The sequence below is a fragment of the Sorangiineae bacterium MSr11367 genome (genome assembly GCA_037157805.1).
GTDB lineage: Bacteria > Myxococcota_A > Polyangia > Polyangiales > Polyangiaceae > Pendulispora > Pendulispora rubella.
Genome location: CP089983.1, coordinates 3,977,291 through 4,092,633, shown reverse-complemented (window position 1 = coordinate 4,092,633; position 115,343 = coordinate 3,977,291). Strand labels below are relative to the sequence as shown.

Sequence of the window (115,343 nt, the reverse complement as noted above, 5' to 3'; positions counted from 1 at the left end):
TGCTCCGCGCGCCGCCGCGTCAAGTCGGCCAAGTCGGTGTAGCGCCCGCGCCGATCGAACAACCTCGCCAATGACTCCAGCGACTTGACGTCCGTCTCCTCCACCTCGAGGGCTTGGCGGTACGTGTCGATGGCCAGGTCGTCGTTCTCGAGATCGTTCTCTTGAAGCTGCGCAATCGTGTGCAAGGTCGCCAGCCGTGCCGCCGGCTCCTCGCGGTATTCGAGCGCGCTTCGGTACAGATCGACCCGCGCCTCGGGCTGCTTCGTCTCACGCAGGATGCGATCGATCGACTCGAACGACTCGTCGTCCTCTTCCGGCGCAAATGCGTGCGCGCGGCGGTAGAAGGACAGCGCCTTTTCGGGATCGCCGAGCTGCTCGTAGAGATGCCCGGTGCGCCGCGCCAACTTGGCCGTCGCCGGCTCGTCCGCCGTGATCTTACCCAGCTCCGTCGCGTAGATCTCGGCCAGCCGCGCCTCGGCGTTGGCCACGCGTGCGAGCCGATCGAGCTCGTGCCAGGTGGGCTCGTCGGTCAGGTCCTCGGCGAGCAACTTCGCCGTCGTTTCCAACGCGGCCGGGTAGTTCTCCTCTTGCTCCTCGTGCAACCCCGCGAGGCGCCGCAGCAGCTGGCGCTTCTCGTCGGGATCCTCGCTCACGTCGAGGCGTGCCTCGAGCGTGGTCATCACCCGGCGCCAATCGAGGCGCGCCAGGTAGACGTGCTCGAGCATCTCCGCCGCGCGCGCCGCATGGGCGCGATCGGCCATGAGCCCTTCGAGCGAGGCCACCGTGGCCTCGTGCCGGCTGTCGAAGCGCAGGGCCGCTTCGTACTGGTCGAAGGCGCGGTGGTGGTCGCCGAGGCGCACCTCGAAGACGTGGCCGAGCTTGTGGTGCAGCCCCGCCTTGACGTCCCCGGGCGGCCCTTTGCCGATGCGCCCTTCGTAGAGCGAGATCAGATCGTCCCAGCGCTCCGTCGCCGTGAACAGCCGCTCCAGCGCCGAAAACGCCGCGTCGTCGTGCCACGTGTCGTGGATCTGCCGGTACGTGTCGATGGCCCCCGCGGGATCCTTGAGGGTCTCGTCGGACAGGCGCGCTTGCTTGAAGAGGATGCGCCGCTTCTCCGAGTCGTCCTCGGCCACCTCGGCCCGGCGCCGCAAAATATCGAGCAGCGCATTCGGGTCGTTCGCCTCTTCGTACAGCGTTTCCAGCGCGGAAAGCGCCGTGCGGTCGTCGCCACGGAGCTCGAGCGCCTTCACGTAGTAGGTGCGTGCGCCAGCCTTGTCGGAGAGCGCATCGCGCAGGAGCGACGCGATCTTCAAGGTGACCTGCACCTGCAGATCGCCGTCGGCGAGCTCGGGTGCGACCTCGCGCAGGAGATCGACCAACTCGGGGTACGCGTCGATCGACTGTGCAAGCCGCTCCGCGCGCTCGAGCCACGGCAAGAACTCCTCCGCCGACTCGGCCTCGCGCAGCGCGCGAAGCGAGTAGCCGAAGGCCCTGCGCTTATCGCCCAAGGTCGTCTCGGCCGCGCGTGCAGCTTCGCGGTACAACTGCAGCCGCGCCTCGCGCTCCTCGGCGTACTCCGCCTCGATGTCGATGACCCGGAGCAGCGACTCTTCCTGGCCGTCCGCCTCGTAAAGCGGCCGCAGGATACCGGCCACCTCGCGGCGCACGTCCGCGTGATCGAGCAGCCCTTCCAACGCCGCACGGCTCGGCGCATGCGCCGCGTCGATCATCAGCGCCTGCCGGAAGGCCTCGATGGCCTGCGGCACCTCGTCGAGTCGCTCGCGCCGCACCGCACCGAGCTTGCCGAGCAGGGCCAGCCGCCCCTCCTCGGTCTCGGAAATGGCCAGGCGCGCCTCGATGGTCTCGGCCAGATCGGGCCACCGTTCCGCCGTTTCGTAGAGCCGCTCCAGGGCCGAGAGGGCGCCCTCGTCGGGCCCGAACTCGTCCACCAGCGCGCGGTACGCCAAAATGGCTTCCGGCACGTCCGACAGGCGATCGGCCAAGGTCGACGCCACGCGCTCCATGAACTGGCGCCGCACCTTCGGCTCGTCCACCTGGCGCTCGCGTGCACGCAGAATGTCGACCAGCGCGCGCCACTCTTGCGTGCGCTCGTAGAGCCGATCGAGCGCGCCCAGCGCGGCGCCATCGAGCGGATCGTCGTCGAGCCGCGCGCGCCATGCTTGGATGGCGCCCTTCGGATCGTCGAGCGACGTTTCGCAGAGCTCACCCAGTCGACCCTGGATTTCACGGCGCGCGGCCGCGTCTTCCTCGAGCCGCACCTCGGTGCGCAGAATTTCCACCAGGTCGCGCGTGCGGCCCGAGGCCGCGTAAATGCGCTCGAGCGAGCGCGCGATGGGCAATGCCAAATCGGGCTCGTCGGGGCCGATGTCCAGCACCTGGCGGTAGACGACCTCCGCGCGATCCGCGTCGCCGAGGTAGCGCTCGAGAAGCTGCGCCAACTCGCTCAGGATCTGCGCGCGCGGCTGCGGCACGTTGGCCGCCTCCGCGGACTCGGCGAGCACGCGCGCGGCTTCTTCGAAGGCCCCGAGCTTCTTCGCCAAGGTGAGCAGCCCGTTGCGGGCGTCCACGTCGTCCGGTGCAATCGGCACCAGGCGCGCGTACACGTCGAACGCGCCCTCCTGCAGCCGGTCGTCGCGCAGCTCCGCGATGCGGCGGAGCAGCTCGCGCCGCTCCTCGATGGCCTGCGCCGTCTCCAGGCGCACCTCGAGGATGCGCACCAAATCGCGCGGGGCGTCCAGCGAGACGTACACGTGCTCCAGAATGACGGCCGCGCGCGGACGCAATTCGGGCACATTGAGGCACTTCTCCGTGAGATCGCGCGCCTCGCGGTTCGTGGGATCCGCCTGCAGCACGTCCTCGAGGAAGCCGATGGCCGTCGCCGGATCCTCGAGCCGCGCCGTGTACAGCGCCCCGAGGCGCAGCTTGAGCGCGACCGCCTCGTCGAGCGAGGCCACGGGCAAACGGCCTCGCAGAAGGTCGGCCAGGTTGGTCCAGCGCTCCTCGCTCGAGTAGAGCGAATCGAGGGCGCGCACCGTCTGATCGTGGTTCGGTTCGAGCTGCAGGATGCGCTCGTAGTAGGCGATGGCCTTGGGGCGATCGCCGGTGATTTCCTCGGCCACCAGCGCCACGTCCGCGAGAAGGTCCGCGCGCCGGCCCAGGTCGGGCGCCGCGGAAATGGCCTTCTCGTACAGCACCTCGAGCTCGTCCCACCGCTCCAGGGTGGTCAGGATCTGCTTCAAGCGCTGGAACGCGCGCTCGTTGCTCGGATCGCGCGTGAGAATGCGCTCCAAGTATGGCTGCGCGGCCACGATGTCGCCGAGCATCTCGTCGTACAGGGTGGCAGCGCGCTCCGCGAGGTCCATCTCCACCGAGTCGGGCAGACCGGTATTGCCCGTGGGCGGTACGGCCTCCACGATCGCGTGCACGAACTGCTGCGCGCGGTGCGTGCGGTTCGACAGCACCGCGAGGCGATCCCAGAGCTCGAGCTCCATGGGGAACTCGGAGGCGGCGCGCGCGATGACGTCGAACGCCGTGGTGAGCGCGCCCACCTTCCCTTCGTACACGTCGGCCAGGCGCGAGTAGAGCGCGATGCGGTCCTTCTTCGCCGCCGCGGTCGCGATCATGACCTCGAGCACCTCGGCCTGCTTCTGCGCATTGCCCGTCTGGTCGTAGTGCGCCTCCAGAAGCACCGCCGCACGGCCCCGCGTCTCGGGCACGTGCAAGAGCTCCTCGATGACCTCCACGGCCCCCCGGTACTCCGGGCTGCCGCTTCCGTGCGCACTGCCCGGCGGCGGGTGCGGCACGATGTCGAGCGCGCGCTGCGCCGCCGCGAGTGCATCCAGCGGGCGCTTCAGCGACGACATGTACAGCCGCGCGAGCTCCACCTCACGCTGCGCGCGGTCCACGCCATCGCGCTGATCGCGGTCCTTCTCCAGGGCCTCGGCGGCCCCCTGCGCATCACCCGCCGCGCGAAGCAGCCGCGCCAGCGAACGCAACGCACCGCCATGCTGCGGCACCAGCTCGAGGATCTTGCGGTAGATGGCCACCGCCTGCTCGGGCGCGCCGAACACGTCCTCTTCGAGCGTGGCCCACTCGTTGTAGAGGTGAATCTTCCACGAGGTGTTCGCCCGCCCGACCCGCTGATCGAAGAGCCAGCGCAGATCGTCGCGCCGCCCTTCACTGCGGAGCAGCTGATCGAGCGCGCCCACCGTCTCTTCGTCGTCGGGGCTGTCCTCGACCAGCGAGCGGTACGCCGTGATCGCATCGTCGATGCGGCCCAGCTCCAGCGCGTACACCTGCGCGATCTTCGAGCGCAACGTCCGCCGCGTCGTCTCGTCAGGTACCCCAGGCCCCGCTTTGGGGGCCGCTCCTGTTTGCGCCGCACCTTCCGCGAGCCGCGCATTCAACGCCGTGACGAACGCTTCCCACTCGCCCGAGGCGCGCGAGGCCTTCTCGAAGGTCTCCAGGGCCTCCTCGCGGTTCGGATCCAACTGGTACGCACGCCGCGCGTACACGAACGACCCCGCGCGATCTTGCAGGTTGTGCCCGGTGATGTGCGCCAGCTTGTGCAGCAGCTCGAGCTTCTCCTCGTCGCCCGTCGCGTGCTGCAAGAGCACCTCGTACAGAGGAGGAAGCCGCGCCCACTTTTCCTCGCGCTCGTAGAGCGGCACCAATGCCGCGGCCGCGCGCTTGTCGTCCGGCCGCACGCCGAGAACGCGCTCGTAGGCCCGGAAAGCCCGCTCCGGCGCGTGGAGGCGATCCACGTAGACGTCCGCCGCACGGTACGAGAGCTCGATCTTCGCATCGGGCTCCGGCGTGCGATCCGCCGCCGACGAAAGCACCTCCGCGAGCCCCTCGAAGTCCTCGGTGGTCGCGTAAAGCTCGGTCAGCCCCTCGTAATCGGCCGCGGCGAGGAAGGTGTCGCGCAGCACGCGCAGCGCCTTCGGATGCCCCGGCGACAGATCGAGCACACGCCGCCACGCCCGCATCGACCCTTTGGGGTCCTGCAGTCGGTCCGCGTAGATCGATCCCAGCTTCTGCAAGATGGCGAGCTGCGTCTGCGTCCCGCCCGGCGCGCCTGCGGCAAGCTCCACACGCCGCTCGAGCACCTCGGCCACCGTCGCGTAGTCCTTCTCGCGATCGGCCAGCTTCTCCAGCGCATCCAGCGCCTGCTGCGAGCTCGGCTCTTCCGCGAGCACCTTCTTGTACGCCACCACGGCGTCCGCCCCGCGATCGAGCCGGTCCGCCGCCAGCTTGGCCATCTCCAGCCAGAGCGCGCGCTTCTCTTCGCCGGTCGGATCGGTGCCCGCCTCGACGTCGAGCTCCCGCGGCGTCTCCTGCTCGAGACGCTCCACCTGCCGCGCCAGCAAGTCGTAGAGCGGCTTGTACGCGCGACGCTTCGTGTAAAGCTCACGCAATTTCTGGTTCGCCTCGCGATCGTCGGGCGATGCATCGAGCAGCTTCTCGTACGCATCGACGGCGTTCTGCATGTTGGAGAACTGCTCCAACCAACGCCGCGCCACCTCCCGGTAGATCTCCGTGCGCGCACCGATGTCGGTCTCGAGCTCCGCCACGCGGGCCTGCGTCGCGAGCATCTCGCGCCAGCGCCCCAGCGCCGCGTACACGCGCGCCAGCTCCCGCGCTGCGTCCTTGTCCTCCGGATCGAGCGTGGAGATCTGCGACAGCACCGTCACCAATGCGGAGTCGTTCTTCAGATCGTTGCGGTAGATGGCCGCGATGTCGCGGAGCACGGGAAGCCGCGCCTCCTTGTCCTCGACGCCGATCTTCTCCAGATCGCCGCGCAGCAAATCGGCCAGGGCGTTCCAGCCGCCCGTCTGCCGATAGAGTCGCTTGAGCGCCTGGCGCGCTTCCTTGTTGTTCGGATCTTGCCGGAGCAGTGATCGCCACTGCTCGATGGCGCGCGTTGCGTTGGCGCCGTCCTCGGCGAGCTGCGCGAGCTCCGCCACGATGGTGGCCCGCGTGGGGCCATCCGTGAGCACGCGCTGCGCGTCGGTGAGGATCTGCGTGAGGCGACCGAATTCGCCCTTCTCGTGGCACCACGCACGGAAGAACGTGAGCATCTGCGGGTGCGCCGGCTCGATCTTGCGCAGCCGCGCAAAAAACGGCTCGGCGGCATCCGGCCGCTCGCGCATCTTCCAGTGCACCATCGCGATCTGCAGCAGAATCCCGGCTTCCTGCCCCTGCGTGAACGACGACGCCGCAAGCTGGTCCTCGTACAGCGAGACGAGGCTGTCCCACTCCTGCTTGTCGGTGAAGCGATCCACCAGCGCGGCCGTGGCCTCGACGTTGCCCGGTGAGGCGTCGACGACGGCGGCATACGCCTTCATCGCGTTCTCCGGATCGTTCAGGCGCTTCGCGTACACGCGGGCCAGCCGCAGGAACGCCGCGCTCTTCTCCTCTTTGATGGGGCTCTCGCGCGCGAGCAGCTCGAGCACCTCGGCCACCAGCGCGTAGTCACCCCGCTGCCGGTACACGCGCTCGAGCAACAACGCCGCGCGGCGGTTCTTCGGATCGATGTCGAGCGCCTTCTTCGCGCCCGTCACGATCTCGCCCTCCAGCGCCTCGAGCTTCTTCTGCCCCTTGGAGCCTTCGCCCTGGAGCTGCGGCCGGCCGTAGCGGTATGCCGCCTCGGCGCCGGTCACGAAGAGGGAGCTCTTGAAGGCGGGATCCTTCGTGCCCTTGGCCTCGTCGACGTAGCGCTTGACGATCTCGAACCATTTCGTGCGCTTGCCCTCGGCCCTTTCCAGGGCGTCGACCGCGACCCGTTCCCCGGGACGCAGCTCGAGCAAATGCATGTACGCGAGGCTCGACCCCTCGTCGTCGAGCAGCTCCTCGTCGAGGACGCGGGCCATCTCGGTGACCAGCGGAGCTTCCCGCTCGGTCCCTTTGGCGACCTCGACCTCCCATTGGAGCAGCTTCGCCACGGCCTCGTATTCCCTGCGCAGCTCGTGCGCACGGCGGGCCGATTCCAAGAGGGCGCCTAGCTCCTCCGTGGAAAGTTCGGACGACAGCTCTTGTCTTGCCTCCGGGTTGCCAAAGAAGGTCCCGAGATCAGCCCACGCTTGCCCGTTGTCCGGATCTTCTTGAAGGACACCGAGAGCGTTTCGAATCGTCTGCGCGCTCATCCATCACCCTGGGGCCGATGCCCCCATTCGCACGTGCTCACGCTGCTGCCTTATTGACCAAGCTGCCTTTAGGGCCCGCCGCGGTGAGGTGACTCGTGTTCGGAGACGCGAAAACTCCCGGGAAATATACCGTAGCGATGCCGGGCACCGATGCTACGAGCCGCGTCCCGCAATATCAAGCAAACAGGGTGTTTTTGCTATGCTAGTACTCCGCCCGTGCTTTCATCGCGTCTGTCGCCAGAGCGTGGCTCGCTGGCTCTCTCGCTTCGCACGGTCTACGAGACGTTCGCCATCAGTTGGCCCACGGTCGTCGACGCCGCCCTCGGGCGGGTCCGGAAGGACGTTTGCGACGAGCGCCTGCGCAGCTGGTCGCAAAAAATCGTCGCCCATACCCGCATCCATCTCGATGTCCGAGGCCGCGAACATCTCGAGAAGGGGAGCTCTTTCCTGGTGATGAGCAATCATCAGTCGCACTACGACATTCCCGTGGTTTTCGCGGTCGTGGGCGGCAACATCCGGATGATTACCAAGAAGGAACTTTTCAAGGTCCCCGTATTCGGAGCGGCCATGCGCGAGGCCGGATTCATCGAAATCGATCGGTCGAACCGCCAGCGCGCCGTGGAAAGCCTGGAAATCGCGAAGAAAATGGTCGCCGAGCGCGTGCACGTGTGGATTGCCCCCGAGGGGACGCGCAGCCGCACGGGAGAGCTCCTCCCCTTTAAGAAGGGCGGATTCAATCTGGCCCTGGAAGCTCAGTTGTCGGTCCTTCCCGTCACCATCGACGGTACGAAGGACATCCTGCCGCCCGACACGATGCGCTCGCACGCGGACGTGAACGTGAAGATCGTCATTCACCCGCCCATCGACGCCCGCGCTTATGGAAGCAACGGCCGGCCAGGTGAAGGGCGTGTCGCCGATTTTAAAGCCTCGCGGGATAAATTGATGAGGGATGTACGGGAGGCGATCGAACGTGGTTTTTAGCTCGACGTGGCGACGTTCGAACGGCAAGGGCAGCTCGCCGGCGGTGGGTGCCGGCCTCGCCATTTTGGTCAACGCCAACGCCAAACGCGGTGGACGCCGCATCGCCGCCCAACTCGGTCGTGCCCTCCCCGGCGCGCGCATCCGCCTGACGAAGACCATCGACGAGATCGAGGGCTGGCTCAAAACCGTGCGCGATGCGCGGTGCATCCTGGCCGCCGGGGGCGACGGCACGGCCATCGCGCTGTTGAACGCGATGCACCACGTGCTGCCGAAGAACGACCCGCTCCCCATCGTCGGGCTGCTTCCCCTGGGAACCGGCAACGCGTGGGCCCGCTCCACGGGGGCCCGCAAGCTGGGGCAGCTCGTGGACGTGCTCGCGGGGCTCGGGCCGGGCACGTTGCCGACGCGGCGTTTCGGGCTCGTCGAGTGCGAGGGTGTCCTCACCGGATTCGCGGGCTGCGGCTGGGATGCGCAGATCCTCAACGACTACAAGAACCAGCTCGATGCCGCGCGCGGGCCAGGAAAGCGCGTGGCCAAGAGCGTGTACGGCTACTTGGGCGCCATGCTCTTTCGCACCACGCCGAAGCAGCTGGTGAGCGGCCGTCCGCACGTGCTGATCGAGAACATGGGCGATGAGGTCTACACCGTCGACTCGACCGGCAAGGTCGTGAAGATCGACGGCGTGGGCAACGGCGCCGTGCTGTACGAGGGCCTCGCCAGCGTGGCCGGGTGCGCGACCGTGCCCGAGTTCGGCTACGGCTTCCGCGCCTTCCCCTTTGCGGAGCGCCTTCCCGGCTACCTCAGCGTGCGCATCTACGACCGAAGCGCGCTCGGGGCCATCTCGAATCTGCACCCGCTCTGGCACGGCGCGCATCCACTTCGTGGCATGCGCGATTGGTTCGCCACGGCCATACGGATGACCTTCTCGCGCCCGATGCCGCTCCAAATCGGGGGCGACGCCGTCGGCGAACGGCAGACGGTCGACTACCGCATCAGCGAGCGCACCGTCGACATGCTCGACTGGCGGTCCCTGAACTAGATGAACTAGACCAAGGCGACGTGGCGAGGAGGCTCGTTCGGCATAGCGCGCTCGATGCGATCACGGATCGCACCCGCAACGCCCTCGCGCTGTTGGCCGGAGGGTTCCGCGCGCCCGAAGGCCCGGTGAGGCCCAAAGCGCTGCACGCGGGGCTGGTCGCGGTGGTCGTGCGCACCGTGTTTCTGCACGTGGCCGGTGGCCTCTCGGAGGTTTGCCGCTCGCGGCAACCGACTTTCCCGTCAGAGGCGCCGCCCACGTGGGAGGCGCTGCTTCAGGCCTTCGTGCGCCTCGACGAGGAGCTGCCGGCGGCAGATCGGCTGCTGGGAAGCTTCCCCTTCTTGAGCGCGGCGCACGTGCCCGATGCGATCGTAGCGCGCGTCCTGGACGAGCTTCTGCACGTCGACCGCGAGGACCTCGACGTCGAGCACCTCGGGACCGTGTACGAGTCGATGATGGGCTACGCCATCGCGGTGGCCGAGGAGCCGAGCCTGGTGGTGCTGTGCCGGCGCAAGGCGGGCGACTCGCAGGTGGGCGTGCTCGTGGGGCTCTCCTCGCTGCTCGCGCAATCGGCGCCCACGCGCAAAGGCAGCCTGCGCCGGCGCGGCATCGAGATGGACGAGCGGCTCGAGTCGGCCATCGAGCAGAGCACGACCATCGAGGAGCTGGGCGCCGCGTTGCGGAAGCGCACGGCGCCGCTCACGCCGGACCTGCTGCCCGCGGGGACGCTGGCCCTGACCCTCACGCCGGATCGGCGCCGCTCGGGCTCGCACTACACGCCGCGCACGCTGGCCGACGAGATCGTGGAAGATACGCTGCGCCCGCTCATCGAAGCGCTGGGAGAGCATCCTTCGTCGGACGCGATCCTGCGCCTCAAGGTGTGCGATCCCGCCATGGGCTCCGGCGCGTTCCTGCTGGCAGCGTGCCGCTACCTCGGTGGGGTGCTCGCGCGCGCGTGGCACCACGAGAACGTCCCCGACGATCCATCGCTGCCGGTGCTCGCACGGCGCCTCGTGGCCGAGACGTGCATCTACGGCGTCGACAAAGATGCATCGGCCGTGTCGGTGACCAAGCTTTCCTTCCGCCTGCTCACCGGCGGGGGCTCAACACCGAAACTGCGGCGCGGCGAATCGCTGGCCGGGCTCGATTGGCCGCGCCAGTTTCCGGAGGTGTTCGAGTCTCCGCGCGCGGGCTTCGATGCCTTCGTCGGCAACCCGCCGTGGATCTCGTACGCGGGGCGCGCCGCGCAGCCGCTCGAGGCGAAGCTGTATCGCTACTTCACCGAGAAGTACGCGAGCTTTGCCGGCTACCGGAACCTGCAGGGTCTCTTCATCGAGCGCTCGGCCAGCTTGCTTCGTCCCGCGGGGCGGCTCGGGTTCATCATCCCGAGCTCCATGTCCGAGCAGGAGGGCTACGCCCCCACGCGCGCCGCGCACGATCGCCTGTGCGTCTGCGATGCGAACCTGCGCGATCTCGGCAACGACGCGTTTTCGGGCGTGTTTCAGCCCTGCATGGCCCTCATCTCCACACGGCGCACGGAGCCCGCGCACGAGCATGGCGAGAATGGCAAGTCCATCTGGCCCATCGAGCGCACGGATCTCGACCCGATCGGGCACGCGTTGCTCCTCAAGATGGGCGCGCACCCTCCCCTGCCGCCGCACCTGTTCGGCGAGCGTGGGATCCAGACTTCGTCGGGCGACGTGGAGCGCATGCGCGACAAGCCCGATGCGCGGCGCACCCTCGCGCTGCGCACGGGGGGCGACATCGAGCCCTTTCTACGTCGCGCACCGTCGCTGTATTGCGATCCCGAGCGCCTCTCGTGCCGGGTGCGCGCAGGGCAAGAGTGGAACGCCGTGCGCGTGCTCATTCGGCAGACCGCGCGCGTTCCCCTGGCGACGCTCTCGGACGGCGGCGCGTTCCGCAATTCGATCCTCGCCGGCTTTGCCGACGAGCTGTACCCCGCGACGTTTCTCGCGGCCTACTTGAACGCGACGCCCATCCGCTGGCTGCACTACGTGCGCCACCGCGACGCACGCCAGGGCATGCCGCAGATGAAGATCGGGCACCTTCGTGCCACGCCGGCGCCGCCCAATGCGTGGCTCATCAGCGAGCTGACCGCGTTCGGTGAGCTCCTCGACGAGCGAAACACGGGCCTCGAGGAGGAGCTGCAGAACGATCTGGACGATATGGTGGCGCAAGCCTTCGCCTTCACCGACGAAGAGCGGAAGCTCGTCGCACGGTGGTGGCGCGAGCTCACTTGACCAAGTCGATGTCGACCCGCCGGTCGCGCGCCCAGCTGCCTTCGTCGTCGCCGGAAGCATCGAGCTCCCCGCGCGAGGTGTCCTTGATCTTGCGCAGATCGACACCGCGCGTGCCGAGGTAGCTCTTCACGTTGGTCGCGCGGGCGGCGCCGAGCGACAGATTGTACTCCTCCTCGCCCCGTGGATCGGCGTGCCCGGTGACCTTCAGCGCCCGCCCGCGCAAAGGCCCCGCGGTGAAGCATCGGGCGACCAAACCGAGGATGTGCTTCTCCGGCGAGCCGATGTCCTCCGAGTCGAAGGCGAAGCGGGGCGCCGACCCAACTTGCGAGCGAATGGTACAGATGCGGCAGATCTCATCCGAGACCGAGACCGAGCCGGCGCGAACGCCCTCCGTTCTGCCGGGCGGCTTCAGATCGGGCGATTCCGAGGCAGCAACGGCCTCCGGCCAGACGGATTGCGGCGGCAAGGGCCGGGCGTGGATGCATGCGGTAAGCGAGAGCGCCGCAAGCGAAAGCGAACCAAGAAGTGCGATGCGCATATTTCCCCCCAGTGAGGATGGATGATCCACCTCCCCTCACCGTCGCACACACTCCCCGTACCCTTGCACGTGCACGTATCTAGCGTGACCAGGAATCGAGGCCGCTGATGTACTGCCTCGGCGCCGTGAATGGGATGGGGCCTAGCGGCGTGGGATCGCCGCCGTTGATGGGCGTCGAGATGACCAGGGACTCGGAGCCGCCATCCGGCAGGGTTGCCCTCGTGGTCCCGACCAGCGATTGCCGTCCATCGAAGACGAACGACAGCGGCGCATTCGCAATGGCCGGCCCGAGCGTGCGCGTGGTGACGTCCCAGAGGAACGCCTCGGAGCCGAAGCCCAGCGCCCAATGCGTCGCATCCGTTTGCGCGCGGGATGCCGGATACGCTTTCGTTGCCAAATCGAGCACGGTCTCGGAGCGCCCCGTGTTCGGATCGATGGCATCGATCTGCCGGCGCCGCACCGGGCCCGGGCCTGCGTCGGACGATGGCTCGTTGCATCCACCGCTCAACACGAGGAAGCGATCGCGCGGCGCATCGTAAACGAGACCGTTGAACACGGGGTTGAACCCCTCCACGGTGAAGGCCCCCGTGCCCGCATCGCCCGCGTCGGCCCCGGCATCGCCCTCGGGCGAGACCACAGTGTCCGTCTCGACGTCGATGGCAACGAGGCGCGGTTTCGCCGCCGTGCAAAGCAGCTGGAACTGCGGGTCGAGCTTGTTCAGGTCAATGTTTCCCAACAGGACGTAAAGCCGCTTGCGCTCGGGCAGGTATACCGCTCCCGCCATGTCGACCCGCCGATCGGTGTCGATGCCCTCCACGAAGCGCGACAGATCGATCGTCTTGATGGGCGCCGACGCATCGCCTTGCGCCCCAGGATCGATCACGGCGATCGCATTGCGATTGAAGCGCGGCACGTACGCCTTGCCGGCCGGCCCCGAGACGACGGCCACCGGATCCGCGTAGTCGTCGCCGCCGTCCGGCCGATCGTCGAGCCGAACGTTCCACGATGGACCACCCTGCCACGGCGCACTGGGATCCAGCTTGCGCACGACGTCGATCTGCTGCTCCAGGTTCCACAGGACCGCGCCCGACGGCGACCGATCGATGTACGTGGTGCCGAAGCCGGAATACGTGAGCGGCGTCCCATCGACTGCGCGAGACCCCAGGTTGTACGCGACCAGAGCGCCCGTACTCGCGCTGCTGCCGAAGGAGAAGAGCAGCCACGCCGTCGGCTGCCCGGCGTCGCCCGCATCCTGGGACGTTTGCGCGTCGCCGGCATCCGTCCCCGCGTCGCCGGCATCGTCAGGGGGCAAGGTGGCGTCGCGGCCTGCGTCGGCGCCCGAATCGCGCCCGGGTGCGTAGATGATGTCGTCGGAGCCGCACGCGAACACGCCGGCCCACGCGCCGATGGCAAAGGACAACCCAGCAACGCACCGCCTCGTACGGGACATGTGAATCTTTTCACATGCTCGCAAGGGCCATGTCTACCGCTTCAGCGCTTCGGCCACGCGATCCAAAATGCGATCCGCGAGGTCTCGCTTGCTCATTTCGCCCAGCGCTTCGGCACCGGATGCCGACACCATCGTCGCACGGTTGTCATCGCCCGCGAACGCGACGCGCGCTTCGTTGGCCACGATGAGATCGCACTTTTTCTGTGCCAACTTGCCGCGCGCATACGCCTCGAGTTGCTCCGCCGTTCCCGTTTCCACGGCGAAACCCACGAGCACGGGGGACGTGCGAGCATCCCGCTTCGCACCCACCTCGGCCAAGAGATCCGGATTTTTCACCAGCGCGAGCGTCGACTCGTCTTTGTCGTCCTTGAGCTTTTTCAGCTTCACGGGGCTGGTCACCGCCGGGCGATAATCCGCGACCGCCGCGGTCATCACCAGCGCGTCCGCTCGCCCGAGATCGTCCCCGAGCGCGCCCCACAAAGCCTCGCGCATGCTCAGCGCCGAGCGCACGTCCACGCGCCCGACCCCTGCCGGCGTCGCCAATGTGACCGGCCCGGCGATGAGCGTCACGTCGGCACCGCGCGCGGCCGCACGCTCCGCGACGGCAAAGCCCATCTTCCCCGTGGAGCGGTTGCCGAGGTAGCGCACCGGATCGAGATCCTCCACCGTGGGCCCGGCGGTGACGACGACGTGCTTGCCCGCGAGGTCTTTCACGGCGGGCGCCGTCAGGATGCGCGCCAACGCCTCGAAGATTTCCTGCGGCTCCGCCATGCGGCCCGGGCCGCTGTCCCCCGACGCCACGGGCCCGGACACCGGCCCGACGAACTGGACCCGGCCATCGCGCACGAGTCCGTCGACGTTGCGCTGGGTGGCGGGATGCAGCCACATGCGCGGGTGCATGGCGGGCGCCGCCAACACGGGTCCCTTGGCCGAAAGCGCCAGGGCGGTCACCAGGTCGTCGGCGCGCCCGGCCGCCATGCGCGAGAGCAGGTCGGCCGTCGCCGGAACGATGACCACGGCATCGGCCCGCTCGCTGATGGCGACGTGCATTTCCCCGGAAAACCCGGGATCCCACATGTCCTGGGCCACCGCCACCCCGCAAATGCCCGAAAGGGTCACCGGCCCCACGAAATGGGCCGCCGAATGGGTCATGACCGGAAGAACGGTCGCCCCCGCCTTTACACAGAGGCGTGCCACCTCCACGCTTTTGTAGGCGGCGATGCTTCCCGTGACACAAAGGGCGACGGTGCGCCCGGCGAGGTCGAACATGGTTCGGATTTAGGGTAGAAGGGCGGCAGAAACCGTGTCCAGAGGAGTCTTATGGGTCTCTCCGTCGGAATCGTAGGTCTGCCGAACGTGGGCAAGTCCACGCTGTTCAATTCGCTCTCCACGGCCAAGGCCGAGGCGAAAAACTTCCCCTTCTGCACCATCGAGCCGAACGTCGGCGTGGTGGCCGTGCCGGATCCGCGCCTCGCGGCGCTCGACGGCATCGTGCACGCCGACCGCATCGTGCCGACGTCGATCCAATTCGTGGACATCGCCGGCCTGGTGCGCGGCGCCTCCAAGGGCGAGGGCCTGGGCAACCAGTTTCTGAGCCACATTCGCGAGGTGGACGCCATCGTGCAGGTGGCGCGCTGCTTCGAGGATTCGAACATCATTCACGTGGAGAACCGGGTCGATCCCGTGGGCGACATCGCCACAGTCACGACGGAGCTCTGCCTGAAGGATCTCGACACCGTCGAACGCCGCGCCGACCGCGCGCGCAAGGCGGCCAAGGGGAACATTCCGCTGGAAAAGCTGGCGGCGGAGATTTGCGAGCCGCTGGCCAAGCACCTCGACAACGGCTTTCCGGCGCGCACCTTCAAGCTTCCCGACCACGCCGACGCGGCCATCGTCATGCGCGACATGCAGCTTCTCACGGCGAAGCCCACGTTTTACGTGGCCAACGTCGACGAGGCCTCGCTCAAGGCGCTGGATTCGAACCCGCACTACGTGGCGCTGAAGAAGCACGCCGACGCCGAGGGCAGCGTGGTCGTTCCCGTCTGCGCCGCGCTCGAGGCTCAAATTGCCGAGTTGGAGCCGGAAGACCGGCCCGAGTTCTTGGCCGAGGCCGGGTTGAAGGAGCCGGGCCTCTACGCCGTGGTTCGCGCGGGCTACGCGATCCTGAAGCTTTTGACCTTCTTCACCGCCGGCAAGCAGGAGGTGCGCGCCTGGACCACCGTCATCGGCGCCCGCGCCCCGCAAGCCGCAGGTGTCATCCACACCGACTTCGAGAAGGGCTTCATTAAGGCGGAGGTCATCTGGTGGGAGGACTTCGTCAACCTGGGCGGCGAGTCGAAATGCCGCGACGCCGGAAAGCTCGCCATCGAGGGCAAGGAATACGTGATGCGCGACGGCGACGTCGTGCACTTCCGATTCAACGTCTGATGTAATCTTCGGGGCATGAGTCCCGCGCGTCGGCAGACTTCCTTTGCATTTCTAATGCTCATGGTGCTCGCCCTGGCGGTGAGCGCCGTCGGCTGTCCATGCGTCCGCAACGCGGTGAATGCGGACGCGGGGCTGCGCTGGTGGCTTTTCTCGAACTTCGGCGCCTCCAAGGTGTGCCCCGAGATGCTCAAGCGCGGCGTGCCCCTCAAGGTGGCCATGATTGGCCCCAACAGCGTGGGGCGCTTCTTCCCGTCGCAGTGCCAGGTGCACGTGAACGACCAGGAGCGCACGATGGTGGTCGACGTGACCGGCGAGGGTTACGTGGTCCTCCCCTTCACGCGCCGCGTGGGCTTCTATTGCGGGGTCTCGGTCGAGTACCGGCCCGACTTCAAGCTGGAAGAAGACTCGATGTACGTCTGGGGCCGATACACGCGGGCCACGCGCGCCCCGGATCTGCGGCTCTTGGGCGTGGAGAACCAGGTCATCAACCTGGCCACGCAGACGCAATGGGGTGGTGATCTCGCGACGGTGTTGGGCCGCGGCGTGCTCGAAAGCGAAATCGCGAAGGGCTTCACGGTGGTGCGCCTGGAAGACGGCGATGACTTCACCTTGGGCATCCTGACTCCGCCCGAGCGTCCGAAGCGCTACTTCAAAGGCATCGGCGACCACGTGGTCCTCGAGAGCAACGTGACCGATCTGGCCACGGCATCCCGCGACTACCTAGGCCCCTTCACCATCGAGCAAAACAACGCCGCGCTGTACGCACGCCTCCGCGTTGCAGGCGCCCCGGCCGACTACATCCTGGTCGACCGCCAAACCGGCGACGCCTGGCGCCGCGACTACGAAGCCGCCCGCCCCATGGCCCCCAACGCCGGCCCCACCATCGCCTACGGCCAAGCCGCCGCCGGCGAAATGACCCGCGCCTTCCCCGTCGAACCGGGCTCCTACTACCTCGTCATCGAAAATCGCGCCCCCGCCGCCGTCGGCCTCTTGGGCATGCCCATGCCCTTCGAAGCGCGATCAACGGTGACGTACTCGGTCGAATCCAGCGCCCGCTAAGCGTTCGCAACCATGGCGGCCCGGCGGTCGACCTATGAAGAGTGAACCGCCAGGACGCCAGGGACGCCAGGGATGTACGCAAGGAGCCCGCGGCCGAGATTGATGGGGTTGCGAGCATGGTGATCGCCGCCGCGATCGAAGTGCACACGAATCTTGGTCTGGGCTTCGTGGAAAGCGTTTACGAGCGCGCGCTCGGTATCGAGTTGAGGTTGCGCGGTATCCCCTTCGTCGCGCAGGCAGCCTTCGCAGTCTCCTACAAGGGGAACCTCGTGGGGGAAGCACGGCTGGACCTACTCGTCGCCGATCGCCTCGTTGTGGAGCTCAAAGCAGTCGACGCATTCAACGCGGTTCATGCCGCCCAAACGCTCTCCTACCTCAAAGCGACCAGGTTGCCCCTGGCGCTCCTCATCAACTTCAATGTGCCGGTCTTGCTGCGGGGAGTGCGGCGAGTGGTCCTAACGAACCACTAGCCGTTCCCCCCTGGCGACCCTGGCGTCCTGGCGGTTTCCTTCTTCACCTTCTACAACACGAGTCACATTGTCAGTGCGGAGTGCCCGCTGGCTCCGGATCCACCACCGGCGGGGGCGGCACCACCCGCGGGGAACCTGGGCCGCGCACCACCAGTTCGCCGTCGACGTACTGCCACGATTCGCGCGGCTTGCCGAACACCGAGTCGGGGTCGTCCAGGCAGAGCGCCTCGCGCAACACTTCGTCCATGTGCTCCACCAGCACGATCCTCGTCGCGCGCAGCACGCGCCGCGGCACCTCGCGCAGGTCCTTGCGGTTCTCGCGCGGCACGATCACCGTGGTGATCCCGCTGCGGTGGGCGGCGAGCAGCTTCTCTTTCAGGCCACCGATCGGCAGCACCCGCCCGCGCAGCGTGATTTCGCCGGTCATCGCAAGATCCCGCTTCACCGGGACCTTGATCAACGCGCTCGCGAGCGACGTGGCCATCGTCACGCCGGCGCTCGGCCCGTCTTTGCGGATGAATTCCGGGAAGTGCACGTGCACGTCGACCTTTTGATAGAAGTCCGCATCGAGGCCCAAGATCTGGGCGCGCGAGCGCACGTAGCTCATCGCCGCGTGGGCGCTCTCCTCCATGCCCTTCTCCAGAAGGCCCGTGATGGCGAGCTTCCCCTTCCCCGAAACGACGGCCACCTCGCAAGCCAGAAGCTCGCCGCCGCCGTTGCTCGTGACCGATAGCCCGTTGGTGAGCCCGATCTCGTCGTGCTCTTCCTTCTTCCCGAGGCGGTACTTCGGAACGCCCAGGTACTTCGGAATGCTCTTCGCCTCCACCACGATCGGCGCGAGGGCCTTCGTCTCCCCGCCCTCGGCGTCCTTCGAATCGTTCACCACCTGACGCGCCACCTTGCGGCAGATGCTCGCAATCTCACGCTCCAGCGAACGCACGCCCGCTTCCCGCGTGTAGTGGTGAATCACCGTCCGGATAGCGCTCTCGGTCACCGTGAAGTCCACGTTCTCGAGACCGCACTCCTTCTTCTGCCGCGGCACCAAATACTTCACCGCGATATTCAGCTTTTCGAATTCAGTATATCCCGACAGCTGAATGATCTCCATTCGGTCTTGCAAAGGCACCGGAATGGCCGAAAGCGTATTCGCCGTGGTGATGAACATCACGTCGGACAAATCGTAATCCACGTCCAAATAGTGATCATTGAACGTGTCATTCTGCTCGCCGTCGAGCACCTCGAGCAGCGCCGCCGCGGGGTCGCCGCGGAAATCGGTCGACATCTTGTCGACTTCGTCGAGCAGGAAAACGGGATTGTTCGTCCCCGCCTTTTTCAGCGATTGAATCAACTTGCCCGGCATCGCGCCGATGTACGTGCGCCGGTGGCCGCGAATCTCCGCCTCGTCGCGCACGCCGCCCAAGGAAAGACGTACGAATTTGCGACCCGTGGCCCGCGCGATGCTCTTGCAGAGGCTCGTCTTGCCGACGCCCGGCGGCCCCACGAAGCAGAGGACCGGGCCTTTGAGCTTCTTGGTGAGCGCCTGCACCGCCAGGTATTCGAGAATACGCTCTTTGATGCGTTTGAGGCCGTAATGGTCCTCGTCGAGGATCTCCTCGGCGGCGCCGAGATCGTAATTCTCCTCGCTCTTGTCGTACCAGGGGAGGCTCAGAATCCAATCGATGTAATTGCGAACGACGGTCGCCTCGGCGCTCGTCGGATGCATCATCTTGAGCTTTTTCAGCTCCTTCTTGACCTTCGCGGTGGCCTCTTTGCTCATCCGCTTGGTCTTGATCTGGTCTTCGATCTCCTGAATCTCGTTCTTGAACTCGTCGCGCTCGCCGCCGCCCAGTTCCTTCTGGATGGCCTGCATTTGCTCGTTCAAGTAGTATTCCTTCTGCGTCTTCTCCATCTGCTTCTTGACGCGAGAACGAATCTTCTTTTCGACCTGCAGGATCTCGATTTCCGCCTGCATCAACTCGTGGAGGCGCTCGAGTCGTTTGGAGGCGTCTTCGCACTCCAACAAGGCTTGCTTGTCGGCCAGTTTGATCGTCAGCAGATTGGCCACGATCATGTCGGCCAGGCGCGCCGGGTCGTCGACGGATTGCACCTCGACGAGCACCTCGGGCTGCACCTTCTTGTTCAATTTGACGTACATCTCGAAGGCCGCCTGCGAGCTTCGCATCAGCGCTTCGACTTCCACCGTGCGCGTGCCCGTCTCGGCGATCTCCTCGGCCTCGACCAAGAAGAACTCGTCCGTCTGCACGTAGCGGCGCACACGCGCGCGCTTCACGCCCTCGACCACCACTTGCACGGTGCCGTCGGGCAGGCGCAAAAGCTGGCGCACCGCGCCCAGGGTGCCGACGGCGAAAATGTCGTCCGGCACCGGCTCGTTGGCCTTGGCGTCCTTCTGGGCGGCCAAGAAGATCTCTTTGTCGCGCACCATGGCCGCGTCGAGCGCATTGATCGAACGCTCTCGCCCCACGAACAGCCGCGTCCCCATGTGCGGAAACACCACGATGTCTCGGAGCGGCAAAAGCGGCACTATCCGTCTTTTATTGTTCATGGTCTTCGGGTCGCCATCGGCCTTGAAAAACATTGAAACCCTTTTTTGCCACAGCTCATCGCCCGGTTCCACCCAAGCGGGCTTCCGTGCCCACAAAAGCCAACGTGCCCACGTCCTCCCCCGCCGGGCTTTCCGGCAGGGACGAGGGCATGGGCACGCCTGGGCGTTCGAAGTGAACGGGTCGCCAACGAACTACGCGAGTTCCGCTTCTTTCGTGTAGACGATGAGCGGAGCGTCGTTCTTGGTGATGACGTCGTCGTTGATGACGACCTCCTTGATGCCGCTGCGCGACGGGATGTCGTACATGATGTCCAGCATCCCCGCCTCGAGGATGGCCCGAAGGCCGCGGGCGCCGCTGTTTCGCGCCAAGGCTTCCTTGGCCACGGCGGCGAGTGCGCTCTTGGTGAACTTGAGCTTGACCCCGTCCATTTCGAACATCTTCTGGTACTGCTTCACCAGAGAGTTCTTCGGCTTGGTGAGGATGTCGATGAGGGCTTCCTCGTTCAGCTCGTGCAACGTGGCCAACACGGGCAGACGGCCGATGAACTCGGGGATGAGACCGAACTTGAGCAAGTCCTCCGGTTGCACCTGCATGAGCAGCTCGCCGAGCTTGAAGTCCTTCTTGCTCTTGATGTCCGCGCCGAAGCCCAAGGTCTGCTGACCGATACGGCGCTGCACGATCTGCTCGAGGCCCACGAAGGCGCCGCCGCAGATGAACAGAATGTTCGTCGTGTCGACCTGCAGGAAATCTTGCTGCGGATGCTTTCGCCCGCCCTTCGGCGGAACGTTGGCAACCGTACCCTCGATGATCTTCAGGAGGGCCTGCTGCACACCCTCGCCGCTCACGTCGCGCGTGATGGACGGGTTGTCGCTCTTCCTGGAGATCTTGTCGATCTCGTCGATGTAGACGATGCCGCGCTGCGCACGCTCGACGTCGTGGTCGGCGTTCTGCAGCAGCTGCACGATGATGTTCTCGACGTCCTCGCCGACGTAGCCGGCCTCGGTGAGCGTCGTGGCGTCCGCAATGGCGAACGGAACGCTGAGGATTTTCGCCAAGGTCTGCGCGAGGAGCGTTTTGCCGCTGCCCGTCGGCCCGAGCAACAAGATGTTGCTCTTCGACAGCTCGACGTCGTCGCTCGCGACGCGCGAATCGATGCGCTTGTAATGATTGTGAACGGCCACCGCGAGCACCTTCTTCGCCCGCTCCTGCCCGATCACGTAATCATCGAGGATCGATTTGATTTCTGCCGGTTTGGGAACAGGCGTCGAACCCGCGTAGGGCTCGTCCTTTTCAACCTCCTCGGCAATGATGTCGTTGCAGAGCCCGATGCACTCGTCACAAATGTACACCGTCGGGCCGGCAATGAGCTTCTTCACTTCCTTCTGGGATTTTCCGCAGAAGGAGCAGTTGAGATTGCCGTTGGTGTGGTCGTCCCGCCTGCGCTCCAAGTGTCGCCTCGCTCAAGTCCGAAAAATGATCAAAACCTAGAATTACGTGACGAGATGACGAACCCTGCGTTCCGTCACGTCGACATAAACCTGATGACCGCATTCACAACTGCGTCGCCAACGCCACAAAGCTTAGACTTGTCACTTGCTCATCGCAAGCTTGCGCGCGCGCGTTGTTCGCGACTTTTCGAAAAATCTCCGAAAAATCACTGAGCGTGCGCGCCGCCTCCGCTTCGGCCGGCGCGAGATACGGACCAGAAAAGTCCGTTCTCGCTTACCTATCGCCCAAATGGCGCTCTACTTCTCGCTCTTCTCGCCCTTCTTCTTCGGGACGAGCACCTCGTCGATGATGCCGTATTCCTTCGCCTGCGCGCCGCTCAGATAAAAGTCGCGATCGATGTCCTTGAGGATCTGGTCACGCGGCTTGCCGGTGGCCGACGTCAGGATGTCCGCCACGACGTCTTTTAGATGGCGGATTTCGCGGGCTTGAATCTCGATGTCGGTCGCTTGACCACGCGCACCGCCAAGCGGCTGGTGGATCATGATGCGCGCGTTGGGCAACGTCACGCGGCGACCTTTGTGACCGGCGGCGAGAAGCACCGCGGCCATCGACGCGGCCATGCCGAGGCACATCGTCGACACGGTCGAGCGAACGTGCTGCATCGTGTCATAGATCGCCAGGCCGCTGGTGACCACACCGCCGGGCGAGTTGATGTAGAGCATGACCTCTTTGTCGGGATCCTCGCTCTCCAAGAAGAGAAGCTGAGCGATCACGATGTTGGCCACGTCGTCGTTGATCTCGGTGCCGAGGAAGACGATGCGGTCTTTGAGGAGGCGACTGAAGATGTCCCAGTTGCGCTCCCCCCGGTGGGTGGTCTCGACCACCGTCGGATAAATGATGTTTCCCGCGTACGTACGCTCGAGCAGATCAACTGCTTGAGCTCGGTTCTCCGGACGCTTGCTCATGTGTTGGCCGTCTCCGTGCTTTCTCCAGAGGCTTCTGGAGAATCCTTAGCCTCTGACGTACCCGCGGGCAAATCCGCCGCGGGAGCTGCGTCCACAATCTTGGATTTGCCCTCGAGCAAGTCCAGGATTTTATCCTCGAGAATCATGCCGATGAGGATGTCGCGCTTGCCCTTCTCGCGGTACTCCGCGCGAACCTTGGCCACGTTCTTCCCGGTCTCTTCGGCCAACTCCGCGATGCCCTTCTCCATGTCCTCGTCGGTGACCTTGATCTCGAGGGTCTTCGCGATGTGCGCCATGAGCAGGCCTGCGCGGACCTTCTTCTCGGCGTCGGCGTGGATGGCGCCGTGGAGCGAAGCCCACTGCTCCTGGGTGATGGGCTGACCGGCGCGACGCGCCTGCTGCAGGATCTGCGTCTCCATCAGCTTGCATTGCTGCTGCACGAGCGACGGGGGGACGTCCACCGGGTTCGCCTCGTTCAACTTCTCCACGATCTGCTCGGCAATCGCCGTGTCGACCTGGTCTTTGGCCGACTTCTGCAGGCGCGTGTGCACGTCCGCGCGGAGCTCGACCAAGGTCTGGAACTGCCCGACGTCCTTCGCGAACTCGTCGTCGAGGTTCGGGAGGACCTTCTCCTTGATCTCGTTGACGGTGATGGCGAACACGCCTTGCTTGTCGCGGAAGTCTTCGCGCGGGTGGCGATCGGGGAACTGGGCGCTCACCTCGAACTTGTCGCCCACGCTCTTGCCCGTGATGCCGGCGTCGAGCTCCGGAAGCACTTGCTTCGAGCCCAACTCGAGCTGCACGCCCTGGCCGCCGCCGTCCTTGATCTCCTTGCCGTCGACGGACAGCGTGAAGTCGATCAGAACGATGTCACCGGCCTGCGCGGGGCGCGCGGGCTCGGGGGCCTTGAGCGTGGCGAGGCTCTGACGAATGCGCTCGATCTGCTCGTCGACCATCGCATCGGTCACTTCGGCGTGGGGACGCGTGAGCTCGAAGCCCTCGTACGTCACCTTCTCGATCTCGGGCGAAACTTCGAAGCGCGCCTTGTACGAGAACGTCTCTTTCGAGTCGACCTTGCCGGCTTCGACCTCGGGCGTGTTGATCGGCGTCACGTTCTTTTCCGTCAGCACCTGCGGGAGCGTGGTGTTGACGATGGAGTTCGCCACGTCGTTCTGCACCTGCGGTCCGTAGAGATGCGACAGGACGCTGCGCGGGGCTTTGCCCGGGCGGAACCCCTTCACGTGCGCCTTCTTGGCGAGCGTCGTGTAGGCCTTGTCGACCTCGGACTTCACCGTGTCGGCGGGGATTTCGATCTGAAGCTCCAGAATGACGGGAGAGATGCGGGAAACGGTGACTTGCATGTTTGTTCCTGAGGACGATTTGGCCGGCTTAGGTTCCAGAGGGCTCGCCAACATACTGCGGCGGGGGTTGTCGTCAAGCTGGCCTGTAATGCGAATGTCGTTCCCGGTCTGGTTTCTTTGGGCTGGTTTCTTTGGGGACAAAAAAAGAGCGCCCTCCGATCGAGGCGTGACCGGAGGGCGCGAGGGTTTCCGGGAGGAGAAACCCTAAGTCGGTAGGTTGGGAGGGCTGGAATGCCTGGAGCGTGGCGGCGTGGGCCGCTCAGTCGTCCTCGTCGTCGTCCGTTTCAGCGTACTCGTCGTGCTGGTCGTCGAAGAGCATGTCACTGCCCTCAAACACGGTTTCCTGCATCAGGTCTTCGAGCGAAAACCCGACGCGGTAGTCCGGGCGCAGCTCTTCACGGTGGAAGTCCTCGATCGAGCGATAGTTCTTCGGTACAGGCATGGGATCTCCCGGGCGCTAAGAAACGACGTGGCTAACCTGGCTGCTGCAACGGAGGCGTCGCGCCGTTGTCGAGAGGACGGCGATCCAAACGAACGACGCTGGCGAGGTGGACGGGAGAGGAGGCGCGGCGCGGGTTCCAAAAGGTCCGCTGCATGACGGCGGCCTTGCCGGACGAGGCGTCATCCTCAAGGCACACGAATATTTGACGGAAGCTGGCCCGCATGACGGTGTCCCCTCTCCTCTTCTCTTTCGCAGGGTCGGCACCCCGTGGTATGCCGTCCACCTACATCTGGGCACAACATACTACGGCGGATGAGGAGGTCAAAAAACCGCGTCCGCTTTTCGTTGCTGCGCCGTGATAGACCTCCGCCTCAATGCCCGCCCGCCCTTCTGCCACCGCCTCGAACAAGCGATCGGCCACCGCCGCAAAGCCCGGCGACCCGCGGATCATTGCGGTCGTGAACCAAAAAGGAGGCGTCGGAAAGACGACGACCGCCGTGAACCTCGCGGCCAGCGTGGCTGCCGCCGAGCGCAAGACGCTCTTGCTCGATCTGGATCCGCAGGGAAACGCGAGTTCCGGTGTCGGCGTGCGCCCGCGCACCGTGGAGCGCAGCGTCTACGATTGCCTCATTGGCCGCGCGAGCTTCAAAGAGGTGATCGTCGATACGGAGATCCCTCACCTCTTCGTCGCACCGGCCACGCAGGATCTCGTGGCCGCGGAACTGGAGTTGGTCGACGATCCGGAGCGCGCGATCCGCCTCAAGACGGCCTTGGCCGACCTGCTCGTGCGTGAAAAATTCGAGTACGTCTTCGTGGATTGCCCGCCGTCACTGGGCCTGCTCACGGTGAACGCGCTGACCGCGGCGAACCGCGTGCTGGTGCCCCTGCAGTGCGAGTACTATGCGCTGGAAGGCCTTACGCACTTGATGGCCACGATCGATCGCATCAAAAATGGCACGAACCCCACCTTGGAGGTGGAAGGCATCGTGCTCACCATGTTCGACGCGCGGAACAACCTCGCGCACCAAGTGGCCGACGAAGTGCGGAAGCACTTTCACGTGTTCGACTCGATCATCCCGCGCAATGTGCGCCTTTCGGAGGCACCGTCGCATGGCAAGCCGGTGCTCCTGTACGACGTACAATCGAAGGGGGCGCAGGGCTATCTGGGCCTCGCCAAAGAAATTCTCAGCACCTAAGCCGAATCGCCATGAGTGAAAAAAGCGTCTCCTCGGATACGAAAAAACGCGCCTTGGGCCGGGGCCTCGATGCCCTCCTGCCGGTCGCGCAGCCGCCCGCCCGGGGCTACGGCGACAAGAGCGTCTTTCTCTGCGCCCTGGAGAAGCTTTCGCCGCAAAAAGGTCAGCCCCGCAAGGTCTTCGAGAAGACCGCGCTCGAGGAGCTGGCCGCCTCCATCAAAGAGCACGGCCTGCTCGAGCCGCTGGTGGTGCGCCGGGTCGACGGGTCGGACCGCTTCGAGATCATCGCGGGCGAGCGACGGTGGCGGGCCTCGCAGAAGGCGGGCCTGCACGAAGTGCTGGTGGTGGTGAAGGACGTCTCGCCGGCGGCGGCCTTCGAGCTGGCGCTGATCGAGAACGTGCAGCGCGAGGACCTGAACGCGATCGAGCTCGCGGAGGCCCTCTCGCGCTTGGTGCAGGAGCACGGCTACACGCAGGAATCGCTGGCCGAGCGGCTCGGGAAGGACCGCACCACGATTGCCAACAGCCTGCGCTTGATGAAGCTGCCGCCGCGGGTGCGCGATCAGGTCATCGAGGGCGCGCTCACCGAAGGGCACGCGCGCGCATTGCTCGGCGTCGTCGATGGGCCGGCGATCGAGCGGCTCTCGGAAAAGGTCATTCGCGGCCGCCTCAGCGTGCGCGCCACGGAGGCGATGGTTCGCAAGGAGAAGGACAAAGAGAAGGCCCTCGCAGGCGAGCCCCCGGCCAACGGGAAAAAGGCCCCGGATGCCGCGGCGCCGCAGGTGAAGAGCAGCTCGGTGCGCGATCTGGAGGCCCGCCTCACCCGCCGCCTGGGCAGCAAGGTGGAGGTGCGCGACGTCGGCAACAAAGGCGAGCTGGCCATCCCCTACGCGGATCTGGACCAGCTCGATCGCATTTTGGAGAAGCTGCTGGGCGGCGACTAGGTCGATCCCGCGGCGCGGGCATGCGCGGCGGTCAGTGTATTCTGCAACAGGTACGCGATGGTCATCGGGCCGACTCCGCCGGGGACCGGCGTGATGGCCGACGCGATCTCCGCGACCTCGGCGTAGGCCACGTCGCCGACGAGCTTCGTCTTGCCGTTGCCCGCGTCGACCCGGTTGATGCCGACATCGATGACGACGGCCCCGGGCTTGACGAAATTGCCGCGCACGAGCTCGGCCTTGCCCACGGCGGCGACGAGCACGTCGGCCTCACGGCAGAGGGCGGCGAGATCCTTGGTGCGCGAGTGCGCAATGGTCACCGTTGCATGCTCGGCGAGCAGCAGTTGCGCGACCGGCTTGCCCACGATGTTGCTCCGCCCCACGACCACGGCGTGGGCTCCCTTGAGGGGGACCTCCGCCAGCGCGAGCAGGCGCATGCAACCGAGCGGCGTGCAGGGAACCAGGCGGGGGCGTCCCGACGCGAGAAGGCCCGCGTTGATGGGGTGAAAGCCATCGACGTCCTTGGCAGGGTCCACGGCGTCGAGGATGCGCTGCTCGCGGATCGACTTGGGCAGCGGCAGCTGCACCAGGATGCCGTCGGTCGCCTCGTCCGCGTTGAGGCGCTGTACGAGGGCGAGCACGTCGTCCTCGGGGGTCGAGGCCGGGAGCACGTGCAGGTGGCCGCGCATGCCCACCTCGTTGGAGGCCTTCTCTTTGTTGCGCGTGTAGACCTGGCTGGCGGGGTCGTCGCCGACCAGGATGACCTCGAGCCCGGGTGCGCGGCCGTACTTCGCCTTGAAGGCCGTGACGCCCTCGCGAACTTCCGCCCGCACCGTTTCCGCTAGCTTTTTACCGTCGAGAATTCTCGCTGCCACGTAGACCTCCCTGGGCCCAGACGATGCACCGCCACCGCGGCGAGTGCCAGAACGATACCGAGAAGCTGGGACGTCGACAGGTGGAGCATGCCGCCGCGGTCGTCGTCGCGCCAGAACTCGATGATGAAGCGTGCCACCGCATACAAGAACAAAAACGCCGCGAATACCTGCCCGTCGTAGCGTTTGCGCGGATGCACGTAAAAGAGGCAAAACGCCGCAATGGCGAGCGACACGGCCGACTCGTAAATCTGCGTGGGGTGCACGGGATGGCTCCACGAAGCGTAGCTGTCGAGTAGGTGCGCCTTGAACTGACCCTCGCTGGCGGGACTGCGCGGCGGAAATGACAGGCCCCACGGCGCGTCCGTGCGGACACCATAGCAGCAGCCCGCGAGAAGGCACCCCATGCGGCCGAACCCCAGGCCGAGCGGCACCGCGAAGCCAGCCATGTCCGCAGCCTTCCAGAATGGGAAGCGATCGCGCTTCAAGAGGAACCATGCGGCAGCCGAGGCGCCGATGAGGCCTCCGTAATAGGTCAACCCGCCGGCCCAAAACTTCGCCCACGCGAAGCAGTCGGTGGTGCCGGGATGGCACACACCGCGCGCCGCATCCCAGACGCCGCCGCGCGTGGGCGAGAGGCATTCGGCTTTCTGAAACGGCCAATCGACCTTCGACGGGTCGATGCAGAGGTGCACGTAGTCCCAGAAGTAGCCATCGGCCACGACATGCAGCAGCCGCGCACCGGCCACGCCGGAGATGAGCATGGCGATGCCGAGATCGACCATGGCGTCGGCGTTTTCGCCGATGCGGTGCGCCCAGAGTGCAGCCAACGCCGTGGCGAGGAGAAAGCCCGTCGTCAGAAGCGTGAAATACGCAGGAAACCCGACCCCAAAGAGCGAAAAGAGCTCGGGGCGCACGGGCGTCCCGTCACTCCACCGACTTCGACGCTTCCGGCGGCGGCGCGGCTTCCTGAAGCGCAGCTTCCTGCGGCGGCATGGGCTCGCCCTCGGACGGTGCCGGCGGGGCCTCGGCCGGTGCAGGCGGCGCCACGAAGATCGGCTCCACCTCCGCACGGCGCGGCTTTCGCGCCGAGAACATGTCGATGGCCATCAACGCCACGCCAACGCAAATGGCGATGTCGGCCACGTTGAACGTCGGCCAGTGGTGATCCTGTCCTTTGTAGACCGCGTGCACATCGATGAAGTCGATGACGTGCCCGTAGCGGATGCGGTCGAACACATTGCCCAGCGCGCCGCCGAGCACCAGCGGCAAGCCCCACTTGAGCGCGCGCTGACGCGGCTGAAGGCGCCGGTACAACGTGACGATGAACGCAATGGCCGCAGCCGAAACCAAAAGGAAGAACGGCCGGCGGACGTTCTCACTCGTCGACTGGAGAAGCCCCCACGCTCCGCCGCGGTTCTTGGCGAGAATGAACGCGACGTGGTTTTCCCAGACATGGATGATGCCTGGGTACCCGTCGAGCGTGCGCTCGGCCCAAAGCTTGGTCGCCACGTCCGCGACCAGCGAGATGATCGACACGATCGCCAGAAAGACGTAGGACGGCGAACCACTGCCCTCGGCACCGGGAATCGCCCCCGATGAGCCGAACGGCACACCGAGCCGCGGAACTTCCGGCGCGACATCGGCCGGAAAGGCGCCCTCTGCGGATGAAGAGGACGAGGAGAGAGACTGCGCCTCGGGCGCACTCGCGTCCGCCGCCGGGGCGTCGGCGACGGTGGTGGAGGATGTGGTGGTTTCGTCCATTGAATTCCAGGCCGCGGGATAGATACGCAATTTCGATGCGCGCGACTAGTGCGCATCTCATTGACTATGTCGACTTTTGGACTCAGTCTAAGGGTGTGGAGCCTCTGGATCAGGGTGCGAAGGGCGCGGGGCCCGACGTCGTCGAGCTTTTGCGGGACCATGGCATTCAGCCCTCGGCCCAGCGCGTCGCCGTCGCAAAATACGTGCTCCGCACCGATGAACACCCGTCGGCGGACCAAGTTTGGCACAGCGTGCGAAGCGGCTTTCCCATGCTGAGCCGGGCAACCGTCTACAACACGCTCAATTTGTTCGTCGAAAAAGGGCTGCTGCGGGAGTTCATCCTGGCGGAAGGCAGGCTCGTCTACGATCCGAAGACCGAACCGCACCATCACTTCATCGATGAGGCGACCGGCAAAATCCACGACGTAGCCTGGAACGCGGTGCAGGTGTCCGACGTGGAGAAGCTCCCCGGGTTCGCCGTGCGCGACTACCAGGTGGTCATGCGCGGTCGGAAGCTTCCGTCGGCCTAGCCTCCCGTTCGAAGGCCGCCGCCAGGTGCTCCCACACCGCGCGCACGCGTGACGTGCGCAGCGACGTGGGGTGCCCCACGAGCCACACGGACCGTCGCGGCAGCGCAGGCGATGGCACGACGCACACGAGCTCCGGTTGGCGCTCCGCAAAGACGGACAGCAGCGGCCCAATCCCCAAGCCCGCCCGCACCGCCGCCATCATCGCGAAGGGACTCGAACTCCGGGCCACGACGTTCTCCGGGTCGATCCGCGACGCCAGCCACGTCGCCTCGGGCGAACGCGCCAGCGAGCGATCGTACGTCACGATGCGCTGCCCTCGCAGCTCGTCGAGATCAGAAATCGGCACCCTCCCCCGGAGGGGGAGGGCCGGGGTGGGGGGGCGCTCGAGATACCCCCGCGATGCATAAAGCCCCACGTCGAGCGCGCCCACCTGCCGCGTGACCAGCGCCGGCTCGTCGGGGCGAACGATCCGCACCGCGAGATCCGCCTCCCCGCGCGCGAGATCGAGCACGTGGTTGCTCACGCGAAGGTCGAACGTCACCTTGGGGAAGCGCGCACCGAAGTCGCCCAGGTAGGGCACGACGAACTCGGCCATGATCACCTCGCCGGCGGTGAGCACCACCTGCCCCTCGGGCCGATCATCATCGGCCCCTGCCAGCCGCGCGATCTCCGCAACATCGGACTCGAGCCGCAGGGCATGCTCCACCACCCGTTCCCCGAGGGGCGTGAGGCGCCACCCTTCGCGCCGCCGGTCGACCAACGCGCCACCGAGGGACGTCTCCAGCGCCTCGAGCCGCCGCCGCACCGTGCTCTGGTCGACGCCAATGGCTTTCGCCGCCCGCGCCAACGTCGCCGCCCGCGCGAGCACCAAGAGGTAACGCAAATCGTCCCAGTTCATGAGGCACCTTGCGACCAAATCTATCGGTTCTCGAGTTCATCGCCATGCGAGGACCGCGGCAGCGTGACGAAACCGGCGAGACCGGCGCGACGTGCGGATCACGAAGCAAAGATCGCGATGACGCCTGGCGATCCTCGCACCCGAAACGGGCAAGGGCGCCGGCCTCGCCGGGCTTGTCTCGCTGCCGCTACTTAACCGCAACGCCGCGAGCGGACCCGAAAACGTCCCGTCGAATGTTGCCTCTGGCAAAAATGCCATCTCCGTTCGCAACTTCTCAAGCTCCTGCGTCGTGCGGAGGCGGCCCATCGTCTCGCAGCATGAAAACACGCACGTTGATCGGCCTCTCCTCCCTGTGTGCCGCCATTGCGGCCCCCCTCTCCTGCTCGGAATCGAAGGCCGCTCCGCACGAGGAAGCGCTGCAGGCCGGCACCAGCGAATGGGGCGCCGACGATGAAATCGGCGCCGCCAACCGCCTCGACCCCGACTTGGTTCGCGACGCCGCCAAGCTCGTCACCACGGGAAAGTCGTACTCCCTCGGCATCGAAGTGAACAACCGGACACCGGCTTATGGGCACCGCACCTTCCAGGTGTTCATGACCCAGCCCGAAAACCCGGCCGGCAAAGGCATCGGCACGAAAGGCCTCACGTACAACGACGAGATGATCGAAGGCTGGATGGGCGTGGGTACGCAACTCAACGGCCTCGGGCACATCGGCATCGAGAATGTCTACTACAACGGTCACAAAGAGCAGGACATCCTCACCATCCACGGCGTGAAGAAGCTCGGCCTCGAGAAGCTGCCGCCGCTGGTCACGCGGGGTGTGCTGCTCGATATGGCGGCGCACCTGGGCACGGAGATGGTTCGCGAGGGCACGGCCTTCGGCGCGGCCGACCTGGAGACGGTGGCGCGCAAACAAGGCGTCACCCTTCGGAAGGGCGACATCGTGATCCTTCACACGGGATGGCTCGACCTGATGGGCAAGGACGACAAGCGCTTTCTGCAAGGCTGCCCCGGCATCAACCGCGAGGCGGCACGCCTTCTCGCCGGCAAAGGCATCGTGGCCGTGGGCGCGGACACGTGGGCGGTGGAGGTCGTGCCGGGCGAGCCGGGTGCGGGCACCTTCGAGGTGAATCAGACGCTCATCGCCAAGAACGGCATCTACGTGCTCGAGAACATCCGCACCGCCGAACTGGCACGCGACAAGGCCTACGAGTTCCTCTTCGTGCTGGGCCACCCCAAGTACACCGGCACGACGCAGGCGATCATCAACCCGGTAGCGCTTCGTTAACCTTACGATCCGGACTTCGCTCTCTGGCTCGCGTCTCTTTCAAAGCCGAGCAGCGGCAGCGGAACAATCCCGGCGAGGCCGGCGCCCTGCCCGGTGCGACCGAAGAGGATCGCGGGGCCCGGTTACGTGCCTCGCCCCGCCAACGCGCGCATCTCGAAATGCGAGACCAAGAAGGCGGCCCAACTTCGTTAAGTTGAGACTTACGATACATTTGTTTAGTATCCTGCCATGCCGTTTTCGGGTGCTGCCGCTTGGTCCGAGGAACGTGGGGTCGATTCGGTTCTCGACCGCTGGTTGAAGAGCAACATGGTGCGGCCGTGCTTCTGCGCGGACGAGCATCTCTCCGGGCAGGAGGCGCACACCGTCCCCTTCCCCGAGGACCTGGACCCTGCACTGCAAGGTGCGCTCCGGCAGCGTGGGATCGGTGCATTGTACACACATCAAGCGCGTGCGTTTTCCTTGGCGCGGGCGCCGCAAGATCGTCCCCACGCGGTGGTGGTCTCCACACCGACGGCGAGCGGCAAGAGCCTCTGCTTCCACCTGCCGATGCTCTCCAGGCTGCGCGAGGATCCAGATGCGCGCGCCATCTACCTTTTCCCGACGAAGGCCCTTGCCCGCGATCAGGAAGCGAGCCTGCAAGAGCTCATGACCCACGCGGGGCTCGGCACCCCGGCCATCGTCTACGACGGCGACACGCCGGGCGACGCGCGACGGGCGGCGCGCGAGCGGGGGCGTGTGCTTTTGACCAACCCGGACATGATCCACACCGGGATCCTGCCGCACCACGCGAACTTCGCGCGCACGTTTCAGAACTTGCGGTACGTCGTCGTCGACGAGATGCACATGTACAAAGGGGTGTTCGGCTCGCACGTGGCCAACGTGCTCCGGCGCCTCCTGCGCATCGCGGCGTTTCACGGATCGCAACCGATCCTCATTGGGGCCACGGCCACCATCGGCAACCCGCGCGAGCATGCAGCGCGGCTCTTCGGCCTTCCCGTGGACGACGTGGCCCTCATTTCCGAGAGCGGGGCCCCGCGGGGCGATCGGCGGTTTTTCCTGTTCAATCCGCCGGTGGTCAATGCGGAGCTGGGCATCCGCGCGAGCTACGTGAAGCAGGCGGTCATGCTCGCGGCCGACCTCGTGCGCGCCAAGGTGCCCACGCTCATCTTCGGGCACTCGCGCAACAACGTGGAAATCATGCTGCGCTACCTGCGCGAGCGCGTGGGGAAAGACGTCGATGCGTCGCGCATCATGGGCTACCGCGGAGGGTATTTGCCCGAGACACGGCGCGAGATCGAGCGCGCACTGCGCGCGGGGGAGCTTTTGGCCATCGTGGCGACGAATGCCCTGGAGCTCGGGATCGACGTGGGCGAGCTCGATGCGGTCATTTGCGCAGGCTACCCGGGCTCGGTGGCGGCCACGTGGCAGCGCTTCGGGCGCGCCGGGCGTCGCGGCGGGCTTTCCATCGCGGTGCTCATCACGTCGAGCGCGCCGGTGGATCAGTACCTCGCGCGCGAGCCGGGGTATCTGCTCGGGGCGCCGGTCGAAGAAGCGCGCATCGATCCGGACAACGTGGAGATCTTGATCCAGCACTTGAAGTGCGGCGCGTTCGAGCTGCCGTTCGCGCGGGGCGAGCGCTTTGGAGGGCTCACCTCGGAAGAGACGGGGGAGGCGCTGGAGTTTCTCGCGAAACGCAACGTGCTACACGAGACGCGCGGCACGTTTCACTGGGCGGCGGATGCGTACCCGGCCAACAACGTCTCGCTGCGCAGCGTCGGATGGGACAACGTGGTCATCGTCGACGTCGCCCGCGACAAGGCGATCGCGGAGCTCGATTGGCGAGGGTCGCACACCATGCTGCACGAGCAGGCCATCTACCAGCACGATGGCGAGTGCTGGCAGGTGGAGAAGCTCGACTACGAGAACCACAAGGCCTTCGTTCGCAAGGTGGAGCCGGACTATTGGACCGACGCCATGACGTACACGAACATCGCCATCCTCGAGGAGAGCGCCCTCGGCCCGGCGACCACGTCGGCAAGCGGGGGCGATTGGCCCAGCGGCTGGGGCGAGGTGAGCGTGGTGGAAAAGGTCGTGGGGTACAAGAAGATCAAGTTCTACACCCACGAGAACACCGGCTACGGCGAGGTGTTCCTGCCCGAGATGCAGATGCACACGACGGCGTTCTGGTTCACCGTCCCCGAGCGCGTGTGCGCCGAAATTGCGGCCGGGCGCGCGGCGGCCATCGATGCGCTGCGCGGCATCGGCATCGCGCTGGAGACGGTGGCCACGTTGGCCCTCATGTGCGATCCGCGCGATCTCGGGACGAGCCTCGGCGATGCGCACGAGGAAGAAGGCGCGGAGGGAACCATGGTGTCGCTTCCGCGTAAAACACGCGGCGGGCCCGCGGCGGGTTACAACCCGACGCTGTTCCTCTACGAGCACGTGCCCGGCGGCACGGGACTCTCGCAGCGCATCTTCGAGCAGCGCGAGACCTTGCTGGCGCGTGCGCTGCGGCTCATCGAGCGATGCCCGTGCACCGACGGATGCCCCGCGTGCGTCGGGCCCAGCGGAGAGACACGCAAGAGCGTCGCGGTCGAGCTACTCCGCCGCGTCATCGCGACGGCCTAGCCTTTACTTGCCGGTCTCCTTCAAGGGGCCCAGGGGCCACTCGGTGAGCAGCGGGATCTTCGCCTTGGGGCCCGATTCGCGAACGACGCGTGCGCACTCGTCGACCGTGAGCCGGCGCGGACCGAAGGGCGAGGCATCCGACGCATCCGAGTCCATGAGCAACGTCGGCGTGTCGATGCCGTAGTCGTCGGGGTGGCCGGGCACGTTCATGAGCACGTGGCCCATTTCGTGGGCCAAGGTGAGGCTGCTGCGGCGGGCGCGAATGCCGGCGCGATCGAGCAGCACCACGTTGCGCACGCTGGAGAGATCGCTCTGGATGAACGACTCGCCGATGCGGCCTCCGCCCGCAAACTGCGGCACGACGATGAGCTCGATGGTCGTGGGATCGCCGTCGTCGATGGCCTTGATCAAGGTGCGCTCTTCCAAGGTTCCGGCCATCGAGTCCATGTCACCGAAGTGCTGCAGCCCGTCGGAGAAATCGACGGCGCCGACGCGCACGCTCAGCGTCGGATCCGTCGAGGCAACCAGCTCCGCCGCGACGAGCTGCCCGCCCTTGCGGCGCAGCGACACGTCCACGCTGCCCATGGCGCCGGGTCCGATGCGCGCATTGGGCGAGACCAACGCCACCAGGCCCGCGCGCGTCGCCGCATCGGCAAACTGGCGCGCCACGCGATCCGCTGAATCGCGCGGGCGCGTCTGCACGACCAGGTTGCGCCCGAGGGCGCGCACACGCACCTCGCCACCGCCCGCGGGAAGGCCCATGTCGTCGCCGAACGCCACGAGGTGCGACGGCGGCGGGTCGATGACGCGCACGTCGAGGGTCTGCGCCGGCCCGAAGGTTACGCCGCACTGGCCCCACACGGCCGACGCCAAGGCCAGCTCGGTGCGGAGGGCCGCGATGGCACCGGCGTCGGTGCTTCCAATGGCGGGCCCGCCACCGGGAACGTTGCGCAACACGAAGGGCCGCAAGGTCGCCCGCAACCGCGGAATCGGCCCGACCGGCGATTGCCGCGGGCCCGCGACCCGAAGCGACGTGAGCTTGCGCCCCTTGCCGGAAACCACGATGGCGCCGCCGACCTCGGCGCGCACCGAGCGCGATTCCACCACGGGGTGCGCGCGATCGATCTCGTCGACCACGAAACGAAGCGGCGCGCTGGCGAAGCAGTGAAGCTTGGAGGACAGCTGCGCGCCGCACGGCACGGGCTCCAGCGCGATCTCGGGGAGGCGGTCGAGCTTCGTCCCCGACGCGGCAATCGACTCGATGCTCAGGGCCGGCGGCGTCGACGTGGAGACAGCGACGACCACGCGCAACGCATCGGGATCGTCGTAGTGCACGTCGGCCGTCGCGGGGGCCCGCTCGGGCGGGGTGCGCTCGAGCGAGGCATGCTCGCGCGCGACGTCGATGTCCTTGCCGGCGCCGTCGCGAAAGACGACCTGCACATCGTCGTCCACAGCGGCGGGCGCCTGCGCGGCGAAGGCCCACGCTGCGATCCCGAAGAACGCGGCGCGCAAGCCCAATCCACGCGACGATGCCATTCTCTAGGAATGTAGCTGGCTCTCTCTACTTGGCCAGTCACTTGGCCCATTCACCTGGCCGGGCCTTACTCGAGCCAGCCCCACTGAATCCATCGCAGCGCCGTCTCGTGAACCAGCGGCCGTTCGGCCGTCAAGGTCACGCCCGAGACATGGCCATCGCTGCCGCTTGGGTTCGCCAGCACGTGCGCCTTGGCCCGAGCCCTCGCCGTGGAGGCCGCGCGCGTGAGCGCACCCCATGCCACGTTTCCAATCGATTTCGAGGCGCTCAGTTCCTCCGCCAGGGGCACGGCCACGTCGGCCATCCCCAGATCCCACAGCGCCGCCGTCGCCAGGCCGCGCAGCTCCTCACGGCGAGGGCCTGCGCCATCGCCATGGGCCGCGTCGACCAGCGCCTGGCGCAGATCGTCACGACCGTGGTCGCGCGCGAGGTAAAGCGCCGCGCGAATCGCCACCTCGTCGGACAGCGGGAGGGCTTTGACGCACGCCTCCAGCATGGGACGGCACAAGGTCGCCCGGGCGCGTGCCAAGCGGAAAAGGAACGTCGTGTCGCGATCGGCGCTGGGCCGGTCGGACAGCCGCGCAATGAGCTCCACCGTCGGCCGCGTTTCGGGCGGCGGAACGGCACCGTCCATGGACGGCTGTTGCACGGCCTCCGTCAGGGCCCAGAGCACCAGCGACCACGCCGCCCGCGCACTGGAGGGGCCGACCTTGGACTTTTCCCGCGCCTCCTCCGCCGGACCGCCGTCGCCCGACTTGGCCGCGACCTCCGCCATCACCAGCCAGCGCCCCAGGTGCCGCTCGGCGCCGCGCAGCACCTTGAGCGCGGGAGAGATGGCCAGCGGCACGGGCTTGGCCCGCGCCAATGGCACCAGCAATTCCGTGCAGAGCGCGATGCGGTGGCTCTCCTTGATCATCGGCGCCAACGAGGTGAGGTGCGCGCCGTTGGACTCCGAGCGCGCCACACGCGCAATCTCCGCGCCGAAGGCCAAGTGCGATTGCCGGGCGGCCGCAAGCTTCGTCAGCACCGGTGCGAGCGAAGAATCGGTGCAGAAGCAGGCCGCGCTCAACGCCGCGCTGGACCCGGCATCTTCCCCACCGAGTGCGCCACGCAACAGCGCGGCCACCCGCTTGTCGTCCGCGTCCGCGAGGGAACGAAGCGACGCCGTGTACAGCTCGCGCTTGAACGCGCTCCGGCGCACCATGATGCCCAGCGCCTCGGCCATCGCGTTGCGGACACTCGCGCTGTACGGAGCGATGGCACGCAATGCGCCGGCCAACTTGGCCTCGTTCGGAGGGCGGCGCTTGAGCGCTCCTTCGACCTCGCCCTCGAAGCGCGCGCGCGTGGCTTTGTCGATCACCTCGGCGCGCGCCAGTTGCGGCTTTCGTGCGACCACCGCGAGTGCAACCTGTTCTCTCCCCTTCCCCACCCTTGCACGATATCAGAGAGACCGAGGGGACCGTCGAACGATCCCCAGGGGGCTAGCCGATTTTCTCGATGGCGATTCCGACCGTCTCGCCGTCGATATCGACCTCGTCGTGCTGCCGGTTGCTCGTTCCAACCTGGACCTCGGCGGCCAAGACTTCCTTCGCGAGTGCATCGCCGTACGTCGCGATAATCTTCGCGAGTCGCTCTCCACCCGACAGCCACAGCTTGATGCGGTCGGTGTATTCGAGCCCCCGGTCTTTTCGTGAGGCTTGCACGCGGCTCTGGACCTCGCGCAAAAATCCCAGATCGCGAAGTTCGTCGTCCAGGGTCGTCTCGAGGACCACCACCCCCACGCGATCGCCGGCGGCGGAAAATCCCTCGTGCGTCGTAAACGCGACCTCGAGATCGTCGATGCAGCAGGTCACACCGGAGATGACGACGCTGCCGGTTCCCACGACCTGTGCGTGGAGAGCCGCGGCGTCTTCGGCCGACGTGTCAGCAAGTACTTTCTTGAGCGTCTGCGCCTCTTTACCGAGACCTTTCTGACCGAGGCTGCGGAAGTTCGGCTTCAGATTGTAGGTCACGTATTGTCGCACCTGGGAGTCCTCGACGAACTCCACCCCGAGGACGTTGAGTTCCTCGCGGATCATCGCCTCGTAGCGTGCGAGTCGTTTGCGCAACCCGACGTCGCTCACGATGACCTTGGCGCTTCGCAGCGGCTGGCGCACCTTGAGCTTGGCCTGCGTGCGCACCTGCAGACCGAGACTCACGACGTCGCGCACCGCGTACATGGTGGAGCGGAGCTCGTCGTCGAAGGTCGCCGGCGGCTCCGGGTAGGACGTGAGGTGGATGCTCGGCGGCACGGAGTCGCCTTTGCCATGGAGGACGGCCGGGCGCACCACCAGGTTTTGGTACATCGCCTCCGTCACGAAGGGTACGAACGGCGCGAGCAGGCCGGCCGTCTGCACGAGGCACTCGTAAAGCGTGGCATAAGCACTCGCTTTGTCGTTGTCCCAGCCGCTCTTCCAGAATCGGTCGCGGCTCCGGCGCACGTACCAATTGGAGAGCGCGTCCACGAGCTCCACGATGTACTTCGTCGCCTCGAAGAGCTGGTACGCGTCCAGCTTGTCGCGGGCGTTCTTCGTGGTGTAGCCGACCAGGTCGAGCATCCAGCGATCGAGCTCACTTCTTTCGGAGAGCGCCGGGCGCGGCGCCGCCGGGTCGAATCGGTCGATGCTGCCGTAGATGGTGAAGAACGAGTAGACGTTCCTCAGCTTGATCAGCGTCTCCTTCTGCAACGTGCGCACGTTGGAGAGGGAGTGGCGCGTGTTGCTCCACGGCGGGTTCGACGCATAGAAGAACCAGCGGAACGCGTCCGCGCCGGGCGCCGACGACGAGGGATCCTCGACGGCGATGCGCTCGTCGGCCGGAAGTCGGGGCACCTCCACGGGCTGTACGTCGGTCTTGGCCGTGGGCTTCACGCCGAGTTTCGCACGGTCGTCCGGGTGCAGCACCACCACGCGCCGGCGCAGCTTCTTGCCGATCTCGATTTTCAGCTCGAGACGCTCGCCTTGGCCGTCATGGCGGTACACGTGGACGACCGCGCCCGCCTTCATATCGAGCCCCTCGAGGTCTTCGCGCGCGATGTACGCCGTGCCTTTCGCCGGCGTGACACCCAGCTTCGGATCCGCGCCATCGAGCACGCCGAACTCCATGCTGACCGAATCGAGGATGACTTCGGGCGGCGTGTAGTTGCCCTTGGATTTGCTCTCCTTCTTGCCTTCCTTGTCCGAGATGTGCCCGAGGACGATGCACGTCTTGTACGGATGCGGGTAGGTGCGAGCCTCCAGGCCGAGGCGCTTCTGGCATTCCTCGTCGAAGACCAAGGTGGAGATCATCAGCAGCGTGTAGAACCAGCCGCGCGTCTGATCGATGGCTTCGGAGATGAAGTCCGCGGGGAAGCTCTTGGCGAACTTGTCGTGGCCCTTGTGCGGGTAGCCCCACTGCGCGAAGGGCATCGAGCCGGAGTCGAACCAGCAATCGATGACCTCGGGCACGCGGCGGTACGTTCCCTCCTCGCCCGGATTCTGCCAGGTGACCTGGTCGATCCACGGCTTGTGCACGATGAGGTGCGGGCTGAGCGACGGGTCCTTCTTGCGCGCATCCTCGAAGTGATCGAACGCGCGCGGGTTCTTCTTCAGGATCGCGTCGACCGAATCCGGAGCCTCGAGGTTCCCGGTCTTGTCATTGATCCAGATGTTGAGCGGCGTGCCCCAGTAGCGCTCGCGCGACAGGGCCCAGTCGACGTTGTTGGCGAGGAAGTCGCCGAAGCGGCCTTCTTTGATGTGCTCCGGCAACCACTCGATGGTGCGGTTGTTCGTGATGGCGTTGCGGATCTTCTCCGTGGTGCGGATGTACCAGGCGGGACGCGCATACTGGATGAGCGGGTCCGAGTCCGCGCGCCAGCAGAATGGATAATCGTGGCGATACAGCTCGGCATGGACCAACAGGCCGCGGGTGCGGAGTTCCTCTTGGATCTCCTTGTCGCAGTCTTTCACCCAACGGCGCGCGTACTTCGTGAGCTCGTCGATGAAGGTGCCGTCCGGCTTCACCGCGCAGAGGAGCGGCAACGCCTCGGCCTGGTCGCGCGGGAGCGCGTCGAGCACCTTGCGATGCGTTTGGAAGTCGTCCTCGCCGAACGCGGGCGCCGTGTGGACGATGCCGCTGCCGGTGTCCAAGGTGACGTAGTCCGCGGCCATCACGGTCCAGTACGGCGTGCTCGTGCCGAGCGTCTTGGCGTACAGGTCGAAAGGCGGCGTGTAACGCGCGCCCACGACGTCGACCCCAGGGAACTCGCGCTCCACCGTGAGCTCCGTCTTGAGCTTCTTCGCGATGCCCTCGACGAGGTCCTTCGCGAGCACGTAGCGGGCGCCATCTTCCCTTCGGGCCACGACGTACGTGTGCTTGGGATGCACGACCGAGTAGGCATTCGACGGCAAAGTCCACGGCGTGGTCGTCCACACCAGGAGCGAGGCATCCTTCGGGATGATCACCGCGCCGTCTTTGCGAACGTCGTCGGTCAGCGGGAAGCGCACGAGCACGCTGGGGTCATCGACCTCTTTGTAGCCGAGGCCGACCTCTCCGGCCGAAAGCGCCGTTCCGCCCTGCGCCCACCACCAGACGACCTTGTGGCCTTGGTAGAGGAGCCCCTTCTTGAAGAGCTCGGACAGGGCCCACCAGACGCTCTCGATGTAGCTGCGGTGGTAGGTGACGTAGGCGTCGGGCAAGTCGACCCAGAAGCCGACGCGCTCGGTCATCTTGCCCCATTCGTCGGTGTAGCGGAACACCGAGTCGATGCACTTCTTGACGAAGGGCTCGACGCCGTACTCTTCGATGGCCGCCTTGCCGTGGATGCGCAGCTCTTTCTCGACCTCGACCTCGACGGGCAGGCCGTGCGTGTCCCAACCGGCTTTGCGGGCCACGTGGTAGCCGCGCATGGTCTTGTAGCGCGGGAAGATGTCCTTCATCACGCGCGTGAGCACGTGCCCGTTGTGCGGCAGGCCATTGGCAGTGGGCGGGCCCTCGTAAAAGACCCAGGGCGGACGCTGCGCGCTCTCCTCGAGCGAACGCTCGAAAATCCGCTTCTCCTTCCACAGCTTGAGAATCTCCCGCTCTTCTTTGGGGAAATTTAGCTCTTGGGGCACCTTTTCGAACATCTCAGGCAAACGCTCGGACATGGGGCCGCGCACTTTAGCGCATTTTGGCCACGTCGAACCGTCGGCCTGAGCGAGCTAAGCGTCGGGGCCGGCGTCGCGGCCGTTGACGGCGTCGTCGCAGCGACGGATGTCGCCCATCTCGCAACCTGCGTCCTTCGTGCAATTCTCGCAGGTGCTGCGGCAACCGAGTTTGCACGAGACTTCCGCATTGTCGCACTCGGCTTGGCACGGCCGCGGGTTGAGGAGCGGGCAGTTCTGGCGGCAGCGCTCTTTGGTCGACGAGCAGTTGCTACCGCAGGCGCCAGCCTCGGTCAGGCACTTGGGCGGCGGCTTCGCGGTGCACGTGGGCAGGTTGGCGTCGACGTCCTGCCCGGCGTCCTCGCTGCCCGGCCCAGTGTCGTTGTTGTTCGCTTGGTCGAGGCTCGCGTCGAATCCTCCCTCGATGGGATCGAAGGCGTGGAAGTCGTACGAGCAGGCGGCGCCGGCCAGGACGCCGAAGACCGCGAAGGCGGCGAGAAGGCGGCGGTGCTTGGTCCGCGCTTTCATAGTGCACCGCGGATCGAGATGCCCGTGCCGGTGGTGGTCACCATCAGCGTGCTCGTGCTCGAGTTCTTTTTGCTCTGGCCGATGGCAAAGAGCGTGATGCCCGTGGCCACACCGACGGCGCCCACCACGAGGCCGATGTTGGCTACCGTCTGCATGGTGTTGCCGTGCGAAATGTCGTCGCGGACGTCCTCGCGGCAGCGCGTGCCGCCGCAGCGGGAGTCCAGATCGTCGTACGTCGATTTGGCGCTGAGCCCTGCGATGGCGAAGGTCGCGAACCCCGCGACGCCCACGCCCGCGGCCACGAAGGAAAGCGTGCGCAAGGTCTGCCCCGAGTCCCTCGTGGGCTCCGTTGGGCCTCCCCCAGGGGACGCGGGCGCGGGTGGCACGTCGATTTGGACGCTCTCGCGGCCGCCCCGGGCCACGGTCACCGAGCGACGGGCCACCTCGGCACCTTGCCGCTCGACCACGATTTCCACGGGGCCCGGCAGCACGGGCCACGCTTCCGAGCTCGCTCCGCGCACCTTCTGCCCGGCCACGCGAAGAAGCGTGGAATCATCGGCGCCATTGAGCTGAATCGTCACGAACCCGAGCTCGGGCTGAATGCCATCGCGCTCGGCCGCAGCCTCACTCGCCGTGAGCTTGTAGCGACCGTCCGACGCCGAGGCCTCCCGGGCTTCGGTGGCCGCCCGCCCGAACTCGATGTACGCGCCGAGCAGATCGCCCGAATTCTGCAAGCAGCGCCCCACGTAGAGGCGCGTGTTCGGGCTGTTCACCACCGCGAGGGACGCGCGAAACGACTCCAGTGCCTCGCGGTAATTCTTTTGGTCGAAGCGCTCCTTCCCTTTCAGAAAGAGCGATTGGGCCTGCTCGCGCTCGAGCGGCGAGGCGGCGGCGGGCGGAACTCCATCGGCATGCGCCGTTGCCGCGCCCGCGGTGAGCGCAATCATGGTGAGCATGGCGGCCGTCAGCCGCCGAAGGCAACGAAAGCAAGAACGCATGTTTTCAGTTCCGTAACGCTAAATCCCCTGGGGGTTGAACTTCTGCCGCCCGTCCGTTTGCCCCTGCGTTGCACTCGGCTCGGGAGCGGGCGAAGTCGTTGGAGAAGCTGCAGCCGGCGCGGAGCCGGATGCACCTGACGGCGGCGATCCCTCCGAAGGCGACGGACGCGCCCCACCGTGGCCTGCCACGGGCCGCGGGCGTCGTGCCGTGGAGCGCGCCCCCTCTGGCACCAGCTCGATCTCGGTCGCCGGCTGCTTCGCCGCGGGCGCCGGCTCGGCCTCCGCCGACGGCGCCGACTCCGCAGCCGCCGTCGGCGCGACGGATTCGGCGTTGGTAATCTCGGCTCGGACAGGTGCAGGCGGTGCGGGCGCCGCCGAAGCAACGGGCACCACGTTCACATTGGATGCGGGTGCGGCTTGGCCGGTCCCGGGCTTCTGCCCGCGGCCGAGCCCATACCCGAACACCAGCGCCGCGGCCACGGCCAGCACCACGCCGGCCCAAACGACGGGCCGGCGCTCGCGCCGATCCTCGAAGAGCGACTGCCGGGCTGGAGGCGCCGCCGGGGGCGGAAACGACGACTCGGCCGGTGCCGTCGTCTCGGGGGCCGACTCACGCTTCTCGCGCGCCTCCAGCTTCCCTTGCCCCTGCCCCTGTTCCTGCGAGGTGCGATGCAGCACGGTCTCCGCCGTCCCGCTCACCACCCCGTCGTCGTTTTCGTCGTCGTCGTCGTCATCTTCGAATTTGCGCTCTCCGTCGTCGAAGCCGGGAGGAGGATTGCTCGCCTTGATGGCTTCCCGTTCGTCCGTCGGATCGCCGCCCATCCAAAACGACTCGCGCGACTTCTCGTCGATGATGAGAGTATCGTTCGGCGCAAGAATCGGAGCCAGCGCGGACAGGTTCTCGTCCTGATCCATCGCGGGCAGACCATCCTCGTCGCCCCGATCCATCGGCGGAGGCGCGGACGGGATCGGGCTGCGCGACGAAAACTCGTCCGCGTCGACCAGCGACGGCAAGTAGATGCGCGCCGGCGGTGGCGGCAGCGGCAAGGGCACGGAGCCCGAGCCAATGTCCGGCAAGGACGGGCGCGAGCGCATCGGCGCAATGGTCGCGCGCGACGCCGTGAGCGGGAGCGGCGCGCTGAAGCCCAGCTCCGCGCGGCGTTCGCGGATGCGGTCGCCCGAGACCTCTTCGACGAAGCCGGCCACGTCCTTCACCGTGGAGCGCGTCTTCACTTGCTCGCCCGCCGCGGCGAACACCGCGCGCATGGCACGGGCCATCTGCTCGGCGTCTTTGTAGCGCTTGTCCGAAGGCGAAAGCGCACGCTCGACGATGGGGATCAGCGCCTTGGCCCAGCTCAAGTCTTCCTGCGGGATCCCCTTCGGCGGCCCCTTGTCGAACTCCTTGAGCAGCAGCAGCGGCGCGTTGGTTTGCACCGCGAGCCGCTTGCCCGCGAGCACCTCCCAAAGCATCACGCCCACGCCGAACACGTCGACACTCGGCTCCGGGCTGCGCGTCGGATCCAAGAGCTCCGGCGCGATGTACCCGAGCGTTGGACTCGCCGGGCTCACCTGCTCCGGGAACAGGTTGCACACGCGCACCAGGCGCGCTCGCCCGTCGGCGCAGACGATGACATTCCGCGGTGTCACCCCGCCGTGCACGATGGTCGTGTCGTGCGCACGCGCAAACTCGTGCAGCGCGGCCAGACCCTCGATGACATCCGAGACAATCGCCAGCTTCAGCGCGAAGGAAAACGTGTCGAAGCTTTTCTCACGACCGGCCGGCATCAGCTTTCCGTAGCTGTCGCCGTCGACGAACGCGCTGACCACGAGCACTTCGCCGGAGGAGACCACCACGTCCCGCACCGAGGCCAAGTTGGGATGATAAAGCTCGGTCAGAATCTGAACGCTGCGCGCGGCCTCCGCGAGCGACGCTTCATCCTCGGCGTCCGCTGCGATGTCCGTCGCATACCGTTCGATCGCCACCAGCTCGGACGCCCCATCCACCCCCTCGCAACGAGCCGCGTACGTCGGCGCTTCGCGATCGTTGAGCTCTTGGAGCAACGTGTACTTACCGACCGATGTCACCCGCACGATTCTACATGGCCGCTCCATGCGAATCGAGGTGATACGGGCGAAAAACAGTTCAGATTCTTTCTACTTGAGACCGTTCAGCTCCCGGTCTTTTCGGCATCGTTCGGGGCCCGTACCCGAACCAAGCCACCTAGCTACGATACGACCCTCTTGGGGGCGTGGGGCGGCGGAGCCCCCCACAACCTGACCGATCAAGTGCCCGAGAGCTTACTGCTTACCAGCTCGTACGACTTGGTGAGCGTAGTGATCTCCTGAAGTTCCGTATCGTCCACCTTGATCTTGTACTGCCGCTCGATCGCCGCGACGATTTCGACGCCCATCATCGAATCGATGCCGAGGTCCTTGAAGGCCGCATCGTCCGGGATGTCGTCCACTTCAGAAATCTCGGAGATAAGCGCCCTCAGTTCGTCCTTCAGATTCTCGTTCGCCATCGCTCTGTCTCAATCGTTCAATCGCTCAGTCGTTCTTCCAAGTCTTTATGCTTCTTGGCTATTCCGCCGCCGACACGCATTGAATGCGCGCGCGCTCGGCCCAGGCTGCCTCTTGCAGCTCTTGTCGGGTCACGCCGAGATATTTCAAGACCGGGAAAAATACTTTTTGGAAGAAGACCGCTCGGTCGACCTTGCCCTCTTCGCGCATCACGGCGATGCGGTCGTCGTAGTTCGGGACGATGCCGACCCCGGGCATTTCGAAGTTTTTCGCCACGTGGGAAATATCCACGAGCGTGCCGTGACGATCCTCGTCGAGCAAGACTTTGACGACGTCTTCGTAGAAGCGGCAGTGCGCGATCTCGTCACGCGCATTCAAGCGGAAGATCGCAGCGAGGCAGTCGTCGCCTGCAGCCTTCGCACGCTGCTCTTGCTTCACGTAGATGACGAACGTCGACATCTCTTGGAAGCATCCGTAGATGGTCATCTGGCGGGCCGTGTGGAACGGCAGCTTCCAGGAGACCTCCATCAAACGGTTTTGCAGCTCGAACATTTGCTGCGGCGTCCGTCGGCCGGAGCGCATCAGGTACTCCATCAGCGCGAGGGAGTGCTTGGACTCCTCGTACGCCCAGTTCGCCGAGAACCAGGCTTGACCGAAGTACGGACGGACCACGTTCAGCCCTTGCGAAACGTAGTCGGGCAAAAAGCTTTCGACGGCGCAGAAGGTCTCTGCCACCGTGATGAGCGATTCGGGCGTGTTGTCGCTGATGCGATCGTACGGAACGTCACGGAGGGGATTCCACCGGCGCTCTTGCTCCGCCTTGTCGAAGAACTCCTTGTACATGCGGTAAAGGCGTTCTTGTCGCTCGTGATGTTTGGTCGGATCTTTCACGTCACCCTGCTCCCTAGTGCATCTCCGCCCATAAGTACCCGTCTGCCATCTCCACGTTCATGACGTCGTGCCGACTTCGTGAACATGAAGCCCACGGGCTTCGAAAGCGCTCACCTTGAGACGTGGCAGGCTCAAACGCCTTGCCGCTTTCGTTCCACGAGCTCGATCAAATCTTTGACCGTTTGGATTCCGGCGAGAGACTCGTCCGGAAGCTGAATCTTGAGCTGCCGCTCCATCGAGCCAACGATCTCGAGCATTCCCAGGGAGTCGATCCCGAGCTCGCTGATGACCGTGGTCTCCGAAATGTTGGAGAACTCCTTTTCCACGATCTCGGTCGCGGTCTTTGAGAACAACTCCAGGAGCTCTGCCCGACTTGACGCCATGTCTGTTTTCCTTCTCCGATAACTCCGGCCTCGCGCGCCACGCGATGCGGCCGTTTGGTGGATGAACGTTTTAGCTGTCTTTTGATGCGAAAGGACAAGCTATTGGCATGCGTAGTCTTTTTGCCCTCTGCGTAAACGGCTATGCGCCGCCACGCCGGCCCTATTGAGGACCATCCTGCGCACCTTCCCCGCCATGCGATTCGGAGGGGTTGGCCGCATTCGCCCGCCCGGCCTTCGGCAGTGTCCCTTCGAGGAACATCTGCTTCGTCTTGCGACGTTGCGGCTTTCCGCTCGATGTGCGGGGCAGCATCCCTTGCGGGACGATTTCGACCTTGTGAACGGAAAGGCCAATTTGGCCTGCGACCGTGGAAGTGATTTGTTCCAACAGTCCTGCTGCGTCGCTCTGGAAGGCTTCCGCGCAGATCACCAACTGCTCTTCGCCATCCACATCGACACTGAACGCCACCACGTTTCCGCGGCGAATGCCCGGGAGCTCGCTCACTGCCCACTCGATGTCCTGCGGGTAGTAGTTGCGGCCCCGAATGATGATGATGTCCTTGATACGACCGCAGATATAGACCTCGCCGTCGATCATGTATCCGAGGTCGCCCGTGTGCAGCCACGTCTCGCCGTCGTGCTGCTTCCACGACTGCGCGGTGAGTTCCGGCTCTTGGTAGTAACCGGGCGTGATGCTCGGTCCGCGCGCAATGATCTCGCCCACTTCGCGATCGGCGAGACGTTTCCCGTGCTCGTCCACGATGGCAATCTCGTGATCGGGGAAGGCATGACCGCAGCACACGAGCTCCTGATGGCCAGTGCTGTCGCCATTCTTGCCATTTTGAGAAAGGGGCGTCGCTTTGCCCTGTTGGAGAGCGCGCGAATCCACCGTGTCGGTGCGCATGCCGGTCATGTGCTTGACGAAGGTGACCGCGAGGGTGGCTTCTGCCATGCCGTAGGACGGCAAGAAGGCGCGCGGATCGAACTTGGCGGGCTTCAGCTTCTCGGCGAAGTCGTGAAGCGTTTTGGACTGAATCGGTTCGGAACCGCTGCCGGCGATTTTGATGCACGAAAGGTCGAGGCCCTGCACGTCTTTGTCCTTTAGACGTTTGGCCACCAAGGCATAAGCAAAGTTCGGCGCATACGTGATGGTGCCGCGGTGCCTATGGATGGTGTCGAGCCATACGCGGGGGGCGCGAACGAAACTCGCCGTCGGCAAAAAGACGACCGGGATGTCCGTGAAGAGCGGGGCGATGACGAAGCCGATGAGCCCCATATCGTGGAACAGCGGCAGCCAGCTCACGCCCTTGTCGACCGACGAATCCTTCGCCAGGCCGTGGATCATGATGGCCTCGCTGTTGGCCGCGAGATTTCCGTGGGTGACGACCACGCCCTTGGGCCGCGAGGTGCTCCCAGATGTGAACTGGAAGAAACAGGGATCAGTGGGCGAAATTTTCACATGGTCGATCGCGCCAGGGGCCGGACCGTCCAATTCGGACACCGAGAGGATGCTCTGCAGTCCCTCGACCTTGTCCTTGACCGGCTCGACGAACGGACGGGTGTTCGTCGTGGTGAGCAACAGCGAAGCGCCCGACGCACGCGTGATATGCGCGACCGTGTCGTGATAGCTCTCGACGTTCTTGAAGGACAATTGCGGGTACATCGGCACGGGCACGAGACCCGCGTAAATGGCGCCCAAAAACGAGAGAACGAACTCGTCGCTCTCCGGAATGACGAGCGCGACGCGGTCGCCCTTATTCAGCCCTCGCGACAGCAAATGCGCGGCGCGGCGCGTTGCTTCGGCGTTGATTTCTGAAAAGGAGCACAGACGCTCTTGTCCGTCGGGTCGCACGAACACAAAACCGCGCTTGTCATCATTGCCTAGCGAACGAACTGCTTCCACGAGCGTGGGGGCAACGAAACGCGGGCGGTACGACGAAAACGGGTTTTGAGCTATGGGGCTTTGCATTCGACAGTCCTGGTCGCCATCGGCAAGTTCGACGCCGAGGGATTCAGCGCCGCACTTACTGCGAGACTGGCCAGCATGCAAGCGAGCCGCCGAGCGAAAATACCTGCGCACGCGTAGCGTTGTACGCGTCATTTTTTCAGGTCCAGAGATTGCTCATGTCGCGGACCGGGAGCTATAAGCTGCGCGTGACGAACCGACCCTCGAACCTACCCCATGTCGACCCGCAGCGGGTGAACGCTGGAGGTGTCCCACGGGTTTTCATCACCGGCGTCGGCGTCGTTAGCTCGATCGGCCTTGGCAAGGACGAGTTTTTCCGCTCGCTCGGAACGGGGCGGAGCGGGATTTCGCCGGTTGAATCCTTCGACGCCAGCGGACTCGGCCGCACGTACGCCGGCGAAGTGAAACAATTCCGCGCCAAAGACCACCTCACGCAGGCGGAGCTGCGGCGCACGGGCCGTTGCTCGGCGATGACCCTCGCCGCCGCCCGCATGGCCATCTCCGATTCGAACATCGGCGCGACGCACCTCAAAGGCGGCCGGACCGCCGTCGTTCTCGGGACGACGATGGGTGAGGCCAGCATCATCGCAGATCTCGACCATCGCTGGATTCACCGAGGCCCCCAGGCCGTCAAGCGCGCGCTCCTGCCGAAGTACGGGTCGACGCTGTTGCCGATTCACGTGGCGCGGGCCATTGGGGCCCAGGGAATGGTGCTCACCTTGCCGGCCGCGTGCGCGGCAGGCAATTACGCGATTGGCTTTGCAGCGGATTTGATTCGCGCGGGCCGAGCGGACGTGGTCATCAGCGGCGCGGCGGAAATCCTTCAAGAGCTGCAGTACAGCGGATTCGTGCGGCTCGCGGCCATGGCGCAGAATCGTTGCCAGCCATTCGATTTGAATCGTCAGGGGCTCATCTTGGGCGAGGGCGCCGGCGTGCTGGTGCTCGAGTCGGAGGCCCACGCGGTTCGCCGCGGGGCGCATGCTCTCGCGGAGGTCGGCGGTTACGGCCTCTCGTGCGACGCCTACCACATCACGCGGCCCCATCCCGAGGCGGCGGGCAGCATCGTGGCCATGCGCCAAGCGATCGCTCGTACGGGCCTCACGCCGGACGATATCGACTTCGTGAATGCCCACGGCACGGGCACCCGCGCCAACGACACCGCGGAAGCCAAGGTGATGAACGACGTGTTCGGCGATCGGCGTGTGCCCATCTCCAGCGTCAAGAGCATGATCGGCCACTGCATGGGCGCGGCGAGCGCGCTCGAGGCCATCGCCTGCGTGATGACCCTCGAGACGGGCATCTACCCGCCAACGCTTGGCTACGAGACGCCGGATCCCGAGTGCAACGTGGAGCTCGTGGCCAACGTCGCCCGCGAAGGGCGTTCCAAGGTCATCCTGAACAACTCGCTCGCCTTCGGTGGCTACAACGCCGTCACGTGCTTCGCGCGCCCCGGGGTCCTGCCCGAGCCGCCGATCTGCGATCCGCGCGAGGAAGAAACCCTCGCGGCCGCGTCGTAAACGAAAGAAAAGAAGGTAAGACGTTGAAGCCGCGCGCAGTTACCGGACTCGGGGTCGTTTCCGCGGTCGGTGTCGGCAAAGACACCTTCTTTCGCGCGCTGTCCGAGGGTGCGCCGCTGGCCAGTGCCCCGCGCCACCCCATCGAGTCGTTCGACGCGGCGAACTACCCCAATGCACAAGACACCGTCTCCGAGGTGCCAAGCTTCGACCCAACGAAGTACCTCGGCGACAAAGGTCTGCGCACGCTCGACCGGTTGACGAAGCTGCTCGTGGTCGCGGGTCGGTTGGCCATGCACGACGGCGGGTTCAAACGCGACGGTGTGTACGTGCAATCGTCGCCGGAGCGCGTGGGCATCTGCTGCTCGAACGCGTACGGCAGCCTCGAGGCGATCACCGAGCTCGATCGCGTCGCCCAGCTCGAAGATGCGCGGTACATCAATCCGGCCAAGTTCCCCAACACGGTGAGCAACAGCGCCAGCGGCTACGTGAGCATCTGGGAGGATCTGCGCGCGCTCAACGTGTCGGTCTCCGACGGCAACTGCGGTGCGCTCGACGCAGTGGCGTGCGCAGACATTTACCTGGAGACCCGCCGCGCCGATGCCTTGCTCGTGGGCGGCGCCGAGGCCATGAGCGAGGCGCTGTATCTCGCGTTTCGCAGGCTCGGGGTGGTGGGCAAGGGCCCGCGCCTCGGTGAAGGCGCCGCGCTCCTCGTGCTGGAGCCGCTCGAGCACGCCCGCGCACGCAAAGCCAACATTCGCGCCGAGGTCATTGGCTACGGCACCTCGTTCCACGGTCCCGAGGGCGAGGAGCTCATCTTCGCTTCGACGGAAGCCATGGAGAGCGCCATCCGCATGGCCATCGCCGACGCGGGCGTGGAGCCCGGGGACATCAGCGTGGTGGCCAGCAGCGTCTCGGGCATCAAGTCCCACGACGAGGCCGAAACGGCGGCCATCTCGCGCGTGATGGGCGACGTTCCCATCGCCGCCCCCAAGTCGGTTCTCGGAGAAACGTTGGGCGCGGGTGGCGCCATGGGCATGGCCGCCGCGCTCGCCTGGTTCGACGGCGCGACCCCCTCCCCCATCGTGGCGGGCCGCGCCCCGAGCGACGTACGGCACGTGCTGGTGACGTCGATTGGATACTACGGCAATGCGTCCGCGGTGGTGATGCGCGCACCGCGTGATTCCGTGCGCAGCTAGAGTAGGCCCTTACGCTGCTGTTGATGCTGGCGAAAGCCAGAAAACCGTGGCAATTACCGGCCTGTGAGCTGGATAGACGAAAAGGCGCATGCGGGCCTCGCGCAGACACGTCAGGCGCGGGAAGAACAAGTTTACCCCTATTACAAGGAATTCGAGACCGGCGGTCTTCGCACGACCATCGGCGGAAGGCCCGTCGTCAATTTCAGCTCGAACGATTACCTCGGGCTGACGAACCACCCGAAGGTGAAAGAAGCTTCGCTCAAAGCGGTGGAGCGCTACGCCTGCGGGCTCTCGAGCTCGCGCGTGCAAGCCACCACGGTGGAGCACGTGGCGCTGGAGAAGCGCCTCGCGAAGTGGTTCGGATTCGAAGAGTGCCTCCTCTTCACCACGGGCTACCAGGCGATGCTCGGCACCATCGTGTCGCTCGCCGACAAGGACACCACGCTGGTCCTCGATAGCTTCTCCCACGCGTGCATCCTCGACGGGAGCTTCCTCGCGGCGGGCGTGCCGGGGCGCAGCCCGGAGATTCGCTTTTTCAATCACAACTCCGCGAAAAGCTTGGAGCGTATTCTCAAGACGCGCGAGCGCAAGAATGCGCTGGTCATCGTCGAAGGTGTCTATTCACTCGACGGCGACCGCGCGCACATCAAAGAGTTCGTGGAGATCTGCGCGAAGTACGACGCGCCGATCATCGTCGACGATGCACACGGCACTGGCACGTTGGGCACGCGCGGAACGGGCATCCTCGAGGAGCAAGGCCTCATGGGCAAAGTGCCCGTGGTCATCTCGACCTTCTCGAAGACGTTCGGCGGCATCGGCGGCATTCTGTTGGGCACCACGGAAGTGGTGGAACACATCAAGCACTACGCCCGCTCGTTCCTCTTCAGCGCAGCCCTGCCCGTCCCCGTCGTGGCAGCGGCGAGTACCATCCTGGACATGTTGGAGGACAACGGTCCGGCGCTCGTGGCGGAGCTTCACCAGAAGTCTGCGTACATGCGTGGCAAGCTGACCGGCGCAGGGTTCGACCTTGGCTTGAGCAACACCCACATCATGCCGGTGATGTGCCGCGACGACCGCAAAGCGCTCTTCATGCACATGGCGCTGCTCGAGAACGGCATCTTCATGGTTCCGGTGGTGTACCCCGGCGTCAAACACGGCGAGCAACGCTTGCGCCTCAACGTCACCCGCGGGCACACGCAAGAGGACATGGATACGGCGCTCGAGTTCCTCAAGAGCTACGGCGAAGCGTTCTTCGTGCTCTCCGGGGAAGACCTTGGCCCGATGGAACCGCCGGCCACCTGACGCGCGAGCGGACGCGGTACCTGACCGGCAGGTCTCCTGGTAGGTCCGTGTAGCAAATGACCTCGGGTGGTATCAGGCGTGGCATTTTGGCACGCGGGTGCCATCGCGTTCGGGCCCTGCGCCATCGCAAAACGACGACGTAGGGCTCGCGGGCATAGCAGGGCACGTGGGTTGCTCTTCGGCTGCCCAACAGCATGAACGCTCTGCCCGAGACGATGGTCACGCACAACGTGCAGCTCGTGCGACGTCTTGCCGAAGGCGGGATGGGCAGCGTGTGGCTGGGAAGGCACCTCGCGCTGGACATGCCCGTGGCGGTGAAGTTCATGTCGCGGTCGACGTACCTCAATCCCACGTCGGCGGAGGAGCGCTTCACGCGCGAGGCGCGTGCGGCCGCGCAGATTCACCACCCCAACGTGGTGCAGATCTTCGACTTCGGGTGTTCGTCGCTCGACGGCGAGATGCCCTACATCGTGATGGAGTACCTCGAGGGAGAAGACCTCGAACGCTACCTCGAGCGGCAAGGGCCGCTGGAGCCCGAGGACGTCGTGTCCGTGGTCCTCACGGTGGCGAGCGTGCTCGAAAAGGCACACGAATTGGGCATCGTGCACCGGGACATCAAACCCGAGAACGTCTTTCTGCAGGGGCCTGACCGCGTGGTGAAGGTGCTCGACTTCGGCGTCGCCAAGGACGTGCGCGACGACGCCGGCCCGCGGCGCACGACGGAGGACGGCGAGGTCCTGGGAACGCCGTTTTTCATGAGCCCCGAACAATTCGTGAACCCCAAGGGCGTCGACCGCCGGTGCGATCTATGGGCGCTGGCGGTGCTCGCCTACGAATCGCTGCTCGGGCGCATGCCGTTTCCAGGCGATACGCCCACGGCGATTTTCCTCGCGGCCACGCGAGGGACCTTCGAGCTCCCCACCCGCGTGCGCCCGGATCTGCCGCAAACTGTCGATGCTTGGTTTCGCATCGCCTTCGCGACGGATCCGGCGCGCCGCTTCTCTTCTGCGCGGGCGATGGCCGATGCCTTCGCGCGTGCCATCGCCAACAGGCCTCTGGACTCGGACGCGCTCACGCCGCTGGCGACACGTATTGCCCATCTGGAGCGCAAGTGGGACCGCCGGCGCGCCGCGGTCTCGGTGGCATTGGTCGCGGCCGCGGTGGCTCTGGCCGCGTTCTTCGGGCGCGCGCCGATGGAGCCCTCCACGCCGGCGAACGCCGAGCCGGCGCACATCGAGCTCCCGCCGCCGGAGCCATCTCCACCGGCGACGGCGCAAGCCGAGCCTCCGGCGCCGGAACCGCCCCCGCAGGCGGCCGCGCCTTCTCCGCCGTCGTCTGCGCGCTCGCAGCGCGCCGAGGGGGCGTCGCACCGCTCGTCGTCCTCCCGCAACGCGCCGTCGCTCTTCTTCCTGCGTTAGCGGGCGTGCGCCTGGCACGTGCTGCAGAACGTCGTGCTGCGGCCCGCCTGGACGATGCGCACGAACGCGGTCTTGCAGCGCGGGCAGGGTTCCCCTTCGCGGCCGTACACGGAGAAGACGTCGGGGTTGCCGCGCAGGCGGTCGCCCAGCTCCTGATCGAGGGCGGCGCGAAGGGCGCGGCCGAGCGCGCGGACCTGCGCGGACCCGAGACTGTCGCTCGGGGCGCGCGGATCGATGCGCGCGATCCACAAGGCCTCCGTGGCCAAGATGTTGCCGATGCCCGCCAGCACGGCCTGATCCATGAGCACGTCTTTGATGGCGCGCCGGCGGCGCCCGAGCGCAGGCTCGAGGTGCGCCGGTTCGAGCCCGCCGGCCAGCGGATCCGGACCGAGTTCGCGCCACTCGGCGATGTCCTCGCGGCCGAGCACCAGCCGCCCGAAGCGCCGCGAGTCGACGTAGCTCACGGTCCTCACGGCACCGGAGCGCCCGGCGATCTCGAAGCGGGCGCGCTCCCAGCGCGGGGCGGCGGCCTCCGCGTCGAGGCGGCTCCAACTTCCGGTCATGCCGAGGTGCGAAAAGACCCGGGCCCCATCTCGAAGCTCGATGCGCAGCCATTTGCCGCGGCGGGTCACCTTCTGCACCGTCTGCCCGGGCAAGGTCCGCGCGAACGCCGTGCGCGAACTGCCGCGGGCGATGTACGCGTCGAGCACCCGTGCGCTGCGGATTTCTCCGCCGGCGAGCCATCGTTGCAGATCGCGCTTCGCTATCTCGACGTCCGGCAATTCGGGCATATGGCTCAGACTAGAGCACGAGCCCGACGCCGACCCAACATCGACGAGGCGGTACGCCGCTACTTGATCGTGTGCGGCCGAGGCGGGCGCCCCATGAAGACGGTGGAACGACCCGAGCCTTTTCCATTGGGGTGGGCCGGGGCCACCTCGTCGGCGTTCGGATCGTCCGTCAGCGTAAACGTCGGCGGCGGAAGCATGCCGCCTTGCAGCACCTGCGTCTCCGGAATGGGCTCGAGGGGCAGTTGCATCTCGCCCTGGCTCTCGGCGGCGGCAAAGGCTCCCGCGCCCGTGGCGAGCAGGCCACCGCCCAGGGCGACCAACGCAAGCCGGCGCCGTTGGGAGCGCCGCATCTGCATGCCGACCGGACAATCCGACGTGATGACCGTTTCGTCTTCACGGCGATAGAGACGGATGCACAGGTCACCGCGCGAGCGCAAAAGCTCTTCGGCCTCCTCGCGTGGCATCGCCGAGAGGTTGTAGACGTTCCTCTCGCAACGCAGGCAGAAACGAACGCGCCCGTTTCCCTCCATCTCATCCCACGGTGCGTCGCATGGACTCGCCACGCGAACGTGGTCGAGCAAACTTGGCACCGGCGGCGAGGCACCGGGCATGTCGGCGAGAACGGCGCGTGCCTCTTGAAGCTGCCGTTCGAGTTGCTTCTCGCGTTCCTCGAGCCCCGTAAGCTCGCGCTTTCGTTCTCGAATCTCCGAGAGTTCACGCTCGAGCGTTGCGCGGCGTGTCTCCAGGGCCGACAGGTCGTCGCGGAAAGGCATCTTCATTTACCTTTCGATGTGACGCGCGGCCTCGCAAGACGGTCTTGGGAAGATTTTAAGAAGATTTTGCTACAGATGAGAAAGACAACATGGTCGACCCGCGCCTTTTCCTACTTTTCATGCTCACCGGACTCGCACTGAACGTCACACCTGGACCGGACATGCTCTACGTGCTCGCGTGCGGCGTGAAGGGCGGAAAGCGCAACGGGGTCGTTGCCGCCTTGGGCATCGGCGTGGGAGGACTGGTCCATACGGCGCTGGCCGCGGTGGGTCTTTCGGCACTCATCGTGTCGTCGGCCAATGCGTTCGCCGTGGTGAAATACCTCGGCGCGGCCTACCTCGTGTACGTGGGCCTCAAGGCACTGCTGGCCACGCGCGCGCATGCACCGGCCGTCGCCCATTCCGAGGCATCTGGCGTGGAGGTCGAGGCCTCCCGCACCTTCGGCCGAGGTGTCGTCACCAACGTGCTGAACCCGAAGGTGGCCATCTTCTTTCTCGCCTTCGTTCCTCAGTTCGTCGACCCGGCGCGCGGCCACATCGCCGCGCAGTTCGTCATCTTAGGCACCATGTTCTGCATCTCGGGCACCTTGGTGAATGCCATCGTGGGATGGCTCTCGGGCTCGGCGCGGCGGCTGTTCGACACGCGCTCGGGTCTGGCGCGCGTGATGGACCGCGTGACCGGCGCGGTCTTCGTCGCACTCGGGATCCGTTTGGCCTTGGCCAGCCGCAAGTGAGAAAAGGACGAGCATGACCATCCGCGAGATCCGCGTCGACGAAGAGCTATGGCAGCAAACCACCGCCCTGCGCCGCGCCGAATGGCGGGCGACCATCGAAGACCTCGTGCACGATGGGCAACTGTCGCCGAAGTACGACGGATACTTCGTTCTGGTGAAGGTGAGCCCCGACGCCGCGGAGCTCGAGTTCCTCGATGACGAGGGCGAGCTGCGCGGGGCGGTGACCGTTCCCTTCGCGATCACCGCCCATCTTCTCAGTGAGTACTTGCAGATCATCACGCGCATGGACTCCGAGGCCCATGAAACGGGGCGCCTCGAGGCCCTCGACATGGGCAAGAAGGTCGTCCACGACGCAGCGGCGCGCGCGCTCCAGCAAGCGCTTCCCGAGTTGGCCGCGAATCACGCGACGTATCGGAAGCTGTTCTCCATGCTGGTGGCGCTTCAAGTCGACACCACGAAGCTGATTCACGCGCGCGCGCACATGTTCCGCACTCAGGAACCGTAGACGAGCTTGCGCGAAAACTCGCCGACGAGCGGGTACTCGTACTCGACGCCTTGCAGGGTCCTCCACACCGCGATGCCGTGGAAGACCATGAAGACCGGGATGGCCAGCCCGCACGTCACGACGCTGACCGCGGTGCCGGTGAGCGACCAAAGCAACGACTGCAGGGCGTGAAACTCGACGTGCTTCGAGTCGCCCTTTTTGATCAGGTAAACGAGAAGCGGAGCGAGCAGCCAAGCAACGAACGTTCCACCGTGGGCAAGAAGGACTGCAAGCTTGTCCGTGTTGGAGGCGTGATGGGCGTTGTAGGGCTGATGGCTGAACGTGTTCATTTCCCTGATTCTTCGATCGAAGGGACGTCGAAATTTCAGCCGGAATTTCAGAGGCGAATCACGACCTTGCCGAAGTGCTGGCCGCTGGCGAGGTACTCGTAGGCTTGTCGGGCTTGGTCGAACGCGTACGTGCGGTCGACGACAGGTTTGATGGCGGAGGCGGCAAGGGCGCGGTTGAAGGCGTCGAACATGGCGACCGAGCCGACGTAGATACCTGCGACCCGTGCGGCCTTATGAAAGATCGCGTAGGTGTTCACCTCGCCCTTGATGCCGGTGAGCACGCCGATGAGGCTCACGGTGCCGCCGTAGCGCAGCGCCGCCACGGATTGATCGAAGGTGCCCGGGCCGCCGACTTCCACGGCGATGTCCACGCCGCGCCCTTGCGTCAACGCGAAGGCCGCCTCGCCCCATTTCGGGTTCGCCTTGTAGTCGAGGACATGATCGGCCCCGAGCTGCTTCGCGCGCTCTCGTTTCTCGGCGCTCGACGACGTGAGGATCACGCGCGCCCCGGCAGCCTTGGCCAACTGCAGCGCGAAGATGGAGACGCCGCCCGTGCCTTGAACGAGCACGGTGTCGCCGGCCTGCAGGCTCGCCGAGCGGAAGAGCGCATTGAAAGCCGTGACGCCGGCGCACGGGAGCGTCGACGCTTCGTCGAAGGAGAGATGCTCGGGGATGCGGACCCACGCGGATTCGTGGAGCACCACCTCCTCGGCGAGCATGCCGTCTTGGCCGCCGCCGAGCGCCTTGGGGTGGTGCTCGCCGGCAAACTCGCCGTCCAGCCACGTGGGAAAGAAGTTCGCCGACACGCGATCACCCTTCTTCCACCGGGTGACGGCGCTTCCGACCTCGAGCACCTCGCCGGCGCCGTCGGAGGCGGGGACGATGGGTTCGCTGCGCTGGGCCGCGGAGCCGGCCACCTTGAGATCGCGGTAGTTCAGGGAGACGGCCCGAACGCGAACGCGGATGTCGTTCGGGGCGAGTTCGCGGCGTTGGCGCTCGACCAACGTGAGGGCGTCGAATCCTTCTTTGGGCTGAAGTTCGTAGGCTTTCATGGCCCTTATTTCGGGGCTATAGATAGATTGTGCAAGTACGTACAAATTTAGCCGATACTACCCAAAATGATACCAAGGAGGGCGGCCGTCGGAAGACGCGCGGCGACGATCGCACCACCGGATGCGCGGTGGAGGCTACGTTGAGCGTCATCGGTGGACGCTGGAAGGGCGTGGTGCTCTTCCAGTTGCTCAAAGGAAAGAAGCGCTTCGGGGAGCTGCGGCGTCACCTTCCGAACTGCACGCAGCGGATGCTCACCTTGCAGCTTCGCGAGCTCGAGGAAGACGGCTTGGTGAAACGCACGGTCTTCCCCGAGGTGCCGCCGCGGGTCGAGTACGAGCTCACGCCGTTCGGCCACACGTTGGAGTCGATTCTCGTGGGGATGCGCGAGTGGGGCGAGAAGTACAAGACGCGCCTCTAGCCGCCGTCAGCGACGCGATGGGGCATCCAGCTCCGCGGCGGCGTACGCGGTGATGGCGTAGGCCGCGACGACCTGCGGAAGCGCGCTCGGATCGATGTGCGTGAAGACGTCGCTCTTGGCGTGGTGCACGTCGAAGTATGCGTTCATATTCTGGTGCAAGCGAACGACGGGCACGCCCTTGTCTTGCAGCGGCTGGACGTCGGCGCCGCCGTCTTCCAGTTCGCCGGGCCACGCTTCGATGCCGAGGGGCGCGAGGAACGAGGCGATGCGCGCCACCGGTACCGCCCGCGCGGGGGGGACATGCGCGCGGAAGCCGAGGACGCGGCCTTCGCCGGCATCGGCCTCCATGGCCAGCACGATGTGCTCGACCTCGTTCGCATGGGTGCGTGCGTAGGCCGCACCGCCCATGGCGCCGATTTCTTCCGCGGCGAACAAGACGACCCGCACGGTGCGGCGCGGGGCGTGTTTGGCCAGCAGGCGCGCGGCCTGGGTGACGATGGCGCAGCCCGCAGCGTCGTCGGTAGCGCCCTCGCCCACGTCCCATGAGTCGAGGTGCGCGCCCAAAAGGACCACTTCGTCGGGGCGTTCGCGCCCGCGGATTTCGCCGACCACGTTGGCCGATTCGGCGTCGGGCGAGGTTCGCGCGGCCACCTCGAGGTGCACCTTCGCCTTCGGATCCTGCTTCAGGGTGTCGCGCAAAAGATCGGCACTCGCCCCGGATACGGCCACCGAGGCCAAGGTGCGGCTATGGGTGTTGCCCGTGTGCGGGAGGCTCGAATCGGTCGCGAGCGATCGCACGATGAGGGCCGCGGCACCGCGGTCGGCCGCTACCTGCGATCCGAGAACGCGCGACGACCATGAGCGGCCATAGCCAGAGCCATCGCGATCGCGCGCGGTGGGAACATCGAGGAAGAGCACTTTGCCGGCGAGCGCGTTCGGCCCGAGGGCCTCGGCCTCCGCGAGCGACGACGCACGCACCACCTCGGCATCGACCCCGCCCGCCGGCGTGGCCGCACTCCCGCCGAGCGCGAGGAGCTCGAGCGGGAGCTTCTTCCCTTTCGCGGCGAGAATGGCCCCCGCAGCGGGGCCACGCTCCCAGTGTTTGACCGTCACGATCTCGCGATGCACCGAGGCGAACCCTTCGGCGACGAGTCTCTTTTCGGCCCAGGCGACGGCCTTCGCGTCGTTCGATGACCCCGCAGGCCGCGCACCCACGTCGCGCGTGAGATCGCGAATGAAGTCCAACGCCGCATGCGAGGCGAGTGCATCGTCCCGCAGCCTCGCGATGCGCTCGTCGAGCGACGACCGCGCGGCCCGAGTCGCGTCGTCCGCGGCCTCCGCCTGGGACGGCGGAGGGGACGAATGCGTGCAAGATGCAATCAGTGCGAGCAAGAGCGTTGCTGCAGGCGGGCGCATGGCGCTCACCAGTGTGCCTTGGGTCCCTCCGGAGCGCGACCCAAGGTTTCATCCAGCTCCGCAGTGGCGTACGCCGTCACGGCATAGGCGGCCGTGGCCTGGGTGAGCGCCTCTTGATCGATATGCTCGAAAACGTCGCTCTTCGTGTGGTGGATATCGAAGTACTTCGTCATGTCCTGCCGGAGCTGGAACACGGGAACGCCTTTGTCGTGGAGGGGCGAGACGTCCGTCCCCGCGCCTGCCACGTGGGAATCGTGCTCCACGCCGAGCGGCGCGAGAAACGAAACGATGCGCGCGACGGAGGGCGCGTGCTCCGGTCGGACAGCGGCTCGGAACGCATATGCGCGCCCTTCTCCGGCGTCGGCCTCGAAGGCGACGATGATTTTCTCCAGCTCCGCCGCATGCGTTTCGGCGTACGTCGTTGCGCCAGGGGCGTCGCCCAGTTCTTCCGAGGCAAAGAGCACGACGCGCACGGTACGGCGCGGGGCGTACTTCGCCGTGAGCCGCGCGGCCTCGGCGACGATGGCGCAGCCGGCACCGTCGTCGCTGGCGCCCTCGCCCACGTCCCACGAATCGAGGTGTGCGCCCAGGAGCACCACTTCGTCCGGGCGCTCGCTGCCGCGGATTTCGCCGACGACGTTGGCCGACTCCACGTCGGGCAGCATCCGGGCGGTCACGTCGAGATGCACCTTCGCCTTGAGGTCCGCCGCGAGCGCATCGCGCAGGGCGTCGGCGCTCGTGCCGGCGAGAGCCACGGAGGGGAGCCCCGCGTGGGCCGTCGTTCCGGTGTGAGGCACGGCCGGATCGGGTGAAATGGAGCGAATGACCATGGCCACCGCGCCGCGTTCGACCGCCACCTGCGAGCCGGCATAGCGCGCGCCCGCCGAGTGCCCATAGCCCGAACCATCGCGCGCACGCGCCGTCGGCACGTCGAAGAAGAGCACCTTGCCGGCGAGCTCCTTGCGGCCGAGCGCCTTCGCGGCCTCCAGCGATTCCACGCGCACGACCTGCGCATCGAGCCCGCCCTTGGGCGTGCTCCCGCTGCGCCCGAGCGCGAGGAGCTCGAGCGGCGTTCGTTTGCCCTTCGAGACGATGGCCCCCGTCGCGGGCCCGCGCTCCCAATGCGAAACCATGGCGCGCTCACGGTGCACGTTGGTGAAACCTTCCGCGGTGAGCCGCTGCTCCGCCCACGCGACCGCCTTGGCATCGTTGGCCGATCCGGCCAGGCGCGCCCCCACGTCCCGTGTGATGGCCCGCACGAAGTCCACGGCGGCGTGCGAGGCAAGTGCCTCTTTCTGCAATTCAGCGATGCGCTCTTCGAGGGAGCGCTTCGCCGGCTTGGCCGGCGCGGGAGCCGCCGTGGTGCCTGCGACGTGCGAAGCAGGGGTCGTCGTCGGCGCGCTAGAAGGAGAAGGCGATCCGCAAGCTGCGGCAGCAAAGGCGAGGATCGGAAAGATAAAATGGTGACGCATGGTTCTCCCTAATGAAAGTCGCGGCTCTTGCCGGGAAAGGGGGAGTGACTAATAGGGTCTCTTCCTCGCGGCAGCGAGAGGGGGGCCATATGTTCGGCAATCACGTACACGACTTCCCCTTCCCGCTCGAGTTTTCCCCGCACCAAGAGTAGCGGGCTCGTCGTGGCAATATGGCGATATTCGTCGAAAATGCGGGTCCAGAGCAGCAGATTGATGAACCCCAGTTCATCTTCCATCGTGATGAACACCACGCCGCTGGCCGTTCCGGGGCGCTGCCGGCAAATGACGTATCCCGCGGTTTTGACCACGCGCCCGTGCGCGACGTCCATCAGCTCGCGCGAGCTTTTGACCTCGCGCTGCGCAAGCTTGGAACGGAGCACCGCCAGAGGGTGGTCGGTCGCCGAGAATCCCGTTCGCCCGTAGTCCAGCGAGAGCTGCTCGCCGCGCGTGAGCGGCGCAAACGACGGGCTTTGGCGCCTCCCCGTTCGACCCGCGAAAAGCCCACCCGTGCGCGGTGCGCGCACCTGCCACATGGCCTCGCGAACGCCGCCGCCTGCAGGCTCGGCGACGATGGGCCCGAGTGCGCCCGACTCGGAGAGCATCTCGAGCTCCCGCTGATTCAATTGGGCCCGCGCCACCAGATCGTGCACGTTCGCAAAAGGCCTTTGCCGGCGCATTTCGACGATGCGCCGCCCACTCGCCTCGCCGAGCCCTTTCACCATGCGAAGACCGACACGAATCGTATTTTCCGATGGCAAGGTGCAGTCCCAATCGCTTTCATCGATGATGATGGGAAGCACTTCGACGCCGTGCCTCTGGGCATCTTGCAAGATGGTGCCCGGCGAATAAAAGCCCATGGGTTGGCTATTGATGAGCGCCGCGGCGAACGGCGCCGGGTGATGCACCTTAAGCCATGCGCTCGCATACACGAGCAGCGCGAAGCTGGCCGCATGGCTCTCGGGGAATCCGTATTCGCCGAATCCGTGGATCTGCTTGTACAGCCGCTCGGCGAAATCCTTGGGGATGCCACATTTCGCGAAGCCCGCGGCAAGCTGCTCTTCATGTTTTTGCAATTGGCCGCTCCGCCGCCACGCGGCCATGTCGCGCCGGAGCTTGTCGGCGTCGTCCGCACTGTAGCCGGCACCGACGATGGCAATCTGCATGACCTGCTCTTGAAACAGCGGCACGCCCAAGGTGCGCGCCAAGATAGGGCGCAAGATCTCGTGCGGCATGTCGCTCTTTTCTTGGCCATTGCGACGGCGCAAATACGGATGAACCATGCCGCCTTGAATGGGCCCCGGCCGCACGATGGCGACCTCGATCACCAAGTCGTAAAACGCTCTCGGCTTGAGGCGCGGCAGCATGGACATCTGCGCCCGGCTTTCGATTTGAAAGACGCCCACGGTGTCAGCGTGGCATAGCGCTTCGTACACCGCGGGATCTTCGGGTGGGATCTGCGCCAGGCGAAGGATGTTCGTCTCGGCCCGCACGTGCGCATCGCGGTTTTGCACGAGCTCCAGCGCTTTTCGAATCACGGTCAGCATGCCCAGGCCGAGCACGTCGACTTTGAAGAAGCCGAGGATGTCCAGATCGTCTTTGTCCCACGGAATGATGGTGCGATCTTTCATCGTCGCGGGCTCCACCGGTGCCACGTGGGCGAGCGACTCCGCCGACAAGACGAAGCCCCCCACGTGGATGGATAGGTGCCGTGGGAATCCCTGAATGGCATTGGCGCAGCGAATGGCCCAGCGAACACGCTCGTCGTTCGGGTCGAAGCCTACGGCCGCCAAACGCGCGTCCCGCACCTCCTTCACCTTGTCCCACCACGAAACGACGCCTGCGAGGCGGTCCACTTGCTCGAGGGAAAAGCCGAATACTTTTCCCACTTCGCGCAGCGCGGATTTGCCTCGATAGCAAATGACCTCGCTCACCATGGCCGCGCGGTCGCGACCGTAAATGCGATAGATCTCCTGAATGACTTCCTCGCGCCGCTCGTGTTCGAAGTCGACGTCGATGTCCGGAGGTTCGCTGCGTTCTTCGGAGATGAACCGCTCGAAAAGCAGATTTCCGCGCGCAGGATCGACCGCCGTGATGCCAAGGCAATAACAAACGGCGCTGTTGGCTGCGCTGCCGCGGCCCTGGCAGAGGATGTTCATTCCCCGCGCAATCCCGACGATGCTGTGAACGCTGAGGAAGTACGGGGCCTTTGCCATTTTCCCAATGATGGTGAGCTCTTTATCGACTTGCTCGCGCACGGCGGGCGGGATCCCCTGCGGATAATGTTCTTCCGCGCCCGCGTAGGTGAGACGGCGGAGTGTCTCGTCGCTGGTCTCACCCTGAGCGGCGTAGGCACCCATGGGAAATTGGTAATCCAAGTCTTCCAAGGAGAAGAGGCATGCATCGGCGATGTCGCGGGTGCGGGCGATGGCCTCGGGTGCATCCCGAAAGAGGAGCTGGATCGCGGATTCCGGCTTGAGGTAGGCCTCGGCACCGCGTGGGAGATCGCGTCCGGCTTGGTCGAGGGTGCATCCTTCGCGAATGCAGTGAAGGACGTCGAGGAGCGGTTTTTCTCGTGGCTCGGAATACCAGACGCGGTTGCTGGCCACGAGCGGCATGTCGAATCGCTGCGACATGCCGCGCGCGTCGCGGGTGCGGGCGCGGTCTTCACCGTCGAGATGGCGATGGAGGACGACGCTGGCGCGGGCGCCGAAGGTCTCTTTGATCTTCGCCGCGAGCTCCGGCGATGCATCGGGGGAGACGAGCGCCCAGAGGCCCTCGGTGAGGTCGGCCATTTCCGAGAACGGGAGGCCCGCGTAGAGGTTCTTCGGGAGGGGCTCTCCCCATCGGGAGTGGCGGCGGACCAAGGGGGCTTTCCCTTTGGGGTGCAGCTCGTGGCTCTTGGTCAGGATGCGGCAAAGATGGGTGTACCCTACATGGTTCTCCACGAGGACGACCAAGCTGCAGAAGGTGTCGTCGCCCTCTTCCACGGTGAGCTCGCAGCCCACGATGGTGCGAATGCCCTCGTTGCGGGCCGCCTCGAGAGCACGCACCGAGCCATAAAGCCCATCGCGATCGGTGATGCCGATGGCGTCGTACCCCAATTTGACGGCGCGATGGAGCAACCGGGCCGGGGGCGTGGCGCCCATGAGAAAGGAAAAATTGGTTCGCGCCCAGAGTTCGACGAAGCCGGATTTGGGCCTTTCAATCGGGGGGGGCGCTCCTTTTTTACGCATGTTCGATGTACCCCCGAATGAGCATTCGCTTCGTCTGGCGATCGCGCACGACCCAGGCCACGGCACCGAGCTCCGGAAGGAAGATGGCGAGATCGTCGTGGCCGGAACCGGGCTGCGGCAGCTTGGGGGCGCGCCACCATTCCTGCGCTTCATTGCGCGCGAGGAACGAGTCCCGCGGGACGGGCCCCGTGTACGGTATGGGCCTGGAGAGGATGCGCACCGGCTCGATGGCGCGGGAGACGAGCCGGCTTTCATCGGAAGCGCACCGTTCGGAAAGTGGGAATCCCGCAAAGGGGACGAGTTTCGGTGCGCGCTGTTCCGGTATCCAGCGGTTCTCCAATTCGAACATACCGACGCGGGCATCGCCGAGGTCGGCCCCGAGTTCGGCGACGAGCCGCGGGAGCTCGGCCTCGGCGCGGGCCTCGGGAACGAAGAGGTCCCGCGCGTGGAACTCGTAGGGCACGAGCTTGGTCGCACGCAAGCTGACGGCGAGGATAGGCGCGGCCAGCGTGTACGATTCGACCTTGGCACGGAGGACGGCCATCAACTCGGCCGGAGTCCGAATCGGCGCGGCGAGGCGCATGGGCAAGGCGACGCGCGGGGAGTCGGCGTCCGAAAGCAGCGCGCGATCGAGTCGGAGAACGAGCTCGAGGTGCGTGGTGCACCGCGTTCTTCCCATGAGGCGCGCGCTGAGCCGCTCGCAGAGTCCTTTGACGACGAAGAGCAGCGATTCGTTCGTTTCAAGGCCGTATTCCAGCTCGGCGCACTCCTCCGGTTCTTCTGGGGGCTGGTACGGCGCAATGGGGGTTTCGTCCTCGCCGCGCAGGAGCGCCATGATGTCGCGGGCGCAGGGGCTCGGGAGGCGCGGGCCCAGCTCGGAAGGCGGCAGTGCGCGCAGGTCTGCGATGGTCGAGAGGCCGAGTTTGGCCAGCCAATCGAGGGTGTCGGCGTCCAGCGGCAACGCATCGATGGGGAGCCGCGCAAAGGCTTCGTCGTCCGTGTCGAGGATGGGAGCGGCGTTCGCGAGGGCGCGTCGGGCGAAGGCCGCGGCCATGCGCGGTCCGCACGCCACGGCGATGCGTGCGACGTGGCCGAGCTCGAGGATGCACTCCTGAAGCCGCGACGCCAAGGTGCGCGCGCCCGACGGGTCTCCCTCGCAAGCATGCAGGTGCTCGCAACCGGTGACGTCGACGAAGACCATGTCTTCCTCGGCGATAAACGCGGTGCTCCTTCCGAAGGCGAGCGCCATTTCCGCCACGCGCGCGAGGGCGTGCTCCACCGCAGCCGCCGAAACGACGCGCACCGCGAGCGCCTGCGAGCGGGCACGCGCAGCGGCCACGGTAAACCCTGGAAGAATGCCCAGGGCACGCGCTTCGTCGGACACGTCGTCGATGCGCGTGTTGCCGAGCAGCGAGGCTTCGTCCCGCACGCTGCCATTCGGGTGGGCGAGCACCACGGCCAGCGGGCCCGCGGTATCGGTGGCATGCGAGCGGGCAATCTCGATGCGCAATTGCGAGAAGGCCACGGCGACGAAGCGTTTCGAGCGATTCGGTTCGGGGGATGCCGCGGGGTTTGGGGCAAGCTCGTACTTGGGCACCCTCGGGGTGGACGCGGGCTGCACCTCGGAGGCGATGGGCTGTGCGGCGGCGCCCATGCCGCGAGGGCGGCGTCGATTTCGGCGGGCGGTGCGGGGAGGCACGGGTGCGAGGTCTTCCTCCGTCTCGTCGAGCGGGATCCACGTGGGCGACGCCGCCACGCGCCCGCGGCGATCTTTGGCGACGCGAACGGAGAGTTCGTGGGGACGTTGCGCGAGCTCGAGACGGAGAGCGACGGGCCAAGGCAGCGCACGCGGCTGGGTGGAGTCGCTCAAGAGAACGACGGTGGTTCCTCGCTTTTCGGCCAGCAGGGCGAGCTTGCGAACCATGACCTCGGGCGGCAGCGGCCGACGCCCGCGTTTTCCCTTCTGGGGTTGCGGCGGAAGCTCCTCGAGGGACGCCATGTCCACGACGACGATCTCGAACGCGCCGGACGCCACCACTTTGACGGCCGCTCGCCCTACGTCCTGGAGCGACGGCGGCCGCACCATGAGCAGCCGCCGCAAATCGACCCCTGCCCTGGCCACCCCCGGCGCATGCAGCGCCCCGAATGGATCGACCCATGCCGCAAACGCGGCGGCATCCTTCGCCAGCGCCGCACGCACCGCCCGAATCGCTACACCGGTTCCCCCACCGAGCGCACGCACCGAAGCCACTTCCACCACCGCATCCCGCGGCAGCCCTTCATCGGGCAGCAGCTTCTCGAGCCGCGCCCAATCGAGCCCCCTTCCCGCCGGCCCATTCGCCGGCGGCATCGCCAGAAACCGGGCCTTCGAGCCAATCTCGGCAAGAACGGCATAAAGACGTGCTACGGCGGCCATTCGGGGTTAGACTGAACGTACGATCAGTCCCCACCGAACAGCAAGTCATCCGCACATCATGGCCATCGCACCAGTCGCCAGTTAGGCGCTCAGGCGAAGATCTCGTCCTCCGTCGTCGCGGTGATTGCGCGATCGTACCACTGCTCGAGAATCTGCGAATCCTCGCAAGCCTCGAGTCGCGAGCGCCCCGTTTCGGAAAGCACCACGCTTCGCACCGCCAAGAGCTTCGAAATGGCCCTTCGGAACCCCTCGGCGCGCCCTTCGGCAAGTCCCTTGGCCTGGCCTTCGGCAAGTCCCTTGGCCTGGCCTTCGGCAAGTCCCTTGGCCCGGCCTTCGGCAAGTCCCTTGGCCTGGCCTTCGGCAAGTCCCTTGGCCCGGCCTTCGGCAAGTCCCTTGGCGAGCCCCTGTGCGATGAGTTGGTCTCCAGCGGTCACGACGTCCTCTTTTCCTTCAGGGCCAGCGATTTCGAGAAGTTTATCGTAAACTGGCGAAGCGTCCACGTCCCCCAGTACTCGGAGCAAATACACGTAGAGCTGCGTCAGAAGCGTCCGCGTGGCGGCATCTCGTTTCGTCGTAGCGGCAAGCTCACGCATAATTGGTTTGGCTTGCTTGAAGCGCTCGACCGAATGCGACGTCCAGAACGCAAGTTGTACGAGCCGTCCGAGTACGTGGATCGTCCGAGCCGCCAACGCCTCCAGGGAAAGCGACGCAATGTCGTCGACCATGAAATGGAAATGAGGCACGTAATCCCGCGTAGCTTTTAGAGTTTCGGGATCTGCATCGAACATCGAGGAAAGTTCAGGACGCGCGCGCCAACCATCGTCCCCGTGGTGCAAAACCACCGAAATCAAGAGCGGCAGCTTGGTCGCCTTTCCCGGATGGTCGACCAGCCACTTGTCCCAAACCCGCACGGCGTAACGGAGAAGCCGGAAGGGCATGTGCGCGTCGAACGTCGATTGGTGTTCCATGAGAACGAACACCAATGCGGGTGAGTCGGAAACCGTGCGCAGCTCGTAGAGCAAATCCGAGTGCCGATGACGCAAGTCCTCATCGACGAACGACCCCGGTCGTAGTGTCAAGGATGCGAGATCCAGCTTCTCGCGAAGCGTTGGAGGCAAAAGAAGCTCCAACTCGCTCCGTGCAATGTCCGGCCGGCTGAATGCGGCCTTGAAGAGCGCATCGTGAGGACTGCTCGACATGGCGCAAGAATGCGCCTTATCGATTCACTCGAGCAAAAACTCGGCGAATCTCTATTTCGCGGTAGCTTGCGCGGTTTGCAAATCGTGCAGGGCGTGGGCTACGTCGGCGACGGTGGTAATCTTGGAGAGCATTTCCTCGGGGATGTTGATTTGGAAATGATCTTCGATGTCGGCCACCACTTCCATCACGGCGAGGCTGTCGAGGCCTAGGTCGTTCGTGATGTCGTCGTCGGGACGGATTGGACGATCCAGCTCCACGTGTTTGCTCAGGATGTTCGTGGTCCCCACCAGCGTTTCGTCGTACGTCGCCATTTCGGGAATACCTTTTAGTACCGGTTTGGGCGGGTTGTCGACGGGCCGGGCCCCCTTTCAGGGGCTGGGCTGGGGCGTTCTCGTCCAGGGGGAAATGAGCGCACGGGCTGTTGCGACCGGATCGGGTGCATCGAGAAGAGCTCGGATGATCGCGACCCCATCCGCGCCCGCGCGATGGCATTCCGCGACGTGCAGTGCGTCAATGCCGCCGAGGGCGTAGAGCCAAAGGTGCGCGAGCGCACGCGCTTCTGCGAGCGCGGCGACACCGCGGGCTGGGCCCTTGCCGGGGCTGTCGAAAATGGGGGAGACGAGAACGGCATCGGCGCCGCCATCGCGGGCGAGGACCACTTCATCCCGCGCGTGGACGGGGACGTGGATGGCGCGCGCAGGCCCCACGATCGCGCGGGCACGCTCGAGGACCGAGGGATCCACCGCGAACCCCGGTAGGTGCACACCGTCGGCGTCGACCTCCGCGGCAAGCTCGGGGGAGCCGTTCACGATGAAGGATGCACCGCCCGCACGCGTGAGCGCGCGCAAGGCACGGGCGCGAACGCGAAGCTCGCCGGACGACGCCTCCTTGTCCCGCAGTTGCACGGCGAAGCGCGGCCCGAGCGCGTCCGCGACCGTGCCCACGACCGCATCGACGTGCCCCGCCGCGTACGACGGATCCGTGATGAGAAGAACGCGGCTAGCGCGCCGAGGCATCCGACGCTGACGACGACGTCGACGTGGGAGCGCCGCCGAGACGTGCGAGCTCCTCTTTCGCGGCGGCGGTGTAGCGGCTCGAAGGGTACTTCTCGACGAGGTAAGCCAACGTCTCGCGCTGGGCCTGCTCGTTGTGGCGTGCGCCGAAGTTCTCCGCCAAAGCCCAGAGCGCATCGCCCGCGGTGTCCTCACGGCGCATGTTGGGATCCGGCTTGTGCGCACACTGAAACGGCGCGATGCCGAAGGAGAGTGCCAGGGAGAAAGCGACGGCGCGAACCATCACTCGATGACGCCGGCCCCAAGAACGCCAGCAGAGGGACTCGATGCGTTCGCGTAACGCGACTTGGCCATGCGCCCGGCGAGGAACGCCTTGCGGCCAGAACTCACCGCTTCCTTCATGGCCGTCGCCATCAGCACCGGATCCTTCGCGTGCGCGATGGCGGTGTTCATCAACACGCCGTGACAGCCGAGCTCCATCGCAATGGCCGCATCGCTCGCCGTGCCCACGCCCGCATCGACGATGACCGGCACCTTCGCGTGCTCGAGGATGATGGCCAAATTGTGCGGGTTGCGGATCCCGAGACCGCTGCCGATGGGCGCCGCGAGCGGCATCACCGCGGCACACCCGAGGTCCTCCAGCTTGCGGCACACGATGGGATCGTCGATGCAGTACGGAAGCACGGTGAAGCCTTCCTTGATCAACGTGCGCGCGGCCTCGAGCGTCTGCTCGTTGTCCGGGTAGAGCGTCTTGGGATCGCCGATGACCTCGAGCTTCACCAGGCTGGCGATGCCGAGCTCCCGCGCGAGGCGCAAGGTGCGCACGGCCTCGTCGGCGGTGTAGCAGCCGGCGGTGTTGGGGAGCAGCGTCCAGTCCTTGCGGCGCGTGAGCAGCGACATGAGCGAGCCGCTCGATTTGTCCTTCAGATCCACACGGCGCAGGGCCACCGTGATGATCTCGGCGCCGGCGGCGTCGAGCGCGAGTTCGGTTTCTTCGGTGCTCTTGTACTTCCCCGTGCCGACGATCAGCCGACTCTGAAACGTGCGACCGGCAATGACGAGCGAATCGGTCATGCCCGTCGTTCTACTACAAGGCGCAAATCTTCTCTATCGCGTCCACTCGGCCGCTCCGCGGGAGCAATCTCTTTCCAGCGCCGATGGAGCCACAGCCATTCGGAGGGGTGCGCGCGCACGAACCGCTCGAGCGCCTCCGTCGAGGCGCGCGTGGCCTGCGCAATCCACGCGGGGCCGGCCTTGTCCGGAAAAAGGACGTCGAGCACCACCAGGTGGTGCATACCGTCCTCGTCGCGAAACGCCCCCGACACCACCAAAGGCGCCCCCGAGGCGGCCGCAAGTGCGGCGGGGGCCTTGTCGGCCAGCGCCGGTCGCCCGAAGAACTCGACGGGCACCGCATGACGCCGGTGCAGCGGCACCTGGTCGATCATCATGGCCACCGCGCCTTGCTCGCGCAGCATGCGCCGCCCCTCCTCCAGGGCACCGCGCGCTTCGCGCAAGCGGACGCCGTAGCGACCTCGGGTCGATTGCCAAAAGTGGTCGAGGGCCCGCATCGAGAGCCGCTTCGTGATGACCAGAAGCGGCATCCGGCGGGCCATCGCGCACGCCGCCAGGTCCCAATTGCCGGTATGGGTCGCCGACAAAACGATGCCTCGCCCCTTCGAGCGCGCTTCGTCGAGTGCTCGGCGCGAAGCCTCGTCGATGCGCACGCGCCCATCGAGACGCGCCGCGTCGCCGCCGGCGAGCCAGAGAAACTCGAGCAAGCTGATGCCCAGGGAGCGGTACATGCCGCGGGCGGCGCGGGCAGGATCGGCAATCCCGCCCGCGGCCATCGCGCGTTCGACGTGGTTTCGCCGGATGCGAAACAGGCTGCCGGCGACGAAACCAAGGCATGCGCCCAAGGCTCGATGGGCGATAGGTGGGAGCTTTGCGACGAGCCAGCTCAGCGCAGAAAGTAACGGCTCAGGCAAAACCGGCGCGGCGCGCAGGCTGCCCGCTGACGGCGCCGTCGACGGCCAGCGCAAAGACATCGCTCTGCACGACCGTATACGTTTCACGCTTCACGGTGCGGGCAAAGACGAGCTCGCCTTCGAGCCGTACCCCATCCACCTTTGCAATGGTGAGGCTCGCCCCGTCGTGGGCGACGTACAGCGTGAGGGCGGCCCCATCGGGGAGCGCAAGAAATCCGTCTTTGTCCAACTTCGCCGAGGCTTGCTTCAGAATGGCTTCGAGATGATTCCCGGTCATGGCGCCCCCACCGTAGCAGCTCCCCCGTCCCCGCACACGGCCCTCGAGGGCCCGAAAACAAAGGCTTCGATTAATCATCGGATGTTTGTGGAGCGCGTGTTATGACCAAGATCGTGACCCCGTCACCTTCCTCCGACGAGCTCGTCGTTCTGCGAAATGTCACCAAGACATTTGGCGACCGGCCGGTCCTCAAGGGGATCAACCTCGTCGCCCATCGCGGGGAGACCACCGTCGTCATTGGTGGATCGGGCGCGGGCAAGACGACCCTCCTGCGCCACATCGTCGCACTCGAGCAACCGACGAGCGGCGAAGTGCTCATCGACGGCGAGAACATCGCGGGCATGGGAGAGCGCGAGCTCAATCGCATCCGCATGAAGTTCGGAATGGTCTACCAGTACGCCGCGTTGCTCGACTCGTACACGGTGCTGGAGAACGTCGCCTTCCCGCTCGTCGAGCATACGAAGCTTTCGAAAAAAGAAATTCGCGATCGCGTGCTGGAGAAGCTTCAAATCCTGGGACTCGACCCCAAAGTCGAAAAGCTGTTTCCCAGCGAGCTGTCGGGCGGTATGCGCAAGCGCGTCGGCCTCGCCCGCGCGCTCATGTTGGAGCCGCCCATTCTGGTTTACGACGAGCCGACCAGCGGCCTCGATCCGCTCACCAGCCGCCTGGTGGACGATCTCATCGACGAGATGCGCGAGCGGTTCAACGTCACCAGCTTGGTCATCTCGCACGACATTGCGAGCTGCTTTCGCATTGCGCATCAAGCCGTGCTGCTCATCGGCGGCGAGATCTGCGCTTCCGGCCCGCCCGATTCGCTCGTCCGGGGCGACAACGAGACGGCGCGCAAATTCATCGAGCAATCGGGGGTCGACATCGATCGTCTTTCGCGCGTCACCCGCGCGGAGCACCCACCAAGTACGAATTAACCAAGAAACAGGAGAAGCAGTCGTGCCGCTACAGTTCATGCGCCTTGGGCCGCCGGATCACGAACGTCCGGCCGTACGCCACGAGAAGGTCCTCTACGACCTATTGCCGCTCACGCAGGATATCGATGGAGCCTTCCTCGAGTCGGGCGGTATCGACCGCGTGCGTGCGGCGCTCCAGCGCGGCGAGCTCTCACAACTCGACGATCCGGGCGATGGAAGCGGGATGCGGGTGGGTGCGCCGATCGCACGCCCGAGCAAAGTGCTTTGCGTTGGCCTCAATTATCGGCAGCACGCCGAGGAGACGAATGCGCCCATTCCCACGGAACCGGTCCTCTTCATGAAGGATCCCGGCACTGTGGTGGGCGCCTACGATCCGGTGCTCGTTCCCCGACGCTCACGAAAGACGGATTGGGAGGTCGAGCTTGCCGTGGTCATCGGCAAAACGGCGCGGTACCTGGCCAATCACGAAGAAGCGATTTCATGCGTGGCTGGATATGCCATCTCCAACGACGTCTCCGAGCGCGAGTTCCAATTGGAGCGCGGCGGCCAGTGGGACAAGGGCAAGTCCTGCGAGACGTTCAATCCGCTGGGACCGTGGCTCGTCCCGGCGAGCGACGTCAGCAACGTGCAAGAGCTCGAATTGCGGCTATGGGTGAATGGCACCCTTCGTCAGAATTCGTCGACGTCGGACATGATCTTTCCGGTCGCCGAAATCGTGCGCTATCTGAGCCAATTCCTGGTGCTGCGGCCGGGCGACGTCATCAACACGGGTACGCCGCAAGGCGTCGCGTTGGGGCAGCCGGAGCCAAAACCGTATTTGCGTGAGGGGGACGTGGTGGAGCTCGAGATTCGCGAGCTCGGAAAACAACGCCAAGAACTCAGGCAAGCATGATGTCCCGCATCATTGGACTCGACGTCTTCGACGTTCGCTTTCCCACGTCGCGCGAGCTGGACGGCTCCGACGCGATGAATCCGGACCCCGATTATTCGGCGGCCTATGTGGTTTTGCGCACCAGCGACGGCATCAATGGGTACGGGCTGGCATTCACCATCGGGCGCGGCAATGACGTGCAGGTGGCCGCCATCCGCGCCCTCGGCGGGCACGTCGTCGGTCGCGAGGTGCCGGAGTCGGCGGCCGACCTGGCGGATTTCTCGCGCACGCTGATTGGCGATTCGCAGCTTCGATGGCTGGGCCCCGAAAAGGGCGTCATGCACATGGCCATCGGCGCCGTGGTCAACGCGGCGTGGGATCTCGCGTCGCGGCGGGCCAAGAAGCCGTTGTGGCAATTCCTTGCATCGATGAGCCCGGAGGAAATCGTCAGCCTGATCGATTTCCGCTACCTCACCGACGCGCTCACGCCGGAGGAAGCGCTGGCCATCCTGCGGCCGGGTGCGGAAGGACGCACGGAGCGGACGGCGCGGCTCTTGGCCGAAGGCTACCCCGCGTACACCACGTCGGCGGGCTGGCTCGGTTACAGCGACGAGAAACTGGTCGCGCGGGCCAAGCAGGCGAGCGTCGATGGGTTCGGGATGATCAAGCTCAAGGTGGGCAGCGATCTCCAGGACGACGTGCGCCGCATGAAGCTGGCCCGCGAGGTGACCGGCCCCGACATGCGCATTGCCGTGGATGCGAACCAGCGCTGGGACGTGGGCGCAGCCGTGCAATGGATGAAGGCTCTCGCGCCGTACAAGCCCTATTGGATCGAGGAGCCGACGTCGCCGGACGACGTGCTCGGGCACAACGCCGTGGCCAAGGCGGTCGCTCCGATCAAGGTCGCCACGGGCGAACACGTGCAAAATCGCGTGGTGTTCAAACAGCTCCTCCAGCTCGGCGCCATCGACGTGCTGCAGATGGATGCGGCGCGCGTGGGCGGCGTGAACGAAAACGTGGCCATTTTGCTCCTGGCGGCGAAGTTCGGCGTGCCGGTGTGCCCGCATGCGGGCGGCGTGGGCTTGTGCGAGCTGGTGCGGCATCTTTCGATGTTCGATTACGTGGCGGTTTCGCGAACGACGGAAAACCGCGTGATCGAGTGGGTCGATCACCTGCACGAGCACTTCGTCGATCCCGCGTTGATGAAGAATGGGCGCTACGTCGCGCCGACGGCGCCGGGGTTCTCGGCGCAAATGTTCGAGGGCACCGTGGAGCGGTATCGTTTCCCGGATGGTCCGGAGTGGAAGGAGGCGACACGATGAGCGCAGAGTTTGACGGCTTGGTGGCCGTCGTCACGGGCGGAGCATCGGGCATCGGTCTCGCGACCGCGCAGTGGATCGCCGCGCGCGGCGGCAAAGTCGCGTGCCTCGACCTTCAGCCCGAGGGGGTGAGCGAGCCGCTCTTCGGTGTTCGCTGCGACGTGACGGACGACGCCTCGGTGCAAGCGGCCATCGAGGCCACGGTGAAGCGCTTCGGGCAGCTCGACATCGTGGTCAACAACGCGGGCATCGGCGCCATCGGCGACGTGGCCGCCAACGACGATGCGCAGTGGCACAAGGTGTACGACGTGAACGTCGTCGGCATGGTGCGGGTGTCCCGCGCGGCGCTGCCGCACCTGCGCAAGTCCAAGGCCGCGGCCATCGTGAACACCTGTTCCATCGCGGCATGGGCCGGCCTGCCGCAGCGGGCGCTGTACTCGGCGACCAAGGGCGCGGTGTACGCGCTCACCTTGGCCATGGCGGCGGACCACGTGCGCGAGGGCATCCGCGTGAACGCGGTGGCTCCGGGCACGGCGGATACCCCGTGGATCGGGCGGCTGCTCGATCAAGCCGCCGATCCGGCGGCGGAACGTGCCGCGCTCAACGCGCGGCAGCCTACGGGTCGGCTCGTTTCGGCCGACGAAGTGGCGGGCGCCATCGCCTACCTGGCGAGCCCCGCCTCGGGCGCCACCGTGGGGACGATCCTCGCCGTGGACGGCGGCATGTACGGCCTGCGGCTGCGGCCCCCGCAGAAGTAACCACCGTGAAGACCGCGCGGCTTGGACGAACCACGGTCGACGTGACGGCGCTGGGCTTCGGCTCGGCGTCCATCGCCAACTTGTACTTCGAGGTCTCGCCCGGCGATGCCCGCGAGGCACTCGAGGCGGCGTGGGCGCATGGCGTGCGCTATTTCGATACGGCGCCGCATTACGGGTTGGGCTTGTCCGAGCGGCGGCTCGGCGCTTTTCTCGCGGGCAAGCCGCGCGACCAGTTCACGGTGTCCACCAAGGTGGGGCGGCGGCTCGTTCCGAATCCCGAGGGGACGGGAACCGATCTCGCGGAGGCGAGCTTCGCGGTGCCGGCAACCTCGAATCGGGTGTGGGATTTCAGCCGCGACGGCGTGCGGCGTTCGCTCGAGTCGTCGCTGGAGCGACTCGGGCTGTCGCGCGTCGACGTGGTGCTGCTGCACGATCCCGATGACCACTGGGAGCAGGCGGTGCGCGAGGGCTACCCTGCCCTCGCCGAGCTTCGCGCCCAGGGCGTGATCGGCGCCATCGGCGTGGGCATGAACCAATGGCAGATGCCCGCGCGCTTCGTGCGCGAGACGGACGTCGACGTCGTCATGGTCGCGGGGCGTTACACGTTGCTCGAGCAGCCTGCCCTCGACGAACTGCTGCCGCTCTGCAGCGAGCGCCATGTGTCGGTGGTGGTGGCCGCGGTGTTCAACTCGGGCATCCTCGCCGAGCCCACGGTGCAGGACAACGCACGCTACAACTATGGGAATGCGCCAGCGGAGCTCTTGAACCGTGCACGCCGCATGGCCGACGTGTGCCAGCGGCATGGAGCGACCTTGCCGCAGGCCGCGATTCAGTTCCCGCTCGGGCACCCCGCCGTGGCGTCCGTCGTGGTGGGCGCGCACTACGCGCCGCAGATCGTCGCCGATGCGGAGATGCTCCGCGCGCCCGTGCCGGCCGCCGTGTGGAACGAATTGAAAGAGCGCGGCCTCCTGCGCCAAGATGCACCGGTGCCCCAATGATCATCGACGCACATCATCACGTGTGGGATCTGCGCGTTCGCGACCAAGAGTGGATCACGCCGGCGCTCGGAAAAATCCGCCGCACGTTCAGCCTCGACGATTTGGCGCCGCTGGCAAGCCGCGCGGGGGTCACGGCCACCGTGCTCGTGCAAACGATCCCCGTGGCCGAGGAGACGCCGGAGTTTCTCGCGCTGGCCGCATCGAGCGATCTCGTGGCCGCCGTGACCGGGTGGGTCGATCTGACGGCGCCCTCTGTGCGCGACGATCTGCACCGTTTGCTCGAGGGCCCCGGCGGCGATGCGCTCCGCGGCATCCGACACCCGGTGCAGGGTGAACCCGATCCCGAGTGGCTCTGCCGCAAGGATGTGCGCCGGGGGATCGCGGCGGTGGCCGACGCCGGGCTGGTCTACGAGCTTTTGATCCTGCCGCACCAGTTGCCCGCCGCCGAGCGTACGGTCTCGGAGATGCCGGAGGCGCGATTCATCCTGGACCATGGGGCGAAGCCGCCCGCGGCCTCCGGGCAGCTCGAGCCCTGGGCCACGCACCTGCGAAGGCTCGCATCCCACCCCAACGTCACCTGCAAGCTTTCCGGCCTGGTGACGGAGGCCGATTGGGGCGCCTGGACCGTGGATTCGCTGCGCCCGTACGTGGATACGCTCCTCGAGGCGTTCGGGCCTTCGCGCTTGATGTTCGGCTCGGACTGGCCGGTCTGTCTCCTCGCGGCCGAGTACGCCGAGGTCGTCGCGGCCGCGCAAAAATGGACCGAAGAACTCTCAGCGAACGAGCGCGATGCCGTGTTCGCCGGCACCGCGCGAAAAATCTATCGACTGGACTGAGCGCACGGCGACCTTGTCCCGGACGTCATCCGGACAGATATTGATCGCATGCAGTCCCCGCCCGAAGCGCCGATTCCTCCGCCGCCAGGGGCCCCTGCCGGCGGGGATGGGAACGGGCCGCCTCCTTACACGGGAGCCGCGCAGTACGGTCCTTATCCGCCCTTTCCGCAGCAGCAACAGGCCTCGTATCCGTCGTATCAGAGGCCGATGCCGCCGTACGGCTACTACGGTGCCCCTATCCCGAACGAGAGCAAGGCGGTCACCTCGCTCGTGTTCGGTGTGCTCAGCATCTCGTGCCTCGGCATTTTGGCGGGCGTCCCGGCGGTCATCCTGGGCCTGCTCGCGCGGCGCGACATCGGGCGCTCGGGCGGCGCGCTCGGCGGCAAAGGCATGGCCAACGCGGGCATCGTGCTCGGCGCGTTCACGTCGGTCATCACGGTGGGCTCCATCGTGTTCATGGTGGTCGTTCCGCTCGTGATGGGGGGCATGTCCATCTATTCGTCCCCGTCGATCAGCTCGGCCACGCCGCCACCGGCCTACAGTGCACCCGCGTATGGGTCGGCCCCGCCGGGCGCCGGCAGCGAGAGCGAGAATTCCACCACGGTCACGCGCGGAGCGTTGCGCGTCATCGAGCCGCACCGCGGCAGCGGCTCGCTCGAGCGGCAACTGATGGACGCGTTCTCGCAGGCCAAAGAGAAAGGCCGCGTCGTGCTCGTCGAAACGGCGGCGCACGCGTCGGCCGCGTCGCACGAGTTCGACTCCTCCCTGAGCGATCGGCGCATGCAGCGGGCCCTCTCCACGGTCGACATCGTCCGGGTCGACGTGGACGAGTTCGAGTCCGAGCTCTCCACCATGCGCATGTACACGGAGGCCGTCCCGTACTTCTACAAGATCGACGCCGCGGCGCGCCCCACGGACGCCATCAGCGCCGACGAGTGGGATGCGAACGTCCCGCAGAACATGGCCCCCGTGCTCGAGTCCTTCGTCGCCGGCACCCTCCGCAAGCGGCGCAGCCCCTCCCCGCTCGGCACGACTTTGTAGCGCGCGCCGGTGTACAGTCGCACGATGGGCCAAGGTTCATCGCTTACTCCGCGCCGCGCCATGGGTGCGATGAGCGCGTTGTGCATGGTGTGGATGGCATCGTGCCAAAGCAGCACCCCTCCCCCGGCGCCAGCCCCCATTCCAAAGGCCGAGCCTACGACGTCGGCGGCCGAGAAACGAGAGACCCCTGGCAAGTACGAGCCGGGCGAGGTCACCGTCTTTCATCTGCACAAGTTCATGAATCGCGTCGGCACGGAACGCGACACGTACACGAAGATGGGCGGCGGCGAGGTCGAAGCGAAAGCCTCGTTTGCATTTCAGGACCGCGGAACGACCGTGCCGCTCACCGGCTCGGTGCTCCTCGCGCCGGACGGCGCGCCGCGAAGCTACCGCGCGTGGGGCGGGGTCGCGCGCGGGGTCTGGACCGACGAAGCTGTCGTCCGCGATCCAGGAGGCTTCACCATCACCCGACTCGGGGAGAAGCCCACGGTGGTTCAAGCCTCTGCGCCCTTTGCGATGGCGAGTGGCTATGCCCCCATTCTGATGCAGGACCTGCTCCTACGCGGCTGGGGACGCGCAGGACGGCCCGCCAAGGTGGCCCTCGTGCCCGAAGGCACGGCGTCGATCGAATCACGCGGCAAGGAGACATTCGACCTCGAGGGAAAGAAGGTCACCCTCGAGCACGTGAGCGTGCGCGATCTCGTCTGGGGTCGTGAGGATGCGTGGCTCGACGATGCGGGAAAGCTCGCTGCGGTCATGACACGCGACGCCGAGTTCGACCTGTTCGAGGCGGTGCGCGAGGACGTGATCGGGCTCTTGCCCGCCTTCCTGACCCGCGCCGGCGCGGACGGCGTCGCCTGGCTGGGAGAGGCCGCGAAGGGCGCGGTCATCCCGCGCGAGGGTCGCATCGTGGCGCTGGTGGGCGCTCAACTCGTGGACGGCACCGGGCGCCCGCCGGTGAAGGACGCCGTCGTGGTGTACGACGGCGAGAAAATCCTCGCCGCGGGACCGCGCGCCTCGACGAAGGTCCCCGACGGCGCCGTCACGGTCGACGTGAGCGGCAAGACCGTGCTTCCCGGCCTCTGGGACATGCATGCGCACTACGAGCAAGTCGAATGGAGCGCCGCGTACCTCGCCGCGGGCGTCACCACGGTGCGCGACATGGGCAATGTGCTCGAGTTCATCACCGGCGCGCGCGATGCCATTGCATCCGGCAAGGGTGTGGGCCCGCAGATCATCGTCGATGGACTGATCGATGGCGAGGGCCCGCGTTCGCTCGGCGTGCTCCGCATCAAGAGCGCGGAGGACATCGTTCCGATGCTCGATCGCCTGCAGAAGGCGGGCTGCCCCGAGGTGAAGATTTACTCGAGCATGCCCCCTGCGCTCGTGAAGCCCATCGCGGTGGAAGCGCACCGGCGCGGCCTGCGGGTCGTGGGCCACGTCCCCGAGGGGATGGACGTCGTGCAAGCGCTCGAGGCGGGCTACGACGGCATCAGCCACGTCAGCTATGCGTTCTCGTCGCTCTACAAGCCCGGCGAGATGCGCAACCTCTCCCCGGCGGCGCGACTAGGACGCATCGCCGACGCCGACGTTTCGGGCCCAGCACTTCAAAAAGTGATTCGCACGTTCGCGGCGAAGAAGGCCTTCCTCGACGACACGGCGGTCCTCTTCGAGCTGGGCAACCATACGCGCGAGGTCCTCGCCCAGCGGGAGCCGGGGCTCGCCAAGTTGCCGCGCGAGCTTGCCGTGATGCGCATCGAAGGCCCTTCCGACGAATTGGCCCCCCTGCGCGCCCGCTACTTCGAGAAGTACGTCGCCATTTTGCGCGAGCTTCATCGCGCGGGCGTGCCCATCGTGGCGGGCACCGATCAAGCCGTCCCAGGTCATTCGCTGCACCGCGAGCTCGAGCTCTACGTGCAGGCGGGCTTTACGCCCATGGAAGCCATTCAGGCGGCCACCAGTGTGCCGGCGAAGGTCATGCACCTCGATGGGCAAGTGGGGACCATCGTCCCCGGGAAACGCGCGGACATCCTGGTCGTCGCCGGCGATCCGCTCCGCGACATCCACGACATCCGCAAGATCGCCACGGTGATCGCGCGGGGCCGCACCTACGATCCCGCCGCGCTCTGGAAGCTCGTGGGCTTCGCGCCCTAGCGGCCGTTGACGCGGCGGCCTTTTGCGGCGAAGGCGTCGAGCACGAAGTCGCGGAAGGCGCGCACCTTGGGCGGTAGGAAACGGCCGCCTTGGTGCATGAGGTAGATGGCGGCGCCGAAGAGGCGGTACGACTTGAGCACCCAGACGAGCGTGCCCTCCTCGAGCTCGCGGCGCACGGAGTTGATGGGCAACACGGCGATCCCGGCACCGGCGAGCGCGAGCTCTTTGACGAAGTTCATGTCGGAGGCCGCAATGCTCGGCTGCAGGCGAATCTCCGTGATGGGCCCTTTGCCGTCTGCCCGTTGAAACGGCAAGGGATGATGCGAGCATTCGTACTGCATCAACACGACGCGGTGCTTGGTCAGGTCGGCGGGCTGCCGGGGCGAAGGCATTTCGGCGAAGTAGGCCGGCGAGGCCACGGTGGCGCCCTCGATGTCGAACAGCTTGTGCGCGATGAGCGGCGAGTCCGGCAGCTTCGCGTGCACGCGGAACGCGACGTCGAGGTGTTCGCTCTCGAAGTCGAGAATCTTCTGCGCGATGACCAAATCGAGAAGCACCTCGGGAAAGCGCCGGTTGAACGCCGCAATGTGCGGCGCGAGCACGCTGCCGAATTCGGGCGGCGCCGTGACGCGCAGCTTGCCGCTCGGCGCCGCGTGCGACTGACGCACCGCCGTGTTGGCGTCGCCGAGCAGCTCGAGGATCTGCCCCACGCGCTGACGGTAGGCCACACCGTCGTCCGTGGGCTCCACCAGGCGCGGACTGCGCCGCAAGAGCGACACGTCGAGCGATTGCTCGAGGCGCGCAATGCGCCGGCTCACCGTGGCTTTGCTCTCCCCGAGAAGGTGCGACGCGGCCGTGAGCGACCGCAAATCGGCCACCAAGCAGAAGGCGCGCAGGTCCAACACATCCGCAACGAGTGTTTCAGATTCTGCAACATGACGTTTCGAAGTGGCCGCTTGTCGCACAAATTGCAACGTACCATCTTCCGGCGTATGAACAACGTCATCGCAGAAGGCGTCGCGAACCACGACGGCGCCGCGCCGAACTCGAGTGCCTCGAGTGCACAGCGCTACCTCGTTCCGGTGGGCCGCGTGTTCTTCTCTCTGATTTTCCTCATGTCGGGCCCGAACCATTTCTCGGCGCAGGCCATTGGCTATGCGGCCGCGGCCGGCGTTCCGCTCGCAAGCGTCGCGGTGCCGCTCTCGGGCATCATCGCCTTCGTCGGTGGCCTCAGCATTGCGCTCGGCTACAAGGCCAAGTGGGGCGCGTGGCTGATTGCCCTCTTCCTCGTGCCGGTGACCATCTCGCTGCACAATTTCTGGGCGTTCACCGACCCGATGCAGCAGCAGATCCACATGGCCATGTTCATGAAAAACATCTCCATGCTCGGCGCCGCGCTCTTCATCACGCAAGTCGGCTCCGGGCCGCTCAGCCTGGACGCACGCAAGAAGTAGCCCTTCTCGCCGTCAGGAAAACGCAGCCGCGGCTTCGCGCAACGTCACGAACGAGTAACCGGCGTTGCGCAGCGTATCGAACGCCGCGTGGAGCGATTCGAGCTTTCGCTCCCGGCTCACGCGCACGTCGGGCTGGTACGGCAGCAGCGCATCGAGCCCGTCGCCTGCATCGAGCACGTCGATGCCGTGAAGCTCCAGGTTGACCAGCGGCATCCCGACGCACATGCGCGCCAGCATGCGCGCACGCGCCGGCCCTGCCAGCGTGATCGACGTGCCGATGACCGGCAGCCGAAGGCCGCGCGTCACCTGAATGGGCAGCTCGAGAAGCCCCTCCTGCGCCGGCTTCCAATAGGGAACGCCGGCCCGGTATGGCTGCACCGGTGCGGTGAGCACGCGCGGCGTGTCCAGCACCGAGTGGCTCGTGCGCCCGCGCAACCGGATCAACCCCAGCGCCGCGGCCTTCGCCGCGTAGTACGCGGGACACGGGAACACCGAGGAGTCGTAGAGCACCTCGAGCTCGCGCAGCACGGAGAACACTTGGTCGGAGATGGTGTAGCCCGGCGCCCGAAAGCCCACGGGCCGCTCGCCGGTGGCCCGCTCGATGGCGTCGGCGCCGGCGCCAATCTGGTGCGCAATCTCCGCGCGCTCGAGGCGCGTCAAATCGTAACGATGATCCAGCGTGTGGTTGGCCATCTCGTGGCCGGCTTCGCGCGCGTGGCGAAGCTTGGTGGCCGACTCGGGGCGCGCCAGATCGGAGCCGATGGCAAACAAAGTCAAAGGCATGCCGCCTGCGGCCGCCATCGCGAGCAAGCGATCGATGGCGACGTCGTAGACAGCATGCCTCGACAACGGGCCCGGCTCCGCGAGCCCGTGGATTCGGAAGTAATTCGGGATCTCGTCGAGATCCACGCTGACCGCGCAGAGCTTCACTAGAGACCCCGAATGGAGTTTCAGCCGGCGGTCATCTTGGCCACTTCGGCCGCGAGATCGTCGGTCTTCTTCTCGATGCCCTCACCCAGCGCGAAGCGCACGAACTCGTGCACCTTCACCTCGCCGCCGAGCGCCTTGCCGACTTCGGCGCGGACCGCGTCGATGGTGCCCTTCTCGGGCGCCCAGACGTTGTCCTGACCGAGCAGGGTGACCTCGGTGTACCACTTGGCAACCTTGCCCTCGATGATCTTGGGCCAGGCGGCTTCCGGCTTCGGCTTCGGCTCCTCGCGGAGCTGGGCCTCGTAGATCTCCTTCTGCTTCGCGACCTGCGCATCGGAGATTTCCTCCTTGCGCACGACCAGCGGGCTCATGGCGGCGATCTGCATCGCGACGTTCTCGATGAACTGCTTGAAGTCCGCCGAGTTGCGGCCCGCGGCATTCGGAGCCTCGGCGCGCACGAGAACGGCGAGCTTGCCGCCCATGTGCACGTAGGCGAGAACGAGCTCGTTGTCGCTGCCGGCCTTGAGCACGTCCCATCGACGAACGACGGTGTTCTCACCGGTCTTGCCGACGAGTGCGAGGCGCACCGTGTCGAGCGTTTCGTCCGAGCCGGGCACCTTCGTCGCGAGAAGCGAGGCGGCGTCCGTCGCGGTGGGGCGCGAAGCCGACTGCGCGAGATCCACGACCTTGCCGACGAAGTTGCGGAACTCGTCGCCGCGGGCGACGAAGTCCGTCTGACAGTTGACCTCGACGATGATGCCGCGCTTGCCGTCGCCTTCGACCCAGGTGCGCACTTCGCCCTCGGTCGCGACCTTGCCGGCGCGGGCCTGGCCCTTGAGGAGCCCCTTCTTCTGGATGACCTCGATGGCCTTCTCCAGATCGCCCTCGGCCTCCACGAGCGCGCTCTTGCAGTCGCTCATTCCGGCTTGGGTGCGCTCACGTAGTTCCTTAACCAATGCGAGTGTAATCTCGGCCATCTTCCGAATCTCCATGCCCCCCCTCAGGGGGGTAATCGATCAAAATTTTCGAGCTTGGGCGGGGGGAGCCGTTCAGGCATCGAGCCGTTTGGCCATCGAGCCGTTTCGGTCTTCAGGCTCTTCAGCCATCACCGAATCAAACCGCTCCCCCCAACCGTTCCCTCAGTTCGGGGCGCCGCCGTCGCGACGCGTGTTGTCGCCGCGCTCACCGCCGCGGCGACCGCTCTGGTAAACGTCGGCCTGCGGGGCGCGACCGCGCTCCTCGCCGCCACGGTCCACGGTGTCCTTGCGGCGCTGCGCACCTTCGAGGACCGCGTCCGCGAGACGGGCGGTGATGAGGCGGATCGAGCGGATCGCATCGTCATTGCCCGGGATCGGGTAGTCGATGAGATCGGGATCGCAGTTCGTGTCGGCGATGGCAACGAGCGGGATCTGCAGCTTCTTCGCCTCTTGCACGGCGATGACTTCCTTCGCCGGGTCGATGATGAAGACTGCGCTGGGCAGAGAGCCCATGTTCTTGAGACCGCCGACGTACTTCTCGAAGCGCTCGCGCTCCTTCTCGAGGCGCGAGACTTCCTTCTTCGGCAGCTGCAGGTACGTGCCGTCGTCCTTCATGCGCTCCAACTGACGCATGCGATCGAGGCCCTGCTTGATGGTGCGGAAGTTGGTGAGCGTGCCACCGAGCCAGCGGTTCACGACGTAGAAGGAGCCCGAGCGGGTGGCTTCCTCTTGCACGATCTCTTGTGCCTGGCGCTTGGTGCCAATCATGAGGAGGTGGCCGCCGCGGCCGACGGTCTCCTGCACGAAGTTGAACGCGCGCTGGAAGAGGCGGGCCGTCTGGTCGAGGTCGATGATGTGGATGCCGTTGCGCGCACCGTAGATATACGGGCGCATCTTCGGATTCCAGCGCTTGGTCTGGTGGCCAAAGTGGACGCCTGCGTCCAGGAGGGCCTTGAGCGGGAGGGGAAAATCACCGCGGAGTTGGGGCAGACCTTGGGCGGAAATGGATTCTTGGGTCATTGAGAGCGCTTCCTTTCGGTTGAGCCGCCGCTCTTCTCCCGAGGCCAGCGTCGGTCTTGCTAGAACCGAGCGCACCGGGCCGCGGATTTGCGCTTGAAGAGCGTGAGGAGTGTGTGTGCCCTTTCGGGCGGGAAATAGCGGCGGCACCCTGACGCAGTGCACCCTTGAAGTCAAGGAAATCTGGACAAACGAGGCTTGAGGGGAGATGGCGGACGCGGCTACCGTAGCTGCCAACATGCGAGCCCCCTCGACCCCCCTAGTCCTTGCGCTGGCGTTCGTCCCCCTTGCGGTCCGTGCCGTCGCGGCATGCGGAGGCGACTCCAGCCCGCCGCCCACGACCCCGGCCATGGCGCCCGAAACGGCGACCACCACCGCAGCCCCACCGCCACCTCCCCCGCCGAAGTCGGTCGGCCCCGATCCGTCGGGGCGAACCTCGGCGGCCGAGGGCAGCTTCGACTACGAGGTGGAGTTTCTGCGCAAGCACGGCACCGTCGAGGTGCTCGAAGCGCCCAATGGCGGTCGCGTGGCCGTGTCGCCCACGTACCAAGGCCGCGTGATGACCAGCGCCATCGGCGCCGCCGAGAAGAGCATCGGCTGGGTGAACCATAAGTTCATCGAGGAAAAGAAAACCGGCGCGGCGTTCGACAACTATGGCGGTGAGGACCGCTTTTGGCTCGGGCCCGAGGGCGGGCAGTTCGCGCTCTTCTTCGCGCCGGGCGCCGAGTTCAATCTGACGAAGTGGCAGACGCCCGCGGCCTTGCAAGAAGGTGCGTGGACCGTTTCCGAGAAGACGGCGACGCGCGTGGTCTTCAAGCGCAACCTCACCTTGAAGAACTACAAGGGGACCGAGTTTTCCCTCGAGGTGGAGCGCACGATCGATCTGCTGAGCGCCGGCGACGTCGAAAAGCTGGCGGGCACGAAGCCTGGCGAAGGCGTGAAGTGGGTGGGCTTCGCCACGACGAACAAGATCACCAACACCGGCTCGAAGGCGTGGACCAAGGATGCCGGCCTCCTCAGCGTGTGGATCCTCGGGCAATTCAACCCGGCCCCCGATGGCTACGTCATCGTGCCGTTCGAGGCCGCGGCCAAGGGCGAGGTGGTCAACGATCGCTACTTCGGCAAGGTGCCGGCCGATCGCCTCGCGACCGAATCGAAGGACGGCTACCTGCGCTTCAAGGCCGACGGGCAGCACCGCAGCAAGATTGGCTTGGGCCCGTCGCGCGCGAAGAACGTGCTCGGCAGCTACGCCGAGTCGGCGAAGCTTCTCACGGTGGTCTCGTACGACAAGCCGAAGGCGAACGACTACGTGAACAGCATGTGGGAAAAGCAGAAGGCGCCGTACGGCGGCGACGTCGTCAACAGCTACAACGACGGGCCGACGGACCCCGGAAAGCCCTCGCTCGGGGGATTCTACGAGCTGGAAACGTCGTCGCCCGCCGCAGCCCTCGCGCCGAAGGCCTCCCTGGTGCACGTAAACCGCACATTCCACTTCGTCGGCGATCGCGCGTCGCTGGAGCCGATTGCGAAGAAGGCGCTCAACGCCAGCTTGGCGAAGGTGGCGGAAGGGATTCACTAGCTGCTAAGCAGGCGGGCATGCATCGCGTCGCCGTCGTGCTCCTTGGGCTGATCTCGTTGGCTGCCGTGGCGGCCGCATGCGGAGGGGCGCCCCCCATGCCGAAAGGGCCGCCGCCCGAATACGAGGAGCACGACGCCGGGACGCCGATCTTCGAAGGGGAAACGGCTTCGCCGGCGCGATAGCTCGTGTGATACGCTGCGCGCATTCCTATGACGACACGCATCGATCGCGCGCAGGTAGAGCACATTGCTCAGCTTGCATCGCTCATTTTGGCCGACGACGAGACGGAGCGCCTCACGCGCGAGCTCGCCGACATGGTGCGGTACGTCGAAGAGTTGAACGAGTTGGACACGGCGAACGTGGAGCCGACAGCCTACGTGCAACTAGAGCGCAGTGAGCTGCGGACCGACGAGGTCGAGCCTTGTTTGGATCCGCAGGAGACGCTCGCACAGGCGCCGCGCTCGGCCCATGGCGGCTTTGCCGTGCCCACGTTCGTGGAGAGCTGACCCATGCCGAGCCATGACGAGGTGCTCGCGATCGCCGAAAGGGTTCGCGCGGGCGAGACGAGTGCGCTGGACGCAACCCAGGCAGCCCTGACGGCCATCGACGCGAGGAACGGCGCGCTGAACGCGTTTCTCACGGTGTCGCACGAGAACGCGCTCGACCAGGCGCGCGCCGTCGACGCCAAGCGCGCCCGCGGTGAGAAGCTGGGGCCTCTGGCCGGCGTGCCCATTGGGATCAAAGATGCCTTGTGCACGCGCGGGGTGGTGACCACGGCCGCGTCGAAGATCCTCGAGGGCTATGTCCCTCCATACGACGCGACGGTGGTCGCGCGGCTGCGCGCGGCCGATGCGATCATCATCGGCAAGACGAACATGGACGAGTTCGCGATGGGCTCGTCCAATGAAAACAGTGCGTATGGCCCGGTGAAAAACCCGTGGGATCCGGAGCGCACGCCGGGCGGTTCGTCCGGTGGAAGCGCGGCGGCGGTGGCAGCGCGCATGGTGAGCGCGACCCTGGGAAGCGATACCGGTGGCTCGATCCGGCAGCCGGCCGCGCTCACGGGAACGGTGGGCATCAAGCCGACCTACGGGCGCGTGTCGCGTTTCGGGCTCATTGCCTTTGCCTCGAGCCTCGACCAAGTGGGCCCCTTCGCCACGGACGTGCGCGGTGCGGCGCGCGTGCTCGGCGTCATCTCCGGCAAAGACCCGAAGGACGCGACCTCGCTGGGTGCGCCGGTGGACGACTACGAGGCCGCGTGCGGCAAGTCGGTCAAAGGGCTGCGCATCGGCGTCCCCGCGGAATACTTCGCCAAGGGGCTCAATCCGGAGGTGGAGGCGAGCATCCGCGCGGCCATTTCCGAGCTGGAGGCCGAGGGCTGCATCGTGCGCCCGGTGAAGCTTCCGCACACGCGCTATGCGTTGGCGACGTATTACATCATCGCGGACGCGGAGGCCTCGAGCAACCTGGCGCGCTTCGATGGCGTCCGCTACGGGCTTCGCGTGGAGCCGTCCGGGCCGGGCAAAGCCGACCTCAAGGCGATGTACGGCGCCACGCGCGACGCGGGCTTCGGCACCGAGGTGAAGAGGCGCATTTTGTTGGGCACGTTCGTGCTCTCGGCCGGGTACTACGATGCGTACTACTTGAAGGCGCAGAAGGTCCGCACCTTGATCCGGCGTGACTTCGAGGAGGCATTCCGCGAGGTCGACGTGATCTGCTCGCCGACGTCGCCGACCCCCGCGTTTCGCCTGGGCGAGAAGGTGGACGATCCCCTCGCCATGTATTTGAACGACGTTTACACGCTCCCCGCGAGCCTTGCGGGCATTCCGGGTTGCAGCGTGCCGGCCAAACCGACGGCGTCGGGGCTTCCGGTGGGGCTGCAGATCGTGGCGCCCTGGCTCGAGGAGGCAAAGATGTTCTCGGTGGCCGCCGCCTTCGAAGCGCGCTCGCCGGGGTTGGTTCCGCCGCTTGCAACGTGAGCAACGGGCGATGCTGAAGGTCGTTCCCCTCGACGCGGCCCATCTCGAGGGCTGGGCCGCCTTGTTCGAGGCGTGCCACTGTTCGTGCTACTGCCGCTACTGGCACTTCATCGGCACGACGAACGACTGGCTCGCGCGCACGGCCTTCTCCGCCGACGTGAACCGCGAGGAGCATGCGCAGGGACTGCTCGCGGGCGATCCCGCTTCGCGCGGACTCGTGGCGCTATCCGAGGCCGATGCCGTCGTTGGCTGGATGAAGCTGGTGCCCCGCTCCACCGTAACGAAGTTGCGCAAGGGCCGCGTGTACGGTGCGCTGGATCTCGGCACGGACGAAGGCGTGTACAGCATCGGGTGCTTTCTCGTGCACCCCGACCATCGCGGAAAGGGCGTGGCGCGCGCGCTCGTTCACGGCGCCGACGAAGCCGTGCGCGCGTGGGGCGGGCGCGCCGTCGAAGCGTACCCGCGACGGTCCAACGACGAGCTCCGACCCGAGGAAGTGTGGATGGGGCCGGAGCAGATCTACATCGATGCAGGATACACACATATCGCCGGAGAGGCCCCCTACCCCGTGTATCGAAAGGATTTAGGGTTTAGGGGGTAGGGTTTAGGGGGTAGGGAGAGATCCTTTCTCCGCGACTGCGACGGGTTTACGGCCCTCCAAGCCAGACTCTGAACGGCAATTTTTACCCTAAACCCTAAACCCTAAACCCTCAGGGGTAGTGAACGCGCGGCTGCGAGCCGCCGTTGTGGCATCCGTTGCAATTGCCGTTGAATGGCGAGGAATTCATCTGCATGGCGCCCGTCGCATCGCGCGCACCGACGTGGCCGCCGCCCGCGTGGGGTTTGCCCTCGAAGAAGAAGTTGCCTTGCTCGTCGCTGTACGTGTTCGTCGCCACGCCGTTCACGACGAGGCGCACCTCGACGTCCTTCGCCGGCTTTTCGTTCTGCGGGTCGGAATACACCGTGCCGCCGAACAGGAACGAGGTCTTCGCTTTGGGGCCGCCGTTGTGGCAGTCGAGACAACCGGTGCCAGCCGGGTTTCGATTGCCAAAGACGCCGTTCGCATGCCCCGTACTGAGCGAGCTCTTTCCGGTGGTCTTCACGTACGCAGGCGCCCCCTCGAAGGGTCCGCCGCTGCCGGGATCCACGGCTCCATCGGTCTCCGTTCCCGCGTCGCCGCTCTGGCCTGCATCCCCACCGCCCGGCGGCGGCTGACTGCCCGGAGGACCTCCGCCACCCGGTGGAGGAGATTTGCTACCGCCGTCGGGCTTGTCCGACGTGCCGCTATCATCGCCGGAGGCGCATGCGGCCATCGCTGAAACACCTGCGATCCCCAGCGTCGCGGTGAGAAGAAGGGTTTTCCAATCCATGAACGGCGGGCAGACCATGATCCGTGCCATCGCGGCACGCGCCCTTCGCTCCGCGAATTGGACGTCCTCGGCCATGCCCTGGATCACCCGTCGCTGGTCCGGCGATCCAGGAGCTCCGCGGCCATCGTCCTTGTCGCCACCTATCTCCGCCTATCGCCCGAGCCGCACCTTCGAAGCGCCCGAGCGGCGGATGCCGCTGTCGGGATGCAGCGCCGTCCAGCGGATCGAACGCAGCATCTCGCACGAGAGGCCGACGAATACCGCGCGCATCACGTCGTCGGCGTCGGCGATCTTCAAGTTGGTCATCTGCCCGATGAGCGCGCGCACCGAGCTCGTCCCGTCGACCTTGCGCAAGATGTACGACTCGCGCTCGGGCAGCCGCAGCACCTCGATGCGCACCGGCGGGTTCGGCACGCGTTCGAGAACGTCGTCCTCGATGGGGGCGAGAAGCTGCACCAGCTCGCTCACCGTGTAGCCCTCGCGGATGCCGCGTGCGATGAGTTCGAACGGGTCGACGCCCAGGGGAAACGTCTCCTCGTGCGAGCGCGCGCCGCGCGTGAAGCTGATGCTCGCGTCGGGCCAGCCGAGAACGTCCATGTAGCGCATCTGCGTCTGATCGTGGATCGCGCGGAAAAGCTCGATGGGCCGCAACACGCCCAGGCCCACCAGCGCGTCGCCCAGCCGCCCGCCGAACTTCGGCAGCATGGCCAGCGCCATTTCGACCTCCATGCGCAGCACCTGGCCGGTCGCCACCAAGTGCTCGCCGAGCAGCTCGCGGCGATCCGTCGAGGCGACGAACTCCGGTGCGCCCTCCACGAGGAAGATCTTCTTCTGCTTCTCCTCGTTGCGGAAGACCAGCGCGCCCGTTTCGCGTTCCAGCGCGAGTTGGAACAGGTACGCGGGGAGCGTGGCCCGATCGAGCATGCTCTTCTCGGCGCCGTCGGCGTCGTCGTCCCAGCGGAGCGCGGGGCTGGTGACGAAGCGCGAGAACTCCTTGTAGTGCAGCGCCGGCTTGAAGCGCCCCGACTCGCGCGCCACGAGGGACCGGCTGCCGATGGCGCCCGTCGCGAACAACTCGATGACCCGCGGGTACGACATGGGCTGGCTCGCGGTGCCGTCACCCAAGTCGACCCGGTAGATCTGCGGCGCCACCTCGTAGGAGCCGCCGCTGTCGTAGGAGCCATCGCCGCGCGGATCGTTGCGAACCACGTCGTCCGGCTCGAGGATGGCGGTGCCCGGCCGGCTTGGCTCGTTGTCGCTCGAGACATCGGGCCCGTCGATCAAACCGAGCCGCTCGATCCACGCCGAAAGCCGCGCGGGACCGACCTGCAGACGGCGCCGCCGGATGATCTCCTCGATGGCCTCCGCGAAGACGGCCGCGTTGGAGTAGCGCAGCAGCTTGTCCCGCGCGAGCGCGCGCAGAAGCACGGATTTCACGTCGTCCGGAAGCAGCGAACCGGCGCGATCGATGGGGCCGAGATCCGCATCACGGATGCGCAAGAGCACGTCGAGCTCGCGGCCGCCCGAGAAGAGAGGGCGCAAGGTCACCAGCTCCGCGAGGACGATGCCCACGGTGAAAAGGTCGCTCCGCGCATCGAGTTCGCGGCCCGTCACCTGCTCCGGCGACATGTAACCGAGCTTGCCTTTGAGCTGGCCCTGGTCCGTGCGCCGCTCGAAGTCCGAGGCGCGTGCGATGCCGAAATCCGTCAACTTGACCGCGCCCGACCGATCAATGAGTACATTGCCCGGTGACACGTCGCGGTGGACCAGGTTGAGGGGGCGCCCTTTGCGATCGCGCGCGGCGTGCGCGTACTCGAGGCCGCGCAAAATGCTGAGGGCCACGTGGAGCGACACCTCCAGCGGGAGCTCCTCCCCGCGGGCGGCGGCGGCGCGAATCAGGCGAGCGCCCGTCGTGCCGTCGACGTACTCCATGGCCATGTAGAGCTCTTCGTCCTGCTCGCCGAAGTCGAAGACCTGGACGATGTTCGGGTGCGAGAGGTTGGCACACACGCGCGCCTCGTCCACGAACATCGCGACGAAATCCGGATCGCGTGCCAGCTGTGGAAGGATGCGCTTGACGGCACAGAGCTTTTGAAAACCGCGCGGTCCAGCCCGGCGCGCCAGATACACCTCGGCCATGCCACCCGTGGCAAGGCGTTCAATGAGCTCGTACGGCCCGAGACGGGGCGGCACGGCATGGCTCGAGTTGCCCACGTTCCCGGGAAGATTATCGCACCACCCCGTATGCAACGAAGTACCAACTTCGGCCGCGGCGTACTACTGTCGTTCCGCGCCTTTCAGACCTCCCATCCGACCTCCCACCTAAGCATGGCGCTCCAATCGATGGCCTCTGACTCGAAATCTGGACAGCTTGCCGCTACCCGCTCACGAGAAAGCGGCCGCAAGACTGCGCTCCGCGACACCAGCCGAGGCGGTCCGGTCGTAGCCCTCACCGGCGCAGCGTCTTTTTTAGGCACCAACGTCATTGGCTTGTTGGAGGAGGACGAGCGCGTGCAGCGCATCGTCGCCATCGACATCAAGGCGCCCTCCACGGCAGGGAAAAAGACCCGTAGTTACGAGGTCGACTTTACCCAGCCCACGGCGGAGGCCCGGCTTGCGGAAGTGCTCGCTGCCGAGCGGGCCGACATTGTGGTTCACCTCGCCTTTTTGGCGAACCCTACGCCAGCGAGCGCCTGGGCCCACGAGCTCGAGAGTGTCGGGACCATGCACGTCCTGGTGGCCGCCCGGCATGCGCAGGTCCGCAAGGTCGTGATGTGGTCGCAGACCTTGCTGTACGGAGCACATCCGTCCAATCCGAATTTTCTCTCCGAGCGGCACCCGCTCCGGGCGGACCGGCACGAGCCATTCTTCGTCGACAAGGTCGAAGCGGAGGCGGAAGCGAGCAAGTTCGCCCGACGCGCGCCCGGCTCGGTGGTGACCGTTCTGCGCATGGCGCCGCTTCTGGGGCCGACCGTGCACAATTACATGACGCGCTACCTCGCCCACCGGATGGTGCCCACGATGATGGGCTTCGATCCGCTGCTGCAGTTCCTGCACGAGGTCGATGCGATTGCGGCACTCAAGCTCGCCATCGACCGCGATGTGCCGGGCACCTTCAACATCGTGGGCGATGGCGTGCTGCCGCTCAGCACCGTCATCAAACTGGCCGGGCGCATCGCCCTGCCGATCCCGCACCCGGTGGCCGAATCTGTCTGCGCGCTCGGATGGTTGGCCCAGGTGGCGGAGGTCCCGCCCGCGTTCCTCAAGTATTTGCGCTTCCTCTGCGTCGCCGATGGTACGAAGGCGCAGAAGGAAATGGGATTTCGCCCGGCTTACACCACCCGCGAAGCGCTGCTGGATTTCGTGAGCGCCCAACGACTGCGCGACGTCAAGCTGCTGCAGGAGAACGTGGCATGACGCGCAAGAGACGGCACGCTTCGCGAGGGCCGCAGCAGGGCCAATCGGCCGCGCCTCCGCGCGATGGGCAGCAACCGTCGCACCAGACGCACCAGCCTGGCACGAACGGTACGCCGCATCCCCAGCACCAAGCCAACCAGGTCCAGGCCCAGCCCCAGGCCAATCAGGCCCATCCCAAGAAACGGCGCCGGCATAAGCCGCATGGGGCCACGGAGAATCCGGCCATCACGCACGAGCGCCAAGCGATGCGCACGGGCGCGAAACCGCTGCGCGGGCCCATTCCGCATGGCTCCGCGGCCACGTTGCCACCGGATGACGAGGCGCCGACGGAGTCGGTGCAGTTCATTCCGCATTCGCCGTCCTCGGTTCCCCCTACCCCGTCGCTGCGTCATCAGACCTTGGAATTTGGTGAGTATTCCGACTTTGCCGATTCGGCCGACGAGGAAGAGGACGACGACGAGGACGGCGACGAGCAAACGCCGACGGCGCGCCGGCCGCGGCCCGAGGAGCCGGAGCTGGTGGCCGCGCAGATCCGCGAGCTCGAGGCGCACCTCGACGCCATGATCGACCAAGCGTCGACCCACGTTCTGCCGAACGTCGACGATGACGACGACGACGAGCTGCGCGGCGGGCCCGGGTCCAACAGCGACGACTCGGATCCCGCGCCCACGGTGACGAGCTTGGGCACCGGCCATTCGGTGCGCAACGTTGCCGGCGGCCCGGAGACGGAGCCCACCGTCTTCGACACCGCGCGCGAGCTGCTCTCGACCGATTTTTACCTGCGCAAGTGGGGCCGCCTCGGAATGCGCAACCGCTCCGAGGAGATCGACGACTTCGGCTACGACCCGGTGTACGACTCCAAGGTTCGTCCGCTGTTCGATTTTCTCTACGACCGCTACTTCCGCGTGGAGACGATTGGCGCCGGCAACATCCCGGCGGAGGGGCGCTGCCTCTTGGTGGCGAACCACTCGGGCACGCTCCCGTACGACGGCGCGATGATCAAGACCGCCGTGAAGCGCGAGCATCCTCAGCACCGCGACGTGCGCTGGCTGGCGGAAGACTTCATCTTCCACTTTCCCTTCCTGGGCTCGTTCACCAACCGCATCGGCGCCGTGCGCGCATGCCAGGAAAATGCCGAGCGCCTGCTTCGGCAGGAAGCACTCGTGGCGGTTTTTCCCGAGGGCGTGAAGGGCATCGGGAAGCTTTACCGCGACCGCTACCGGCTGCAGCGCTTCGGGCGCGGTGGGTTCGTCAAGCTTTGCCTTCGCACGAACACGCCGATCGTGCCCGTGGTGGTGGTGGGCGCCGAAGAGGCAAACCCGATGCTGCTTCGGGTCGAGTACTTCGCGCGCGCCTTGGGGCTGCCGTACATCCCCGTCACGCCGACGTTTCCTCTGCTCGGTCCCGCAGGCCTCGCGCCAGCGCCGACGAAGTGGAAGATCATCTTCGGCGATCTGCTGGACGTCGCGAGCTACGGGCCGGAAGCGGCCGATGACGAGCTCCTCGTGGGGCGCCTGGCCGAGCGTGTGCGCACGACGATTCAGGACATGCTCGACAAGGCGCTCGGCGAGCGCAAGTCCGTGTTCTTCGGTTGAGCCCTCGATTGAGAGTTGGCGGCGTCCTCATCGTCGACAAGCCTTCGGGCATGACGAGCCACGATGTGGTGCAGCGGCTTCGGAAACGGCTGAAAACGCGGGCCATCGGGCACGCGGGCACGCTGGATCCGATGGCCACGGGCGTGCTCGTGGTGGCCATCGGGACGGCGACGAAGTTGGTGCCGTATCTGACCCTGGCCGACAAGACGTACGAGGTCACGGTGAAACTCGGCGTCACCACCGACTCGCTGGATGCCGATGGCGCCGTGACCGAGCACGCGGCGGTGCCGGCCGACTTCGCAGCGCGGTTGCCGGAGGCCATCGCGCGCGAGGTGGAACGCCTCGAGCAGGTGCCACCCAACGTGTCGGCGATCCACCACGAAGGGATGCGCGCCCACGAGCTCGCGCGCCAGGGCAGAGAGTTCCAGCTGGCCGCGCGCCCCGTGCAGGTGCGAAGCATCGAGCTGCTCGGCGCAGGCGAAAGCGAGTTCTCCGCGCGCCTCACCGTGGAGAAGGGCTACTACGTGCGCGCCTTCGCACGCGATCTCGCGGCGCGGCTCGACACGGTGGGCCACGTGACATCGCTCCGGCGCACGCGCTCGCACCCGTTCACCGTCGAGGAAGCCTGCTCGCTGGAAGCGCCCGATCTGGATGCGCGCATCCTGCCGCTGGAAACAGCGGCCGCGCGCGCGATGCCGGCAGCGCAGTTGACGGAGCAAGGCGCGCGCGACGCGGCATGTGGCCGCGCCGTCGCGAAGGAGAACATCGCCGGCGTCCTCTCCGACGCCGTGCACGCCTGGTTCGATCCCACCGGAAAGCTGGTGGCGCTCGGCGAACGACGCGCCGACGAGCGCCACTTCGTGGTCCGCGGGATTTAAGCCCCCCCACCCCAACCCTCCCCCTCCGGGGGAGGGAGCCGTAACGTCAGTGATTCTGCGGGAATCCGAGGTTCACGCCTCGGAATTTCGGATCGGGCCAGCGCGCGATGACCACCTTGTTGCGCGTGTAGAAGCGCACGCCGTCGCGGCCGTAGATGTGCAGATCGCCGAAGAGCGACTTCTTCCACCCGCCGAAGGAGTAGTACGCCATCGGCACGGGGATGGGCACGTTCACGCCCACCATGCCGACTTGCACCTCGCTCTGGAACTTGCGCGCGGCGCCGCCGTCGTTGGTGAAGATGGCCACGCCGTTGGCGAAGACGTGCTCGTGAATGAGCTTCACCGCGTCGGCGTACGTGGGAACACGCACCACCGAAAGAACCGGGCCGAAGATCTCTTCCTGGTAGATGCTCATCTCGGGACGCACGTCATCGAAGAGGCAGGGGCCGAGGAAGAAGCCCTTCTCGTGGCCTTTCACCTTCAAGGTGCGGCCGTCGGCGACGAGCTTCGCGCCCTCGGCCACGCCCTTTTCCACGTAGGACACGACGCGCGAGAGGTGCTCTTTCGTCACCAGCGGCCCCATCTCGCTGGCCGGGTCCAGGCCGTTGCCGATCTTCAACGCCGCCATACGCTCGCGGATCTTCGGCAAAAGCTTGTCGGCCGCGTCGCCCACCGTCACGAGCACGCTGATGGCCATGCACCGCTCGCCCGCCGAACCGTAGCCTGCGCTCACCGCCGCGTCGGCCGCGAGGTCCATGTCCGCGTCGGGGAGCACCACCATGTGGTTCTTCGCCCCGCCGAGGGCCTGCACGCGCTTGCCGTTCTTGGTGCCCGTCTCATAGATGTACTTTGCAATCGGCGTGGAGCCGACGAAGCTCACCGCCCCGACGTCGGGGTGCTCGAGCAAGGCATCCACCGCGACCTTGTCGCCGTGCACGATGTTGAGGACGCCCTCGGGAAGGCCCGCCTGCTTCAGCAGCTCGGCACAGTAATTCGTCACCGAAGGATCCTTCTCGCTCGGCTTGAGGACGAAGGTGTTCCCGCATGCGATGGCGATGGGGTACATCCACATCGGCACCATCGCCGGGAAGTTGAACGGCGTAATGCCGGCGCACACGCCCACCGGCTGCCGGATCGAATAGCTATCGACCTCCGTGGAGACGTTCTCGCTGAACTCACCCTTGGCGAGCTCCGAAATCCCACAGGCGAACTCGATGACTTCCAGCCCGCGCTGCACCTCGCCGCCCGCGTCGGAGAGCACCTTGCCGTGCTCCGACGTGAGCATCTTCGCGATGGTGTCCTTGTTCCGCTCCACGAGCTCGCGGTACGCGAAAAGCACGCGGCTTCGCTTGGCCAGAGAGGCCTTGCCCCACGATTCGAGCGCCTTCTTCGCGGAGGCGACGGCGCGGTCTACATCCCCGCGGCTGGCATAGACGACTTGCGCCGTCTTCTCGCCCGTGGCGGGATTGTATACGTCCCCCTTGCGATCCCCCCCGTCAACGGCCTCGTTGTCGATCCAATGTTTGACGACGTCCATGGGAAGGACGCTAGCAAACGACCCGGGTTAACGCACCCGGAGTGCTCGGGCAAAACGGCTATTTCTTTGGTGCGGGCGTGGCCTTTCCCTGCTGCGTCTTCTTGCCACCGGCCGCGCCACCGCTCTTTTGCTTGGCCAGCTCGATGCGCTCTTGCGCCGTCCGCGCGAACGGACCGCTGGGCGCCAGACGGAGGTAGGCCTCGTATTCGCTGATGACGTCCTTCCATTTTTCCAGGACGGCATAACGGCCGGCCAGCCAATAATGCGGATCGGCATGGCTCGGGGCCTTGGCCACGGCCATCTGGAAGTCGAGCAGCGAACCTGGCTCGTCGCGAAGGGCCACCTTGCAGAGGCCGCGCTCGTAGCGCAACTCGGGCGTATCTTTGATGGCGATGGCTTTGTCCAATGTCGGCACACAGTCGGCAGCCGCGCCCGCGAGCCGCATCTCTTTGGCGATGGCGCCCAGCGTATCGACGTTGTTCTCGGCGAGCGGCCGCGCCGAACGAAGCTTGGCGGCCGCCTCGTCGGTGCGCTTCCACACCACCAGCCAGTGGGCATACGTCACCTGGAACACCGGATCCTCCGGGGCCAAGCGCGTCGCCTCTTCGAAGGCGCGTGTCGCGCCTGCGACATCACCCTTGGTCGCGAGGCCCACGGCGAGGTTCAAGTGCAGCCCCGGATGCTTCGCGTTCTTCTGCAGGCCCTGGCGCGTGATCAGGAGCGCCTCGTTGATGCGCTCCCCTTCGATGTAGAGTGCACCCAAATTGACGTAGGCGTTGTCCAGATCCGGCCGTTGCTGCAACGCGGCCAGGTAGTTCTCCTCGGCGCTCTTCTTGTCGCCGGCCTGATCGGCCACGAGCCCCAGGTAGTAGAGCGCGTCGGCGTCCTTGGGGTTCTTCTTCACGGCGGCTTCGAAGTGCTTTTTCGCACCCGCCACGTCGCCGCTCTGAAAGGACTTGATGCCCTGCCCCGCCTCCTCGCTCGTCGGCGGTGCGACCGCCGGCGTGGCTGCACTTGCGACCGGCTTGGCGGACGGTGCGGGTTGCGCCTGGGTGGCGGGGTCTTTCTTGGAACCTCCACATGCTGCGAGAGAAATCGCTGAAGCTACGAAAAGCACCCCGAACGCTCTCATCTCACGCCTCCTCGTTCTTTTGTTGCTCTTGCGGAGTCTGTTGCTCCGCCACCAGCCGGCCCGTGCCGGCGGTACTGGGTCTGTCCGATACGTCCGAATCGATTGCGCGTGCAAGTACCTCTTTGATCACTTTGAATCGCTCGCCAGGGGCCACCTTCGATCCGTCCAGTTCGTTGACGTAGAAGACGTCGGCGACCTTGTTGCCCTCGGTGTTGATCTTCGAGAGCACGATGGACAACCCCAATTCGTGGAGCGCCTGCGCAAGGGTGTAGAGCAAACCCGGGCGGTCCTTGGCGAAGGCCTCGATGACCGTGTGCCGGGGCGAGGCTCGGTCGTCGATGACGATGTCCGTGGGCACCGCCGGGCTCGGCCTCTCGCGCCAAGGCGATGCCGTGCCGATGCGCGAGCGCAGAAGCTCCGCGGGGGAAATGGCGCTGCGGCACACGTCGTCGAGATCGCGGAGCAGGCGCGGCATGGCCCGCTTCACGCCCTCGGCGCCGTCGGTGCGGCCGCGCACCCAGAAGATGTCCACCGCCTCGCTGACCGATGAACCGTCGGGCAAGGAGCGCGTGCGCGAATACACCTGCGCCTCGACGAACTCCAGGCGCGCCGCCGTGATGACCGCGGCGATGCGCGCGACGAGGCCCGGCATGTCCTCGGCGACGACGCAAAGCTCGGCCACGTCGCCGCTGGCGCCTTCTTTTGGCTCGCCCGCCTCGATGATGCCCGCATGCACGGGGCGCCCTTCCCGCTCGAGCGCGATGCGCGCATGCGCGGCGATCGACTCGGGCTGGTTCGCCAGGAGGTAACGCTCCGGCATGCTGGTCATGAAGGCGTCGAAAAACTCGGTCGGTCCCTGGAAGCAGGGACGCGCGACCTCGCGCACGCGCCGGGTGCGCTCTTCGTCGAAGCCGATGTGCCCCGAGAGGTGCGCCGAGCCCACGATGTAGAGCTCCTCGAGCATGCGCGCCTTCCACGAGGTCATCGCCGTGGGCGACGTCGTCGTGATGTCGGCCACCGTGAGCAGGTACAGATCGCGCAGGCCTTCGCGACCGCGCACCAGGCGGGTGAACTCCTCGACGGTCGCGGCATCGTCGAGATCGCGTCGCGTGGCCACGTGGTACATGGCCAAGTGCTGCAGCACCAACGCGCACACCTCGGCGACGTCCTCCGCGCGAAGGCCGAGCCGCGGCAGGATGACCTGGCACAGCTCGGCGCCGCTCGCGGAGTGGTTCTTCCGCGAACCGCTCGCATCGGGGTAACCCTTGCCGACGTCGTGCAGCAAGGTGGCGAGAAAGAGCGGCTTCGGGCGGGCGATTTCCGCGGCCAGGCGGCTTGCCAGTGGATGCACGTGGGCGAGCTCGCCCCGCGCGAGCGCCGAGAGGCAATCCACCGCGGCCACGCTGTGAACGTCGACCGTGTACACGTGGTAGACGTCGTGGTGCACCCGCCCCGTGACCGGCGAGAACTCGGGAATCATCGCGAGCAGGAGGCCGACGTCGTGCAGCTCACCGACCATCGAACCGCGCCGCGTGGGCACCTCGGCCACGGTGCACGTCAGATCGACGAAGATCTGCTGCGCCTCCGGGCTCGCGCGCAAGGCTTCGCAGAACACGGGATCGGCCGCAGCCCGCGCAATGGCTTCGCGCGCGAACGGCAGGATCGGCGCGCGCATGCGAACACACGCGGCGTAGACGCGCAAAGCCAGCGCCGGCTCGTCGTAGAGCTCCTTGATGCCGGCGATGGTCAGCTGTCCATCGAACATGCGAACGCCGTGGCCCACGTCGGTTTCCACCGGCTTTGCGCGGCGCTTGTGCGGGCGGGCGCGTTCGAGCATGCGCTCCTGCGCGCGGCTCACCACGCGGGCGTGCACGTAGTAATCTTGCATCAGGCGCTCGGCACCGGCCGCGCGCTCGCGCGGTGATGGTTCACCGTCGGCAGCTGTCGCGTATCCGAGCTCCGCGGACATGGTCTCTTGCGCATCGAAGGTCAGTCGGTCGATTTTCCGCCCGGCGTAGGCGTGCAGCAGGTTGCGGATGTTCCAGAGGAACTCCTCTGCCGCCGAAATCTCCGCCGCCTCGCGTGCGACGAGCACACCGAGCCGCACCAGCTCCTGCCACGTGTTCTGCGTGGGCACGCGGAAGCGCGCGCGCGCCGCCCAGCGCACAACGTCGAGATCGCGCAAGCCGCCCGCACCGCTTTTCACCTCCGGCTCGAGCAGGTACAGCGAGCCGCCAAAGCGCGTGTGGCGCGCGCCCACTTCTTCCTCGAGGCGATCCACCAACGAGCCCAGCGCCGACTCGGCGAACATACCGTCCCACGCGCGGGCGAGCAGGCGTTCCACGAGCTCGCGATCGCCGCACACGTGGCGCACATCGAGCAAGGTCGTCGCCGCGGCGAGATCTTTGTGCGCGAGGGCGAGTGCGTCCTCGATGTCCACGACCTGGTGTCCGACGGGCAAGCCGGTATCCCAGAGCGGGTAAAGAAACGCCTGGGCGAACTTTTCCGCCGCCGCGCGCGCCTTGCGGCCGCCAGTGAACAGACGCACATCCGCGTCGCTCCCCATCGCGACCGCGCCGCGCCCGTAACTTCCCACGGCCGCGACCGCGAAGCTGCTCAACGCGCCGACACGCTTCTCGGCGCCGGTGTACGCGCGGCCGATCAAGGAGTCGATGAACGCGGCGTGTTCCTGGCCCAGCGCAAGTCCACGCACGCCGGCGCGCACACGTGCGAAGAGTTCTTCACCGTGACGCGCCAACGCTTCGCCGAGGGCATCGTTGGCCTTGGCTTTTCCTTTGGCGGCAAAAGGTGGCTTCGCGGAGGAAGCGGGTTTCGAGATCGCTTTGGACATCCGCGGGGCCGTGGCCATGCTGTCCCTGACGGTATCATTGATACGCGTGCGTTGACGCTTCACATCCACAACCGGGCTCTACTGTAACTTTCGACCTTATCTGAGTTAGCCTGTCGCCCCCATGCCGCTCGTTCGCGCCCGATGCCAGGCTTGCGAAAAGCCTCTCGGAGATCCGCCCCATTTCCCCATTTCCGTCGTGTGCGCTGCGTGCGGCCTCACCAACTCGGTCCCATTTGGCGCCGACGGACAGCCCGCCAACTTCGACGTTGCCTTCGACGCGAACCGACTGTTCCGTTGGCTTGCCAGCGCCCGCGTGGCCATGGCACGTGGGGCCGTCGGTGTGGCGTTGGGCGCATGCTCGCACTGCAGCTCCGCGCTGGTCGTGTCCTCGCGCCAGGCCATGCGCCTTCCCTGCCCGCATTGCCAGACGCCCGTCGAAGGCCCCGCCGGCGCATTGCTCATCGACCAATGGCCCGAGCCCTTCATGCTGGTGTCGGGCGGCTCGACGCTTCAAGCCGAATACCGCATCAGCGTCCTCGAAGACCGCGCCGGCATCGGTGCGGGCTGCGCCGCGTGCGGCACGCCCACGCCGCCCAACGACCCGAGCACGCACTGCCCTCGCTGCAACGCAGTCACCTGGGTCGAACGCCCGGGGCCTTCCGAGGACCCGGCCCCTCGACGGGTTCAACTTGCCGTGCGCATCGACGGCACGCGCGATGGCCAATCGTTCCGCGCGGTGCTCCCGGTCATTCAGGGAGAGCAATCGTTGCGAAGGGACATCGCCCACGGGTCGAACGTGAGCTCGGGCTCGCGCCTGATGGGTCTCACCGGCGTGGGGTGCGCCGTGCTCTTCGCCGGGAGCCTGCTCTTGTGCGTGCTCATTGGCATCTTGGTGCACGTGCTCACGTGATTCACCGGCTTCACCACCAAGTGACGTGGTACGTGCAACTTTCGGCGCCGTCCCTTCGGCAGCCGCCCGGCGCGTGCTCGACGACGGCATAGGGTTCGAACCTGCGCGCAAACCCGAGGATCATGCCGTGATCCATCGCGCAGGGATAGGGCTCTTCGCACACCATGACCACGGATTGCTCGGTACCGAGATGACCGCGGTAGTGGTAGTGGCCAATGCCGTCCTCCATGCGTCCCGATTCGATATCGAACATGGGAGCGCCGTTTCGGCGATGATTCAGGTGATAGGCAATGTCCATCGCCCCGAACATGGCGTGGATGTTCTGCATCATCGGATCGGGCGGAAGTTGAACGTACTTTGCGGCGCGTTTGCCTGTGTCGAGGGCCTTGATGGGGCTGAGCGTTTCGGCAATCTCGTTCAAGGCGAGGACGTACGCCTCCATGGGCCACCACGGCCGCGCGTCCGGAATGAACCACCCCGTCTCGACGTAGTACCCGAGGCCATGCTCGGTGAGGATGCGCCGCATCGCGAAGTTCATGGTGTCCAGGAACTTGGGCAAAAACGCACTCACCTCGACATCGGGCTGCACGTATTTCAGCCACGGACGAGCCGGCGCCGGCGCGCGCGAGGGTGAGCTTTGCCGCGCGGCATGCTTCACGCGCGTCGCCTCGGTCCTCTGCGAAAGCTCGGTCGCGAACTTCGCACGCACGCGTGCTGTCGTCGCCTCCATGGACTCGTGGAGCGCCCCTTCGAAGGCCGCATGAAGCGCCTCGCGCATGTCGCGCGCCGACGGCCATCGCTCCTTTGGGTCGAGGGCGAGTGCCTTGTCGACGAAGCGCACGATGGCCAACGGCAAATGGGGCGCCACGTCTGCGAGGGACCGTGGCGGCCGAGCAGCCGCGGCCAATTGGGCCGAGGCCCCCTCCGCGTCATGAACGAACTGGCCCGACAAGAGAGAAAACAAAGTCGCCCCCGCCGACCAGCCGTCACTAGCCGGCCCGACCCCACTCGGGGCGCCCAGCGCCTGCTCGGGCGACATGAACGCGGGCGTGCCGACCGTGTACCCGGAGATGGTGGCGCTCCCCTCGCGATCGTAACGCCGCGCAATTCCAAAATCGAGCACCCGGAGGTCGCCCGTGGTGGAGATGAACAGGTTTTCCGGTTTGATGTCGCGATGGACGATGCCCCGGGCGTGCGCGCTGGCCAGCACGTCGAGCGCATCGGAGACGAGCACGCCCGCGTCGGCGACCGGCAGGCAAAGGCCCGCGCGCTCCCACCGCGCACGAACCGTCTCGCCCAAAAGCAGCGGCATGATGAGAAACGCGCACCCCTCGTCGTCCACGCTGCAATCGAGCACCGGCACGGCGCCCGGGTGGTCCACCTGGTTGGCAATATTCGCTTCCTGGCTGAAAAGACGCACCATGTTCGGGTCGTCGTGAAAGCGCTCGAGCAGGAACTTGATGGCCACGCGCTGCCCATCCTCGCGCCGACCCGCATAGACGGCGGCCATTCCGCCGATGCCAATCAGCCGCTCGATGCGGCACTCGTGGACAATCGAGCCAATGCGCTCCAGTGCACGTTTGGACCCCGACCAGCGTGACGACGAAGTGGGCATTGAATCCCATCTTCTACGGCCCGCGAAAGGGGCGCGCTAGTCCGTTTCTTCGGACGGACCATTCGGTTGCCCTCGTCTATGTGCTATTCTCGTTAGCGTGAACATGGGTGCCATTGGTGCAGGCGCACGGCTCGTGGTGGCCCGCGGTCCGGATGCGGGCACGCAACTCATCGTGAACGATCAGGTAAAAATCGTCGGCCGTTCACGCGATGCACACCTCGTGCTCACCGATGAAACGGTATCGCGACACCATTTTCACGTTCACGCCACCGAACATGGCGTTTACGTGCGCGCCTGCGAGGGTGCGGCACCGCTGACGGTTCACGAGCGCGAGGTTCTCGAGGCCGACGTGAGCATCGGCGACTCGATTGTCGTCGGAGATACGGTGATGGTCGTGGTTCGCGTTCTCGACGAGGACGCGGGGGCAGGCCCGGTGTCGTACCGGGGCACGACCATGAATCTCCCCGCCCTTCTCAGCGGGGAAGCCGCGGAGGTGCGCGCGCTCGCCGCCGTATTTGCGCTCAATCGCGCCATTGCAAACGTGGAGAGCATTTCGCAGTTGGAAGCGGCACTCGAGGGCTGGGCGCGCACGCATTTGGCGTGCACGGGGGCCACCTTCGATGTTGCGGATAGGCCTGCTCCGCCTTCCGGTCTGGGCGCAGAGGACGCCGTCCATATTTTTGAGCGGCGGGATGGCGAATTGGTGCTCCACGTCCCCTGCCCTGGCGCACCAACCGGCTGGCTTGCATTCACGACGAACGAATCCGTCGACCGGGTCCGAGATTCACTGCGCCGATTGCTCGTCCTGGCCGGCGCGCTATGTGCATCACGGTTTGCGCAAATGGCATCCCTCCGCGAGGCGGAGGAAGAACGGGACACTTACCGCAAGCGGATCGAGGGCACCGCGCACACTTTTCTGGGCCTCTCCCCGGGCGCCCGCGAGGTGGCGCGGGCCATTTCGAAACTGTCGGTCTCGGATTATGCCGTCCTTTTGCTGGGCGAGGGCGGAGCGGGCAAAAACTTCGTGGCGCGGTTGATTCACGAATCGGGTCCGCGGAAGAACGAGCTATTTCGTATCGTGAATTGCGCGACCCTGACCGAGGGCATCGCGGAAAACGCATTACAGGGCGGCGGAACTCTCATTTTGGACGAGATTGGCGACTTACCATTGGCCAGCCAAGCGAAGTTGCATCATGCGCTGGAACGCGCAATTCCGATGCAGGCGCGCATCATCGCCACGACGAAACGCGATCTCACGGCGATGATTGACGCTGGGACATTCCGTCGTGATTTGTATTTTCACATTTCGTCCGTCACCTGCAAGATTCCCCCTTTGCGTGAACGCCCGCAGGACATCGCCATGGTCGCCCGGCAGGTCCTGGACGAACTCGCCGCGGCGGGTGCCGGTCGCGCACGAGGCCTCTCGGAGGGCGCGCTCGAATTGCTTCGCGGTTATGCGTGGCCAGGCAACGTCCGCGAGCTGCGCGTGGTCATCGAGCACGCGCTCATCTTGAGCGATGGCCCGCGGCTCGAGGCAAAGGACTTCCCGGCGGTCACCACCAGGTAACGTGGTACGTGCAGCTCTCGGCACCTTCCTTGCGGCAGGCGCCGGGCGCATGTTCGACGACGGCACGCGGTTCGAAGCGGCGCGCGAAGCCCAGAAGGATGCCGAGATCGAGCTCGCAGGGATAGGGGTTCTCGCACTCCATCACGATGGATTGCTCCGTATCGAGCCGGCCGCGGTAATGGTAATGGCCAATGATGTCGACCATGCGACCTGACGCAATGTCGAACAAGGGCTCGCCGTTCCGCCGATGGTTCAAATGATAGGCGGTATCGACGGCGGCCATCATCGCGTGAATGTCCTGCACTCCGAGATCGGGTGGGAGATGCACGTATTGCACCTTTTGCTTGCCAATATCGATGGCCTTGATGGGCCCCACGGCCTCCATGAGCTCGTGAAGCACGAGCACGTACGGCTCCATGGGCCACCAGGGACGGGTATCCGGAACGAACCAGCCCGTGTCGGCGAATTCACCAAGCCCGTGATCGGCGAGGATGCGGCTCGCCGTGCCGGTCATGGCGCCGAAGAACTTCGGCAGGTAGGCGCTCACCTCGAGGTCCGGGTGGACGAATCGCATCCACGGACGAATGGGAGTGCGCACACGTGACTTCACTTCCTGCTGGCGCGACGATTGTTTGGCATACGTGGGCTCCGTCTGCTGCACCAAGTCGGTGGCAAACTTCGCGCGCACGCGACCGCTCATCGTGTCCATCGACTCGTTCAGGGCGCCTTCGAGGCCTGCGTGAAGCGCCTCGCGCATCGCCTGGGCCGAGGGCCATCGGTCCTTGGGATCGAAGGCCAGGGCCTTGTCGACGAACCGCACGATGGAAAGCGGCAGGTGCGGTGCCACGTCTCCGAGTGAGCGAGCCTGACGCGTCGCCGCGGCCGCAAGTTGTCCGGCGCTGCTTTCGGTCTCGTGCACGTATTGGCCGGACAGGAGCGTAAACATCGTGGCGCCCACCGACCAGCCATCGCTCGCGGGTCCGACGGCATGACGATCGCCGATAGCCTGCTCGGGCGACATGAATGCGGGCGTACCGATCAAGTGCCCCGTTGCGGTCACGCTTCCATCGCGATCGCTGCGCCGGGCGATTCCGAAGTCGAGAACGCGGAGCTCCCCAGCCGAGGCAATGAACAGGTTGTCCGGTTTGATATCGCGATGAATGATGCCGCGTGCATGCGCGCTCACCAGCACGTCGAGCGTACCCGACACGATCACACCGACGTCCGCGAGCGGCATGCGCTGGTCTCCGCGCTCCCATCGGGCACGAACCGTTTCGCCCTCGAGCAACGGCATGATCAGAAAGGCGCAACCGTCTTCATCCACGCTGCAATCGAGCACTGGCACGGCACCACGGTGCTGCACCTGGTTGGCGACGTTGGCCTCCTGGCTGAAGAGCCGCACCATGTGGGCGTCCTCGCGAAAGCGCTCCAGGAGAAACTTGATCGCAACGCGCTGGCCATCGTCCCGCGTCGCGGCATAGACGGCGGCCATGCCCCCAATGCCGATCAGGCGCTCGATCCGGCACTTGTGGACCACCGTCCCGATGCGTGCGAGCGCACGCTGCGAACTCCAGGAGCGCGAAAACACCGACGTTACCCCTTCTCGGAGCATTGAAGATGGCCCAAGCGCTGCGCGACCGTCAAGGGACGCGCTCCCAACCTTTGGGAAGAATTCGTTCCGCGGGCGGAAGGGCCCGTTCCGGCCTGCGAGGTGGGGCGGGCGATCAGGCCCTACTACGGCAAGGCACGCCTCGTGCTGAGCGAGTGGGTCGTGTCGCGACAACCCTTCCACTTTCACGAAATGGGGCGCGGTGTGTATGCGCGCGTCGGCAATGGAGCGACCCCCCATTTGCCTGCGCTTCTCAGCAAGCAAACCGCCGATGTTCGTAGGTTGGCCGCCGTGTTCGCGCTGACGCGGGCCATCGCCGACGTGAACACCGTCGTCGAACTCGAGGCGGCCGTCTCGGGCTGGGCAAAAACGCAACTTGGTTGCGAGAACGCGAAGATTCTTGGAGTCGAGGCGCCATGGTCGGGCGGGCGCGACGGGGAAGCGATCTTGGAGACGCCGACAGGCGGATCGGGTGGGACGATTTTCGTCCCGTCGCACGGTGCGCCCGCGGGCTGGATGTCCTTCACGACGAGCATGCCCGTCGATGGGGTGAAGGACGCACTTTGCGAACTGCTCGTCCTGGCAGCGGCGATGTGCGCATCACGATGGGCGCAGATGGCGAAGCTTCGCGCGGCGCAGGAAGAGAGCGACACCTTCCGACGGCAAGCCATTGGGAGTGCGCGCACCTTCTTGGGGACATCGCCCGGCGCCGAGGAAATCGCGCGCGCGATTCCGAGGCTCGGGGCCTCGGATGCAGCCGTGCTCCTGCTCGGTGAAATCGGCGTTGGAAAGAGCTTCGTCGCGCGGCTGATTCACGAATCCAGCCCGCGCAAGAACGAGCCCTTTCGCATCGTGAATTGCGCGGCCGTCGTTGAACATGGGAAGGTCGGCAGCTTCGAAACGGCCGAGCGGGGAACGCTTCTTTTGGACGAAGTTGGCGAGCTTCCGCTGGCAAGCCAGGGTCAATTGCTGCAGGTTCTCGAAGCGCGAGATCTCGATGCACGCGTTCTCGCGACGACCCACCGCGACTTGGAGGAGATGATGGCGGCGGGCACGTTTCGTCACGATTTGTATTCGCGCATTTCGGCGTTTCGCATCGAGATTCCACCACTGCGTGAACGAGGCAACGACGTCGTCGTGCTTGCAACGCAGATGGTGACGGACCTCACCGAGAGCGGCGGGCGACGCGTGCAGGGCTTCTCGCCGGCGGCCGTGGAAAGCCTGCGCCGCCATCCGTGGCCGGGCAACGTTCACGAACTGCGGAATGCGCTCGAGCGTGCCCTTGCATTGGGAAGCGGCCCGCGCATCGAGGCGAGTGAGCTCCCGGCAACGGCGGGGGACGAGAACGACGGGGGCTGGGTCGAACTCCCAATGAACGAGGAGCGTCTCAACACGAGAAACCGCGAGGCAGCCTTGCGCCATTGCGCGGGAAACAAGACACGCGCCGCAGCGCTGCTCGGGATCCGACGGGCACGGCTGTACAAGAAGTGAGGGCCGTACGCTTTTCGGACAGCGAGGGTTTTCGGCACGAAATGAAGCGGATTTGAGGGGCTGTCTCCGATTCGGACGGTGATCGAGCGCCACCCCGTCCGAAAAGCGTACACGCGACAGTGCGGCCAGACGCAAAGCACACGAATACGCGGCATGGGCCGCGTGAACGGCACTGGCCCAGGCCTTGCTCTAGGGCAAGGCGAGCGTCCCTCCATTATGACCAATTCCACCACCTCTCTTGGAGGGGCGCTCTACCTTTATCCGTCGTGCTCCGTCGCGACGGCGCTCACCACCAGCTGACGTGGTAGACGCAGCTGTCCGCCCCAGTTTTGCGGCAGCGACCGGGCTCGTGCTCGACGACGGCAAGCGGCTGAAAGCGCCGCGCAAAGCCCAGGATGATGCCGTGGTCCATCTCGCAGGGATAAGGATTCTCGCACTCCATCACGATGGATTGCTCGCTATCCCCTTTCCCTCGGCGGTGGTAATGGCCAATACCGTCGGCCATGCGGCCCGATGCAACATCGAACATCGGAATACCATTTCTCCGATGATTGAGATGATAGGCCACGTCGATGGCTTCCAACGTCGCGTAGATGTTGTGCATCATGGGGTCTGGCGGAAGCTCGACGAATTTCTCGGCGCGCTTGCCAATATCCATCCCTTTGATGGGACCGACGGCTTCAATGAGCGCGTGGGTCGCGGCCACGTGGCGATCCATCGGCCACCACAATCGCGTATCGGGAATGAACCAATCCGTGTCGGTGAATCGGCCGAGGCCGTGCTCGGCCAAGATGCGATGGGCCGCATCGGTCATCCCGCCGAAAAGCTGCGGTAGCGGCGCCCGCACCTCGATGTCGGCGTGAACGAAGCGGCGCCACCTGGGCGCCGATGGCCGTCCCGTTGATGGGGTGTTCCCGTGCGACGGGCGGCTGACGCGGGTGACGTCGGTCTCTTGGGCGAGCTCCGTGGCGAACTTCCCCCGAACGCGGGTCGTAAGCTCGGCAACCGACTCGCCGAGGGCGCCTTCCAAGGCTGCATGCAGCGCCTCCCGCATCTCACGCGCCGAAGGCCATCGGTCTTTTGGCTCGAACGCCAATGCCTTGTCGACGAGCCGTACGATCGACAGCGGAAGGTTCGGCGCAACATCGCCGAGGGAGCGCGCCCGCCGCGTGGCGGCAGCTGCAAGCTGCGCGGATGCGCCGTCTGCTTCGTGCACGAACTCACCGGAGAGTAGCGAGAAGATGGTGGCCCCCACCGCCCAACAATCGCTCGCGGGGCCGATGGCATCGCGCTCGCCGAGCGCTTGCTCGGGAGGCATGAACGCGGGCGTACCAATCATGTGCCCCGTCACCGTGGCACCGCCATCGCGATGGGTGCGGCGCGCGATCCCGAAGTCGAGCACCCGGGTATCACCCGCAGATGCGATGAAGAGATTCTCCGGCTTGATATCGCGATGCACGATCCCGCGCGCATGCGCGCTCGCCAGCACGTCGAGCACATCAGACGCCAACACCCCGACGTCGGCGAGCGGCAGGCGCAGGCTTGCACGCTCCCATCGGGCACGTACCGTTTCGCCGTCGAGCAATGGCATGACGAGGAACACACAGCCCTCCTCGTCCACGTTGCAGTCGAACACCGGCACGGCGCCGGGATGTCCAACTTGATTCGCAACGTTCGCCTCCCGGGCGAAAAGCTGCACCATGCTCGGATCGTCGCGAAAGCGCTCGAGGAGGAATTTGATGGCCACGCGCGCCCCATCCTCCCGCGTCGCGGCATACACCGCGGCCATTCCGCCCATACCGATCAAGCGCTCGATGCGGCATTTCTGAACGACGGTCCCGATGCGCGCCAGCGCACGTTGAGAACTGGCGGAACGCGAGGGCACGGACATCGACGTTCGGAGAAGCTTCCCAAACCTCAGCTGCCTGCGTCAAGCGGCCCCAAACTCGAGTCAGGCAGAGCGGTGTGGTAATCCGAGCGTCGTGAAAGCTGTTCCAAGTGCGCGCTTGGTGGTGGCTCGCGGCCCGGACGCGGGTGCGCAAGCCATCATCCATGAACAGGTGACGACGGTGGGTAGGTCACGCGAAGCCCACCTCGTTCTGAGCGACCGCAGTGTGTCGCGGCATCACTTCCACGTGCATGCGACGCAGGCCGGTGCCTACGTGCGCGTCTGCGATGGCGCGGCAGCACTCGTCGTGCACGATCGCGAGGTGTTCGAGGCCGAAGTCGGCATCGGCGAGCCCATCGTCGTGGGTGAGACGGTGATCGTCGTCGCCGGCGTTGCCGACGATGCCCCAATCCCCAGCGTGCACAACTACCACGGGACGACCGTCAACCTGCCTGCATTGCTCAGCGGTCAGGCCACCGACGTGCGAGGCCTCGCCGCCGTCTTCGCGCTCAACAGCGCCATCGGCGGTGCGGCCGGCGTGACGGAGCTCGAGTTGGCCCTCGACGGCTGGGCCAAGGGACAACTTGGTTGCGACGAAGCGAAAATTGTCACCGTGAACCGGACGCCACCGGCCGCCGGAGACGTGGAGCCCGTCCTGGAGGCACGAGAGGATGGCACCGGAACGACCATCTTCGTCCCGACCCACGCTGCGCCGACGGGCTGGCTCGCGTTCACGACCAGCGTGCCGAGCGATCAGGTAAAGGACTCCCTACGTCGTTTGCTCGTCATTGCGGCGGCGCTCTGCTCTTCGCGATTCGCGCAGATTGTAACCTTGCAGAAGGTTCAAGAAGAGAGCGAAACCTACCGCCGCCAGGCCGTTGGCAGCGCGCGCGCGTTCCTCGGAACCTCGGCCAGCGCCGAGGAAGTCGTTCGCATGATTCCGAGACTCGCCGTCTCGGATGCCACGGTGCTCTTGCTCGGCGAGACCGGTGCGGGCAAAAGCTTCGTCGCGCGCCTCATTCACGAATCGGGTCCGCGCAAAACCGAACCGTTTCGCGCGATCAACTGTGCGGCCATTCCCGAAAACCTGATCGAAAGCGAATTGTTCGGCCACGCACGCGGCGCATTCACGGGCGCCATTACCTCCAAAGCCGGCGCCTTCGAAGCCGCCGAACGCGGCACGCTGTTCTTGGACGAGATCGGCGAGCTTCCCCTGGCCAGCCAAGCCAAATTGCTTCACGTCCTCGAAGCGAAGCAATTCGAGCGCCTCGGCTCGACCAAGCCGATTCCCATGCAAGCGCGAATCCTGGCCGCGACGAATCGCGATCTCGAAGAGATGATCGCCAATGGGACCTTCCGGCAAGATTTGTATTTTCGTATTTCCGTCATCACGACCACCGTCCCATCGCTGCGCGAACGCGGCGAGGACGTCGTTCTCCTGGCCAAGGAAATTCTGGGAGACTTCGCCACCAGCAGCGGCAGGCGCATCAAAGGCTTTTCACCCGAGGCACTGGACGCCATTCGTCGCTACCCATGGCCAGGCAACGTCCGCGAACTGCGCAATGTCATCGAGCACGCACTCGTCCTCGGAGATGGCCCCGTCATCGAGGTCAGCGACTTTCCCGTCATTGTCGCGCGGGCGGCGACCGGCCATCCGGAAGTGCCGCGTGACGCCCACGCAACCCACATCGAACTACCGATGAACGAGGAGCGACTCCAGGACATGAATCGCGATGCCGCGTTGAGAAGCTGCGGCGGAAACAAGACGCGGGCGGCGGCACTTCTCGGGATACGGCGCGCGAGGCTGTATCCCAACAAGAAATGAGCTGTGTCCGAATTTCGGACATCGTTCGGCATAAACACGGCTAGAAAAGGCGGCGGCCTCGATCGCATTCACCCCTGGTACGATGGCAGCACCTCGGAAGAGGAGCCACGAACATCGTAAGCAATGTATTTGGGCTATGACTGAATTCGCGAAATACGTAAAAATTCGCGAGCAGGGTTTTGTCGCCGCCGACGCCTACCGCATCGCAAGGGTTGACGGGCTCTCCGTGATTGAGTCGATTCGAATGCTGCGGGCGGTTTTCGCCCTCTCCTTGTCCGACGCGAAGGAGGTTACGATCGTCGCGAGCGGAACGGCTTCGAACATCGCGGAGCACGAAGCGCGGATCGCATCTAAACTAGGCGGTGGGAAGAATGAGTGAGAACGTCGCGACATTCTTGCGCTGACTCGTGAGCTGAAGAAGCGGAGACTACGACACTGTGGAGCGTGTCGCGAGAGCTCACCGCTCTAATGGTTCGCCCCTCTTCCCGACCCAAGAGCTGAGCATCTGATGGTACAGCGATGCGGCATGCGCGAGCACTCGCTGATAGTGCATGCCCGTTGGTGAGTCGGACGGGACGTTTCCGCATAGATCGAGTCCCATGCGGAGGTGGCGCGAATCTACTTCACGATGAATATTCCAGTAGCGACCACTTAGAATATCAAGTCTTTTCAGAACGGGAATGACGGCGGTGTAAAAGTCGAGGGCGATGCCTTCGCTCAGCACGTTCAAGACAATGACTTGCACATCGTGGGGCTCGTGCACGGCACTACGCCAGCAGTAGGCCAAGGAGTCGATGGTCTCTCGTGTCGCCGGAATGGCACCGCCCTCCACATCGCTCAAAAAGCCGTATTTGGCCATCCATGCAATGAGTTGATCGGGATGATCGGCCTCCTCTACGGCGTGCTCGGCAAAGATGCGCTGGTAGCGCTTGTCGTGGCAAAGGGAATAGCGAAGGCAGAGCGCCTGAGTGAATTCACGCGATTGATGGATTAGTTGATGAACCCATTTAATGTCGTTCACCCGTTCGATTTGCTCGAGTGATTGAAAGAACGGACCACGACGAATCTGTGCGCGATATTTTTCCGCAACATCAAGAATCCATTCCATGCGGCCGGATTTATCATCCATGGAATCAAAATCAACGCACCTCCAACATTAATCGCATACGATGTATCGATGACACCGGTTATTATCGAGTCGGCCTCTCACGACAAAAGTTGCTCAGACTTTTCTACGCCGGTCAGAATGCGCACACGAGCTACCCGATGAAGAGTTTTCATTTAGCCTCTTTCCAAGGCCGTTCCGAACGAACCGCGCAGCCGCGGGCGCCTACACGCGAGAGGCCTGACGTATCGCTACCGTGACTTAATTACGTCGTTGGTAACGATAGTTACTCTCGGCGAAACAGAGATCACCACCAAGTCACGTGATACACGCACGTGTCGGCGCCTTGATTGCGGCACGATCCAGGGGCATGTTCGACCACAGCATGGGCCTCGAAACGCCGAGCGAAGCCTAGAATGATACCTAGATCCATATCGCATGGATACGGATTGTCGCACTCCATGACGGCGGATTGCTCGGTATCGAGCTTTCCCCGATAGTGATAGTGCCCAATGTCGTCAATCATCTGGCCCGTTTCGATCTCGAAGTGAAGCTTATCGCCTCGCCGATGATTGAGATGATACGCAACGTCGAGCGACTGCAGTGTCGCATGCACGTTCTGCATCATCGGATCCGGCGGCAGCTTGACGTGATTGACGGACTGTTTGCCGATGTCGATGGCCTTTATCGGACCGACCGCGGCCATAAGGGCGTGAAGGGCAAGGACGTACGGCTCCATCGGCCACCAGGGACGCGTGTCCGGAATGAACCAGCCGGTATCGGAAAACTGACCTAGGCCATGCTCCGCCAGAATGCGGCTCGCCGTCGGCGTGATCGAACCAAAGAACTTCGGCAGCACCGCGGTGACCTCGACGTCCGCGTGCAGGAACCGTGTCCATGTCCGTACCGGCGGCTTCGGCCCCGATTTGGCCTGTTCTCGGCGCGACTGCGAAAGGTGCGTCGATAGGGTCCGCTGAGACAGGTCGGCGGAGAAAGCGGCCCGAACACGCGTCGCGACACGCTCAATGGGTTCACCAAGAACCCCTTCGAACGCGGCATGAAGGGCTTCGCGCATCTCGCCCGCGTTGGCCCATCGGGCCATTGGCTCGAACGCCAACGCTTTGTCGACGAAACGCACGACCGAGAGCGGCAGATTTGGCGCAACGTCTCCAAGAGAACGAGCCGGACGTGTCGCCGCAGCGGCCAATTGTGCGTGGGCGCCATCCGCAACGTGAACGAGCTCTCCCGATAAGAGGGAGAACATCGTGGCGCCGACCGCCCAGCAATCGCTCGCCGGTCCTATCGCGCTCCGCGAGCCCAGGGCCTGCTCCGGAGGCATGAACGCGGGAGTCCCTATCATGTGCCCCGTTACCGTGGTGGCCCCATCCCGATCGATCCGTCGTGCGATGCCGAAATCGAGAACGCGGAGCTCCCCTTCCCGCGTGATGAAGAGGTTCTCGGGCTTGATGTCGCGATGAATGATGCCCCGCGAGTGCGCACTGGCGAGGATATCGAGGGTATCCGACGCGAGAATGGCGACGTCCGGAACCGGAAGGTGCGAACCTGTGCGCTCCCAGCGTAGGCGGACCGTTTCGCCCTCCAGCAAGGGCATGATCAAAAATGCACAGCCATCCTCGTCCATACTGCAGTCGAGCACGGGCACAGCCCCCGGGTGCCCCACCTGGTTCGCAACGTTGGCTTCGCGCATGAAGAGCTGAAGCATGTTCGCGTCGTCGCGAAAACGCTCGAGCATGAACTTGATGGCCACATGCTGCTGGTCGGGCTGCACCGCTGCATAGACCACGGCCATGCCGCCCATGCCAATCAGACGTTCGATCCGACAATTCTGGACAACTGTCCCGATCCGGGCCAGGGCACGGTGCGAGTTGGGCCAGTGCGAAGGCAGAGTGGACATGACGTTCGAGGACCCCTCCAAGATGTCCCGAAGCCCCGAACAGCGTCAAGCTTCGACGCCGGGCCAACTCTACGCGTTCGATCGGCGAATCTTGACCACGCGATTGACGACCTCGCCCGTGTCGTTCTCCTGCGCGCGGCCCCGACCATCGTCCACGAACTTCACCGGAAAGCGCACCCAGAAGGTGGTGCCCTTTCCAGGCTTCGACATGACCTCCAACGTCCCGCCGATGCGCCCGAGAAGCTGCACCACCACGGACAGTCCCACGCCGTAGCTGTTCTTCGCGCGCGTCCGCGGATCGGAGCCTCCGGCGCGGAAGATTTGCTCCAGCTCGGCTGGCTTGATCCCTCGGCCCGTATCGCTCACACGGATCAACAAGGAGCCGGGGGCCCCGTCGACCTCCACGGTAATGGCTCCTTGCTCGGTATATTTCGCCGCATTCGTTAGCAGGTTGTCCAGGACCCGATCGAGAAGCAGCGGATCGA

Annotated in this window: 93 protein-coding genes (2 of these 93 running past the window's edge); 40 read left to right on the top strand and 53 right to left on the bottom strand. The window is 65.8% G+C overall.

Features of this window, described 5'->3' with window-relative positions:
• A protein-coding gene (locus tag LVJ94_16485) for a tetratricopeptide repeat protein (GenBank protein WXB08824.1) crosses the window boundary here: on the bottom strand, window positions 1-7,166 show its 5' portion. It extends 4,420 nt beyond the left edge of the window; only the first 7,166 of its 11,586 coding nucleotides appear in the window; it begins with the start codon at window positions 7,164-7,166; the stop codon falls past the left edge of the window.
• Between the two features lie 216 nt (window positions 7,167-7,382).
• On the opposite strand from LVJ94_16485, the gene LVJ94_16480 reads away from it, so the two are divergent.
• The 3 genes from LVJ94_16480 to LVJ94_16470 are packed head-to-tail and all read left to right on the top strand — an operon-like array spanning window position 7,383 to window position 11,444.
• Complete coding sequence (locus LVJ94_16480; GenBank protein WXB08823.1) at window positions 7,383-8,147, top strand: 1-acyl-sn-glycerol-3-phosphate acyltransferase; 765 nt, start codon at window positions 7,383-7,385, stop codon at window positions 8,145-8,147.
• Window positions 8,137-9,186, top strand: coding sequence for a diacylglycerol kinase (locus LVJ94_16475; GenBank protein ID WXB08822.1), 1,050 nt, complete (start codon window positions 8,137-8,139; stop codon window positions 9,184-9,186). The genes LVJ94_16480 and LVJ94_16475 overlap by 11 nt, the downstream gene beginning before the upstream one ends.
• A gap of 20 nt (window positions 9,187-9,206) precedes the next feature.
• On the top strand, window positions 9,207-11,444 hold the full coding sequence (locus LVJ94_16470; protein WXB08821.1) for an N-6 DNA methylase: 2,238 nt from the start codon (window positions 9,207-9,209) through the stop codon (window positions 11,442-11,444).
• Here LVJ94_16470 and LVJ94_16465 read toward each other — a convergent pair.
• From LVJ94_16465 to coaBC, 3 genes are all read right to left on the bottom strand, one after another.
• Window positions 11,437-11,982 (bottom strand): OmpA family protein, encoded by a 546-nt coding sequence (locus LVJ94_16465; protein ID WXB08820.1) that lies wholly within the window; start codon window positions 11,980-11,982, stop codon window positions 11,437-11,439. The two genes, LVJ94_16470 and LVJ94_16465, sit on opposite strands and share 8 nt — an antisense overlap.
• A gap of 79 nt (window positions 11,983-12,061) precedes the next feature.
• Window positions 12,062-13,432: a hypothetical protein gene (locus LVJ94_16460; GenBank protein WXB08819.1), complete on the bottom strand. Its 1,371-nt coding sequence runs from the start codon at window positions 13,430-13,432 to the stop codon at window positions 12,062-12,064.
• Window positions 13,433-13,465: 33 nt separating this feature from the next.
• Entirely contained in the window at window positions 13,466-14,701 is a 1,236-nt protein-coding gene (coaBC, locus tag LVJ94_16455) for a bifunctional phosphopantothenoylcysteine decarboxylase/phosphopantothenate--cysteine ligase CoaBC (protein WXB08818.1), read from the bottom strand.
• A gap of 51 nt (window positions 14,702-14,752) precedes the next feature.
• Between coaBC and ychF the strand changes: the two genes are divergently transcribed.
• From ychF to LVJ94_16440, 3 genes are read left to right on the top strand one after another with little or no spacing between them, the layout of a single operon-like run.
• Window positions 14,753-15,859 carry a redox-regulated ATPase YchF gene (gene ychF, locus LVJ94_16450; GenBank protein ID WXB08817.1) on the top strand — a complete coding sequence of 369 codons (1,107 nt, stop codon included), beginning with the start codon at window positions 14,753-14,755 and terminating at the stop codon, window positions 15,857-15,859.
• Between the two features lie 15 nt (window positions 15,860-15,874).
• Window positions 15,875-16,918: a hypothetical protein gene (locus LVJ94_16445; GenBank protein WXB08816.1), complete on the top strand. Its 1,044-nt coding sequence runs from the start codon at window positions 15,875-15,877 to the stop codon at window positions 16,916-16,918.
• A 41-nt stretch (window positions 16,919-16,959) separates the two neighbouring features.
• Window positions 16,960-17,388: a GxxExxY protein gene (locus tag LVJ94_16440; protein WXB08815.1), complete on the top strand. Its 429-nt coding sequence runs from the start codon at window positions 16,960-16,962 to the stop codon at window positions 17,386-17,388.
• A gap of 70 nt (window positions 17,389-17,458) precedes the next feature.
• Here the strand turns inward: LVJ94_16440 and lon are convergent, their stop codons facing one another.
• From lon to LVJ94_16415, 5 genes are all read right to left on the bottom strand, one after another.
• Window positions 17,459-19,951: an endopeptidase La gene (gene lon, locus LVJ94_16435; protein WXB08814.1), complete on the bottom strand. Its 2,493-nt coding sequence runs from the start codon at window positions 19,949-19,951 to the stop codon at window positions 17,459-17,461.
• A gap of 192 nt (window positions 19,952-20,143) precedes the next feature.
• Complete coding sequence (gene clpX, locus LVJ94_16430) at window positions 20,144-21,400, bottom strand: ATP-dependent Clp protease ATP-binding subunit ClpX (protein ID WXB08813.1); 1,257 nt, start codon at window positions 21,398-21,400, stop codon at window positions 20,144-20,146.
• 297 nt (window positions 21,401-21,697) lie between these two features.
• Window positions 21,698-22,366, bottom strand: coding sequence for an ATP-dependent Clp protease proteolytic subunit (locus tag LVJ94_16425; protein WXB08812.1), 669 nt, complete (start codon window positions 22,364-22,366; stop codon window positions 21,698-21,700).
• On the bottom strand, window positions 22,363-23,727 hold the full coding sequence (gene tig / locus LVJ94_16420; GenBank protein ID WXB08811.1) for a trigger factor: 1,365 nt from the start codon (window positions 23,725-23,727) through the stop codon (window positions 22,363-22,365). The genes LVJ94_16425 and tig overlap by 4 nt, the downstream gene beginning before the upstream one ends.
• Window positions 23,728-23,986: 259 nt before the next feature.
• Complete coding sequence (locus LVJ94_16415; protein WXB08810.1) at window positions 23,987-24,169, bottom strand: transcriptional regulator; 183 nt, start codon at window positions 24,167-24,169, stop codon at window positions 23,987-23,989.
• Window positions 24,170-24,627: 458 nt separating this feature from the next.
• Between LVJ94_16415 and LVJ94_16410 the strand changes: the two genes are divergently transcribed.
• Window positions 24,628-25,365 carry an AAA family ATPase gene (locus LVJ94_16410; protein WXB08809.1) on the top strand — a complete coding sequence of 246 codons (738 nt, stop codon included), beginning with the start codon at window positions 24,628-24,630 and terminating at the stop codon, window positions 25,363-25,365.
• Between the two features lie 11 nt (window positions 25,366-25,376).
• A complete protein-coding gene (locus LVJ94_16405) occupies window positions 25,377-26,309 on the top strand; it encodes a ParB/RepB/Spo0J family partition protein (protein ID WXB08808.1) in 933 nt (310 codons plus the stop codon).
• Here LVJ94_16405 and folD read toward each other — a convergent pair.
• Genes folD through lspA form a run of 3 tightly spaced genes read right to left on the bottom strand, consistent with a single transcriptional unit; the run spans window position 26,306 to window position 28,942 of the window.
• On the bottom strand, window positions 26,306-27,181 hold the full coding sequence (gene folD / locus LVJ94_16400) for a bifunctional methylenetetrahydrofolate dehydrogenase/methenyltetrahydrofolate cyclohydrolase FolD (protein WXB08807.1): 876 nt from the start codon (window positions 27,179-27,181) through the stop codon (window positions 26,306-26,308). The genes LVJ94_16405 and folD overlap by 4 nt on opposite strands.
• On the bottom strand, window positions 27,148-28,095 hold the full coding sequence (locus LVJ94_16395; protein WXB08806.1) for a prolipoprotein diacylglyceryl transferase: 948 nt from the start codon (window positions 28,093-28,095) through the stop codon (window positions 27,148-27,150). Before LVJ94_16395 ends, folD begins: the two co-directional genes overlap by 34 nt.
• 10 nt (window positions 28,096-28,105) lie before the next feature.
• Window positions 28,106-28,942: a signal peptidase II gene (lspA, locus tag LVJ94_16390; GenBank protein WXB08805.1), complete on the bottom strand. Its 837-nt coding sequence runs from the start codon at window positions 28,940-28,942 to the stop codon at window positions 28,106-28,108.
• A 95-nt stretch (window positions 28,943-29,037) separates the two neighbouring features.
• Between lspA and LVJ94_16385 the strand changes: the two genes are divergently transcribed.
• Entirely contained in the window at window positions 29,038-29,472 is a 435-nt protein-coding gene (locus LVJ94_16385) for a transcriptional repressor (GenBank protein WXB08804.1), read from the top strand.
• Here the strand turns inward: LVJ94_16385 and LVJ94_16380 are convergent.
• Window positions 29,441-30,370, bottom strand: a complete 930-nt coding sequence (locus LVJ94_16380) for a LysR family transcriptional regulator (protein WXB08803.1) — start codon at window positions 30,368-30,370, stop codon at window positions 29,441-29,443. The two genes, LVJ94_16385 and LVJ94_16380, sit on opposite strands and share 32 nt — an antisense overlap.
• A 317-nt stretch (window positions 30,371-30,687) precedes the next feature.
• On the opposite strand from LVJ94_16380, the gene LVJ94_16375 reads away from it, so the two are divergent.
• Both LVJ94_16375 and LVJ94_16370 read left to right on the top strand, forming a co-directional pair.
• Entirely contained in the window at window positions 30,688-31,659 is a 972-nt protein-coding gene (locus LVJ94_16375) for a cyclase family protein (GenBank protein ID WXB08802.1), read from the top strand.
• 306 nt (window positions 31,660-31,965) lie between these two features.
• Window positions 31,966-34,287 (top strand): DEAD/DEAH box helicase, encoded by a 2,322-nt coding sequence (locus LVJ94_16370; protein WXB10724.1) that lies wholly within the window; start codon window positions 31,966-31,968, stop codon window positions 34,285-34,287.
• 3 nt (window positions 34,288-34,290) lie between these two features.
• Here the strand turns inward: LVJ94_16370 and LVJ94_16365 are convergent, their stop codons facing one another.
• The 10 genes from LVJ94_16365 to LVJ94_16320 all read right to left on the bottom strand — a co-directional run bounded on the left by LVJ94_16365 (window position 34,291) and on the right by LVJ94_16320 (window position 48,152).
• Window positions 34,291-35,823, bottom strand: coding sequence for a hypothetical protein (locus tag LVJ94_16365; protein ID WXB08801.1), 1,533 nt, complete (start codon window positions 35,821-35,823; stop codon window positions 34,291-34,293).
• A gap of 65 nt (window positions 35,824-35,888) precedes the next feature.
• Window positions 35,889-37,250 (bottom strand): hypothetical protein, encoded by a 1,362-nt coding sequence (locus tag LVJ94_16360; GenBank protein ID WXB08800.1) that lies wholly within the window; start codon window positions 37,248-37,250, stop codon window positions 35,889-35,891.
• A gap of 52 nt (window positions 37,251-37,302) precedes the next feature.
• Complete coding sequence (gene ileS, locus LVJ94_16355; protein ID WXB08799.1) at window positions 37,303-40,986, bottom strand: isoleucine--tRNA ligase; 3,684 nt, start codon at window positions 40,984-40,986, stop codon at window positions 37,303-37,305.
• A 54-nt stretch (window positions 40,987-41,040) separates the two neighbouring features.
• On the bottom strand, window positions 41,041-41,511 hold the full coding sequence (locus LVJ94_16350; GenBank protein ID WXB08798.1) for a hypothetical protein: 471 nt from the start codon (window positions 41,509-41,511) through the stop codon (window positions 41,041-41,043).
• A complete protein-coding gene (locus tag LVJ94_16345; protein ID WXB08797.1) occupies window positions 41,508-42,509 on the bottom strand; it encodes a tetratricopeptide repeat protein in 1,002 nt (333 codons plus the stop codon). Before LVJ94_16345 ends, LVJ94_16350 begins: the two co-directional genes overlap by 4 nt.
• An 18-nt stretch (window positions 42,510-42,527) precedes the next feature.
• Window positions 42,528-44,594 (bottom strand): protein kinase, encoded by a 2,067-nt coding sequence (locus LVJ94_16340; protein ID WXB08796.1) that lies wholly within the window; start codon window positions 44,592-44,594, stop codon window positions 42,528-42,530.
• Window positions 44,595-44,791: 197 nt separating this feature from the next.
• Window positions 44,792-45,031, bottom strand: a complete 240-nt coding sequence (locus LVJ94_16335; GenBank protein ID WXB08795.1) for an acyl carrier protein — start codon at window positions 45,029-45,031, stop codon at window positions 44,792-44,794.
• A gap of 58 nt (window positions 45,032-45,089) precedes the next feature.
• Window positions 45,090-45,920 (bottom strand): acyl-ACP desaturase, encoded by an 831-nt coding sequence (locus LVJ94_16330; GenBank protein ID WXB08794.1) that lies wholly within the window; start codon window positions 45,918-45,920, stop codon window positions 45,090-45,092.
• Between the two features lie 131 nt (window positions 45,921-46,051).
• Window positions 46,052-46,303, bottom strand: a complete 252-nt coding sequence (locus LVJ94_16325; protein WXB08793.1) for an acyl carrier protein — start codon at window positions 46,301-46,303, stop codon at window positions 46,052-46,054.
• Between the two features lie 160 nt (window positions 46,304-46,463).
• Window positions 46,464-48,152, bottom strand: coding sequence for a fatty acyl-AMP ligase (locus LVJ94_16320; protein ID WXB08792.1), 1,689 nt, complete (start codon window positions 48,150-48,152; stop codon window positions 46,464-46,466).
• A gap of 302 nt (window positions 48,153-48,454) precedes the next feature.
• On the opposite strand from LVJ94_16320, the gene LVJ94_16315 reads away from it, so the two are divergent.
• The 4 genes from LVJ94_16315 (at window position 48,455) to LVJ94_16300 (ending at window position 53,699) form a co-directional block, all read left to right on the top strand.
• Window positions 48,455-49,783, top strand: a complete 1,329-nt coding sequence (locus LVJ94_16315; GenBank protein ID WXB08791.1) for a beta-ketoacyl-[acyl-carrier-protein] synthase family protein — start codon at window positions 48,455-48,457, stop codon at window positions 49,781-49,783.
• Window positions 49,784-49,806: 23 nt separating this feature from the next.
• Window positions 49,807-50,979 carry a hypothetical protein gene (locus tag LVJ94_16310; GenBank protein ID WXB08790.1) on the top strand — a complete coding sequence of 391 codons (1,173 nt, stop codon included), beginning with the start codon at window positions 49,807-49,809 and terminating at the stop codon, window positions 50,977-50,979.
• A gap of 63 nt (window positions 50,980-51,042) precedes the next feature.
• Window positions 51,043-52,281 carry an aminotransferase class I/II-fold pyridoxal phosphate-dependent enzyme gene (locus LVJ94_16305; GenBank protein WXB08789.1) on the top strand — a complete coding sequence of 413 codons (1,239 nt, stop codon included), beginning with the start codon at window positions 51,043-51,045 and terminating at the stop codon, window positions 52,279-52,281.
• Between the two features lie 194 nt (window positions 52,282-52,475).
• Entirely contained in the window at window positions 52,476-53,699 is a 1,224-nt protein-coding gene (locus LVJ94_16300; GenBank protein ID WXB08788.1) for a serine/threonine protein kinase, read from the top strand.
• On the opposite strand, the gene LVJ94_16295 is transcribed toward LVJ94_16300, so the two are convergent.
• A complete protein-coding gene (locus tag LVJ94_16295) occupies window positions 53,696-54,490 on the bottom strand; it encodes a bifunctional DNA-formamidopyrimidine glycosylase/DNA-(apurinic or apyrimidinic site) lyase (protein WXB08787.1) in 795 nt (264 codons plus the stop codon). The genes LVJ94_16300 and LVJ94_16295 overlap by 4 nt on opposite strands.
• Window positions 54,491-54,549: 59 nt before the next feature.
• Complete coding sequence (locus LVJ94_16290) at window positions 54,550-55,269, bottom strand: hypothetical protein (GenBank protein ID WXB08786.1); 720 nt, start codon at window positions 55,267-55,269, stop codon at window positions 54,550-54,552.
• Between the two features lie 83 nt (window positions 55,270-55,352).
• Here LVJ94_16290 and LVJ94_16285 point away from each other — a divergent pair, with 83 nt between their 5' ends.
• Together LVJ94_16285 and LVJ94_16280 are read left to right on the top strand one after the other, a co-directional pair.
• Window positions 55,353-55,997, top strand: a complete 645-nt coding sequence (locus LVJ94_16285) for a LysE family translocator (protein WXB08785.1) — start codon at window positions 55,353-55,355, stop codon at window positions 55,995-55,997.
• Between the two features lie 13 nt (window positions 55,998-56,010).
• Window positions 56,011-56,502 carry a UPF0262 family protein gene (locus LVJ94_16280; GenBank protein ID WXB08784.1) on the top strand — a complete coding sequence of 164 codons (492 nt, stop codon included), beginning with the start codon at window positions 56,011-56,013 and terminating at the stop codon, window positions 56,500-56,502.
• Here LVJ94_16280 and LVJ94_16275 read toward each other — a convergent pair.
• Window positions 56,490-56,831, bottom strand: coding sequence for a DUF4870 domain-containing protein (locus LVJ94_16275; protein WXB08783.1), 342 nt, complete (start codon window positions 56,829-56,831; stop codon window positions 56,490-56,492). The two genes, LVJ94_16280 and LVJ94_16275, sit on opposite strands and share 13 nt — an antisense overlap.
• Window positions 56,832-56,878: 47 nt before the next feature.
• Window positions 56,879-57,883 (bottom strand): NAD(P)-dependent alcohol dehydrogenase, encoded by a 1,005-nt coding sequence (locus LVJ94_16270; protein WXB08782.1) that lies wholly within the window; start codon window positions 57,881-57,883, stop codon window positions 56,879-56,881.
• 128 nt (window positions 57,884-58,011) lie between these two features.
• Between LVJ94_16270 and LVJ94_16265 the strand changes: the two genes are divergently transcribed.
• The gene (locus LVJ94_16265) at window positions 58,012-58,302 is read left to right on the top strand and encodes a helix-turn-helix transcriptional regulator (protein ID WXB08781.1); all 291 of its coding nucleotides are present in this window, start codon (window positions 58,012-58,014) and stop codon (window positions 58,300-58,302) included.
• A gap of 6 nt (window positions 58,303-58,308) precedes the next feature.
• Here the strand turns inward: LVJ94_16265 and LVJ94_16260 are convergent, their stop codons facing one another.
• The 11 genes from LVJ94_16260 to LVJ94_16210 all read right to left on the bottom strand — a co-directional run bounded on the left by LVJ94_16260 (window position 58,309) and on the right by LVJ94_16210 (window position 71,314).
• A complete protein-coding gene (locus LVJ94_16260) occupies window positions 58,309-59,718 on the bottom strand; it encodes a M20/M25/M40 family metallo-hydrolase (GenBank protein WXB10723.1) in 1,410 nt (469 codons plus the stop codon).
• Window positions 59,719-59,723: 5 nt separating this feature from the next.
• Window positions 59,724-61,190 carry a M28 family peptidase gene (locus LVJ94_16255; protein WXB08780.1) on the bottom strand — a complete coding sequence of 489 codons (1,467 nt, stop codon included), beginning with the start codon at window positions 61,188-61,190 and terminating at the stop codon, window positions 59,724-59,726.
• An 8-nt stretch (window positions 61,191-61,198) separates the two neighbouring features.
• Window positions 61,199-64,336, bottom strand: a complete 3,138-nt coding sequence (locus LVJ94_16250; GenBank protein WXB08779.1) for an error-prone DNA polymerase — start codon at window positions 64,334-64,336, stop codon at window positions 61,199-61,201.
• A 79-nt stretch (window positions 64,337-64,415) separates the two neighbouring features.
• Window positions 64,416-66,839: a hypothetical protein gene (locus LVJ94_16245; GenBank protein WXB08778.1), complete on the bottom strand. Its 2,424-nt coding sequence runs from the start codon at window positions 66,837-66,839 to the stop codon at window positions 64,416-64,418.
• An 89-nt stretch (window positions 66,840-66,928) separates the two neighbouring features.
• A complete protein-coding gene (locus LVJ94_16240; protein WXB08777.1) occupies window positions 66,929-68,038 on the bottom strand; it encodes an Rpn family recombination-promoting nuclease/putative transposase in 1,110 nt (369 codons plus the stop codon).
• A 51-nt stretch (window positions 68,039-68,089) separates the two neighbouring features.
• The gene (locus LVJ94_16235; protein WXB08776.1) at window positions 68,090-68,350 is read right to left on the bottom strand and encodes a phosphopantetheine-binding protein; all 261 of its coding nucleotides are present in this window, start codon (window positions 68,348-68,350) and stop codon (window positions 68,090-68,092) included.
• A 57-nt stretch (window positions 68,351-68,407) separates the two neighbouring features.
• Window positions 68,408-69,055 carry a thiamine phosphate synthase gene (locus tag LVJ94_16230; protein ID WXB08775.1) on the bottom strand — a complete coding sequence of 216 codons (648 nt, stop codon included), beginning with the start codon at window positions 69,053-69,055 and terminating at the stop codon, window positions 68,408-68,410.
• Window positions 69,039-69,335: a hypothetical protein gene (locus tag LVJ94_16225; GenBank protein WXB08774.1), complete on the bottom strand. Its 297-nt coding sequence runs from the start codon at window positions 69,333-69,335 to the stop codon at window positions 69,039-69,041. Before LVJ94_16225 ends, LVJ94_16230 begins: the two co-directional genes overlap by 17 nt.
• Window positions 69,335-70,126: a thiazole synthase gene (locus tag LVJ94_16220; GenBank protein WXB08773.1), complete on the bottom strand. Its 792-nt coding sequence runs from the start codon at window positions 70,124-70,126 to the stop codon at window positions 69,335-69,337. The genes LVJ94_16225 and LVJ94_16220 overlap by 1 nt, the downstream gene beginning before the upstream one ends.
• Window positions 70,123-70,968 carry a lysophospholipid acyltransferase family protein gene (locus LVJ94_16215; GenBank protein WXB08772.1) on the bottom strand — a complete coding sequence of 282 codons (846 nt, stop codon included), beginning with the start codon at window positions 70,966-70,968 and terminating at the stop codon, window positions 70,123-70,125. The genes LVJ94_16220 and LVJ94_16215 overlap by 4 nt, the downstream gene beginning before the upstream one ends.
• A 61-nt stretch (window positions 70,969-71,029) precedes the next feature.
• Window positions 71,030-71,314, bottom strand: coding sequence for a hypothetical protein (locus LVJ94_16210; protein WXB08771.1), 285 nt, complete (start codon window positions 71,312-71,314; stop codon window positions 71,030-71,032).
• Window positions 71,315-71,415: 101 nt separating this feature from the next.
• On the opposite strand from LVJ94_16210, the gene LVJ94_16205 reads away from it, so the two are divergent.
• From LVJ94_16205 to LVJ94_16170, 8 genes are read left to right on the top strand one after another with little or no spacing between them, the layout of a single operon-like run.
• The gene (locus LVJ94_16205) at window positions 71,416-72,240 is read left to right on the top strand and encodes an ATP-binding cassette domain-containing protein (GenBank protein ID WXB08770.1); all 825 of its coding nucleotides are present in this window, start codon (window positions 71,416-71,418) and stop codon (window positions 72,238-72,240) included.
• Between the two features lie 22 nt (window positions 72,241-72,262).
• The gene (locus LVJ94_16200; protein ID WXB08769.1) at window positions 72,263-73,132 is read left to right on the top strand and encodes a fumarylacetoacetate hydrolase family protein; all 870 of its coding nucleotides are present in this window, start codon (window positions 72,263-72,265) and stop codon (window positions 73,130-73,132) included.
• Complete coding sequence (locus LVJ94_16195; GenBank protein ID WXB08768.1) at window positions 73,129-74,433, top strand: fuconate dehydratase; 1,305 nt, start codon at window positions 73,129-73,131, stop codon at window positions 74,431-74,433. The genes LVJ94_16200 and LVJ94_16195 overlap by 4 nt, the downstream gene beginning before the upstream one ends.
• Entirely contained in the window at window positions 74,430-75,188 is a 759-nt protein-coding gene (locus LVJ94_16190) for an SDR family oxidoreductase (protein ID WXB08767.1), read from the top strand. The genes LVJ94_16195 and LVJ94_16190 overlap by 4 nt, the downstream gene beginning before the upstream one ends.
• A 5-nt stretch (window positions 75,189-75,193) precedes the next feature.
• On the top strand, window positions 75,194-76,186 hold the full coding sequence (locus LVJ94_16185; GenBank protein WXB08766.1) for an aldo/keto reductase: 993 nt from the start codon (window positions 75,194-75,196) through the stop codon (window positions 76,184-76,186).
• Window positions 76,183-77,022 (top strand): amidohydrolase family protein, encoded by an 840-nt coding sequence (locus LVJ94_16180; protein ID WXB08765.1) that lies wholly within the window; start codon window positions 76,183-76,185, stop codon window positions 77,020-77,022. The genes LVJ94_16185 and LVJ94_16180 overlap by 4 nt, the downstream gene beginning before the upstream one ends.
• Window positions 77,023-77,070: 48 nt before the next feature.
• A complete protein-coding gene (locus LVJ94_16175; GenBank protein WXB08764.1) occupies window positions 77,071-78,063 on the top strand; it encodes a DUF4190 domain-containing protein in 993 nt (330 codons plus the stop codon).
• A 24-nt stretch (window positions 78,064-78,087) separates the two neighbouring features.
• On the top strand, window positions 78,088-80,217 hold the full coding sequence (locus LVJ94_16170; protein WXB08763.1) for an amidohydrolase family protein: 2,130 nt from the start codon (window positions 78,088-78,090) through the stop codon (window positions 80,215-80,217).
• Here the strand turns inward: LVJ94_16170 and LVJ94_16165 are convergent.
• A complete protein-coding gene (locus tag LVJ94_16165) occupies window positions 80,214-81,122 on the bottom strand; it encodes a LysR substrate-binding domain-containing protein (GenBank protein WXB08762.1) in 909 nt (302 codons plus the stop codon). The two genes, LVJ94_16170 and LVJ94_16165, sit on opposite strands and share 4 nt — an antisense overlap.
• Before the next feature lie 87 nt (window positions 81,123-81,209).
• Between LVJ94_16165 and LVJ94_16160 the strand changes: the two genes are divergently transcribed.
• Window positions 81,210-81,671, top strand: a complete 462-nt coding sequence (locus LVJ94_16160) for a DoxX family protein (protein WXB08761.1) — start codon at window positions 81,210-81,212, stop codon at window positions 81,669-81,671.
• Window positions 81,672-81,683: 12 nt separating this feature from the next.
• Here the strand turns inward: LVJ94_16160 and LVJ94_16155 are convergent, their stop codons facing one another.
• The 3 genes from LVJ94_16155 to rpsB form a co-directional block, all read right to left on the bottom strand.
• Window positions 81,684-82,601 carry a polysaccharide deacetylase family protein gene (locus LVJ94_16155; GenBank protein ID WXB08760.1) on the bottom strand — a complete coding sequence of 306 codons (918 nt, stop codon included), beginning with the start codon at window positions 82,599-82,601 and terminating at the stop codon, window positions 81,684-81,686.
• A 20-nt stretch (window positions 82,602-82,621) separates the two neighbouring features.
• Entirely contained in the window at window positions 82,622-83,578 is a 957-nt protein-coding gene (gene tsf / locus LVJ94_16150; GenBank protein ID WXB08759.1) for a translation elongation factor Ts, read from the bottom strand.
• A gap of 162 nt (window positions 83,579-83,740) precedes the next feature.
• Window positions 83,741-84,598, bottom strand: a complete 858-nt coding sequence (gene rpsB / locus LVJ94_16145) for a 30S ribosomal protein S2 (GenBank protein ID WXB08758.1) — start codon at window positions 84,596-84,598, stop codon at window positions 83,741-83,743.
• 235 nt (window positions 84,599-84,833) lie between these two features.
• Between rpsB and LVJ94_16140 the strand changes: the two genes are divergently transcribed.
• From LVJ94_16140 to LVJ94_16120, 5 genes are read left to right on the top strand one after another with little or no spacing between them, the layout of a single operon-like run.
• Window positions 84,834-86,174 (top strand): hypothetical protein, encoded by a 1,341-nt coding sequence (locus tag LVJ94_16140; GenBank protein ID WXB08757.1) that lies wholly within the window; start codon window positions 84,834-84,836, stop codon window positions 86,172-86,174.
• A gap of 17 nt (window positions 86,175-86,191) precedes the next feature.
• Complete coding sequence (locus tag LVJ94_16135) at window positions 86,192-86,356, top strand: hypothetical protein (protein ID WXB08756.1); 165 nt, start codon at window positions 86,192-86,194, stop codon at window positions 86,354-86,356.
• Between the two features lie 27 nt (window positions 86,357-86,383).
• Complete coding sequence (gene gatC, locus LVJ94_16130) at window positions 86,384-86,680, top strand: Asp-tRNA(Asn)/Glu-tRNA(Gln) amidotransferase subunit GatC (GenBank protein WXB08755.1); 297 nt, start codon at window positions 86,384-86,386, stop codon at window positions 86,678-86,680.
• A gap of 3 nt (window positions 86,681-86,683) precedes the next feature.
• Window positions 86,684-88,153, top strand: coding sequence for an Asp-tRNA(Asn)/Glu-tRNA(Gln) amidotransferase subunit GatA (gene gatA, locus LVJ94_16125; protein WXB08754.1), 1,470 nt, complete (start codon window positions 86,684-86,686; stop codon window positions 88,151-88,153).
• Window positions 88,154-88,163: 10 nt separating this feature from the next.
• Window positions 88,164-88,754: a GNAT family N-acetyltransferase gene (locus LVJ94_16120; protein ID WXB08753.1), complete on the top strand. Its 591-nt coding sequence runs from the start codon at window positions 88,164-88,166 to the stop codon at window positions 88,752-88,754.
• Between the two features lie 109 nt (window positions 88,755-88,863).
• Here the strand turns inward: LVJ94_16120 and LVJ94_16115 are convergent, their stop codons facing one another.
• Both LVJ94_16115 and LVJ94_16110 read right to left on the bottom strand, forming a co-directional pair.
• Window positions 88,864-89,598 (bottom strand): hypothetical protein, encoded by a 735-nt coding sequence (locus tag LVJ94_16115; GenBank protein ID WXB08752.1) that lies wholly within the window; start codon window positions 89,596-89,598, stop codon window positions 88,864-88,866.
• 75 nt (window positions 89,599-89,673) lie between these two features.
• Complete coding sequence (locus LVJ94_16110) at window positions 89,674-91,737, bottom strand: serine/threonine protein kinase (GenBank protein ID WXB08751.1); 2,064 nt, start codon at window positions 91,735-91,737, stop codon at window positions 89,674-89,676.
• Window positions 91,738-91,866: 129 nt separating this feature from the next.
• On the opposite strand from LVJ94_16110, the gene LVJ94_16105 reads away from it, so the two are divergent.
• Genes LVJ94_16105 through truB form a run of 3 tightly spaced genes read left to right on the top strand, consistent with a single transcriptional unit; the run spans window position 91,867 to window position 95,413 of the window.
• On the top strand, window positions 91,867-92,940 hold the full coding sequence (locus LVJ94_16105; GenBank protein WXB08750.1) for an NAD-dependent epimerase/dehydratase family protein: 1,074 nt from the start codon (window positions 91,867-91,869) through the stop codon (window positions 92,938-92,940).
• Window positions 92,937-94,535 (top strand): 1-acyl-sn-glycerol-3-phosphate acyltransferase, encoded by a 1,599-nt coding sequence (locus LVJ94_16100; protein WXB08749.1) that lies wholly within the window; start codon window positions 92,937-92,939, stop codon window positions 94,533-94,535. The genes LVJ94_16105 and LVJ94_16100 overlap by 4 nt, the downstream gene beginning before the upstream one ends.
• A gap of 50 nt (window positions 94,536-94,585) precedes the next feature.
• A complete protein-coding gene (truB, locus tag LVJ94_16095) occupies window positions 94,586-95,413 on the top strand; it encodes a tRNA pseudouridine(55) synthase TruB (protein ID WXB08748.1) in 828 nt (275 codons plus the stop codon).
• Between the two features lie 46 nt (window positions 95,414-95,459).
• Here the strand turns inward: truB and LVJ94_16090 are convergent, their stop codons facing one another.
• The 3 genes from LVJ94_16090 to glnD are packed head-to-tail and all read right to left on the bottom strand — an operon-like array spanning window position 95,460 to window position 100,933.
• Window positions 95,460-96,950, bottom strand: a complete 1,491-nt coding sequence (locus LVJ94_16090) for a CoA-acylating methylmalonate-semialdehyde dehydrogenase (protein ID WXB08747.1) — start codon at window positions 96,948-96,950, stop codon at window positions 95,460-95,462.
• Window positions 96,951-97,008: 58 nt separating this feature from the next.
• Window positions 97,009-98,082, bottom strand: a complete 1,074-nt coding sequence (locus tag LVJ94_16085; protein ID WXB08746.1) for a tetratricopeptide repeat protein — start codon at window positions 98,080-98,082, stop codon at window positions 97,009-97,011.
• 1 nt (window position 98,083) lies between these two features.
• Entirely contained in the window at window positions 98,084-100,933 is a 2,850-nt protein-coding gene (gene glnD / locus LVJ94_16080; protein ID WXB08745.1) for a [protein-PII] uridylyltransferase, read from the bottom strand.
• A gap of 121 nt (window positions 100,934-101,054) precedes the next feature.
• Here glnD and LVJ94_16075 point away from each other — a divergent pair, with 121 nt between their 5' ends.
• Window positions 101,055-101,843: a hypothetical protein gene (locus tag LVJ94_16075; GenBank protein ID WXB08744.1), complete on the top strand. Its 789-nt coding sequence runs from the start codon at window positions 101,055-101,057 to the stop codon at window positions 101,841-101,843.
• A gap of 10 nt (window positions 101,844-101,853) precedes the next feature.
• Here the strand turns inward: LVJ94_16075 and LVJ94_16070 are convergent, their stop codons facing one another.
• On the bottom strand, window positions 101,854-103,458 hold the full coding sequence (locus LVJ94_16070; protein ID WXB08743.1) for a serine/threonine protein kinase: 1,605 nt from the start codon (window positions 103,456-103,458) through the stop codon (window positions 101,854-101,856).
• A 103-nt stretch (window positions 103,459-103,561) separates the two neighbouring features.
• On the opposite strand from LVJ94_16070, the gene LVJ94_16065 reads away from it, so the two are divergent.
• Window positions 103,562-105,025, top strand: coding sequence for a sigma 54-interacting transcriptional regulator (locus tag LVJ94_16065; GenBank protein ID WXB10722.1), 1,464 nt, complete (start codon window positions 103,562-103,564; stop codon window positions 105,023-105,025).
• On the opposite strand, the gene LVJ94_16060 is transcribed toward LVJ94_16065, so the two are convergent.
• Complete coding sequence (locus tag LVJ94_16060; GenBank protein WXB08742.1) at window positions 105,012-106,613, bottom strand: serine/threonine protein kinase; 1,602 nt, start codon at window positions 106,611-106,613, stop codon at window positions 105,012-105,014. The two genes, LVJ94_16065 and LVJ94_16060, sit on opposite strands and share 14 nt — an antisense overlap.
• A gap of 183 nt (window positions 106,614-106,796) precedes the next feature.
• Here LVJ94_16060 and LVJ94_16055 point away from each other — a divergent pair, with 183 nt between their 5' ends.
• Window positions 106,797-108,125, top strand: coding sequence for a sigma 54-interacting transcriptional regulator (locus LVJ94_16055; GenBank protein ID WXB08741.1), 1,329 nt, complete (start codon window positions 106,797-106,799; stop codon window positions 108,123-108,125).
• 286 nt (window positions 108,126-108,411) lie between these two features.
• Here the strand turns inward: LVJ94_16055 and LVJ94_16050 are convergent, their stop codons facing one another.
• The gene (locus tag LVJ94_16050) at window positions 108,412-110,010 is read right to left on the bottom strand and encodes a serine/threonine protein kinase (GenBank protein ID WXB08740.1); all 1,599 of its coding nucleotides are present in this window, start codon (window positions 110,008-110,010) and stop codon (window positions 108,412-108,414) included.
• Between the two features lie 97 nt (window positions 110,011-110,107).
• On the opposite strand from LVJ94_16050, the gene LVJ94_16045 reads away from it, so the two are divergent.
• Together LVJ94_16045 and LVJ94_16040 are read left to right on the top strand one after the other, a co-directional pair.
• Window positions 110,108-111,838, top strand: coding sequence for a sigma 54-interacting transcriptional regulator (locus LVJ94_16045; GenBank protein ID WXB08739.1), 1,731 nt, complete (start codon window positions 110,108-110,110; stop codon window positions 111,836-111,838).
• Window positions 111,839-111,974: 136 nt separating this feature from the next.
• On the top strand, window positions 111,975-112,217 hold the full coding sequence (locus tag LVJ94_16040; GenBank protein WXB08738.1) for a hypothetical protein: 243 nt from the start codon (window positions 111,975-111,977) through the stop codon (window positions 112,215-112,217).
• A gap of 78 nt (window positions 112,218-112,295) precedes the next feature.
• On the opposite strand, the gene LVJ94_16035 is transcribed toward LVJ94_16040, so the two are convergent.
• The 3 genes from LVJ94_16035 to LVJ94_16025 form a co-directional block, all read right to left on the bottom strand.
• Window positions 112,296-112,967 (bottom strand): iron-containing redox enzyme family protein, encoded by a 672-nt coding sequence (locus tag LVJ94_16035; GenBank protein ID WXB08737.1) that lies wholly within the window; start codon window positions 112,965-112,967, stop codon window positions 112,296-112,298.
• A gap of 283 nt (window positions 112,968-113,250) precedes the next feature.
• On the bottom strand, window positions 113,251-114,762 hold the full coding sequence (locus LVJ94_16030; GenBank protein ID WXB08736.1) for a protein kinase: 1,512 nt from the start codon (window positions 114,760-114,762) through the stop codon (window positions 113,251-113,253).
• 165 nt (window positions 114,763-114,927) lie between these two features.
• Window positions 114,928-115,343: the final stretch of a HAMP domain-containing histidine kinase gene (locus LVJ94_16025; protein ID WXB08735.1), read on the bottom strand. The gene runs 589 nt beyond the window's last position; the window shows 416 of its 1,005 coding nt (coding positions 590-1,005); its start codon lies beyond the right edge, outside the window; the stop codon is at window positions 114,928-114,930.

Excerpts from the sequence above, each read along its gene's own strand:
- LVJ94_16085 (WXB08746.1), bottom strand. The coding sequence starts at position 98,082 with ATGAGAGCGTTCGGGGTGCTTTTCGTAGCTTCAGCGATTTCTCTCGCA.
- LVJ94_16035 (WXB08737.1), bottom strand. The coding sequence starts at position 112,967 with ATGGATGATAAATCCGGCCGCATGGAATGGATTCTTGATGTTGCGGAA.
- LVJ94_16365 (WXB08801.1), bottom strand. The coding sequence starts at position 35,823 with ATGGCATCGTCGCGTGGATTGGGCTTGCGCGCCGCGTTCTTCGGGATC.
- LVJ94_16325 (WXB08793.1), bottom strand. The coding sequence starts at position 46,303 with ATGGCGTCAAGTCGGGCAGAGCTCCTGGAGTTGTTCTCAAAGACCGCG.
- LVJ94_16090 (WXB08747.1), bottom strand. The coding sequence starts at position 96,950 with ATGGACGTCGTCAAACATTGGATCGACAACGAGGCCGTTGACGGGGGG.
- tig (WXB08811.1), bottom strand. The coding sequence starts at position 23,727 with ATGCAAGTCACCGTTTCCCGCATCTCTCCCGTCATTCTGGAGCTTCAG.
- glnD (WXB08745.1), bottom strand. The coding sequence starts at position 100,933 with ATGTCCAAAGCGATCTCGAAACCCGCTTCCTCCGCGAAGCCACCTTTT.
- LVJ94_16235 (WXB08776.1), bottom strand. The coding sequence starts at position 68,350 with ATGGCGACGTACGACGAAACGCTGGTGGGGACCACGAACATCCTGAGC.
- LVJ94_16175 (WXB08764.1), top strand. The coding sequence starts at position 77,071 with ATGCAGTCCCCGCCCGAAGCGCCGATTCCTCCGCCGCCAGGGGCCCCT.
- LVJ94_16425 (WXB08812.1), bottom strand. The coding sequence starts at position 22,366 with ATGAGCAAGCGTCCGGAGAACCGAGCTCAAGCAGTTGATCTGCTCGAG.
- LVJ94_16460 (WXB08819.1), bottom strand. The coding sequence starts at position 13,432 with ATGTCCCGTACGAGGCGGTGCGTTGCTGGGTTGTCCTTTGCCATCGGC.
- rpsB (WXB08758.1), bottom strand. The coding sequence starts at position 84,598 with ATGACCCAAGAATCCATTTCCGCCCAAGGTCTGCCCCAACTCCGCGGT.
- truB (WXB08748.1), top strand. The coding sequence starts at position 94,586 with ATGACGAGCCACGATGTGGTGCAGCGGCTTCGGAAACGGCTGAAAACG.
- LVJ94_16465 (WXB08820.1), bottom strand. The coding sequence starts at position 11,982 with ATGCGCATCGCACTTCTTGGTTCGCTTTCGCTTGCGGCGCTCTCGCTT.
- LVJ94_16240 (WXB08777.1), bottom strand. The coding sequence starts at position 68,038 with ATGTCGAGCAGTCCTCACGATGCGCTCTTCAAGGCCGCATTCAGCCGG.
- LVJ94_16250 (WXB08779.1), bottom strand. The coding sequence starts at position 64,336 with ATGGGCGCCACGCCCCCGGCCCGGTTGCTCCATCGCGCCGTCAAATTG.
- LVJ94_16405 (WXB08808.1), top strand. The coding sequence starts at position 25,377 with ATGAGTGAAAAAAGCGTCTCCTCGGATACGAAAAAACGCGCCTTGGGC.
- LVJ94_16275 (WXB08783.1), bottom strand. The coding sequence starts at position 56,831 with ATGAACACGTTCAGCCATCAGCCCTACAACGCCCATCACGCCTCCAAC.
- gatA (WXB08754.1), top strand. The coding sequence starts at position 86,684 with ATGCCGAGCCATGACGAGGTGCTCGCGATCGCCGAAAGGGTTCGCGCG.
- LVJ94_16290 (WXB08786.1), bottom strand. The coding sequence starts at position 55,269 with ATGAAGATGCCTTTCCGCGACGACCTGTCGGCCCTGGAGACACGCCGC.
- coaBC (WXB08818.1), bottom strand. The coding sequence starts at position 14,701 with ATGTTCGACCTCGCCGGGCGCACCGTCGCCCTTTGTGTCACGGGAAGC.
- LVJ94_16160 (WXB08761.1), top strand. The coding sequence starts at position 81,210 with ATGAACAACGTCATCGCAGAAGGCGTCGCGAACCACGACGGCGCCGCG.
- LVJ94_16300 (WXB08788.1), top strand. The coding sequence starts at position 52,476 with ATGAACGCTCTGCCCGAGACGATGGTCACGCACAACGTGCAGCTCGTG.
- LVJ94_16210 (WXB08771.1), bottom strand. The coding sequence starts at position 71,314 with ATGACCGGGAATCATCTCGAAGCCATTCTGAAGCAAGCCTCGGCGAAG.
- LVJ94_16245 (WXB08778.1), bottom strand. The coding sequence starts at position 66,839 with ATGGCCGCCGTAGCACGTCTTTATGCCGTTCTTGCCGAGATTGGCTCG.
- LVJ94_16140 (WXB08757.1), top strand. The coding sequence starts at position 84,834 with ATGCGAGCCCCCTCGACCCCCCTAGTCCTTGCGCTGGCGTTCGTCCCC.
- LVJ94_16260 (WXB10723.1), bottom strand. The coding sequence starts at position 59,718 with ATGCGCCCGCCTGCAGCAACGCTCTTGCTCGCACTGATTGCATCTTGC.
- lspA (WXB08805.1), bottom strand. The coding sequence starts at position 28,942 with ATGGACGAAACCACCACATCCTCCACCACCGTCGCCGACGCCCCGGCG.
- LVJ94_16040 (WXB08738.1), top strand. The coding sequence starts at position 111,975 with ATGACTGAATTCGCGAAATACGTAAAAATTCGCGAGCAGGGTTTTGTC.
- LVJ94_16030 (WXB08736.1), bottom strand. The coding sequence starts at position 114,762 with ATGGGCGGCATGGCCGTGGTCTATGCAGCGGTGCAGCCCGACCAGCAG.
- LVJ94_16345 (WXB08797.1), bottom strand. The coding sequence starts at position 42,509 with ATGCGTTCTTGCTTTCGTTGCCTTCGGCGGCTGACGGCCGCCATGCTC.
- LVJ94_16415 (WXB08810.1), bottom strand. The coding sequence starts at position 24,169 with ATGCCTGTACCGAAGAACTATCGCTCGATCGAGGACTTCCACCGTGAA.
- LVJ94_16105 (WXB08750.1), top strand. The coding sequence starts at position 91,867 with ATGGCCTCTGACTCGAAATCTGGACAGCTTGCCGCTACCCGCTCACGA.
- LVJ94_16115 (WXB08752.1), bottom strand. The coding sequence starts at position 89,598 with ATGGCCGAGGACGTCCAATTCGCGGAGCGAAGGGCGCGTGCCGCGATG.
- tsf (WXB08759.1), bottom strand. The coding sequence starts at position 83,578 with ATGGCCGAGATTACACTCGCATTGGTTAAGGAACTACGTGAGCGCACC.
- LVJ94_16445 (WXB08816.1), top strand. The coding sequence starts at position 15,875 with ATGAGTCCCGCGCGTCGGCAGACTTCCTTTGCATTTCTAATGCTCATG.
- LVJ94_16230 (WXB08775.1), bottom strand. The coding sequence starts at position 69,055 with ATGCCTCGGCGCGCTAGCCGCGTTCTTCTCATCACGGATCCGTCGTAC.
- LVJ94_16295 (WXB08787.1), bottom strand. The coding sequence starts at position 54,490 with ATGCCCGAATTGCCGGACGTCGAGATAGCGAAGCGCGATCTGCAACGA.
- LVJ94_16255 (WXB08780.1), bottom strand. The coding sequence starts at position 61,190 with ATGCGTCACCATTTTATCTTTCCGATCCTCGCCTTTGCTGCCGCAGCT.
- LVJ94_16350 (WXB08798.1), bottom strand. The coding sequence starts at position 41,511 with ATGAAAGCGCGGACCAAGCACCGCCGCCTTCTCGCCGCCTTCGCGGTC.
- LVJ94_16280 (WXB08784.1), top strand. The coding sequence starts at position 56,011 with ATGACCATCCGCGAGATCCGCGTCGACGAAGAGCTATGGCAGCAAACC.
- gatC (WXB08755.1), top strand. The coding sequence starts at position 86,384 with ATGACGACACGCATCGATCGCGCGCAGGTAGAGCACATTGCTCAGCTT.
- LVJ94_16075 (WXB08744.1), top strand. The coding sequence starts at position 101,055 with ATGCCGCTCGTTCGCGCCCGATGCCAGGCTTGCGAAAAGCCTCTCGGA.
- LVJ94_16100 (WXB08749.1), top strand. The coding sequence starts at position 92,937 with ATGACGCGCAAGAGACGGCACGCTTCGCGAGGGCCGCAGCAGGGCCAA.
- LVJ94_16335 (WXB08795.1), bottom strand. The coding sequence starts at position 45,031 with ATGGCGAACGAGAATCTGAAGGACGAACTGAGGGCGCTTATCTCCGAG.
- LVJ94_16205 (WXB08770.1), top strand. The coding sequence starts at position 71,416 with ATGACCAAGATCGTGACCCCGTCACCTTCCTCCGACGAGCTCGTCGTT.
- LVJ94_16065 (WXB10722.1), top strand. The coding sequence starts at position 103,562 with ATGGGTGCCATTGGTGCAGGCGCACGGCTCGTGGTGGCCCGCGGTCCG.
- ychF (WXB08817.1), top strand. The coding sequence starts at position 14,753 with ATGGGTCTCTCCGTCGGAATCGTAGGTCTGCCGAACGTGGGCAAGTCC.
- lon (WXB08814.1), bottom strand. The coding sequence starts at position 19,951 with ATGAACAATAAAAGACGGATAGTGCCGCTTTTGCCGCTCCGAGACATC.
- LVJ94_16180 (WXB08765.1), top strand. The coding sequence starts at position 76,183 with ATGATCATCGACGCACATCATCACGTGTGGGATCTGCGCGTTCGCGAC.
- LVJ94_16190 (WXB08767.1), top strand. The coding sequence starts at position 74,430 with ATGAGCGCAGAGTTTGACGGCTTGGTGGCCGTCGTCACGGGCGGAGCA.
- LVJ94_16195 (WXB08768.1), top strand. The coding sequence starts at position 73,129 with ATGATGTCCCGCATCATTGGACTCGACGTCTTCGACGTTCGCTTTCCC.
- LVJ94_16225 (WXB08774.1), bottom strand. The coding sequence starts at position 69,335 with ATGGTTCGCGCCGTCGCTTTCTCCCTGGCACTCTCCTTCGGCATCGCG.
- ileS (WXB08799.1), bottom strand. The coding sequence starts at position 40,986 with ATGTCCGAGCGTTTGCCTGAGATGTTCGAAAAGGTGCCCCAAGAGCTA.
- LVJ94_16380 (WXB08803.1), bottom strand. The coding sequence starts at position 30,370 with ATGAACTGGGACGATTTGCGTTACCTCTTGGTGCTCGCGCGGGCGGCG.
- LVJ94_16375 (WXB08802.1), top strand. The coding sequence starts at position 30,688 with ATGAAAACACGCACGTTGATCGGCCTCTCCTCCCTGTGTGCCGCCATT.
- LVJ94_16270 (WXB08782.1), bottom strand. The coding sequence starts at position 57,883 with ATGAAAGCCTACGAACTTCAGCCCAAAGAAGGATTCGACGCCCTCACG.
- LVJ94_16070 (WXB08743.1), bottom strand. The coding sequence starts at position 103,458 with ATGCCCACTTCGTCGTCACGCTGGTCGGGGTCCAAACGTGCACTGGAG.
- LVJ94_16170 (WXB08763.1), top strand. The coding sequence starts at position 78,088 with ATGGGCCAAGGTTCATCGCTTACTCCGCGCCGCGCCATGGGTGCGATG.
- LVJ94_16285 (WXB08785.1), top strand. The coding sequence starts at position 55,353 with ATGGTCGACCCGCGCCTTTTCCTACTTTTCATGCTCACCGGACTCGCA.
- LVJ94_16220 (WXB08773.1), bottom strand. The coding sequence starts at position 70,126 with ATGACCGATTCGCTCGTCATTGCCGGTCGCACGTTTCAGAGTCGGCTG.
- LVJ94_16120 (WXB08753.1), top strand. The coding sequence starts at position 88,164 with ATGCTGAAGGTCGTTCCCCTCGACGCGGCCCATCTCGAGGGCTGGGCC.
- LVJ94_16370 (WXB10724.1), top strand. The coding sequence starts at position 31,966 with ATGGTGCGGCCGTGCTTCTGCGCGGACGAGCATCTCTCCGGGCAGGAG.
- LVJ94_16135 (WXB08756.1), top strand. The coding sequence starts at position 86,192 with ATGCATCGCGTCGCCGTCGTGCTCCTTGGGCTGATCTCGTTGGCTGCC.